The organism is Pseudomonas sp. Tri1, from assembly GCF_017968885.1.
Taxonomy (GTDB): domain Bacteria; phylum Pseudomonadota; class Gammaproteobacteria; order Pseudomonadales; family Pseudomonadaceae; genus Aquipseudomonas.
In genome coordinates this window covers 574,812-690,154 of the sequence record NZ_CP072913.1, presented here as the reverse complement: position 1 = coordinate 690,154, position 115,343 = coordinate 574,812, and the positions used below count along the sequence as shown (strand labels likewise).

At 61.5% G+C, this 115,343-nt stretch carries 103 protein-coding genes, 2 tRNA genes and 1 riboswitch (2 of these 106 cut by a window edge); of the genes, 41 read left to right on the top strand and 64 right to left on the bottom strand.

Going from position 1 to position 115,343, the window contains the following annotated elements; all coding sequences use genetic code 11:
- From urtC to ureC, 9 genes are all read left to right on the top strand, one after another.
- On the top strand, positions 1–605 hold the 3' portion of the coding sequence (gene urtC / locus J9870_RS03005; RefSeq protein WP_210642641.1) for an urea ABC transporter permease subunit UrtC. The gene continues 475 nt to the left of window position 1, outside the view; the window shows 605 of its 1,080 coding nt (coding positions 476–1,080); its start codon lies off the left edge, out of view; its stop codon occupies positions 603–605.
- The gene (gene urtD / locus J9870_RS03000) at positions 602–1,462 is read left to right on the top strand and encodes an urea ABC transporter ATP-binding protein UrtD (RefSeq protein WP_210642640.1); all 861 of its coding nucleotides are present in this window, start codon (positions 602–604) and stop codon (positions 1,460–1,462) included. Before urtC ends, urtD begins: the two co-directional genes overlap by 4 nt.
- Positions 1,463–1,593: 131 nt before the next feature.
- Positions 1,594–2,292 (top strand): urea ABC transporter ATP-binding subunit UrtE, encoded by a 699-nt coding sequence (urtE, locus tag J9870_RS02995; protein ID WP_210642639.1) that lies wholly within the window; start codon positions 1,594–1,596, stop codon positions 2,290–2,292.
- A gap of 30 nt (positions 2,293–2,322) precedes the next feature.
- Complete coding sequence (locus tag J9870_RS02990) at positions 2,323–3,174, top strand: urease accessory protein UreD (RefSeq protein ID WP_210642638.1); 852 nt, start codon at positions 2,323–2,325, stop codon at positions 3,172–3,174.
- 151 nt (positions 3,175–3,325) lie between these two features.
- Complete coding sequence (gene ureA / locus J9870_RS02985; protein WP_047227360.1) at positions 3,326–3,628, top strand: urease subunit gamma; 303 nt, start codon at positions 3,326–3,328, stop codon at positions 3,626–3,628.
- 9 nt (positions 3,629–3,637) lie between these two features.
- Positions 3,638–4,171, top strand: a complete 534-nt coding sequence (locus tag J9870_RS02980; protein WP_210642637.1) for a GNAT family N-acetyltransferase — start codon at positions 3,638–3,640, stop codon at positions 4,169–4,171.
- 5 nt (positions 4,172–4,176) lie between these two features.
- Positions 4,177–4,710 (top strand): GNAT family N-acetyltransferase, encoded by a 534-nt coding sequence (locus J9870_RS02975; RefSeq protein ID WP_210642636.1) that lies wholly within the window; start codon positions 4,177–4,179, stop codon positions 4,708–4,710.
- The gene (locus J9870_RS02970) at positions 4,707–5,012 is read left to right on the top strand and encodes an urease subunit beta (protein ID WP_014336352.1); all 306 of its coding nucleotides are present in this window, start codon (positions 4,707–4,709) and stop codon (positions 5,010–5,012) included. Before J9870_RS02975 ends, J9870_RS02970 begins: the two co-directional genes overlap by 4 nt.
- 140 nt (positions 5,013–5,152) lie before the next feature.
- On the top strand, positions 5,153–6,853 hold the full coding sequence (ureC, locus tag J9870_RS02965) for an urease subunit alpha (RefSeq protein WP_134922658.1): 1,701 nt from the start codon (positions 5,153–5,155) through the stop codon (positions 6,851–6,853).
- A 140-nt stretch (positions 6,854–6,993) separates the two neighbouring features.
- Here ureC and J9870_RS02960 read toward each other — a convergent pair whose 3' ends face one another.
- Together J9870_RS02960 and J9870_RS02955 are read right to left on the bottom strand one after the other, a co-directional pair.
- Positions 6,994–7,293, bottom strand: coding sequence for a chaperone modulator CbpM (locus tag J9870_RS02960; RefSeq protein WP_210642635.1), 300 nt, complete (start codon positions 7,291–7,293; stop codon positions 6,994–6,996).
- A gap of 55 nt (positions 7,294–7,348) precedes the next feature.
- On the bottom strand, positions 7,349–8,287 hold the full coding sequence (locus J9870_RS02955) for a DnaJ C-terminal domain-containing protein (RefSeq protein ID WP_210642634.1): 939 nt from the start codon (positions 8,285–8,287) through the stop codon (positions 7,349–7,351).
- Between the two features lie 297 nt (positions 8,288–8,584).
- On the opposite strand from J9870_RS02955, the gene J9870_RS02950 reads away from it, so the two are divergent.
- On the top strand, positions 8,585–9,859 hold the full coding sequence (locus J9870_RS02950; RefSeq protein ID WP_210642633.1) for an Hsp70 family protein: 1,275 nt from the start codon (positions 8,585–8,587) through the stop codon (positions 9,857–9,859).
- A 132-nt stretch (positions 9,860–9,991) separates the two neighbouring features.
- Here J9870_RS02950 and J9870_RS02945 read toward each other — a convergent pair whose 3' ends face one another.
- From J9870_RS02945 to J9870_RS02930, 4 genes are all read right to left on the bottom strand, one after another.
- Complete coding sequence (locus J9870_RS02945; RefSeq protein ID WP_210642632.1) at positions 9,992–11,005, bottom strand: AI-2E family transporter; 1,014 nt, start codon at positions 11,003–11,005, stop codon at positions 9,992–9,994.
- A 219-nt stretch (positions 11,006–11,224) separates the two neighbouring features.
- Complete coding sequence (locus J9870_RS02940; protein ID WP_210642631.1) at positions 11,225–11,515, bottom strand: PsiF family protein; 291 nt, start codon at positions 11,513–11,515, stop codon at positions 11,225–11,227.
- A gap of 206 nt (positions 11,516–11,721) precedes the next feature.
- Positions 11,722–12,612, bottom strand: coding sequence for a triacylglycerol lipase (locus J9870_RS02935; RefSeq protein WP_210642630.1), 891 nt, complete (start codon positions 12,610–12,612; stop codon positions 11,722–11,724).
- 93 nt (positions 12,613–12,705) lie between these two features.
- The gene (locus tag J9870_RS02930) at positions 12,706–13,344 is read right to left on the bottom strand and encodes an NAD(P)H-dependent oxidoreductase (protein ID WP_210642629.1); all 639 of its coding nucleotides are present in this window, start codon (positions 13,342–13,344) and stop codon (positions 12,706–12,708) included.
- 135 nt (positions 13,345–13,479) lie between these two features.
- Between J9870_RS02930 and J9870_RS02925 the strand changes: the two genes are divergently transcribed.
- On the top strand, positions 13,480–14,421 hold the full coding sequence (locus tag J9870_RS02925; protein WP_210642628.1) for a LysR substrate-binding domain-containing protein: 942 nt from the start codon (positions 13,480–13,482) through the stop codon (positions 14,419–14,421).
- Positions 14,422–14,478: 57 nt separating this feature from the next.
- On the top strand, positions 14,479–15,009 hold the full coding sequence (locus J9870_RS02920) for a ferritin-like domain-containing protein (RefSeq protein ID WP_210642627.1): 531 nt from the start codon (positions 14,479–14,481) through the stop codon (positions 15,007–15,009).
- 113 nt (positions 15,010–15,122) lie between these two features.
- On the opposite strand, the gene J9870_RS02915 is transcribed toward J9870_RS02920, so the two are convergent.
- Positions 15,123–17,198 carry an AsmA family protein gene (locus J9870_RS02915; RefSeq protein ID WP_210642626.1) on the bottom strand — a complete coding sequence of 692 codons (2,076 nt, stop codon included), beginning with the start codon at positions 17,196–17,198 and terminating at the stop codon, positions 15,123–15,125.
- A gap of 376 nt (positions 17,199–17,574) precedes the next feature.
- Here J9870_RS02915 and J9870_RS02910 point away from each other — a divergent pair, with 376 nt between their 5' ends.
- From J9870_RS02910 to J9870_RS02880, 7 genes are all read left to right on the top strand, one after another.
- Entirely contained in the window at positions 17,575–18,168 is a 594-nt protein-coding gene (locus tag J9870_RS02910) for a hypothetical protein (RefSeq protein ID WP_210642625.1), read from the top strand.
- 156 nt (positions 18,169–18,324) lie between these two features.
- Entirely contained in the window at positions 18,325–18,957 is a 633-nt protein-coding gene (locus J9870_RS02905) for a TetR family transcriptional regulator (protein ID WP_210642624.1), read from the top strand.
- Between the two features lie 282 nt (positions 18,958–19,239).
- Entirely contained in the window at positions 19,240–19,740 is a 501-nt protein-coding gene (gene ureE / locus J9870_RS02900) for an urease accessory protein UreE (protein ID WP_210642623.1), read from the top strand.
- Positions 19,737–20,411 carry an urease accessory protein UreF gene (locus J9870_RS02895; protein ID WP_210642622.1) on the top strand — a complete coding sequence of 225 codons (675 nt, stop codon included), beginning with the start codon at positions 19,737–19,739 and terminating at the stop codon, positions 20,409–20,411. The genes ureE and J9870_RS02895 overlap by 4 nt, the downstream gene beginning before the upstream one ends.
- A gap of 9 nt (positions 20,412–20,420) precedes the next feature.
- Positions 20,421–21,035 carry an urease accessory protein UreG gene (gene ureG, locus J9870_RS02890; protein ID WP_210642621.1) on the top strand — a complete coding sequence of 205 codons (615 nt, stop codon included), beginning with the start codon at positions 20,421–20,423 and terminating at the stop codon, positions 21,033–21,035.
- A 31-nt stretch (positions 21,036–21,066) separates the two neighbouring features.
- Entirely contained in the window at positions 21,067–21,639 is a 573-nt protein-coding gene (locus J9870_RS02885) for a HupE/UreJ family protein (protein ID WP_210642620.1), read from the top strand.
- A 374-nt stretch (positions 21,640–22,013) separates the two neighbouring features.
- Positions 22,014–23,147: an AGE family epimerase/isomerase gene (locus J9870_RS02880; RefSeq protein ID WP_210642619.1), complete on the top strand. Its 1,134-nt coding sequence runs from the start codon at positions 22,014–22,016 to the stop codon at positions 23,145–23,147.
- A gap of 5 nt (positions 23,148–23,152) precedes the next feature.
- Here the strand turns inward: J9870_RS02880 and J9870_RS02875 are convergent, their stop codons facing one another.
- From J9870_RS02875 to J9870_RS02840, 8 genes are all read right to left on the bottom strand, one after another.
- Positions 23,153–23,917, bottom strand: a complete 765-nt coding sequence (locus J9870_RS02875; protein ID WP_210642618.1) for an SDR family oxidoreductase — start codon at positions 23,915–23,917, stop codon at positions 23,153–23,155.
- Positions 23,918–24,773: 856 nt separating this feature from the next.
- Complete coding sequence (locus J9870_RS02870; protein WP_210642617.1) at positions 24,774–25,490, bottom strand: ABC transporter ATP-binding protein; 717 nt, start codon at positions 25,488–25,490, stop codon at positions 24,774–24,776.
- On the bottom strand, positions 25,487–26,359 hold the full coding sequence (locus tag J9870_RS02865; protein WP_210642616.1) for an ATP-binding cassette domain-containing protein: 873 nt from the start codon (positions 26,357–26,359) through the stop codon (positions 25,487–25,489). The genes J9870_RS02870 and J9870_RS02865 overlap by 4 nt, the downstream gene beginning before the upstream one ends.
- Positions 26,356–27,639 carry a high-affinity branched-chain amino acid ABC transporter permease LivM gene (gene livM / locus J9870_RS02860; protein WP_210642615.1) on the bottom strand — a complete coding sequence of 428 codons (1,284 nt, stop codon included), beginning with the start codon at positions 27,637–27,639 and terminating at the stop codon, positions 26,356–26,358. The genes J9870_RS02865 and livM overlap by 4 nt, the downstream gene beginning before the upstream one ends.
- Before the next feature lie 3 nt (positions 27,640–27,642).
- On the bottom strand, positions 27,643–28,557 hold the full coding sequence (locus J9870_RS02855) for a branched-chain amino acid ABC transporter permease (protein ID WP_058546549.1): 915 nt from the start codon (positions 28,555–28,557) through the stop codon (positions 27,643–27,645).
- Between the two features lie 201 nt (positions 28,558–28,758).
- On the bottom strand, positions 28,759–29,892 hold the full coding sequence (locus J9870_RS02850; protein ID WP_210642614.1) for an ABC transporter substrate-binding protein: 1,134 nt from the start codon (positions 29,890–29,892) through the stop codon (positions 28,759–28,761).
- A gap of 370 nt (positions 29,893–30,262) precedes the next feature.
- Positions 30,263–31,546, bottom strand: a complete 1,284-nt coding sequence (locus tag J9870_RS02845) for an FAD-binding oxidoreductase (RefSeq protein ID WP_210642613.1) — start codon at positions 31,544–31,546, stop codon at positions 30,263–30,265.
- A 169-nt stretch (positions 31,547–31,715) separates the two neighbouring features.
- Complete coding sequence (locus J9870_RS02840) at positions 31,716–33,206, bottom strand: aldehyde dehydrogenase family protein (protein WP_210642612.1); 1,491 nt, start codon at positions 33,204–33,206, stop codon at positions 31,716–31,718.
- Between the two features lie 177 nt (positions 33,207–33,383).
- On the opposite strand from J9870_RS02840, the gene J9870_RS02835 reads away from it, so the two are divergent.
- The 3 genes from J9870_RS02835 to nadE all read left to right on the top strand — a co-directional run bounded on the left by J9870_RS02835 (position 33,384) and on the right by nadE (position 36,498).
- A complete protein-coding gene (locus tag J9870_RS02835) occupies positions 33,384–34,295 on the top strand; it encodes a LysR family transcriptional regulator (protein WP_210642611.1) in 912 nt (303 codons plus the stop codon).
- Between the two features lie 144 nt (positions 34,296–34,439).
- Positions 34,440–35,666, top strand: a complete 1,227-nt coding sequence (gene pncB, locus J9870_RS02830) for a nicotinate phosphoribosyltransferase (protein ID WP_210642610.1) — start codon at positions 34,440–34,442, stop codon at positions 35,664–35,666.
- A gap of 4 nt (positions 35,667–35,670) precedes the next feature.
- On the top strand, positions 35,671–36,498 hold the full coding sequence (gene nadE / locus J9870_RS02825; protein WP_210642609.1) for an ammonia-dependent NAD(+) synthetase: 828 nt from the start codon (positions 35,671–35,673) through the stop codon (positions 36,496–36,498).
- 170 nt (positions 36,499–36,668) lie between these two features.
- On the opposite strand, the gene azu is transcribed toward nadE, so the two are convergent.
- Positions 36,669–37,115: an azurin gene (gene azu / locus J9870_RS02820; RefSeq protein ID WP_210642608.1), complete on the bottom strand. Its 447-nt coding sequence runs from the start codon at positions 37,113–37,115 to the stop codon at positions 36,669–36,671.
- A gap of 342 nt (positions 37,116–37,457) precedes the next feature.
- On the opposite strand from azu, the gene J9870_RS02815 reads away from it, so the two are divergent.
- Together J9870_RS02815 and J9870_RS02810 are read left to right on the top strand one after the other, a co-directional pair.
- Positions 37,458–38,045 carry a TIGR00730 family Rossman fold protein gene (locus J9870_RS02815; protein ID WP_210642607.1) on the top strand — a complete coding sequence of 196 codons (588 nt, stop codon included), beginning with the start codon at positions 37,458–37,460 and terminating at the stop codon, positions 38,043–38,045.
- Positions 38,046–38,113: 68 nt separating this feature from the next.
- Positions 38,114–38,305, top strand: a complete 192-nt coding sequence (locus J9870_RS02810) for a hypothetical protein (protein WP_210642606.1) — start codon at positions 38,114–38,116, stop codon at positions 38,303–38,305.
- Positions 38,306–38,377: 72 nt separating this feature from the next.
- Here the strand turns inward: J9870_RS02810 and J9870_RS02805 are convergent, their stop codons facing one another.
- From J9870_RS02805 to rnr, 14 genes are all read right to left on the bottom strand, one after another.
- On the bottom strand, positions 38,378–38,755 hold the full coding sequence (locus J9870_RS02805; protein ID WP_210642605.1) for an NUDIX domain-containing protein: 378 nt from the start codon (positions 38,753–38,755) through the stop codon (positions 38,378–38,380).
- A gap of 132 nt (positions 38,756–38,887) precedes the next feature.
- The gene (locus J9870_RS02800) at positions 38,888–39,781 is read right to left on the bottom strand and encodes a transglutaminase family protein (RefSeq protein WP_210642604.1); all 894 of its coding nucleotides are present in this window, start codon (positions 39,779–39,781) and stop codon (positions 38,888–38,890) included.
- The gene (locus J9870_RS02795) at positions 39,781–42,267 is read right to left on the bottom strand and encodes a circularly permuted type 2 ATP-grasp protein (protein WP_210642603.1); all 2,487 of its coding nucleotides are present in this window, start codon (positions 42,265–42,267) and stop codon (positions 39,781–39,783) included. Before J9870_RS02795 ends, J9870_RS02800 begins: the two co-directional genes overlap by 1 nt.
- Before the next feature lie 88 nt (positions 42,268–42,355).
- Complete coding sequence (locus J9870_RS02790; RefSeq protein ID WP_210642602.1) at positions 42,356–45,631, bottom strand: transglutaminase family protein; 3,276 nt, start codon at positions 45,629–45,631, stop codon at positions 42,356–42,358.
- A 174-nt stretch (positions 45,632–45,805) separates the two neighbouring features.
- Positions 45,806–46,267, bottom strand: coding sequence for a hypothetical protein (locus tag J9870_RS02785; protein WP_210642601.1), 462 nt, complete (start codon positions 46,265–46,267; stop codon positions 45,806–45,808).
- Entirely contained in the window at positions 46,264–47,190 is a 927-nt protein-coding gene (locus tag J9870_RS02780) for an NAD synthetase (protein ID WP_210642600.1), read from the bottom strand. Before J9870_RS02780 ends, J9870_RS02785 begins: the two co-directional genes overlap by 4 nt.
- Positions 47,191–47,333: 143 nt before the next feature.
- Positions 47,334–49,634 (bottom strand): YgiQ family radical SAM protein, encoded by a 2,301-nt coding sequence (locus tag J9870_RS02775; RefSeq protein WP_176688725.1) that lies wholly within the window; start codon positions 49,632–49,634, stop codon positions 47,334–47,336.
- Positions 49,635–49,884: 250 nt separating this feature from the next.
- Positions 49,885–51,282 carry a replicative DNA helicase gene (gene dnaB, locus J9870_RS02770; RefSeq protein ID WP_027911801.1) on the bottom strand — a complete coding sequence of 466 codons (1,398 nt, stop codon included), beginning with the start codon at positions 51,280–51,282 and terminating at the stop codon, positions 49,885–49,887.
- Positions 51,283–51,404: 122 nt separating this feature from the next.
- Positions 51,405–51,851 carry a 50S ribosomal protein L9 gene (gene rplI / locus J9870_RS02765; protein ID WP_008157007.1) on the bottom strand — a complete coding sequence of 149 codons (447 nt, stop codon included), beginning with the start codon at positions 51,849–51,851 and terminating at the stop codon, positions 51,405–51,407.
- Between the two features lie 18 nt (positions 51,852–51,869).
- Positions 51,870–52,763: a hypothetical protein gene (locus tag J9870_RS02760; RefSeq protein WP_210642599.1), complete on the bottom strand. Its 894-nt coding sequence runs from the start codon at positions 52,761–52,763 to the stop codon at positions 51,870–51,872.
- A 36-nt stretch (positions 52,764–52,799) separates the two neighbouring features.
- Positions 52,800–53,030 carry a 30S ribosomal protein S18 gene (gene rpsR, locus J9870_RS02755; protein ID WP_002551829.1) on the bottom strand — a complete coding sequence of 77 codons (231 nt, stop codon included), beginning with the start codon at positions 53,028–53,030 and terminating at the stop codon, positions 52,800–52,802.
- 28 nt (positions 53,031–53,058) lie between these two features.
- Complete coding sequence (rpsF, locus tag J9870_RS02750) at positions 53,059–53,487, bottom strand: 30S ribosomal protein S6 (protein WP_025211554.1); 429 nt, start codon at positions 53,485–53,487, stop codon at positions 53,059–53,061.
- 307 nt (positions 53,488–53,794) lie between these two features.
- On the bottom strand, positions 53,795–54,556 hold the full coding sequence (gene rlmB / locus J9870_RS02745; RefSeq protein ID WP_210642598.1) for a 23S rRNA (guanosine(2251)-2'-O)-methyltransferase RlmB: 762 nt from the start codon (positions 54,554–54,556) through the stop codon (positions 53,795–53,797).
- Entirely contained in the window at positions 54,553–57,189 is a 2,637-nt protein-coding gene (rnr, locus tag J9870_RS02740) for a ribonuclease R (protein WP_210642597.1), read from the bottom strand. Before rnr ends, rlmB begins: the two co-directional genes overlap by 4 nt.
- A 227-nt stretch (positions 57,190–57,416) precedes the next feature.
- Between rnr and J9870_RS02735 the strand changes: the two genes are divergently transcribed.
- The 4 genes from J9870_RS02735 to J9870_RS02720 all read left to right on the top strand — a co-directional run bounded on the left by J9870_RS02735 (position 57,417) and on the right by J9870_RS02720 (position 60,651).
- A tRNA-Leu gene (locus J9870_RS02735) sits at positions 57,417–57,503 on the top strand.
- Between the two features lie 176 nt (positions 57,504–57,679).
- Positions 57,680–57,766, top strand: a tRNA-Leu gene (locus tag J9870_RS02730).
- A gap of 309 nt (positions 57,767–58,075) precedes the next feature.
- Complete coding sequence (locus J9870_RS02725) at positions 58,076–59,086, top strand: extracellular solute-binding protein (RefSeq protein WP_210642596.1); 1,011 nt, start codon at positions 58,076–58,078, stop codon at positions 59,084–59,086.
- A complete protein-coding gene (locus J9870_RS02720; RefSeq protein WP_210642595.1) occupies positions 59,086–60,651 on the top strand; it encodes an iron ABC transporter permease in 1,566 nt (521 codons plus the stop codon). Before J9870_RS02725 ends, J9870_RS02720 begins: the two co-directional genes overlap by 1 nt.
- A 382-nt stretch (positions 60,652–61,033) precedes the next feature.
- Here J9870_RS02720 and J9870_RS02715 read toward each other — a convergent pair whose 3' ends face one another.
- The 12 genes from J9870_RS02715 to J9870_RS02660 form a co-directional block, all read right to left on the bottom strand.
- On the bottom strand, positions 61,034–62,968 hold the full coding sequence (locus J9870_RS02715) for a methyl-accepting chemotaxis protein (protein WP_210642594.1): 1,935 nt from the start codon (positions 62,966–62,968) through the stop codon (positions 61,034–61,036).
- A 151-nt stretch (positions 62,969–63,119) separates the two neighbouring features.
- The gene (locus J9870_RS02710) at positions 63,120–64,412 is read right to left on the bottom strand and encodes an adenylosuccinate synthase (protein WP_003186407.1); all 1,293 of its coding nucleotides are present in this window, start codon (positions 64,410–64,412) and stop codon (positions 63,120–63,122) included.
- Positions 64,413–64,466: 54 nt separating this feature from the next.
- Positions 64,467–65,654 (bottom strand): ATP phosphoribosyltransferase regulatory subunit, encoded by a 1,188-nt coding sequence (locus tag J9870_RS02705; protein ID WP_210642593.1) that lies wholly within the window; start codon positions 65,652–65,654, stop codon positions 64,467–64,469.
- A 314-nt stretch (positions 65,655–65,968) separates the two neighbouring features.
- Positions 65,969–66,838 (bottom strand): protease modulator HflC, encoded by an 870-nt coding sequence (gene hflC / locus J9870_RS02700; protein WP_210642592.1) that lies wholly within the window; start codon positions 66,836–66,838, stop codon positions 65,969–65,971.
- A complete protein-coding gene (gene hflK / locus J9870_RS02695) occupies positions 66,838–68,007 on the bottom strand; it encodes an FtsH protease activity modulator HflK (RefSeq protein WP_210642591.1) in 1,170 nt (389 codons plus the stop codon). Before hflK ends, hflC begins: the two co-directional genes overlap by 1 nt.
- A gap of 85 nt (positions 68,008–68,092) precedes the next feature.
- On the bottom strand, positions 68,093–69,394 hold the full coding sequence (gene hflX, locus J9870_RS02690) for a ribosome rescue GTPase HflX (protein ID WP_210642590.1): 1,302 nt from the start codon (positions 69,392–69,394) through the stop codon (positions 68,093–68,095).
- A 12-nt stretch (positions 69,395–69,406) separates the two neighbouring features.
- Positions 69,407–69,667 carry an RNA chaperone Hfq gene (gene hfq, locus J9870_RS02685; protein WP_003186419.1) on the bottom strand — a complete coding sequence of 87 codons (261 nt, stop codon included), beginning with the start codon at positions 69,665–69,667 and terminating at the stop codon, positions 69,407–69,409.
- Between the two features lie 91 nt (positions 69,668–69,758).
- Positions 69,759–70,730 (bottom strand): tRNA (adenosine(37)-N6)-dimethylallyltransferase MiaA, encoded by a 972-nt coding sequence (gene miaA, locus J9870_RS02680; RefSeq protein WP_210642589.1) that lies wholly within the window; start codon positions 70,728–70,730, stop codon positions 69,759–69,761.
- On the bottom strand, positions 70,730–72,643 hold the full coding sequence (gene mutL, locus J9870_RS02675; RefSeq protein ID WP_210642588.1) for a DNA mismatch repair endonuclease MutL: 1,914 nt from the start codon (positions 72,641–72,643) through the stop codon (positions 70,730–70,732). Before mutL ends, miaA begins: the two co-directional genes overlap by 1 nt.
- A complete protein-coding gene (locus J9870_RS02670) occupies positions 72,640–74,070 on the bottom strand; it encodes an N-acetylmuramoyl-L-alanine amidase (protein WP_281728934.1) in 1,431 nt (476 codons plus the stop codon). The genes mutL and J9870_RS02670 overlap by 4 nt, the downstream gene beginning before the upstream one ends.
- A complete protein-coding gene (gene tsaE / locus J9870_RS02665; RefSeq protein WP_210642587.1) occupies positions 74,070–74,540 on the bottom strand; it encodes a tRNA (adenosine(37)-N6)-threonylcarbamoyltransferase complex ATPase subunit type 1 TsaE in 471 nt (156 codons plus the stop codon). The genes J9870_RS02670 and tsaE overlap by 1 nt, the downstream gene beginning before the upstream one ends.
- Entirely contained in the window at positions 74,528–76,027 is a 1,500-nt protein-coding gene (locus tag J9870_RS02660) for an NAD(P)H-hydrate dehydratase (RefSeq protein ID WP_210642586.1), read from the bottom strand. Before J9870_RS02660 ends, tsaE begins: the two co-directional genes overlap by 13 nt.
- 63 nt (positions 76,028–76,090) lie before the next feature.
- On the opposite strand from J9870_RS02660, the gene queG reads away from it, so the two are divergent.
- Entirely contained in the window at positions 76,091–77,170 is a 1,080-nt protein-coding gene (gene queG / locus J9870_RS02655; RefSeq protein WP_210642585.1) for a tRNA epoxyqueuosine(34) reductase QueG, read from the top strand.
- On the opposite strand, the gene J9870_RS02650 is transcribed toward queG, so the two are convergent.
- Both J9870_RS02650 and orn read right to left on the bottom strand, forming a co-directional pair.
- Positions 77,152–77,763 (bottom strand): trimeric intracellular cation channel family protein, encoded by a 612-nt coding sequence (locus J9870_RS02650; protein WP_058546520.1) that lies wholly within the window; start codon positions 77,761–77,763, stop codon positions 77,152–77,154. The genes queG and J9870_RS02650 overlap by 19 nt on opposite strands.
- Before the next feature lie 190 nt (positions 77,764–77,953).
- The gene (orn, locus tag J9870_RS02645; protein ID WP_024780809.1) at positions 77,954–78,496 is read right to left on the bottom strand and encodes an oligoribonuclease; all 543 of its coding nucleotides are present in this window, start codon (positions 78,494–78,496) and stop codon (positions 77,954–77,956) included.
- A 109-nt stretch (positions 78,497–78,605) separates the two neighbouring features.
- Between orn and rsgA the strand changes: the two genes are divergently transcribed.
- Complete coding sequence (gene rsgA, locus J9870_RS02640; RefSeq protein WP_210642584.1) at positions 78,606–79,637, top strand: small ribosomal subunit biogenesis GTPase RsgA; 1,032 nt, start codon at positions 78,606–78,608, stop codon at positions 79,635–79,637.
- A 136-nt stretch (positions 79,638–79,773) separates the two neighbouring features.
- On the opposite strand, the gene motB is transcribed toward rsgA, so the two are convergent.
- Both motB and motA read right to left on the bottom strand, forming a co-directional pair.
- The gene (motB, locus tag J9870_RS02635; protein WP_210642583.1) at positions 79,774–80,811 is read right to left on the bottom strand and encodes a flagellar motor protein MotB; all 1,038 of its coding nucleotides are present in this window, start codon (positions 80,809–80,811) and stop codon (positions 79,774–79,776) included.
- A 3-nt stretch (positions 80,812–80,814) separates the two neighbouring features.
- Positions 80,815–81,666: a flagellar motor stator protein MotA gene (motA, locus tag J9870_RS02630; RefSeq protein ID WP_003197198.1), complete on the bottom strand. Its 852-nt coding sequence runs from the start codon at positions 81,664–81,666 to the stop codon at positions 80,815–80,817.
- A 166-nt stretch (positions 81,667–81,832) separates the two neighbouring features.
- Here motA and J9870_RS02625 point away from each other — a divergent pair, with 166 nt between their 5' ends.
- The 4 genes from J9870_RS02625 (at position 81,833) to J9870_RS02610 (ending at position 87,001) form a co-directional block, all read left to right on the top strand.
- Positions 81,833–83,371, top strand: a complete 1,539-nt coding sequence (locus tag J9870_RS02625) for an HDOD domain-containing protein (RefSeq protein ID WP_210642582.1) — start codon at positions 81,833–81,835, stop codon at positions 83,369–83,371.
- A 42-nt stretch (positions 83,372–83,413) separates the two neighbouring features.
- Complete coding sequence (rhdA, locus tag J9870_RS02620) at positions 83,414–84,229, top strand: thiosulfate sulfurtransferase (protein WP_210642581.1); 816 nt, start codon at positions 83,414–83,416, stop codon at positions 84,227–84,229.
- A gap of 18 nt (positions 84,230–84,247) precedes the next feature.
- On the top strand, positions 84,248–85,108 hold the full coding sequence (gene asd, locus J9870_RS02615) for an archaetidylserine decarboxylase (protein ID WP_210642580.1): 861 nt from the start codon (positions 84,248–84,250) through the stop codon (positions 85,106–85,108).
- Positions 85,109–85,240: 132 nt separating this feature from the next.
- The gene (locus J9870_RS02610) at positions 85,241–87,001 is read left to right on the top strand and encodes a molecular chaperone (RefSeq protein WP_210642579.1); all 1,761 of its coding nucleotides are present in this window, start codon (positions 85,241–85,243) and stop codon (positions 86,999–87,001) included.
- Between the two features lie 125 nt (positions 87,002–87,126).
- Here J9870_RS02610 and serB read toward each other — a convergent pair whose 3' ends face one another.
- Positions 87,127–88,341: a phosphoserine phosphatase SerB gene (serB, locus tag J9870_RS02605; RefSeq protein WP_210642578.1), complete on the bottom strand. Its 1,215-nt coding sequence runs from the start codon at positions 88,339–88,341 to the stop codon at positions 87,127–87,129.
- A 133-nt stretch (positions 88,342–88,474) separates the two neighbouring features.
- On the opposite strand from serB, the gene J9870_RS02600 reads away from it, so the two are divergent.
- On the top strand, positions 88,475–89,992 hold the full coding sequence (locus J9870_RS02600) for an AhpA/YtjB family protein (protein ID WP_210642577.1): 1,518 nt from the start codon (positions 88,475–88,477) through the stop codon (positions 89,990–89,992).
- Positions 89,993–90,196: 204 nt separating this feature from the next.
- Here the strand turns inward: J9870_RS02600 and J9870_RS02595 are convergent, their stop codons facing one another.
- The 11 genes from J9870_RS02595 to J9870_RS02545 all read right to left on the bottom strand — a co-directional run bounded on the left by J9870_RS02595 (position 90,197) and on the right by J9870_RS02545 (position 101,867).
- Positions 90,197–90,604, bottom strand: coding sequence for a DUF3224 domain-containing protein (locus tag J9870_RS02595; RefSeq protein ID WP_210642576.1), 408 nt, complete (start codon positions 90,602–90,604; stop codon positions 90,197–90,199).
- A 144-nt stretch (positions 90,605–90,748) separates the two neighbouring features.
- Positions 90,749–91,453, bottom strand: a complete 705-nt coding sequence (locus J9870_RS02590) for a PqiC family protein (protein WP_210642575.1) — start codon at positions 91,451–91,453, stop codon at positions 90,749–90,751.
- A gap of 179 nt (positions 91,454–91,632) precedes the next feature.
- The gene (parC, locus tag J9870_RS02585; protein ID WP_210642574.1) at positions 91,633–93,897 is read right to left on the bottom strand and encodes a DNA topoisomerase IV subunit A; all 2,265 of its coding nucleotides are present in this window, start codon (positions 93,895–93,897) and stop codon (positions 91,633–91,635) included.
- A gap of 10 nt (positions 93,898–93,907) precedes the next feature.
- Positions 93,908–94,429 (bottom strand): TIGR02281 family clan AA aspartic protease, encoded by a 522-nt coding sequence (locus J9870_RS02580; RefSeq protein ID WP_210642573.1) that lies wholly within the window; start codon positions 94,427–94,429, stop codon positions 93,908–93,910.
- Positions 94,426–95,412, bottom strand: a complete 987-nt coding sequence (locus J9870_RS02575; protein WP_210642572.1) for an esterase-like activity of phytase family protein — start codon at positions 95,410–95,412, stop codon at positions 94,426–94,428. Before J9870_RS02575 ends, J9870_RS02580 begins: the two co-directional genes overlap by 4 nt.
- Positions 95,412–97,316 carry a DNA topoisomerase IV subunit B gene (parE, locus tag J9870_RS02570; RefSeq protein ID WP_210642571.1) on the bottom strand — a complete coding sequence of 635 codons (1,905 nt, stop codon included), beginning with the start codon at positions 97,314–97,316 and terminating at the stop codon, positions 95,412–95,414. The genes J9870_RS02575 and parE overlap by 1 nt, the downstream gene beginning before the upstream one ends.
- 42 nt (positions 97,317–97,358) lie before the next feature.
- A complete protein-coding gene (locus J9870_RS02565) occupies positions 97,359–97,967 on the bottom strand; it encodes a YqiA/YcfP family alpha/beta fold hydrolase (RefSeq protein ID WP_210642570.1) in 609 nt (202 codons plus the stop codon).
- A gap of 526 nt (positions 97,968–98,493) precedes the next feature.
- Positions 98,494–98,853 (bottom strand): DUF6124 family protein, encoded by a 360-nt coding sequence (locus tag J9870_RS02560; RefSeq protein WP_092146647.1) that lies wholly within the window; start codon positions 98,851–98,853, stop codon positions 98,494–98,496.
- 1,014 nt (positions 98,854–99,867) lie between these two features.
- Entirely contained in the window at positions 99,868–100,683 is an 816-nt protein-coding gene (gene cpdA, locus J9870_RS02555) for a 3',5'-cyclic-AMP phosphodiesterase (RefSeq protein WP_210642569.1), read from the bottom strand.
- A 123-nt stretch (positions 100,684–100,806) separates the two neighbouring features.
- On the bottom strand, positions 100,807–101,259 hold the full coding sequence (locus J9870_RS02550; RefSeq protein WP_014336275.1) for a DUF1249 domain-containing protein: 453 nt from the start codon (positions 101,257–101,259) through the stop codon (positions 100,807–100,809).
- Entirely contained in the window at positions 101,250–101,867 is a 618-nt protein-coding gene (locus tag J9870_RS02545) for an NUDIX domain-containing protein (RefSeq protein ID WP_210642568.1), read from the bottom strand. Before J9870_RS02545 ends, J9870_RS02550 begins: the two co-directional genes overlap by 10 nt.
- Positions 101,868–102,082: 215 nt before the next feature.
- Here J9870_RS02545 and J9870_RS02540 point away from each other — a divergent pair, with 215 nt between their 5' ends.
- Complete coding sequence (locus J9870_RS02540) at positions 102,083–102,829, top strand: DUF3298 domain-containing protein (RefSeq protein ID WP_210642567.1); 747 nt, start codon at positions 102,083–102,085, stop codon at positions 102,827–102,829.
- On the opposite strand, the gene cytX is transcribed toward J9870_RS02540, so the two are convergent.
- On the bottom strand, positions 102,798–104,090 hold the full coding sequence (gene cytX / locus J9870_RS02535) for a putative hydroxymethylpyrimidine transporter CytX (RefSeq protein ID WP_210642566.1): 1,293 nt from the start codon (positions 104,088–104,090) through the stop codon (positions 102,798–102,800). The genes J9870_RS02540 and cytX overlap by 32 nt on opposite strands.
- Positions 104,091–104,260: 170 nt before the next feature.
- Positions 104,261–106,150, bottom strand: coding sequence for a phosphomethylpyrimidine synthase ThiC (gene thiC / locus J9870_RS02530; RefSeq protein WP_210642565.1), 1,890 nt, complete (start codon positions 106,148–106,150; stop codon positions 104,261–104,263).
- Between the two features lie 175 nt (positions 106,151–106,325).
- Positions 106,326–106,431: riboswitch (TPP riboswitch) on the bottom strand.
- Positions 106,432–106,585: 154 nt separating this feature from the next.
- Between thiC and J9870_RS02525 the strand changes: the two genes are divergently transcribed.
- Positions 106,586–108,025 carry a TolC family outer membrane protein gene (locus J9870_RS02525; protein WP_210642564.1) on the top strand — a complete coding sequence of 480 codons (1,440 nt, stop codon included), beginning with the start codon at positions 106,586–106,588 and terminating at the stop codon, positions 108,023–108,025.
- Between the two features lie 50 nt (positions 108,026–108,075).
- Here J9870_RS02525 and waaA read toward each other — a convergent pair whose 3' ends face one another.
- Positions 108,076–109,356: a lipid IV(A) 3-deoxy-D-manno-octulosonic acid transferase gene (waaA, locus tag J9870_RS02520; protein WP_210642563.1), complete on the bottom strand. Its 1,281-nt coding sequence runs from the start codon at positions 109,354–109,356 to the stop codon at positions 108,076–108,078.
- Between the two features lie 22 nt (positions 109,357–109,378).
- Positions 109,379–110,269: a LysR family transcriptional regulator gene (locus J9870_RS02515; protein WP_210642562.1), complete on the bottom strand. Its 891-nt coding sequence runs from the start codon at positions 110,267–110,269 to the stop codon at positions 109,379–109,381.
- Between the two features lie 103 nt (positions 110,270–110,372).
- Between J9870_RS02515 and J9870_RS02510 the strand changes: the two genes are divergently transcribed.
- The 4 genes from J9870_RS02510 (at position 110,373) to J9870_RS02495 (ending at position 113,840) form a co-directional block, all read left to right on the top strand.
- Positions 110,373–110,705 (top strand): multidrug efflux SMR transporter, encoded by a 333-nt coding sequence (locus J9870_RS02510; RefSeq protein WP_072340081.1) that lies wholly within the window; start codon positions 110,373–110,375, stop codon positions 110,703–110,705.
- A 150-nt stretch (positions 110,706–110,855) separates the two neighbouring features.
- The gene (locus tag J9870_RS02505) at positions 110,856–112,031 is read left to right on the top strand and encodes an FAD-dependent oxidoreductase (RefSeq protein ID WP_210642561.1); all 1,176 of its coding nucleotides are present in this window, start codon (positions 110,856–110,858) and stop codon (positions 112,029–112,031) included.
- Positions 112,028–112,840: an aldo/keto reductase gene (locus J9870_RS02500; protein WP_210642560.1), complete on the top strand. Its 813-nt coding sequence runs from the start codon at positions 112,028–112,030 to the stop codon at positions 112,838–112,840. The genes J9870_RS02505 and J9870_RS02500 overlap by 4 nt, the downstream gene beginning before the upstream one ends.
- Positions 112,841–112,874: 34 nt before the next feature.
- Positions 112,875–113,840: a metal ABC transporter ATPase gene (locus J9870_RS02495; protein ID WP_210642559.1), complete on the top strand. Its 966-nt coding sequence runs from the start codon at positions 112,875–112,877 to the stop codon at positions 113,838–113,840.
- A 2-nt stretch (positions 113,841–113,842) separates the two neighbouring features.
- Here the strand turns inward: J9870_RS02495 and J9870_RS02490 are convergent, their stop codons facing one another.
- Together J9870_RS02490 and J9870_RS02485 are read right to left on the bottom strand one after the other, a co-directional pair.
- Positions 113,843–114,649 (bottom strand): hypothetical protein, encoded by an 807-nt coding sequence (locus J9870_RS02490; protein ID WP_210642558.1) that lies wholly within the window; start codon positions 114,647–114,649, stop codon positions 113,843–113,845.
- Between the two features lie 73 nt (positions 114,650–114,722).
- Positions 114,723–115,343, bottom strand: partial view of a hypothetical protein gene (locus tag J9870_RS02485; protein ID WP_210642557.1) — the 3' portion only. 81 nt of this gene lie beyond the right edge of the window; the window shows 621 of its 702 coding nt (coding positions 82–702); its start codon lies off the right edge, out of view; the stop codon is at positions 114,723–114,725.

Here is a 115,343-nt window from a genome sequence, read left to right as displayed (position 1 = left end):
TCTCGATCATGACCCAGGCCCTGACCTTCGCCGGGATGCTGCTGTTTTTCCGCAACGAAACCGGATTTGGCGGCAACAACGGCTTCACCAACTTCCGCTCGATCCTGGGCTTTGGCATCACCGAGCCGGGCACCCGGGCGGTGCTGTTCCTGGCAACGGTGCTGCTTTTGGTGGCGAGCCTGTTCATCGGCTGGCGCCTGGCCCGCAGTAAATTCGGTCGAGTGTTGACCGCCCTGCGCGACGCGGAAAACCGCCTGATGTTCTGCGGCTACGATCCCCGTGGCTTCAAACTGTTCGTCTGGGTGCTGAGCGCTGTGTTGTGCGGCCTGGCGGGGGCGTTGTATGTGCCGCAGGTGGGCATTATCAACCCCAGCGAGATGTCGCCGACCAACTCCATCGAAGCCGCCGTGTGGGTCGCCCTCGGCGGGCGTGGCACGCTGATCGGGCCGCTGCTGGGCGCCGGCGTGGTCAATGGCATGAAGAGCTGGTTCACCGTGGCGTTTCCCGAGTACTGGCTGTTCTTCCTCGGTGCGCTGTTCATCGTCGTGACCCTGTATCTGCCCAAGGGCGTGATCGGGTTGCTGAAGAAAAGGGGCGAATCATGAGAATCACGCCAACGGCCGAGTTCATGCTCGAACCGATCCTCGAACCCAACAAAGACCAGGGCAGCAGCCGCGACGCCATCGGCCTCGGCCAGGCGGCGGGCGTTGGCCTGAACACCCGTCACGGCACCATCCTGACCCTGGAAGACATCAGCGTCAGCTTCGACGGCTTCAAGGCCTTGAACGATCTGAACCTGTACATCGGCGTCGGCGAATTGCGCTGCATCATCGGCCCCAACGGCGCGGGCAAGACCACGCTGATGGACGTGATCACCGGCAAGACCCGGCCCAGCCATGGCAAGGCCTGGTTCGGCGAAACCCTGGACTTGACCAGCATGAGCGAGGTGCAGATCGCCCAGGCCGGCATCGGTCGCAAGTTCCAGAAGCCCACGGTGTTCGAAGCCTTGAGCGTGTTCGAAAACCTGGAACTGGCGCTCAAGACCGACAAATCGGTATGGGCCAGCCTGCGGGCCAAACTCACTGGCGAACAACACGCGCGCATCAGCGAAGTGCTGGAAACCATTCGCCTTACCACGTCGGTCAATCGCGCTGCCGGGTTGTTGTCCCACGGGCAGAAACAGTTCCTGGAGATCGGCATGCTGCTGGTGCAGGACCCGCAACTGTTGCTGCTCGACGAACCGGTGGCGGGCATGACCGACGCCGAAACCGAGTTCACCGCCGAGCTGTTCAAATCCCTGGCGGGCAAGCATTCGCTGATGGTGGTGGAACACGACATGGGCTTCGTCGGCGCGATTGCCGACCACGTCACCGTGCTGCATCAGGGCAGTGTGCTGGCTGAAGGCTCGCTGGAACAGGTGCAGGACAATGAGCGGGTGATCGAGGTGTATCTCGGTCGGTAGCCCGGCAAACACTGCCCTCTGTGGGAGCGAGCTTGCTCGCGATGGCGGCGACACATTCAACAAATAAGCAAGCTGACCCACCGCTATCGCGAGCAAGCTCGCTCCCACAAGGGGTTCGAGGAGATCTGAAGATGCTGCAAGTCGACAAGCTGCACCAGTACTACGGCGGTAGCCACATCCTGCGCGGCCTGTCGTTCGACGTGAAGGTCGGCGAGGTGACGTGCCTGTTGGGACGTAACGGCGTGGGCAAGACCACCTTGCTCAAATGCCTGATGGGCCTGTTGCCGGCCAAGGAAGGCGCGGTGAGTTGGGAAGGCCAGGCCATCACCACCTTCAAGCCCCATCAGCGCGTGCATGCCGGCATCGCCTACGTGCCCCAGGGCCGGGAAATTTTCGGGCGGCTGACGGTGGAAGAAAACCTGCTGATGGGCCTGTCGCGGTTTCCTGGCTCTGAGGCCAAGGAGGTGCCGGCGTTTATCTACGAACTGTTCCCGGTGCTGCTGCAAATGAAACAGCGCCGTGGTGGCGACCTGTCCGGCGGCCAGCAACAACAGCTCGCCATTGGCCGGGCCCTGGCCAGCCGTCCACGCCTGCTGATCCTCGATGAGCCCACCGAAGGCATCCAACCGTCGGTGATCAAGGAGATCGGCGTGGTCATCAAGAAACTGGCGGCACGGGGCGACATGGCGATTTTGCTGGTGGAGCAATTCTACGACTTCGCCGCCGAGCTGGCCGATCAATACCTGGTGATGTCCCGGGGCGAGATCGTGCAGCAGGGGCGCGGAGAAAATATGGAAGCCGAGGGTGTGCGCGGGCTGGTTACGATCTAGTCTGTAGCGTCCTGACGATAATCAGAAATCATGAATCTACCTGTTTCTTTAATGGCGCCTTCAGCCCTCTTCACCCCCAGCTGGCATGCCGAGCTGGAACTGGGTTACGCCCGCTTTGGCGACTGCACACGCCCGGTCCAACGTCGCCATAAAGGCCCGCTGCGGGTGCAGAAGCACCTGTACGCCGAAGGCCCCGAGGTGTGCCAGCACATCATCGTCCACCCGCCTGGCGGGATTGCCGGGGGTGACCGCTTGGACATCTCGGCCCACGTCGGCCCCGGCGCCTGGGCGCAGCTGACCAGCCCCGGCGCGGCCAAGTGGTATCGCGCCGCCGGCCCGGCGTACCAGCAACTTAGCCTCAGCGTGGCCGCCGGTGCGACCCTGGAGTGGCTGCCCCAGGAAACCATCGTCTTCAGCGCGGCCCAGGCGCAACTCAGTACGAGCATCGACCTGCAGGGCGATGGGCGGCTGTTCTACTGGGACATGGTTGCCCTGGGCCGACCGGCCAGCGGCGAGCGGTTCGATCTGGGGCATTTCCAGTCGCGCCTGGACATCCGCCGCGACGGCCAGTTGCTGTGGCATGAGCGCCAGCGCATTGTGGGTGGTGATGGCTTGCTCGACTCGCCCATCGGCCTGGGCGGCGATCCGGTGTTTGCCACGCTGCTGGTGACCGGCGAAATCGACAGTGCGCTGCTGGAGCAGTGCCGATCCCTGGGCCATGACGTGCGCGGCGACCTGACCCAATTGCCCGGCCTGGTTGTGGCCCGGTGCCTGGCGAGCGAGGCGTTGCTGGCGCGGGGTTGGTTGATTGAATTGTGGCGGCTTTTGCGCCCGGCGTTGCTCGGTCGGGAGGCGGTCCCTCCCAGAATCTGGAGTACATGAATTTGCTTTTCTGTGGGAGCGAGCTTGCTCGCGATAGCGGAGTGTCAGTCGCCATTCATGTTGAATGTTCTACCCCTATCGCGAGCAAGCTCGCTCCCACAGTGGAATGTGTTTGCCGCGAAGAATTTTTATCTGCCCTTATGGATTGCACATGGACCTGACCCCACGCGAAAAAGACAAGCTGCTGATTTTCACCGCCGGCCTCGTCGCCGAACGGCGGTTGGCCCGTGGCTTGAAGCTCAACTACCCGGAGGCCATGGCCTATATTTCCGCAGCGTTGCTCGAAGGTGCCCGTGACGGCCAGACGGTGGCCGAGCTGATGCATTACGGCACCACGCTGCTGACCCGCGAGCAAGTGATGGAAGGCATCCCGGAAATGATTCCGGAGATCCAGGTCGAGGCGACGTTTCCCGACGGTACCAAACTGGTCACCGTCCACCAGCCCATCGCCTGAGGCCGCGCCATGACTCATCACATTCGTGACGCCCTGCCTGCGGACCTTCCAGCGATCCGTGACATCTACAACGAAGCCGCCTTGAACACCACGGCGATCTGGAACGAACAGGCCGTGGACCTGGCTAATCGCCAAGCCTGGCTCAGCGCCCGGCAATCCCAAAGCTACCCGGTGCTGGTGATCGTCGACGCCAACGAAAACGTGCTCGGCTATGCTTCCTTCGGCGACTGGCGACCTTTCGATGGTTACCGGCACACCGTGGAGCATTCGGTCTACGTGCGCAGCGACCAGCGCGGCAATGGCCTCGGCCCACGGTTGATGACCGCGCTGATCGAGCGTGCCCGGACGTGCGGCAAGCATGTCATGGTGGCCGCCATCGAAAGCGGTAATGCCGCCTCGATCCGCCTGCACGAGCGAGCCGGCTTCATCACCACCGGGCAGATGCCGCAGGTGGGTACCAAGTTCGGCCGCTGGCTTGACCTGACTTTCATGCAGTTGGTCCTCAATCCCGGGGCGCAACCGCCCGTCTTCGACAAGGAGTGATGCCTATGAACCCCGCCCAGTTGCGTCGAGTCCACGCTGAGAGCTTTGCGCATTATCGCCAGGGCCTGATCGATCTGTTGCTCGACGCCGTCGGCTATGGCGCCAGCGTGGGGTTCATGGCTGATCTCAATGCTGCGCAAGCGCGCGCCTATTTCGACGAGGTCCAGGCCAGTCTTGACCAGGGCAACCTGCTGCTGTGGGTGGTGGTCAAGGATGAGCAAGTACAGGCCAGCGTCCAGCTTGCCCTGTGCCAGAAGCCCAACGGCCTCAACCGCGCCGAAGTGCAGAAATTACTGGTGCGCGGCGAGGCCCGCCGCCGTGGCCTGGGCCAGCAATTGATGAGTGCCCTGGAACTCGGCGCACGCCAGCACAAGCGCGGCCTGCTGTACCTCGACACCCAGGCTGGCTCCGAGGCCGAGGCCTTCTACCGCGCCATGGGCTACACCCGCGTCGGTGAACTGCCCGACTACTGCCAGAGCCCGGACGGCACCTACACCCCGACCGCCATTTACTACAAGATTTTGGGACAACCGCAATGATTCCAGGCCAATACCAGGTCCAGCCCGGCGACATCGAACTCAACGTCGGCCGCCGCACCCTGACGCTGAACGTCGCCAACAGTGGTGACCGGCCGATCCAGGTCGGCTCGCACTATCACTTTTTCGAAACCAACGACGCCCTGACCTTCGACCGTGCCGCCAGTCGTGGCATGCGCCTGAACATCCCGGCCGGCACCGCCGTGCGCTTCGAACCGGGCCAGAGCCGCGAAGTGGAACTGGTGGACCTGGCCGGGCATCGCCGGGTGTTCGGGTTTGCCGGGCGGGTGATGGGCGACCTTTAAGCCATGGAGGCCTGTACTGGCCTCATCGCGAGCAAGCTCGCTCCCACATTTGATCGCGTTTCCCTGTGGGAGCGAGCTTGCTCGCGATAAGTGAGCGCAGCGAACGGTTTCAACATTCAATTGAATCTCAAGGCAAGCACATGAAAATCTCCCGCCAAGCCTACGCCGACATGTTCGGCCCCACCGTTGGTGACAAGGTCCGCCTGGCCGACACCGAGCTGTGGATCGAAGTAGAGAAAGACTTCACCACCTACGGCGAAGAAGTGAAATTCGGCGGTGGCAAGGTGATTCGCGACGGTATGGGCCAGAGCCAACTGCTGGCCGCCGAGGTCGTCGATACCTTGATCACCAACGCGCTGATCATCGACCACTGGGGCATCGTCAAGGCCGATGTCGGCCTCAAGGACGGGCGCATTGCAGCCATCGGCAAGGCCGGTAACCCGGACATCCAGCCCGACGTGACCATCGCCATCGGTGCCAGTACCGAAGTGATCGCCGGCGAAGGCATGATCCTCACGGCGGGCGGCATCGACACCCACATCCACTTCATCTGCCCACAGCAGATCGAAGAAGCATTGATGAGCGGCGTCACCACCATGATCGGCGGCGGCACCGGCCCGGCCACCGGGACCAACGCCACCACTTGCACCTCCGGGCCGTGGCACCTGGCGCGCATGCTCCAGGCCGCCGATGCCTTCCCCATGAACATCGGCTTCACCGGCAAGGGCAACGCCAGCCTGCCGGAGCCGTTGATCGAACAGGTCAAGGCCGGCGCCATCGGCCTGAAGCTGCACGAAGACTGGGGCACCACGCCGGCGGCCATCGACAACTGCCTGAGCGTGGCCGACCAGTACGACGTGCAGGTGGCAATCCACACCGACACCCTCAACGAATCCGGTTTCGTTGAAACCACCCTCGCCGCGTTCAAAGGCCGGACCATCCACACCTACCACACCGAAGGCGCCGGTGGCGGCCACGCGCCGGACATCATCAAGGCCTGCGGCTTCGCCAACGTGTTGCCCAGCTCCACCAACCCGACCCGACCGTTCACCCGCAATACCATCGACGAACACCTGGACATGCTGATGGTCTGTCACCACCTGGACCCGAGCATCGCCGAAGACGTGGCCTTCGCCGAGAGCCGCATTCGTCGCGAAACCATCGCCGCCGAAGACATTCTCCACGACCTCGGCGCGTTCTCGATGATCAGCTCCGACAGCCAGGCCATGGGCCGCGTCGGCGAAGTCATCACGCGCACCTGGCAGACCGCCGACAAGATGAAGAAGCAACGCGGTGCCCTGCCCGGCGATGGCGAAGGCAACGACAACTTCCGCATCAAGCGCTACATCGCCAAGTACACCATCAACCCGGCGATCACCCACGGCATCAGCCATGAAGTGGGCTCCATCGAAGTGGGCAAGTGGGCCGACCTGGTGCTGTGGCGCCCGGCGTTCTTTGGCGTCAAGCCGACGCTTATCCTCAAGGGCGGGGCCATCGCCGCCAGCCTGATGGGCGACGCCAACGCCTCGATCCCGACACCGCAGCCAGTGCACTACCGACCGATGTTCGCCAGCTACGGCGGCTCAAGACACGCCACCAGCCTGACCTTCATCAGCCAGGCCGCCGCCGAGGCCGGGTTGCCGCAACAGCTTGGGCTGAAAAAGAGAATCGCCGTGGTCAAGGGCTGCCGCGATGTGCAGAAGACCGACCTGATCCACAACGATTACCTGCCGAGCATCGACGTTGATCCGCAGACGTATCAGGTCAAGGCCGACGGGGTGTTGCTGTGGTGCGAACCAGCTGACGTGCTACCGATGGCGCAGCGCTATTTTCTGTTTTGAATGGAGTGAGGGCCTGAGAGCAAGACTTGTGGGAGCAAAGCTTGCTCGCGATACAGGCGCCTCAACGCTTGAGGACCGAGTTGAATTCATCGCGGGCAAGCCTTGCTCCCACAGATTGGCGCTTGCTCATCGAGCGTTTATCACTCCACCAACCGCCCCAACCGCTGCTTGAGCATGCGGTTTTCGCTGCGCAGTTGCTGCACCTCTTCCAACAGATCCAGCGCCAGGGCGACGCCTTCCCATTCCAGTTCCAGCTCGCGGCGCAGCTTGGCCGCACGGCGGGCCAGGACCAGTTCGTAATCGGTGAAACGCCAATCGGTCGGCGCCGCGCCGTGGGGTTCGAGGATGCCATGGGCGACGATTTCGATCACATGGATATCTTGCAAGGCGGCGGCCTCGCAAAACTCCATCAGGTTCAGTTCAATGATCGGGTTGTTCATGGTCTGCTTCTCCCAATGCTTTAACTGTGTAGGAGCTGTCCAAAGACCGCTGTCCTCAGAAATTCTCCCGCGGATCGAACGCCGCTTTCTTCGCCAGCTCTGCCCACAACGCCTTGACCGCCTCGTCGCAGGCCTTGGGCATCACGGCCTTGAGCTGTACGAACAGGTAGCCGCGCTCGCCGGCCTTGTTGCGCAGGCCGTGGCCCTTGGCGCGCATGCGCTGGCCATTCTGGCTGCCGGCCGGGACCTTGAGGTTGATCTTACCGGTAAGGGTCGGCACCGCCACCTCGGTGCCCAGTGCCAACTCCCACGGCGCCAGGGGCAATGTGATGATCAGGTCCTGGCCTTCGACATCGAACTTGGGGTGCGGCGCGAAACGAATGGTCAAATACAGATCGCCATTGGCACCGCCACCGATACCCGGCGCGCCCTGGCCCTTGAGGCGGATGCGTTCACCGTCGGTCACACCCAGCGGGATCTTCACGTTCAGGCTTTTGCTGGTGTTGCTCACGTGCTGGCCGGCCGCGTTGTACTGCGGCACCTGGAAGCTGACTTTTTTCGACTCGCTCGACAGGGTTTCTTCCAGGAAGATCGGTAATTCCATTTCCACGTCTTGCCCTCGACGGCCGGCGCTGCGACCTGACTGTCCGCCACCGAAGCCCGGCCCGCGATTACCGAAAATCGAACTGAAGAAGTCCGAGAAATCCCCGGTGTCCTGGCCACCAAAACCACCACGGCTCTGCCAGCCAGGCGGGCCCTGGAACGGCTGGCCGTGCTGACCGTAGCGGCGCAGCTCGTCGTACTCGGCGCGCTTGTCGGCGCTTTTCAGCGCTTCATAGGCTTCGGAGACATCCTTGAACTTGGTCTCGGCGTCCTTTTCTTTACTCACATCCGGGTGGTATTTGCGCGCCAGTTTGCGATAGGCAGCCTTGATCGTGGCGTCATCAGCCGTCGGCTCCACACCCAGAATCTTGTAATAGTCTTTGAAGTCCATCGAAGGATCACCATCCGTTATCGATATCGCACCGCCACCCGCAGCATGCTCGTGATACAAGTCCTGGGGTTTGACCGATCTCAAGGTTTGTGACCGGGCGGCGCTTCAGAAGTTTATCGGCAGCCTGCGGCGGTTCTTGTACTCGCCCTGTGGCTGCCAGGCCCATGCCAGCAAGTTTGGGGGTAAAGGGGAGTCTTTCAAGGCCAGAGTTTGCGAATTAGCGGATAACTGGCCTTCGAATCCGCGCCGCACTGACATACACTGCGCGGCCGTTTTTTCAACTGGAACCCGAAACACATGAAAAACGCATCCCCGGCCCGTGCCTGCGGCATCGACTTCGGCACGTCCAACTCCACTGTCGGCTGGCTGCGCCCCGGCATGGAAACGTTGATCGCGCTGGAGGACGACAAGATCACCCTGCCTTCGGTGGTTTTTTTCAATCTCGAGGAACGCCGCCCGGTGTATGGCCGCCTGGCCCTGCACGAATACCTCGAAGGCTACGAAGGCCGGCTGATGCGCTCGCTCAAGAGCCTGCTGGGTTCCAAGCTGATCAAGCACGACACCAGCGTGTTAGGCACGGCCATGCCGTTCAAGGATTTGCTGGGGCTGTTCATCGGCCAACTGAAGAAACGCGCCGAGGCCACCGCCGGTCGGGAATTCGAAGAAGTGGTACTGGGGCGCCCGGTGTTTTTCGTCGACGACGATGAACTGGCCGACCAGGAGGCGGAAAACACTCTGGTGGACGTCGCCCGCGCCATCGGTTTCAAGGAAGTGTCGTTCCAGTACGAACCCATCGCGGCGGCCTTCGACTATGAATCGACCATCGAGAAAGAAGAGCTGGTGCTGATCGTCGACATCGGCGGTGGTACCTCGGACTTCTCCCTGGTGCGCCTGTCCCCCGAGCGTCGTACCCACGACAACCGTCACGCCGACATCCTCGCCACCGGTGGCGTGCACATCGGCGGTACCGACTTTGACAAACAACTCTCGCTGGCCGGCCTGATGCCGTTGTTCGGCTACGGCAGCCGCATGAAGAGTGGCGCCTACATGCCCACCAGCCACCACATGAACCTGGCGACCTGGCACACCATCAACGCGGTGTATTCGCAGAAATCCACCCTGGCCCTGGGCAGCATGCGCTACGACATCGAGGACACCGGCGGCATCGACCGGCTGTTCAAATTGATCGAACAGCGCGCCGGGCACTGGCTGGCGATGGAAGTGGAAGAAACCAAGATCCAGCTGACCCACAGCGACCAGCGCCATTTGCTCCTGGACCGGATCGAGCCGGGGCTGAGCGTGGACCTGAGCCGGGCGCTGTTTGAATCGGCCATCGACGGCTTGCTGGAGCGGGTGCGCGGCAGCGTCACGCAACTGCTCAATGATGCCAATGTGCGCGTCGACCAAGTGGATACGGTGTTTTTTACCGGCGGCTCCAGCGGCATCCCAGCCCTGCGCAACAGCGTCTCGGCGATGCTGCCCCAAGCCCGGCATGTGGAAGGCAACATCTTCGGCAGCATCGGCAGCGGGCTGGCGATCGAGGCGATGAAGCGCTACGGCACTCAGGTCTGATTCAAGTTCTGCGGCGCGTCCATCGCGAGCAAGCTCGCTCCCACATTGAATCGCATTCCCTCTGAAGGAACTCGGTCAACTGTGGGAGCGAGCTTGCTCGCGATGGCGTCGGAACAGGCGACGCCTACCCGATCAAACCATCCCCACCTGCTTCAACTCACTCTTCAAGTAAGCATAGTAAATCGGTCCCGCCACCACCCCCGGCAAGCCGAACGCAGCCTCGAACACCAGCATGGCCATGAGCAGTTCCCAGGACTTGGCGCTGATCTGCCCGCCGACGATGCGGGCGTTGAGAAAGTATTCGAGCTTGTGGATCAGGATCAGGTAGACCAGCGCCGCCACTGCTACCCAGATCGATAACGACAGGCCGACGATGGTGATCAGGGTATTGGAGATCAGGTTGCCGATGACCGGCAGCAACCCCAGCAGGAAGGTCATCACGATCAGGGTCTTGGTCAGCGGTAGCTTGATGCCGAACAGTGGCAGCACCACTGCCAGGAAAATCCCGGTGAAGAAGGTATTGAGCAGGGAAATCTTGATCTGGGCGAAGACGATGTTGCGGAACGCCTTGACCAGCAGGCTCAAGCGATCGAACAACGCGGCGGCCAGGGGTTTGCGCTTGGTCAGGTCGGGGATGCGCTGCAAGGCGACGATCGCCCCCAGCACCATGCCGATCAGCAACGTCACGAACATATGCGCCGCGTCCTTGCCCACCAGTTGCAGGTCACTCAGGTGCTTGCTGATCCAGTCACCGATGGCCACTCGGAACTCGGCGGCGCTGGCCGGCAGGTAGGCGTCGATGAACGGCGGCAGTTGCCCGCGGGCGCGATCGACCACACCCATGAATTTATCCAGGGACGCGCCAGGGTTTTCCGCTTCGTGCAGCAGGAAACTGAAGGCGCCGGCGAAAATCAACGTCAGCACACTGACCACCAGCGTGCCCAGCAACGCCACCGCCAGCCAGCGAGCACGCCGACCTTCGATCAGTCGTTGCAACTGCGGGGTGAGCATGTTGACCAGCTCGAACACCAGCAACCCGGCCAGCAGGCTGGGCAACAGGCGCAGCGGCAGCACCAGCAGCAGCCCACCAAAAATGATCACCCAACTGATCACCAACAACACATGACGCTGAGAAAACGTTGGCATACAGCCTCAGGACGAAACCAGGTAAAAGGATTGGCAGTCTGCCAGCCTTCCACCAGCAGCACTAGAGATTGTATCGGCCGACCTTGGTCGCAGTTCAGAAGTTTCTGGATGCGCCTGCAAGGGCTTCATCGCGAGCAGGCTCGCTCCCATAACAAACCGTGCAACACAAATCTACTGTGGGGGCGAGCCTGCTCGCGATGGGGCCCCCACAGGCACCAGTTATTTTTTCTTCAGGCAATCACTCATGAACGCCTTGCGGGCATCGCCCTTCAATGCCTGCTCAGTCGCCGTGGCGTTGCAGGTTTTCATGCGTTCCTGGGGCGTACTCGGCGCAGCAGGGGCGGCCTTGAGGCAGTTGCTCATGAAGGCTTTACGCTCGTCACCCTTGAGGGCCTTGGCGGTGGCGTCGGCGTTGCAGGTGGTCATCTTGGTTTGCTGCGCTGTGGCGGCGAAGCCTTGGGAACACATCAGCAAACCGATCATCAACAAAGGGACACGCAGCATCTTCATGGTATTTCTCCTGGTTGCCGCACGATGGGTGGGGCGATGAGGTGCAGTGTAGACAAAGCCTGTTACACCTTCACCTGGGTTCAGTCGGACCTGCGGTGCCTTGGCTGACGTCATCGCGAGCAAGCTCGCTGCCACATTGATGGCGTTCACCCACCTCCCTGTGGCAGCGAGCTTGCTCGCGATGAACGATAACGCAGTCCAACTGGCTACACCCCAGCCGCCTTCAACCGCTCGGCATGCTCGACAAACAACCGGACCGGCTCGGCCCCTTTGCCCACCAGCCCCAGCGATTGGTTGACGATGTCGAAGTGGTCCAGTGGGTAGTCGTCGCGGATGACCGTGCCCAGGTGCGAGCTGTGGCGTCCGACCATGCCATCGCATTGCCCCGCCTCGCGTACGAAGGTGCGGGCGAACAGCCGGCAGGTGCGATTGGTGCCGTCGAACAAGTTGCGCCCCTTATCGGTCTTGCCCGGCTGCAAAGTCCCGGACCAGGAGTAATAACGCACCCCGTTGACCTCTTCCGGCCCCTGCCCGCCCCAGGCTTCAGGCAGCCCTTGAGGATAATGCTGGTTGAACAGGGCCGCGCCCGCTGTGGTGAGAGAGGCATGGGATGCATGGATATCCACCGGCAGCTTCGGCCCGCGATAGCCGGTTTCCATCAGGCTCATCAAGGCGTTGATCAGGCGCAGTAAACTGCTAAGCAGGCGGCCCCTGGTACTGTTGGCCGGATAGTGGGTTTGCAGGTAATCGGCCAGTTCGGAGCCGTGGTTGGTACCGGCCACCGAAGTCACCGACGCCACCAGGTCCGGGCGTTTGGCGGCAGCGTAGCGGGCGGTGAGACTCCCCTGGCTGTGGCCGATCAGGTTGACCTTTTGCGCACCGGTTTGCCGCAGGATCTCGTCGATTCGCATGAGCAATTGCTCGCCACGCACTTCGGAGGAATGCAGCGGCGAAACCTTCACCGCAACCACCACGGCCCCGCCCCGACGCAACGCCGAGACAATCCCGTACCAGTATGGATACAGCACCAGGCGAATGAACCCGAACATGCCCGGGACCAGTACCAACGGATAGCGAGTGGCGCAGCGTTGCGACATGGTGACATCCTTGTGAGCAAGAGGTGGTCAGCATCGGTATCGATGATGACCAGTCTATGACAGTCGTGTCACTTCAGCCCGCCGCCCAAACCATCAGAAGGTCTGCGCCAGCGCCAGCAAGCGCTGCTCGGCCTCGGCGCAGGACAAAGCAAAACTGCGCTCGGCCGACTCTTCGCCTTCTGCGGCAACCACCGTCACATCGGTGATGCCGATAAACCCCAGCACCGTACGCAGCAACGTATCGGCGTGGTTCATGCCCTCCAACTGACCTCCGGGGCCAAAGCCGAAATCACCACGGCTGGTCACGATCAGGGCTTTCTTGCCCAATACCAACGGCTCGTAGTGGGACACGCCGTTGTCCAGACTGTGGTTGAACGTCAGCCCGATGCGCACGATCTGGTCGATCCAGGCCTTTACACCGCTGGGTACGCTGAAGTTGTGCATGGGCGCGGAAATCACCAGCCGGTCATGGGCCTGCAGTTCTGCGACCAATGCATCGCTCAGCGCCAGGTCCGCCTGCATAGTCAATGGTCGGGCCTGGGGTTCGGGGTGGAACGCCGCTGCGATGAAGGCTTCATTGACCGGAGGAATCACCGTCCGTCCCACTTCGCGACGAGTGGGTTGGGACTGCGGATGGACCGTCTGCCAGGCAGATAAAAATGTTTCCGCCAGCCGCCGGGAATGCGAACGCTCGCCACGGGGACTGCCATGTACTACAAGAATCTTGCTCATCTGTATCTCCTTTGCTGCGACTACAATCAACACTGCTTGTGGCTTTCAGCTTGATGCTTGGCGCCGCCTGCATTCAAATGAGCGTTAGTTCATCAGGATGAGTTAATTTCATCCATCGTAGCTCCGGAGATTGCCATGTTCGCCAACCTGCCCCTCAACGCCTTGCGCGCCTTCGAGTCCGCCGCGCGGCTGCTCAGTTTCAAGGCGGCCGCCGCGGAGCTGTCGGTGACGCCCACGGCGGTCTCCCACCAGATTCGCTCGCTGGAAACCTGGCTCGGCTTGAGCCTGTTCGAACGCCTGCCACGCCAGGTCCGGCTCACGGAAGGCGGGCAGCGCTTGTTTCACAGCCTGCACGGGGCCTTGCTGGAGGTGGCGCAAAGCGTCGACACCCTACGCCCGCAACGCAGCACCAGCCACCTGACACTCTCCACCACTGCAGCGTTTGCCGCCTTGTGGCTGGTGCCACGCCTGGGCCGGTTTTATGCCCGCCATCCGAACATCAACGTGCGCCTGGACACCCATTGCGAAGTGATCGACCTGCACCAGGACGCCAGCATCGACCTGGTGGTGCGCTATAGCCTCGATAGCTACCCGAACTTGTACGGTCTGTGCCTGTTCGACGAAAGCTTCGGCGTCTATGGCTCACCCGAGCAGGTGGCCCTGGCGGCCCGCCGGCCGCCGACCTTGATCAGCGTGCACTGGCACAACTCCAAGCTGTATGCCCACGGCTGGGATGCCTGGTGCGCCCAGGCCGGAGAAAACTGGCTCGCTTCGCAGCCCTGCGTGCGCGAGTACGACGAGGAACATTACGCCCTGCAAGCGGCGATTGCCGGACAGGGCCTGGTGTTGGCGAGCAATATCCTGGCTTCCGAAAGCGTCGCCAGCGGTTTGCTGGTGGGGTATCGCCCGCAGATCCAGGTCAACGGCGCCGGCTACAGCGCCCTGTGCGTACCAGGCCGCGAACGCCATCCGCCAGTGCGGGCGTTCTTCCAGTGGCTGGGGGAAGAGGCGCGGCTGTCCGGCTACCCACTGAAAAACCCGGTAAAACTTTTTCAGGACCGCGTCACTCAGATTTAGAGTGATCGCGCCTGCAGAGCGTGACGCCTCAACCGGATCAGCCTCCAGGAGAACGAGATGAGCGACATGCACTTATCCGATGTAACCACCCTGCGCGAGCGCGCGCGGCAGAACGTACAGAACGGCGCAGTAACCGAGGGCTACAGCGCCGATCGGCAGGAAGTCATTCGCCTGCTCAACGAATCATTGGCCACCGAACTGGTGTGCGTGCTGCGCTACAAGCGCCACTACTTCATGGCCACCGGCCTCAAGGCCAGCGTGGCCGCCAGTGAGTTCCTCGAACACGCGACCCAGGAAGCCGAACACGCCGACAAACTCGCCGAACGCATCGTGCAACTGGGTGGCGAGCCAGAGTTCAACCCCGACCTGCTGAGCCGTAATTCCCATGCTCAATACGTGGCGGGCAGTACGCTCAAGGAAATGGTCTACGAAGACCTGGTCGCGGAACGGATCGCCATCGACAGCTATCGGGAAATCATCCAGTACATCGGCGACAGAGACCCTACCACCCGGCGTATCTTCGAAGACATCCTGGCCCAGGAAGAAGAGCACGCTGATGATATGGCCGACATTCTGGCTGACTTGTAATCTCCAGGGGGCCCATCGCGAGCAAGCTCGCTCCCACATTTTGATTCAGCATGCGGTCCCCTGTGGGAGCGAGCTTGCTCGCGATAGGGCCAGTAGCCTCACCGCAAACCCGCCTATCGAGTGGGCTTCACCGTCACCGGCGCCTTGCCCGCCTTCATCTGCTCCAACAACGGCGCACACTGGTTCGGTTCGCCACCACTGGGGGCAACCAGTGCCAGCAACCCGGCCGCCGGCGCCGCGATCACACCCAGCGCTACCATCCCGGCACCGCGCAGCATCAATGGCACAGCCTTGACGCCCGCGGCGGGCTTGGCGAACGAGCCCCGCACGTACAACGGCGAGCGCAGGGAAATCAGCCGCCAGCCTTTCGACTCGGGGGTAACGGTCAAGTCCAGTTGCTCAGTGGCCATGTTGGCCGTGCCGTCGATGTAGATGATCGCGTTCTCGGTATCGAACACGAACAGGCGAGTGGTCGTCAGGCCGCTCTTGATGTCGAAATCCGCCGCGGCGCAGTTGATCTTCACTTCCTTGTCACCAAAGATTTTCCCCACCACGTAGTTACCGACGTTCAGCCCGGCCAACTCCATCAACTCACGACTGATAGCGCCATCGTTGATGAGCATTTTCAGGGTGCCGTTGGACGTGCCCAGCAACGCTGCCACCGAATTGCCACGCCCGGCGATATTGGCATCGCCGTTCAGTTCACCGAAGCTGGTTTTCATCGGTTCGAAGCCCGGGAACAGTTGTTTGAGCTTGAAACCGCGCGCGGTCAGTTTCGCCTGGCCTTCCAGAGGTTGCGTGTGCCCGTTGAGGCGAATCTGCGCATCGAGACGACCACCGGCCACGCCGAAGCGCAAGGGTTCAAGACTTAGCAGGCCATCGTTGAGCACCAAGTGAGTGTAGAGATCCGTGAATGGCAATTGCTCGCTGTGGACGATGCGTTTGCCGGTGAACTCCACATCAGCGTCCATCGCGCTCCAGCGCTCGGTGCGAAACTCTTCCACGGGCAAGACCTTGTCGGTCGGCTGCTTGCTGGCGCCGCCACGGGCCTTTTGCTCGGCGTTGGAATCGGCACCGATCAACGGTGCGAGGTCACTGAACAACAGTTGATTGGAGACCAGCGCGCCGCTGAGCTTCGGCCGCGGCTGGCTGGCAACATAGGCCAGGTCGCCATGGATATCGCTGTCGCCGATCTTGCCGTTGAAACCCTCATAGCGAAAACGCGCCCCATCAGGCTCATGGAGCTTGGCGCTCAGGCGCCCGTCGGTGGAATAAGGCGGCGAATCCGGCAGGGTCACGCCGGTCAGGGGATAGAGATGGGCCAGGCTGTTGCCGGCCAACTTCAAGCTCAGATCCAGGGCACCCAGGTTCTTCGGGTCGGTGAGGGTCCCGGCCAGTTCAACACGGGTGTCACCGATTTTCGCCTGGGCCTGCAAGGGAAAGGGTTGTGACGCGTCCTGCAATGCCAGCAAGCCGCCAACCTTGCCAGAGCCAGTGAGGTTCTGCCCGTGGTACTGCCCATTGACCTTGAAGGCAAACGCATAATCCTGAGGCACCGCGCCTTGGTCCCGAGCTTTCTTCGCGGCTTTGTCACCGACGATATCGCTGAACGGAATGGGTTTGCCCAATGGGTCGATCAGCAAGTCGAGGCGAGTCTTCAGTGTTTGGTCGTCAAGGGTGACGTGCCCCTTGTCGAAGCCGATGGCGCCGATGTCCACCACCCAGCTGGATGGCTCGGCGTCCGGGTCTTTCGGGTCGAACTGGAAGGTCCAGTTGGCGCGCCCGTCGGCCAGGCGTTGCAGGTTGGCGTCGGGCTCGGTCAGGTCGATACGGGGAATCGCGACTCGCCGGGCCAGTAAGGCCAAGGGTGAGATACGCAGCTCGACACGCTTGAGCGTGGCCATCTGCGGGGTTTTCGACCACTCCGGGTTACCCAGGCTCAAGTCCTCGGCCACCACATGGGGCCACGGTAACCAGGCCCGCCAGCCTCCCTCCTCTGGCTCACGCCGCCAGACCACCGCCAGGTTGCCGTTGATGGCGAACGGGCGGTGCAACTCCTCGGAAACCTTGGCGTTGAGTGGGGGCTTGATCCGGTTCCAATCGAAGAAGGCGATGACCACTACCAGCAGCGCCAGCAGGACAGCGAGGCTGGCAAAGCACCAGGCGAGGATTTTTGAGGTGCGCGTCATGCACAAGGCTCCAGATGACAAGTCAGCGTCCAAGATCGCGACGTCTGAGAAACACGAACCTGTAATCGGTTCGTTGTGAAGGGTTGGACTGGCTAAACGGCCAACAGGTGCCGATGAACGGCACAAAAAAATGCCGAAATCCTGACCAATCAGCCAACAACCTGTTACCACAGCCGCACTTTTGCGAGGCGCCAGTGGGTACAAAATACCCACCTCAGTGCAAAACAGCACCTCGGAAACGCCTGATTTAGAGCCTTCGCCCAGAACAATCAATTCCGTTGATTATTACCATTGCGTTTATGAACTTTTATATCGACTTATCGAGAGTAGCATTGCCCTCGTACCCACTTTATCGCCCTCCCAAGGAGCAACGATCATGAAACGCCAATTACTGATGAGCCTGTCTCTCTCACTGCTGGCCTCCACTGCCTTCGCGCTGCCAGCTTCGGAACAAGCCACGCCGCAGGTCAAGGACAACCATTCTGTCTACAGCCAGACTGTCGCTGAAGGTGGTCGTGACCGCCTGGAAGAAAAAGGCCTGGTCGAGGGTGGTTCCGACCGTACCCCACAAGGCCAGACCCTGGCAGCTGACGGCTCCGAGCGCACTCCACAAGGCCAGACCCTGGCAGCTGACGGTTCCGAGCGCACTCCACAAGGCCAGACCCTGGCAGCTGACGGTTCCGAGCGCACTCCACAAGGCCAGACCCTGGCAGCTGACGGTTCCGAGCGCACTCCACAAGGCCAGACCCTGGCAGCTGACGGTTCCGAGCGCACTCCACAAGGCCAGACCCTGGCAGCTGACGGTTCCGAGCGCACTCCACAAGGCCAGACCCTGGCAGCTGACGGTTCCGAGCGCACTCCACAAGGCCAAACCCTGGCAGCTGACGGTTCCGAGCGCACTCCACAAGGCCAGACCCTCGCCGAAGGCGGTGGTGACCGTGTGATCGAACGCAACAGCGCAGTGAGCTGAGCCCATGGTGGCCCTGAAAAAAGCCCGATTCCGCCAATCGGGCTTTTGACTTTTAAAAGCCTGGTTTTCCCCGCCTGATCCCTTTCTACCGTTCGACGCCGGCAAAGCCGATTTGCTAGAGTGCGTCGCTCCCGTGAACCAGAAGCCAGCCCTGCAATGCTGCCCCGCGCCGAACAGAAGCAACAGACCCGAATTGCCCTGATGGATGCTGCCCGTCATTTGATGGAATGCGGCCGAGGGTTCGGTAGCCTGAGCCTGCGGGAAGTCGCCAGGACAGCGGGTATCGTGCCCACCGGTTTCTATCGACACTTCGACGACATGGACCAACTGGGCCTGGCACTGGTCAGCGAAGTCGGCCAGACCTTCCGTGAAACCATCCGCCTGGTGCGTCACAACGAATTCGTCATGGGCGGCATTATCGATGCCTCAGTGCGGATCTTTCTCGATGTGGTGCAAGCCAATCGCTCGCAGTTCCTGTTCCTGGCGCGCGAGCAATATGGCGGCTCCCTGCCGGTACGCCAAGCCATCGGCCAACTGCGCGAAGGCATCAGCTCGGACCTGGCTGCCGACCTGGCCTTGATGCCCAAGCTGCAGCACCTGGACCTGGCCGGGTTAAGCGTGATGGCCGACCTCATCGTCAAGAGCGTGTTCGCCACCCTGCCGGACATCATCGACCCACCCGCCGAAGCCTTGCCCGAGCACCTCACCCCGCAGGTGAAAATCACCCAACAACTGCGGTTTATCTTTATTGGCCTCAAGCATTGGCAAGGGTTGGGCAGCACCGAGTAACTGGCACCCTACTTCACTGTGGGAGCGAGCTTGCTCGCGATGGCGATGTGTCAGCCGACACTGATATTGGCTGTTCCACCGCTATCGCGAGCAAGCTCGCTTCCACAGTTTTCTCGTGCGCCACAATATGGTGCGCGCAATCAGAGTGCGCACCAATACGGAACACAACCTAACGTCTCCTGAAACACCATCCCAGCATTCCTAGCGCTATTTCCTACACTCCCTTCGATTGGCAAGCCCCTTGCTCTAAACACAGCACCGTTCATTGCTGGAAGCACTCCGATGCTGGTGATTCACCGCAGAATCGATACTCAACCGCGCTGGGACGCCGAGCTGCACCTGACCTTCGATGCCCGCAGCAAAAGCCGCCTGCGCTGTTTCAGTGCCGAGGGTGAGGATGTGGGGTTGTTTCTGGAGCGAGGCCAGCCGCCGCTGTATGACGGCGAATGCCTGCAGGCCGAAGACGGTCGTATCGTGCGTGTCTGCGCCCGCCCCGAACAACTGCTGCACGTCACCTGCGCCAATGCGTTCGAACTGACTCGCGCGGCCTATCACCTGGGTAACCGTCATGTCGCCTTGCAAGTGGGCGCTGGCTGGTTGCGCCTGCTGGACGATTACGTGCTCAAGGCGATGCTCGAACAACTGGGCGCCAGCGCCGAACCCATCGAAGCCCCATTCCAGCCAGAACATGGCGCCTATGGCGGCGGCCATCATCATTCACGCCACGGTGACGAAGATTTCAACTACGCGCCACGCCTGCATCAATTCGGCGTGCGCACATGAACCCGGCCTGGGCGCTGCTGCGTCTGGCCAGCCCGCAATTGCCGATTGGCGGCTACAGCTATTCCCAGGGGCTGGAAATGGCAGTGGATAACGGCCAGGTCAAAAATCCCGACGATGCGCGCCGCTGGATCAGCGATCAATTGCTGCTGAACCTGGCACGTTTCGAAGCGCCCTTGCTGCTGGCCCACTGCAGCGCAGCCGCCGCCGACGACTGGGATGCCCTGCTGCGACACTGCGAAGAACACCGCGCCAGCCGGGAAACCCGCGAGCTGCACCAGGAGAGCCGGCAGATGGGCTATTCGTTGCAGCAGTTGCTGGGCGGCTTGCCGGAACTGGATGTCGCCGCGCGGCGCTTTCTCGAACAACGCCGCGAACCGCACCTGGCCCTGGGCTGGGCCCTGGCTGCCCGCGCCTGGCGTATCAGCCCTCAGGACGCCCTCGCCGCCTGGTTGTGGAGCTGGCTGGAAAACCAACTGGCGGTGCTGATGAAAACCCTGCCCCTGGGCCAGCAAGCCGCCCAACGCCTGACCAGCGAACTGCTGCCGCTGCTGCAACAGGCCCAGCACAACGCTTCGAACCTCGACCCCGATCATTACGGCAGCGCCGCGTTTGGCCTGTCCCTGGCGTGCATGGCCCATGAGCGCCAGTACAGCCGTCTGTTCCGTTCCTAGGAGACACTCATGAATACACAACCTCTGCGCGTCGGTATCGGCGGCCCGGTGGGCTCCGGCAAAACCGCCCTGACGCTGGCCCTGTGCCTGGCTCTACGTGAACGCTACAACCTGGCGGTCGTCACCAACGACATCTACACCCGCGAAGACGCCGACTTCCTGGTACGCAACGAGGCCCTGGCGCCGGAGCGGATCATCGGCGTGGAGACCGGCGGCTGCCCGCACACCGCCATTCGCGAAGACGCCTCGATCAATCTCGAAGCGGTGGACCAGTTGAACCGGCGCTTCCCCGGCCTGGATCTGATCCTGGTGGAATCGGGCGGCGACAACCTGTCGGCGACCTTCAGCCCGGAGCTGTCGGACCTGACCATCTATGTGATCGACGTCTCGGCCGGCGACAAGCTGCCACGCAAGGGCGGACCGGGCATCTGCAAGTCTGACCTGCTGGTGATCAACAAAATCGACCTGGCACCGCTGGTGGGCGCGTCCCTGGAAATGATGGACAGCGACACCCAGCGGATGCGCAACGGCAAGCCGTTCGTGTTCAGCAACCAGAAGACCGGCCAGGGCCTGGACGCCATCATTGCGTTCATCGAGCGCCAGGGACTGCTGACCGCTGCCTGATTTTTTCGACCTTCAACAAGGAAAGCTATCCATGACATTCAAACGCATCCTCGGCGCCCTCGCCCTGCTGCTGACGCCGGCCCTGGCCTTCGCCCACCCCGGCCATGGCGACAATGGCCTGATCGCCGGCCTCGGCCATCCCATCGGCGGGCTCGATCATTTGCTGGCAATGCTGGCAGTTGGTTTGTGGGCCGCGCAGCAACAAGGTGCCGCGCGCTGGGCGCTGCCATGCACCTTCGTTGCCGCCATGCTGATCGGCGGTTCGCTGGGCTTTGAAGGCATGAACCTGCCGGCGCTGGAAAGTGGGATTGCCGCTTCGGTGCTGGCCCTCGGCCTGGCGGTGGCATTGGCGGTACGTCCGCCGTTGAGCCTGGCGGTTGCTGCAACGGCCGTGTTTGCGCTGTTCCATGGCGTGGCCCACGGTTTGGAGCTGCCAGCCATGTCGAGCCCGTGGGCCTATGCGGCAGGGTTCGTCGCGGCCACGGCGGCGCTGCATGGCGCAGGTTTCGCCCTGGTTCGCGTGTTGCCGCGCGCGGCTGCACCTCTGGTGCGGCTGGCCGGGGCGGCTTCGGCGGCGACTGGGGTTTGGTTGTTGGCGGGCTGATTCTTTAGCGCCTGCCCGGCCGCTATCGCGAGCAAGCTCGCTCCCACAGTTTGATCGGGGTGCACCGGCCCTTGTAGAAGCCAGCCTGCTTCCACAGCTTGATCGGGGTACACCGGCCCTGGTAGTAGCCAGCCTGCTTCCACAGTTTGATCGGGGTGCACCGGCCCTTGTAGAAGCCAGCCTGCTTCCACAGCTTGATCGGGGTACACCGGCCCTGGTAGAAGCCAGCCTGCTTCCACAGTTTGGTCGGTGTACACCGCCCCCTGTGGGAGCGAGCTTGCTCGCGATGACGGACTTACAGGCACCACCTCTCTGGAGTCGGTCACTCTGCTACCATGTCGCGCAATCGCCCCCTGCCGTGACGACGTCCGCCAATGCCTGATGCTTCCCGCCCCGCCCCTCAGCCTGAATTGACCGCCCTGTTCGCCACGGTGCGTCAGCATTTTCACGACGTGATCGTACCAATGTGGCTAGGCCCGGGCTGGAATGCCGAATTGGCATTGCCCTATGAATCCCTGGACGCCGAACACACGCCGCTGCCCCCCCAGCGTTACCGCGCCATGGCCTGTGCGCGACAGTTGTATGTGTTCGCCAGCCTGATCGGCGAAGTGCCCCAGGCCGAGGAACGAGCTGGCGCCCTGTTCCGCTCGCTACAACGGCATTTCCACGATGCCGAGCACGGCGGCTGGTTCTACAGCATCGACCCGCAAGGCACGCCGCTGGACACCGGCAAAGACCTCTACACCCACGCCTTCATCCTGTTCGCCTGCGCCCATTACTGGGGCAAAGTCCGCGAGCCGCTGGTGGAATCGGTACTCAACGCCGCCCTGGAAGTCATCGGCCGACGCTTTGCCAGCGCAGACGGCCTCTACGAAGCCAGCCTCAAGCGCGATTGGTCGACGCTCGGATCCGGCCCGTTGCAAAACCCTTTGATGCACTTGGCCGAAGCCTTCCTCGCCACCCTCTCGGTTCGCGAAGACGCCAACGTCCGCCAGGCGCTGCTGAGCCTGTGCGACGGCATGTTCAAGCGTTTCATCGACCCGCAACAGCGCGTCATGATGGAGAAACCGCTCAAGGCTGTGGATAACTGGTTCGAGCCGGGGCACCAGTTCGAGTGGTATTTCCTGTTGGCCTCCTCGCCCCTGCTGCGCGACGGCAAGTTGCACACCGCCCTGGAGCGCAGCTTCGGCCTCACCGAGCAACAAGGCGTGAACCCACAGTCCGGCGCTGTCTGCGCCATGCTGAGCCTGGTGTCGCCCGCTGCCCCGCGAGACGCAACCCAGCGCATCTGGGCCCAGGCCGAGTACCTGCGCGCACTCACATTGCGCCCGGGTAGCCAAGCGGTGTTGCTGCATCAATTGCAGGCGCTGCAGCAACTTTTCCTGCACGCCAAGGGCTGGAACGAATGCCTGGACGCCGATGGCATCGTCAGCCGTCGGGACATGCCGTCCACCACGCCGTATCACCTGCTGACCTGCTACCGCGGGTTGGCCGAATATCTGGCGTAACGCCTCTATGCCTTGTTGCGCTCGATGGCAAACCCGGCCCAGGTCTGGCTTACCGGCATCAGCTCCAGGCTATTGATATTGATGTGCGCTGGCGTGTTGAGCACCCAGAAGATGGTGTCGGCAATGTCCTGCGGCTGGATCGGCTCGGCCCCGGCGTAGGTGGCGTTGTAGCGCTCCTGATCGCCGCCGAAACGCACCAGAGAGAATTCGCTCTCGCACAGGCCCGGCTCGATATTACTCACCCGCACCCCGGTACCTTGCAGGTCGCAGCGCAGGTTCAGGGAGAACTGTTTGACGAACGCCTTGCTCGCGCCATACACATGGCTGCCCGGGTACGGGTAGTTGCCGGCGATGGAGCCTAGGTTGATGATCCCGGCGCCACGACCGTGGGCGATCAACCGTGGTAGCAGCAGACGAGTGCTATAGATCAGGCCTTTGACGTTGGTGTCGACCATCGTGTCCCAATCATCGAGGTCACACTTGGGCGCCGGGTCAACGCCCAGGGCCAGGCCGGCGTTGTTGATCAGCCCGCGCAACGTGGCGAAAGACGGCGGCAGGTTGGCAATGGCTTCTTCCATGGCCTTGCGATCACGCACATCCAGCACCAGGCCATGGACCTCAGTCTGCTTCGACAGCTCGGCGCACAGGGCATTGAGGCGTTCTTCACGACGACCGGTCAGCACCAGCTTCCAGCCAGCCTCGGCAAAACGACGGGCACAGGCTTCACCAAAACCGGACGTCGCACCGGTGATAAACAGGGTGTTGGACATCGTGTTCTCCTTGCTTCGGGCTTAAGGCAGCCATTTGAATGGAAATCGGCCAACAGCATGCCCGGCCTGACACGCTACCGGCAAGGCTTGCGGGAACAAGCTTTTGGTGCCGTAGCTGTTCATAAAACAATCAATTGCCGCCAAGCCTTATCAGACAAGGCTTGCAGCCAATTGCCCGCACCTTATCCACAGGCACGTCCACAGTAATCGGGGGCAAGTGCAAACGCTGCAAGCCGCTGTGCACAAGGCTTTGCGGAGCATTTGAAATTTATTTTCCCTTGACCGCACAACGCGGGTTGTGCAGCTAAAGTTTTCTGCTATAAGCCACAGCTCAGGGAGCGATGGCTCCAAGCCAGTAACGGCGGCCCTCAGCGCGGTCTTTCCAGAGTTTAGTCACAGACTTATCCACAGGCTTGCCGACAAATTTTCGCGCCCTTGGCGCTGTGCATAAAAGGGTTGACAAGCCTCGCTCCAGCTCGATCAAAAACCACTGATCAAAAAACAACCACAGGCCTGGAAGCCACGGTTTGAAAGGCTTTCAGCCAGATACTCCCACGTTACCCACAGTCGGCTCCACAGCAAACGGGGACAAGTCAAAACTGTGACAAAACAACTATTTGCGGCGACTTTATGTCGCGGTTTGGCAAGGGTTCAGGATTGTTGTCCACAATTCTTCACTACAAAGAAAATCCCTGCGGGAGCGAGCATGCTCGCGAAGGCGGTGGGTCAGCGCCCCATCAAGTGACTGACGCTCCGCTATCGCGAGCAAGCTCGCTCCCACAGGGATTTAGCGGTGGATTCCGGAAATAAAAAACCCGGCGATCACTCGCCGGGCTTTGTCATTGCTGCACCCGCCTCAATGCCCGCCCAGATACGCGTTGCGCACCTCTTCGTTGGCGAGCAGCTCCTTGCCGGTGCCGGTCAGACGGATTTCACCGTTGACCATCACATAGGCTCGGTCCGACAGCCTGAGGGCGTGGTTGGCGTTCTGCTCCACCAGGAAGATGGTCATGCCGGTGGCCGCCAATTCACGCAGGGTAGCGAAGATCTGTTTCACCACGATCGGTGCCAGCCCCAGGCTCGGCTCGTCGAGCAGCAACAACTTCGGCCGGCTCATCAACGCCCGGGCGATGGCGAGCATTTGCTGCTCGCCGCCAGACATGGTCATGGCCCGCTGGTTGCGCCGCTCCTTGAGTCGCGGAAACAGTTCGAACATACGCTGCATGTCTTCACTGGCGTACTTGTCACCGATGGGGATGGTGCCCATCAGCAGGTTTTCCTCGACGGTCATGTCAGGGAATACCCGCCGCCCTTCCGGCGACTGCGCGATGCCGTGGGACGCGATGTAGTGGGACGATTTGTGGGTGATGTCCACGCCCTGGTAGATGATCTGCCCGCTCGCCGCTCGCGGCTGGCCGAAAATCGACATCAGCAGCGTGGACTTGCCGGCACCGTTGGAGCCGATAAGGCTCACGGTCTCGCCTTCGCCGATGTGCAGCGAGACTTTTTTCAAGGCCTGGATCGGCCCGTAGAACACGTCCAGTTCCTTGAGTTCGAGGATAGGCCCACTCATACCAGCTCCTCTTCATCGGCACCCAGGTAGGCCGCAATCACTTTCGGGTCGTTGCGAATCGCCTCGGGACCGCCCTCGGCGATCACCGTGCCGTGGTCCAGCACCACGATGTGGTCGGAAATACTCATTACCATGCCCATGTCGTGTTCGATCAGCACCACGGTCAGATCGTGCTCGTCGCGCAGCAGCCGGATCATTGCGCTCAGCGCTTCGGTTTCCTGAGGGTTGAGGCCTGCGGCCGGTTCGTCGAGGCAGATGATCTGCGGACGGGTGCACATGGCCCGGGCAATTTCCAGACGGCGCTGCTGACCGTAGGAAAGCTCCCCGGCGAGGCGGTTGGCACAATCCACCAAGTCCACCACCTCCAGCCAGTAGAAGGCATGGTCCAGGGCATCGCTTTCAGCCTTGCGGTAGCCCTTGGTGTTGAGGATGCCCGCCACCAGACTGCGGTTGACCCACATGTGCTGGGCCACCAGCAGGTTTTCCAGCACCGACATTTCCTTGAACAGGCGAATGTTCTGGAAAGTGCGCGCCAGGCCGGCGCGGTTCACCAGATGGGTGCCGCCGAACATTTTGTAGTACATCCGGCTGGCGAAGGATTTCGGCGATACAAAGTCCGTCGGACGAAACGCCTCGCCCAACAACTTGATGACATCGGTCTGCTCACCACGCACATTGAGTTCGATTTTGCCGCCCGTGGCCTTGTAGAACCCGGTCAGGCAGTTGAACACCGTGGTCTTGCCCGCGCCGTTGGGGCCGATCAGGGCGAAGATCGAGTTGCGTTTGACTTGCAGGCTGACGTCATTGAGGGCCTTGATCCCACCAAATTGCATCATCAGGTTTTCGACAGAGAGTACGACTTCGCTCATGGCGCTACTCCTTTACGCGGCGTCACACCCGTGCGACTGATGCGGATCAGGCCGCGAGGGCGCCAGATCATCATCAACACCATCAGTATTCCGAACAGCAGCACACGGTACTCCGCGAAGCCGCGCAGCAGTTCCGGGGCGACGGTCAGCACGAAGGCCGCAATCACCACGCCAATGGTCGAGCCCATGCCGCCCAGCACCACGATGGCGAGGATCAGCGCCGATTCGAAGAAGGTGAACGATGTCGGGTTGACGAAACCTTGGTAAGTGGCGAAGAACACCCCGGCCAGGCCGGCCGTCGAGGCACCGATGGTGAATGCCGAGAGTTTGACCAGGACGTGGTTCAGGCCCATTGAGCGGCAGGCGATCTCATCTTCACGCAAGGCCTCCCAGGCACGACCGACCGGCATGCGGGTCAGGCGATGCTTGATGTACAACACGGCCAGTACGACAAGGAACAACACCGCGTAGATGAAGTAGTACTTCACGTCCGGGTTGTAGGCGATGCCGAAAAACTCATGGAACGGGACACCGCCGTCCTTGGCTCTTTTACCGAACTCCAGACCGAAAAAGGTTGGCAACGGTGCCGGCATGCCGTTCGGGCCACCGGTCAGGCTCAGCCAGTTATTGAGGATCAACCGGATGATTTCACCGAAGCCCAGAGTCACGATCGCCAGATAGTCACCATGCAAGCGCAACACCGGAAAACCGAGGATGCAACCGGCCAGCCCCGCCGTGATCGCAGCCAGTGGCAGCACCGTCCAGAACCCCAGCCCCAGGTACTGATAGCCGAGCGCCAGTCCATAGGCACCAATGGCGTAGAACGCCACGTAGCCCAGGTCGAGCAGACCGGCCAGGCCGACCACAATGTTCAAGCCCAACCCCAGCAGCACGTAGATCAACCCAAGGATGACCACGCCCAGCAGGTATGAGTTGGAGAAGAACGGGAACACCACGGCGATGACGATCACCAGCGGGATGATCCAGCGCAACCGGGTTTTATAATCAGGCGGCAGTACATGAACCCCGGAACCGGTGCTTTCGAAGCCTTCCAGAATTTTCAGGCCCTTGGGCGTTTGCAGGAACAGGCCCAGGGCAAAGCGGCCAGCCATGACGATGGCGACAATCCATGCCACACGGGTCGGTTGCAGGTTGAAGCCGTAGCCGTCCAGGACCACGCCGACAATCGGGCCGAACACAATCAAGGCGACAAGACCGGCAAGAATCGCGTCAACCAGGCTTCTTTTGAGATCAATGGTTTTTTTAGTGGTTGATGACATCGCTTACACCTTCGACACAAGAGGACGGCCGAGCAGACCTTGAGGCCGAAAGACCAGAACGAGAACGAGCAGCGAGAAGCTGAAGACGTCTTTGTAGTCCGAGTTGACCAGGCCGGAGAACAGCGACTCGGAGATCCCGAGAATGATCCCGCCGAGCATCGCACCAGGCAGTGAGCCGATCCCGCCGAGTACCGCTGCGGTGAATGCCTTGATGCCGATGATGAATCCGGCATAAAAGTCGAACGTGCCGTAGTTCATGGTGATCAGCACGCCGGCCAGGGCCGCCATCGCGGCACCGATGATGAACACGTAGGAAATCACCCGGTCGGTATTGATCCCCAGGATCGAGGCCATCTTGCGGTCTTGCTGGGTCGCGCGGCACATGCGGCCGAGCTTGGTGTACTTGATGACGTAGGTCAGCAGGGCCATCCCGGCAAACGCTGCGACCAGGATGAAGACCTTGGTGTAAGTCAGTTGTACGAAGCCCGTGCCGACTTCGACGCGCCAGGCCCCCGTCAGCAGGGTGGGAACGCCTTGCTGCTTCGCGCCCTGGGCGATCTGTGCGTAGTTTTGCAGGATCAGCGAAATACCGATGGCGCTGATCAGCGGTGCCAGTCGGGTGGAGTTACGCAAGGGTTTGTAGGCGACACGCTCGATGACCCAGCCATACACCGCCGTGACGACGATGGTGAAGACCAGTGTGCCGAGCATCAGTAGAGGGAAGGATTCAATACCGAAGTATGCCAGCAGAGCCAGACTGATCGCCGCGAGGTACGCAGAGATCATGTAAACCTCGCCATGGGCGAAGTTGATCATGCCGATGATGCCATAGACCATTGTGTAGCCGATGGCGATCAGGCCATAGACCGACCCGAGGGTCAGGCCGTTGACCAGTTGCTGCAGGAAAATACCATCCATAACGCAATCTCACGCAATTGGAGAGACTGCACAACCTCGGAGGGCGCGACGACGAGCCCGAGGCTCCGCGCCCCCGAAGATGTGCGGCTCGTAGAGAAAAAACAGACGGGCCTTTTGGCTAATGCCAATCCGCAAAGGGTGAACACAGTCTCTGCGGCAAGGAAGCGGGCTCCCTTGCCGCAGGCCGGTCATCCCTTCAAATCACTTCTGTTTTTCCAATTGGTGATATTTGCCTTCCTTGTCCCACTCGTAAACCACGTAGTCGGAGACTTTCAGGTCGCCCTTGGCGTCCCACTCCTTCTTGCCCATTACCGTCTGGACCGAGTTGGCCTTGAGCCACTTGGCTGCGGCTTCACCGTCGTTTTTCTTGGCGCCATTGAAGGCAGCCGCGAGGGTCTGGACCGAAGCGTAGGCGTACAGGGTGTAGCCTTCCGGCTCAGTGCCCTTGGCACGGAATGCGTCCACCACGGCCTTGCTGTCTGGCAGCAGGCGCGGGTCGGCACCGAAGGTCATCAGCACGCCGTCGACAAATTGCGGGCCGCCAGCGGTAGTGACCAGTTCGTCGGTCACGATACCGTCGTCGGACATGAACTTGACGTCCTTGAGGCCTTGCTCACGCAGTTGACGAACCAGGGGCCCGGCTTCCGGGTGCAGGCCACCGAAGTACACGACATCGGCACCGGCGCCGCGGATCTTGGTGACAATGGTGCTGAAGTCTTTTTCGCCACGGGTCAGGCCTTCATACAGCACCGGCTTCACGCCACGTTTTTCCAACTGCGCCTTGGTCGCATCCGCCAGGCCCTGGCCGTAGGTGTCCTTGTCGTGCAGCACGACGACTTTCTTGCCCTTGAGCACGTCGACGATGTAGTCGCCGGCGACGATGCCTTGCTGGTCGTCACGCCCGCACATACGGAACATGGCGCTCAGGCCGCGCTCGGTAACAGCCGGGTTGGTAGAACCCGGGGTGATGGCGATGATGCCTGCTTCGTCGTAGATCTCGGAGGCCGGGATGGTCGACGAAGAGCAGAAGTGACCGACCACACCCGCCACTTTCTGGTTGGTCAGGTCCTTGGCTACCGTAACGGCCTGCTTCGGTTCGCAAGCGTCATCGCCCTTGACCAGCACGATCTTCTCGCCGTTCACGCCGCCCTTGGCATTGACCTCGTCTGCCGCGGCCTGTGCACCCTTCATGTACTGTTCGCCAAATGCCGCGTTGGCGCCTGTCATGGGACCCGCTACGCCGATCTTGATGTCGGCCTGTGCAAACGCAGAAACACCCAGCGCAGTTGCCACTGCGAGGGCCAGAAAGCCTTTCTTGTAAAACGTCTGGGACATGAGGTGGTGCTCCAAGGTTTTTTTTAGTTGGCACTGCGACTTCATTTCACTGAGAAGCTAAGAGCAAGGGCCGTGCCATCGGTTTTTTATTCTGAAAAAAGTCGCTGCTTTATTGTTATTTCGACTGTTTCGGGCCCTTTTTCATGGGGCGTGCAACCGTCTAAACCGCACGAGGTGCAACCTTTCATCTAATTAGGTAAAACCCTCCATGAGCCATCATTGCAACCATCGCATGAAACGACGTGCAACCACTGTGTAACAACCTACGTCACCGAACTGCACACTGTCGGTGCGCGACTGCTACAACCCGCACCATAACAGGCTAGACGCTGCGCCGGAAAACGTCGGTTCCGGCAACATTTTTCAACACTCAAATCACGATCCGCAGGCACTGGCCCGCGTGATACAACGAAAAACCCGCCTCATACAAACAACTGCGCAAGCCCACCCCGGCCAATGGCTGCATGGGCGCGAAGGGAATCGGCAGCGCCTTGGTGTCACCGTGGCACAGGTAATCGGCGAAGGCCTTGCCCACCACCGTACCGGTGGTCACGCCCCTACCGTTATAGCCAGTCACGGCCACCAGGCCCGGGGCAGGTTCGAACAGGCGCATCAGATGATCGGGCGTGAAGGCGATGCAACCGGTCCAGGTGCATTCCCACTCCACCGGCTTGAGGTAGGGGAAATAGTGCTGTTGCACCCGGTCGGCCCAGGCCTTGAGGAACCAGGTCGGCTTGCGATTGCCATTGCCCAGGCTTCCCAGCAGTAACCGACCGTCCTTGTCCCGACGGATGCTGCTCAACACCTGGCGCGTATCCCACGAACCTTGCCCACCCGGCAGAATGCGTCGAGCCGCCTCATCGGTCAGCGGGACGGAGGCCACCTGGTAGTAATAACCGGGGAAGAAATTACGCCGCAGCTCGGTCCAGTCGCCTTCGGTATAGGCGTTGGAGGCGATCACCACCTGCTCGGCCAGCACCGCCCCCTGGGCGGTCTGCACCGACCAGCGCTGGCCCTGACGCTCCAGGCGTGTCACAGGTGAATGGTCGAACAACTGGCCACCCAGGTCCTTCGCCGCCTTGGCCAACCCGCTGGTATAGGCCATCGGGTTGAGTGTACCGGCGCGCCGATCGAGCAAAGCCGCGGCGATCTTGGATGTGCCAGTGGCCTCGGCACAGACCTGGCCGGTGAGCAATTCCACCGGGGCTCCGCGGCGTTTCCATTGTTCTTCGCGACTGCGCAGGTCCGCCTCGCCCCTGGCGTTATGGGCCATGTGCAAGGTGCCTTCGCGGCGCAGTTGGCAATCGATGTTGTATTTGTCGACGAGGCTGAACACCAATGCTGGCGCGGCGCCCAGCATGCGGTTGAGCTGGCTGCCCACCGCTTCGCCGAAGCCGGCCTCGATGTCGTCCGGCGGGATCCACAGGCCGGCGTTCACCAGGCCGACGTTACGTCCCGATCCACCGTGCCCGGCCCGATGGGCCTCCAACACGGCAACACGCTTGCCCTGTTCCAGCAAGTGCACCGCTGCCGACAGGCCGGTGAAACCGGCACCGATCACACAGACATCGACGGTGATTTCGCCCGTCAGCGCAGTGTTTTCGGGCCTTTGCGGCGTCAGCTTTTCCCACAGACATTCTTCGCGTAACGGCATTGCCAGACTCCGGAAATGAAACCCAACCATCACACTATTCAGTGTGGGAGCGAGCTTGCTCGCGATAGCGGTCCTTCAGTCACTTCCCTATTGGATGTGCCGCCGTCATCGCGAGCAAGCTCGCTCCCACCGGCGATCTTCATGAGTTGAAGAGCCGGCCCAAACGACCTCAGTCGAAGGTAATCCCCTGCGCCAACGGCAACTCCAGCGAGTAGTTCACGGTGTTGGTCTGGCGGCGCATGTAGCCGCGCCAGGCGTCGGAGCCGGATTCGCGGCCGCCGCCGGTCTCTTTCTCACCGCCAAAGGCGCCGCCGATTTCCGCGCCGCTCGGGCCGATGTTGACGTTGGCGATGCCGCAGTCGCTGCCCACCGCCGACATGAACTGTTCGGCCTCACGCACGTCGGTGGTGAAGATGCATGACGACAGGCCCTGGGGCACGGAATTGTTCAACTGCAGGGCCTGGGCGAAGTCCTTGTAGCTGACCACATACAGGATCGGTGCGAAGGTTTCGCTGCGCACGACGTCACTCTGCTCCGGCATCTCGACGATGGCCGGAGACACGTAGTAGGCATTCGGGAACTGATCCTCGAGTTGACGCTTGCCGCCGAACACCCGCCCGCCTTCGCTCAAGGCCTGCTCCAAGGCATCCTGCATGTTGTCGAAGCTGTGCTTGTCGATCAGCGGCCCGACCAGGTTGCCTTCCAGCGGATGGCCGATGCGCACTTTCGAATAGGCGGCCTTGAGACGGGTGACGATCTCTTCTTTCACCGATTCATGGGCAATCAGCCGGCGCAGGGTGGTGCAACGCTGGCCGGCGGTGCCGACGGCGCTGAACAGGATGGCGCGCACGGCCATGTCCAGGTCGGCGCTCGGGGCCAGGATCATCGCATTGTTGCCGCCCAACTCCAGAATGCTGCGGGCAAAGCGCGCGGCGACTTTCGGCGCCACTTCACGGCCCATGCGGGTGCTGCCGGTGGCGCTGATCAACGCCACGCGCGGATCGTCCACCAACGCTTCACCGGCATCACGCCCACCAATGATCACCTGGCTCAGGTAGGGTGGCGCATCGCTGAAGTTTTTCAGCACACGCTCGAACAGCGCCTGGCACGCCAGGGCGGTGAGCGGCGTTTTTTCCGACGGTTTCCAGATCACCGCGTTGCCGCACACCAGAGCCAGCGTGGTATTCCAAGCCCAGACCGCGACGGGGAAGTTGAAGGCGCTGATCACCCCGACCACGCCCAGCGGGTGCCAGGACTCACGCATATGGTGGCCTGGACGCTCGGAGGCGATGGTCAGGCCGTACAACTGACGGGACAGGCCGACGGCGAAATCGCAGATGTCGATCATCTCTTGCACTTCACCCAGGCCTTCCTGGGTGATCTTGCCGGCTTCCCACGACACCAACTCACCGAGATCGGCCTTGTACTCGCGCAGCAGATCGCCGAACTGACGGACCAACTCGCCACGACGCGGGGCCGGCACTTGGCGCCATAGATCGAAGGCATGTTCGGCGCGACTGACTTGTTGCTCGACCTCGGCGGCACCTTCCCAGTTCACGGCACCGATGCGGCTGCCATCGATGGGCGAATGCACCGGTTGTGCGCCGTTCTGGTACAGGGCCGGGCTAACGCCCAGACGATCAAGCAATGCAGCAACCATGGGGATTTCCTCAAACGAAAGACAAAGGATTGGCAGCCGGACGATCACGGCTGATCAGACCTGTAGTTGTAGCTGGCCTGAGTCTTGCCAACAAACGACCTTTAAGCGAGATATCATTCCGTTTATTCATGCTGCCCCTCCCCAGATAAGCAGAGCGACAAGAAATAAGGCCTCATCATGCTCAATAAACGCTACCTGCCGTCGATCACGGCGCTGCAGTGCTTTGAAGCGGTGACCCGTCACCTGAGCTTCACCCGCGCCGCCGAAGAGCTGAACCTGACCCAGAGCGCTGTCAGCAAACAGGTCGCGCAACTGGAAGAATTGCTGCAGCACCTGCTGTTCCGGCGCGTGCGCCGCCGTTTGCAGCTGACACCAGCAGGGGATTTGTACTTGGCAGAGGTGCGAAAAATCCTCACACAGGTAGAAATGTCCACTCACTACCTGCGTTCCTACGGTGGCGACACCGAAGTCCTGCGAGTATCTACGCCACCAACCTTCGGTGCGCGCTGGCTGGTCCCGCGCCTGAAGGGCTGGCGCCTGCGGCATCCGACGATTCATCTGGATCTGTGCAGCGAGCAGGAAGCCGACGACTTGCTGCAAGGGCGCAGCGACCTGGCGTTCTACTTCGGCCAAGGCTCGCGGGCCGGCACCGAATCGCTGAAGCTGTTCGGCGAAGAGCTGGTGCCGGTCTGCGCGCCGGGCAGCCTGCCGGACCAGCCCTTCACCGACCCGACCCAACTGGCCGACCTGGTGCTGTTGCAAAATGCCTCGCGCCCCCAAGCCTGGCACGATTGGTTCGACAGCCAGGGCTACCACACCGAACACAGCTACCACGGGCCACGCTTCGAGACCTTCTACATGTGCATCCGTGCCGCCCAGGTCGGCTGCGGCGTCGCCCTGCTGCCGAAGTTCCTGGTGGAAGAAGAACTGGCCGACGGCAAACTGATCATCCCCTGGCAGCATGCGATGCCAAGCACCAATGCTTATTACCTGGCCTACCCCGAGCACTCGGCGGAAGTGCCCAAAGTGCGGCTTTTCGTGGAGTGGATGTTGGAGCAGATCGAGAGCGCGGATACACCGCAGCAATAAGCCACAGAGAACTCTCTTTGCCAAAAAAGCCCCAGTGACCAAAAAAAACTGGCAATCATCATGAGTGATATGCGCCACTAACCCCCTCAACACAACCGCTGCACCCCGCTGCCCACCGCAGCGGCCTGTCTGGAGATTCCCGTTATGAGCGAGAGTGTGTTTGCCGATCGTATCGTGCAGAACCTGCTCGACACCGACTTCTACAAACTGACGATGATGCAGGCGGTGCTGCACAACTACCCCAACGTCGAAGTCGAATGGGAGTTTCGCTGCCGCAACAGCGAGGACTTGCGACCGTATCTGGCGGAGATCCGCTTCCAGATCGAACGCCTGGCCGAGCTGAGCCTGAGCGCCGACCAGTTGGGCTTCCTGGAACGCATCAGCTTTCTGAAGCCGGACTTCCTGCGTTTCCTAGGCCTGTTTCGCTTCAACCTGCGCTACGTCCACACCGGCATCGACAATGGCGAGCTGTTTATCCGCCTGCGCGGGCCGTGGTTGCATGTGATTCTGTTCGAAGTGCCGTTGCTGGCCATTGTCAGCGAAGTACGCAACCGCTATCGCTACCGTGAAGTTGTCCTGGAGCAGGCGCGGGAACAGTTGTATCGCAAGTTCGACTGGCTGACGGCCAACGCCAGTACCGACGAATTGGCCGAACTGCAAGTCGCCGACTTCGGCACCCGCCGTCGGTTTTCTTACCGCGTCCAGGAAGAAGTCGTGAATGTGCTCAAGCACGACTTCCCCGGACGTTTCGTCGGCACCAGCAACGTGCACCTGTCCCGAGAGCTGGATATGAAACCCCTGGGCACCATGGCCCATGAATGGATCATGGCCCACCAACAACTGGGCCCGCGGCTGATCGACAGCCAGATCGCCGCCCTCGATTGCTGGGTGCGCGAGTATCGGGGCCTGCTGGGGATCGCGCTGACCGACTGCATCACCATGGACGCGTTCCTGAAGGACTTCGATCTGTTCTTCGCCAAGCTGTTCGACGGCTTGCGCCATGACTCCGGTGATCCGGTGATCTGGGCCGAAAAAGCCATCGTTCACTATCACAAGCTCGGCATCGACCCGATGAGCAAGACCCTGGTGTTCTCCGATAGCCTGACATTGCCCAAATGCCTGGAGATTTTTCGGGCGTTGCGTGGTCGCATTAATGTCAGCTTCGGTATTGGTACCAACCTGACTTGTGACATTCCAGGTGTAGAGCCGATGAGCATCGTGCTTAAAATGATCAGCTGTGACGGGCAACCCGTGGCCAAGATTTCAGACGAGCCCGGCAAGACCCACTGCAAAGACCCGAATTTCGTCGCCTACATGCGACACGTTTTCCAAGTACCTGCCGCCCTTTCTGACATATCAAGCAAGGAGTGAATTCATGCAAGCCGTACAGCGTGAGATTGCTGAACAGCTCAAGGTCCAGCCACCGTTCACCGATGACGCCGCCCTCAAGGCCGAAATCGCCCGCCGGGTGAGCTTTATTCAGGATTGCCTGGTCAACTCCGGGCTCAAGTCCCTCGTCCTGGGCATCAGTGGCGGGGTCGACTCGTTGACCGCCGGTCTGCTGGCCCAGCGTGCCATGCGCGAGCTGCGGGAAAAAACCGGTAACGCGGCCTACAAGTTCATCGCCGTGCGCCTGCCGTACGAAACCCAGTTCGACGAGCATGAGGCACAAGCCTGTGTGGACTTCATCGACCCCGACGAGCGCCATACCGTCAACATCGGTCCGGCGGTCAAGGCCTTGGCCGAGCAAGTCGCGGCATTCGAAGGCAAGGCGGCGGTCTCGCGGGACTTCGTGCTGGGCAACACCAAGGCGCGGATGCGCATGGTGGCGCAATACACCATCGCGGGGACCGAGCAGGGCCTGGTGATCGGCACCGACCACGCGGCCGAAGCGGTGATGGGCTTCTTCACCAAGTTCGGCGACGGCGCCTGCGACCTGGCGCCGTTGAGCGGCCTGGTGAAAAACCAGGTCCGGGCCATCGCCCGTGACTTTGGCGCGCCGGAATCGCTGGTGGAAAAAATCCCGACCGCCGATCTCGAAGACCTGTCGCCAGGCAAGCCGGACGAAGCCTCCCACGGCGTGACCTATGCCGAGATCGACGCGTTCCTGCACGGCAAGCCGGTGCGGGACGAGGCGTTCAAGATCATTTGCGAAACCTATCGCAAGACCGAGCACAAGCGGGTGATGCCCTACGCGCCGTAACTTCGAAGGTGCCTGAACTGGCGCCATCGCGAGCAAGCTCGCTCCCACAGGGGTCTTCATCAAACACAGAATTTGTGTCAGATGAAGCTCGCTCCCGCAGGAGGTGCGGTTATTGCCGGACACAAAAAAAGCGCCCTGCACGGGGGCGCTTTTTTTGTGCCTGAAGCGGATTACTTCAGGGTAACGGTGCCTTTCATCATCGAGATGTGGCCTGGGAACGAGCAGAAGAAACCGTATTTTTCAGCGGCATCGAGTTTCGATACGTCGAAAGTCACCGAGTCTTTCTCCCCGGCACCAATGATTTTGGTGTGGGCGATGATGCGAGCATCACCTTCTTTCAGGTAGTTCTTGTCGACGCCAGCGGCCAAACCATCGGTGGCGATCGGCTGCATGTCAGCCTCTTTGCTCAGCACCCAGTTATGGCCCATGACGTTTTTCGGCAGGCTGCCCGAATGCGTCAGCTCAACGGTGAAGGTCTTGCAGCTCTTGTCGATCTCGATGGCCTTGGTGTTGAAGGACATCTGGTCGGTCGAGTCGATGGTGGTCTTGCACTCCGCTGCCATCAGTTGGCTGCTGGCCAGCGTCAACAGGGATACTGCAACAAGTTTGGCAAACATCGTGAATCTCCAAGGCATGGTTAACAAAATTCCGTCAAAGGGGAAGACTGCCTGAATTTGAGACAAGTTCCTATGACCTGAATCAAAGATTGTATACAACTTAAGGCTATCAGCCTGATGGACACAATCAACCAGCCAGAGGTATGACACCTCTCTATGATTGGCCCCATCACCTCTCTGGAGCGCCCATCATGAACCTCAACAGCCTGTTGTGCAGCTTGCTTGCCGCCTATGCCTGCGGCGCCAGTGGCACCTACGAAAAAACCCAACGCGAGGTTTAATCGCTTTGCGCAACCCAGGCCAGGCTTTACTCTGGATCGGTTACCGATCATGGAGTAAAGCATGTCCATAGCGTCTGTTTGTGTATTTTGCGGCGCCAGCACCGGCAGCCACCCCGCCTACCGTGAAGCGGCGCAGGCCCTGGGGCGAGCGCTGGCGGAGCGAAATCTTACCCTGGTCTACGGCGGTGGTGCCGTGGGCCTGATGGGCATCGTCGCCGACGCGGCCTTGGCGGCCGGCGGCGAAGTCATCGGCATCATCCCGCAAAGCCTCAAAGACAAGGAAATCGGCCACAGCGGCCTGACCCGCCTGGAAGTGGTGGACGGCATGCATGCCCGCAAGGCGCGCATGGCCGAATTGAGCGATGCCTTCATCGCCCTGCCCGGTGGCCTCGGCACGCTGGAGGAGTTGTTCGAAGTCTGGACCTGGGGGCAGCTCGGCTACCACGGCAAGCCACTGGGGTTGCTGGAGGTGAACGGGTTCTACAGCAAACTCACCGGTTTTCTCGATCATATCGTCGGTGAAGGCTTCGTCCGTGCGCCACATCGTGACATGCTGCAAGTGAGCGAATCACCGCAAAACCTGCTCGATGCACTGGACGAATGGCAGCCCTCGGTGCAGCCAAAGTGGGCCGAGCAAAAACCCAGCTAACGGCTCGACCCCGATACAGGGCAGAATACGCGCCGCTCAACCTCACCTTCGACCCCAGAGGATCGCCCATGGCTAAACCCAATTATTCCTTCGCCAAACGTCAGAGAGACTTGGCCAAGGAGCAGAAGAAAGAGGAAAAGCTTCAGCGCAAGAAAGCTACAGCTGAAGAGGAAGCAGCAGCACTGACCCCGGATACCGAAGGCGAAGTGACGCCAGAAGAGCACGTTGACGCACCGAAAGACCAGGCGCCCGACGCCTGAGCCCCTCCGGGCCCGGTGATGTAATCCGGCCCTACGGTTTGTGTCCAGGGTCGGCAGCCCCGCTGCCGGCCCTCACAACCCCAACGCCTTGATAATCGACGCGCGATAACCCACTGGCAGATTGGCCGGCAATTGGCCCGGCTCGAACAGCCCGATTTCCTTATGCTCATGACTGACCGTCGGCACGAACCCGCCCAGTAATTGGCAGCGGTAAGTGGAAATAAAGACATGCTTGCCGGGAATGACCTCGAACAAGTACGAATCCAACGGCTCCCCCACGCTTACTTCAACGGCCAGTTCCTCGTCGATCTCCCGTGCCAGGCACTGCGACGCCGTTTCGCCCAGCTCGATCCGTCCGCCGGGCAACTCCCATTCATCCCGCTCGTTGAGCATCAGCACGACCAGGCCCTCGGGGGATTGCAGCACGCCTTTGATGGACACCGGGAACATGGGGAAACCTCATTATCAATACGACACACAACCTGTGGGAACGAGCTTGCTCGCGATGGCGTTAGTTCAGCCAGCTTCAATACGACTGTTCATCCGCTATCGCGAGCAGGCTCGCTCCCACAAGGAATCGGTTCATGACTCCAACGGCATCACCGTCACCCGCACCTCGGGATCATGGCTGCCGCCCCCCAGGATCACCCCCCGTAGCGGCGACACATCGGAAAAATCCCGGCCCCAGGCCAGGGTGATGTGCTCCAGGGCTGGCTGTACGTTGTTGGTCGGATCGAAGTCCACCCAACCCAACAGTGGGCAAAACACCGAGACCCAGGCGTGGGACGCATCGGCGCCAATCAGCCGGGGTTGGCCGGGCGGTGGCTGGGTCAGCAGGTATCCACTCACGTAGCGTGCCGCCAGCCCACGCGAGCGCACGCAGGCCAGCATCAGGTGGGCGAAGTCCTGGCACACGCCCCGTCGCCGCTCCAGCACCTCCACCAGCGGCGTCGCCACCTGGGTCGCCTCGGCATCGAAGGTGAACTCCTCGAAAATCTTTTCCATCAGTGCCCGGACACCCAGCATCAACGGGCGCCCCGGCGGGAAGCAACTTTCGGAAAACTCGACGAAGCTACGCTTGAGGTGAACATAGGGCGACTCGAAACGGTAGCGGCATGCATCCAGCAGCGGCGCCGCAAGAGGGCGGCCGCTGTAGGTCAAGGCGTTGCAGGTCGACTCCCAGGTGGGGGACAGGTTGAAATCCAGTACAGGGCGAGCCAGCACCTCGACGCTCAGGCGGGCATTGACCAGCAACTCGTCATGGGGTCGTTCAAAGGCCAGGCGCGTCAGCGGATTGCCAAACACATCCTGCTCATCGCGACGGGTGGTCGGCTCCGGACTGATCAACAACTGCTGCTCGGTGCAACGCTGCCAGTCACAGGGCCGCGGCCACAGGTGGGCAAGCTGCTGGGCCAGGGATACCGGGCTGTCGTAGTGATAATGCGTGTCGTGGAGGATCTGGTAGCGAGCGTTCATCAGACGGACACCGTGCGCTGGCTGACGTCATCGACGTGGGCAAAATGACGCAAGGCCAGGCGATCGGAAACCTGGCCACTGACATCGGCCACTTCCTGTAACAGATCGGCCAGCCCGTCGAGGGCTGCGCGCAGGCTGGCCTCGCCGAACAACGGATTTTCCAGGCAGCGCAGGTCAAAGCGTGAAAGACGCGCCACCAATTCCGGCAACGCAATGTCCTTCGGCGCGCCAAAATCATCGTTCAGGCGCTTGAGGGTGCGGGTCACCAGTTTCAACTGGAAGAGCACTGCGTGGGGGTTCTGTTCGTCCAGCAGCAACAGGTCGAGCACCGGGATCAATTGCGCGACTGCCAGGTAACGCGAGCGGTAGGTGATGCTGCTATTGCCCAGCTCCAGCAGCCATTCCAGCCCGGCCTGATCGAACACCGCTTCGCCCCGCAGAAACGCGGCCAGGCTGCTGCTGAGAAACTGCAGGCGCTCCAGGCGCCGACCGATCATCAAGAAACGCCAGCCCTCGTCGCGAGTCATGTCATCCAGGGCAAACCCGGACAACGCCGCCAGGGACATCACCAATCGGTTGAGGAAATCCAGCAGCTCGCCGAAATCCGGCTCCTCGGTTTCCAATTCCATGGCTTCGCGCTGCAATTCCACCAGCGCCTGCCAGTTTTCCCGGGACAGCTTGCCGCGAACCTGCGAGGCCGCCCACTGCAAGCGTTGCAGGTTGGAGCGCAGGCTGAAGGACCAGTCCTCGCCCAGCAACGCCGCCAGCAGACGCTCGGGCAGTTCGCCCTCATCGGGCAGCAGCATCAGGCTTTCGCCCAGGGACACCGCCGATTCCAGGGCCTGAGGGTCATCGCCATCGACATAGCGCGCCAGCATGATCCGCAGCAGCCGCGCGCTGTCGTCGCAGCGTTCACAGTAGCGACCGAACCAGAACAGGTTTTCCACCACCCGCGAAGGCAGGTACGGATCGCGCCGAACCAGATCGTGGACACCTACGGTTCGCTGGGCCGTCCATTGCTCACTGCCAGGCGCTTGCTCCCCCAGCACCCAAGTGTCCTTGCTGGCGCCACCGCGCTGCATCGACACCACTTCAGCGTCGGCCTCGGCGGCCACGCGGGTCAAGCCCCCCGACAGCACCCGATAGTCATCCTTCCCGGACACGGCATACACGCGCATGCCAATGGCCCGAGGCTGGATGTGACCGTCTTCGGCCTGCCAGACCGGAGCCTGGGACAGTTGCGCCAGCTCCTGGGCGACATAGGCATAGGGCCTTGCCTGTATCCGCGCCGCCAACTGACCGCGCTGCGCCTCGTTCAGGTCACGACCCAACACCGGGCTGAAGCTTTGGGAAGGAAACGCCGGCTTGATCAACAACTGCGGCAGTTTCTCCAAGGCCTGGGCCAGCACCGGTGGTTCACCGCACCACCAAGTGGCGATGGACGGCAGCAGCAGTTCCTCACCGAACAGAAATTGGTTGATCTTCGGCAGAAACCCCAAGAGGCCCGGCGATTCCAGCACGCCGCTGCCCAAGGCATTGGCCACCAGCACCCGGCCCTGGCGCACCGCCTCCAGCAAGCCTGGCACGCCCAAGGCCGAATCGGTGCGCAACTCCAGGGGGTCGCAGAAATCGTCGTCGAGCCGACGCATGATCGCGTGGACCCGCCGCAGCCCGCTGAGGGTCTTGAGATAGACCGTAGCGTCCCGAACCGTCAGGTCACCGCCTTCCACCAGCGGATAACCCAGCTGGCGCGCCAGGTAAAGATGTTCGAAATAACTTTCGTTGAACCGCCCTGGCGTCAACAGCACCACCAGCGGCGGCTCGCCATCGCTGGGCGCCTGTCGTGCAAGGGTTTCCTGCAAGGTGCGGAAGAAACCGGAGAGGTGCCGTACATTCAGGTCGCGGTACAGGTCGGGGAAGGCCCGCGAGACGATCATGCGATTTTCCAACGCATAACCGGCCCCAGAAGGCGCCTGGGTCCGATCTGCGGTGACCCACCAGCGACCATCGGGCGTACGCGCCAGATCCACGGCATACAAATGCAGGAAGATCCCGTCCGGCGGCGCGATGCCCTGGCACGGCCAAAGGAAATTGTTGTGACCGAACACCAGCTCCGCCGGCAACAGCCCTTCGCTGATCAGCCGCTGCGGCCCGTACAGGTCGGCCAACACGGCATTGAGCAAGCGAGCGCGCTGGGCGATCCCGGCCGACAGCTGCTTCCACTCCTGCGCGTCGATCACGTGGGGCAGCAGGTCCAGTTCCCACGGCCGATCCGCCCCTTTCGGGTCCGCATAGACGTTATAGGTGACGCCGTTTTCCTGGATCTGCCGGGCCAGCAGCGCCTGGCGCTGGGCCAACTGGGCCGGCGTGCTGCGCTGCAACTGGTCGAACAGCCGCCGCCAATGCGTACGCACGGCGCCGCTGTCGTCCAGCAGTTCATGATAGGTGCCCGTTGTCAGCGGGTAACGGTCAAGCAGGTCAGGCATGGAAAGCTCGGCAGACGGCAATGAAAGGTGAGACTAGCGCAAGCGCATGACGCCCGGATAGTTGAAATATCCAGGCGTCGCGTAAGACTCAGAACCGTCGCAGATCGAGCGTGAGAGGAAACTCGTCATCCATTGCCAGGCTGGGAATCGGAAGTTTCCCCGGCGTGTGTCCGAGACGGAAGAAACGCGCCATCCGCCGGCTCTCGGCTTCGTTGGCATTCACCGGCAGGCTGTCGTAGTTGCGCCCGCCCGGATGGGCCACGTGATACTGGCAACCGCCCACGGAACGTTGCATCCAGGTATCGAGCAGATCGAAGACCAGCGGCGCGTGCACCGGGATGGTCGGCTGCAGGCAGTTGGCCGGTTGCCAGGCCCGGAAACGCACCCCGGCGACGAACTCGCCGACCCGCCCGGTGGGTTGCAACGGCACGGGCACGCCATTGCACGTCAGCAGGTAGCGTTGCGGCGCCAGGCCGCTGAGCTTGACCTGCAGGCGCTCCAGGGACGAGTCCACATAACGCACGGTACCGCCCACCGCGCCCTCCTCCCCCAACACATGCCAGGGCTCGAGGGCCTGGCGCAATTGCAGCTCGATACCGCCGACTGCGTAGTCGCCTACCTTGGGGAAGCGGAACTCCAGATGGGCGGCGAACCATTCAGCCCGCAGGGGGTAGCCAGCGGCGTTCAGTTCAGCGATGACGTCGGCAAAATCCTGTTCGATGAAGTGTGGCAACAGGAAGCGATCATGCAGTTCGGTGCCCCAGCGCGCCAGTTTCGCTGGCGCATAGGGTTCACGCCAGAACCGCGCCACCAACGCCCGCAGCAGTAATTGCTGGGCCAGGCTCATGCGCGCGTGGGGCGGCATCTCGAATGCCCGCAATTCCAAAAGGCCGAGACGCCCGGTGGCGCCGTCCGGCGAATAGAGCTTGTCGATGCAGAATTCGGCGCGATGGGTGTTGCCGGTCACGTCGATCAACAGGTTGCGCAACAGCCGATCGACCAACCAGGGCGGGCATTGCTCGCCGGGCTGGGGCATTTGCGCGAAAGCGATTTCCAACTCGTACAAGGCGTCGTTGCGCGCCTCGTCCACCCGAGGCGCCTGGGAGGTCGGGCCGATGAACAATCCGGAAAACAGGTAGGACAGCGACGGGTGGTTATGCCAGTAACTGATCAGGCTGCGCAGCAGGTCGGGACGCCTTAGGAACGGTGAGTCAGCGGGTGTCGCCCCACCCAGTACGAAATGGTTACCGCCGCCGGTGCCGGTGTGCCGGCCATCGATCATGAATTTCTCGGTGGTCAGCCGGGTCTGTCGCGCCTCCTCATATAGAAACTCAGTGCGCTCGACCAACTCATCCCACGTCGCCGATGGCTGCACGTTGACCTCGATCACCCCTGGATCGGGAGTGATGCGGAAGTTGCTCAGGCGCGGATCGCTCGGTGGCTCATAGCCTTCCAGCAGCACCGGACATTGCAGCTCCTCGGCCGTCGCCTCAATGGCGCTGACCAGCTCCAGATAATCCTCGACCCGCTCCAGCGGTGGCATGAACAGGTACAACCGACCTTCCCGGGCCTCGGCACAGAAGGCGGTGCGGGTCAGCCAATCGGCGGACTTGTCGATCTCCGGAACCCGATCCTGCTCGGTCGCCGGCTCGCCGTGGCGGCCCAGTCGCTCGGTGTCGGGCAACTCGGGCAAATCCTGGTTCGGGTCGGTGGGATGGATGAATGGGTACTCGGCCGCCGTGACCCAAGGTTGGGATGCCAATGGCAGGCGATAGCCCAGGGGCGAATCCCCCGGCACCAATCGGCAGTGGTTGTCCCGCAGGTACCAGCGACCGCTTTGCCATTGATCACCCTTGGCGGTGCGGGCCAGCGGCAGGACCTGGCCGATCACTTTGTCCAGGCCCTGGCTGAAGACCTTGCGCAGGCGTGCCCGCTCCAGCGCGTCCTCCAGACGCGGATCCTCGGCCGTGACATTCGACGGCAATGCGCCTTCGCGCCAGAGGTAATAGAAATTGTCTTCGTAGGCCGGGAACACGAATCGCGCAGGAATTTTCAGGCGTTCGGCGACACTCGTCAGAAAACGCCCGGCCAGCTCACCATCGGCGCCGTAGTCCTGCTGCTCGTCGGCGATCAATGCGCTGTTGTGCCAGATCGGCACCCCATCACGCCGCCAATAGCAGTTGAGCGACCAGCGCGGCAATTGCTCGCCCGGGTACCACTTGCCCTGGCCGAAATGCACCAGCCCCTTGGGTGCATAGTGCTTGCGCATGCGCTGGAACAGCTCGGCCGAGAGCCGGCGCTTGTCCGGCCCGAGGGCGGCGGTGTTCCACTCGGCGCCATCCGGGTCATCGATGGACACAAAGGTCGGTTCGCCGCCCATGGTCAGGCGCACGTCGCCCTCCAGCAGGTCGGCATCGATCTGGTGACCCAGTGCCTGAATCGCCTGCCATTGCTCTTCGGTGTAGGGCTTGGTTACTCGCGGCGCTTCCCAGATCCGCTCCACGGACATTTCGTGGCTGAACTCGCACTCGCAAGGTTCCACCAAACCACTGATAGGCGCCGCCGAAGATGGATCGGGACTGCAAGCCAATGGGATGTGCCCTTCGCCAGCGAACAACCCGGACGTCGCATCCAGGCCGATCCAGCCGGCACCGGGCAGGTACACCTCGCACCAGGCATGCAGGTCGGTAAAGTCGACCTCGGTTCCGGACGGCCCATCGAGGCTTTTCACATCGGCGGTCAGTTGGATCAGGTAACCGGACACGAAACGCGCCGCCAGGCCAAGGTTGCGCAACAACTGCACCAGCAACCAGGCCGAATCGCGGCAGGAACCGGACGCGTGCTCAAGGGTATGCTCCGGTGTCTGGACGCCGGGCTCCATGCGGATCAGGTAGTTGATGTCTTCGCTCAGGCGCTGGTTGAGCGCCACCAGAAAATCCACCGCCGGCAGCGGCGTGCGATCGATGCCGTCCAGATAAGCCTGGAACCTGGGCGTCAGCGGCAGGGTTTCCAGGTACGGCGCCAGCTCCTTGCGCTCATCGGCGGCGTAGGAAAACGGGATTTTCTCGGCGTAAGGCTCAAGGAAGAAATCGAACGGGTTGAACACCGCCATTTCCGCCAGCAGATCGACTTCGATCCGCAGCTCCCGGGTTTTCTCGGGGAACACCAGCCGCGCCAGATAGTTGCCCTGGGGATCCTGCTGCCAATTGATGAAGTGCTGATCCGGCGAGACCTTCAGCGCATACGACAGAATCCGCGTACGGCTGTGGGCTGCCGGGCGCAGGCGAACAATCTGCGGGCCGAGCTCGACAGCGCGGTCGTAGCGGTAATGCGTGACATGATGCAATGCGACATGGATCGACACAGCGTGCCTCCTGCGAGCCTGGGCGTTATCGAAAGCGGCGCAAGACTTATGCCATGCAGGCAGGCCGGACACTTTCTTGGTCTACTCAAGGCAGTAGAGCACTAAAAACGCGCGATGCTCGCATTCGGGTGCAAAGAGGCGCACATAAATGTGGCGCCGTGGTATCGAATCGACTCAGCGGCGTGTGCGTGCGGCCTTGGCAGCCTGGATGATGAGTTCGCGTTGGCGACGGATTTCTACCAGTTTGCTGCGCATCTCGCGATGGCGTTTGCTATTGAGCAACAACAACCCCAACAGCGGCAGCAGCACAGCGAAAAGGTAAACGCCTTGATGTGGCCGGTAGGCAAACATCGGCAACACCGCTACCAGACATGCCAGGAAATAACCCGCCACCCACCAGATCGCCCAAGTGCGCCCGCGCGCAATCATGAGGTTGCCCAAGACCAGCACGAGCACCAGAGCCAGGGTACCGAGGCCGACATAGTCAACCCTGACTGAAGGCTCCAGGTCACGCCAGTAGGTCGTCCCGGCCAGAACGAGCAACGTTGATCCTGAAAAGCACCCCAGTAGAATGGTGCCCATGAACACCGGAAAATACCGGGCAAGGAAGCTCTTCAGCGATCCGCCACCGATCATTCCGTGAATTCCTCATACAGGCCGACGGCAACAGTCTTCACCGCGCCATCGCCGGTATAACTGCCTATGACACCCAACGCACCGCCGAGGGAGTCCTTTATCTGGGTCAGCGTCGCGTGCCTGATTTCAGCTGAAGAATAACGCTTGGGCACGGCCCCGGCGCGTTGCTGCAACTTGAGTAGCTTGGCGGTCAGGCTCGGGTCCTTGAGCGTCAACAGCTCCTTGGTCAGCTTGCTTCGCTCTTGCCGATTCAGGCCCTTGAGCAACTGATACCAACTCTTCCCAGTGCCGGCCGCTTTGTTGGCCTTGAGCAGCCGGACAGTGGTCAGGGCCGAGCCACCGACACCCACCAGGGAAACGCCGTCAAGGATCGGCGACACGATGTTGTACCAGTCAGCATCATTCATCTCATCGTTGCCAGTCGGATTGGTCAGCTCGTTGGCCACCCGCATCCCGCCAATGACGCATTGCGCGGTGCTGGCCGTCGCGGCAGCGGCGCCCAGGGCAACGACAAAGGCACTGGCCCCCGCCGTAAAGGGCACTGCGACACTGCCGCTGAACACCACCACCCAACCAATCACCGCAGCGACACAGGACAAGCCGGCATTGGTTGCCTCAAGCCCAAGCTTGGACTCGCGCGGACTGCTTTTTACCTGATCGATGAACTGCTGCGGTGCGATGTATTTTTTCGCCTCGCGCAAAATGACGCGCTTGGGCGCGATGCTGCAAATGGGCTTGAATTCGCGCAGGGTCACGACGTTGTAATCGGAATCGACATACACCACACCCGCCCCGGCGATGCCAGGATCGGCGTCGATGGCAGCAAACAGGCGCGGCAGGTTGATCTGGCTTTCGATGCGTTTGCGGGCCATGAACTGAGAGAAGCTCAGGTCCATGCCGATGCCCGTTGAAGCGCTGCTCATATGAATCGTCCTTGAGAATCGGAGGGTGAAATCTTTATCAACACAGGAGCTGTGGCGGGCGCCACGATAACAAACGGCCAGCACCGTCGCTAGAAAGCAAAACGCCAGCACTCAGGCTGGCGTTTTACGTTGTCGCTCAAGGATCAGCGCGGCACGACAGGCTTGCGCGCTGGCTTCGGACCTTTGCCCTTGGCGGCGTCCTTGCGTTCCTTGGCGGCCTGCTGGTTGCGGGCGAATGCCGCGGCCTTGGCTTGCTCGCGCTTGTCCCACGGGTTGCCGCCATCGCTGGCGCGTGGTGGCAGGCCGGTGTGCTGGGTCAGGATCTTGGTGGTTTCCTTGCCCACCTTGTGGCTGCCAGCCGGCGTCGAGTTCTTGCGCCGGGCGCTCTGGTAGCTGTCGGTGGCCGGCTGGTGCAGCGGGATCAACTGATTCTTGCCCGGCCCGATCAGGTCGGCGCGGCCCATGCGGGTCAGTGCTTCGCGCAGCATCGGCCAGCCCTTGGGGTCGTGATAACGCAGGAAGGCCTTGTGCAGGCGGCGCTGTTCCTCGCTCTTGACGATGGTTACCGCGTCGCTCTTGTAGGTGACCTTGCGCAGCGGGTTCTTGCCCGAGTGATACATGGCGGTGGCCGTGGCCATCGGCGACGGATAGAACGCCTGCACCTGGTCAGCGCGGAAACCGTTGCCCTTGAGCCACAGGGCCAGGTTCATCATGTCTTCGTCGGTGGTGCCCGGGTGAGCGGCGATGAAGTACGGAATCAGGTACTGCTCTTTCCCGGCTTCCTTGGTGTACTTCTCGAACATCCGCTTGAACTTGTCATAGCTGCCGATGCCCGGCTTCATCATCTGGTTGAGCGGACCTTCCTCGGTGTGCTCCGGGGCGATCTTCAGGTAACCGCCGACGTGGTGGGTCACCAGTTCCTTGACGTATTCCGGCGACTCGACCGCCAGGTCGTAACGCAGGCCGGAAGCAATCAGGATCTTCTTCACCCCAGGCAAGGCCCGGGCGCTGCGGTACAGCTGGATCAGCGAAGAATGGTCGGTATTGAGGTTCGGGCAGATGCCGGGGAACACGCAGGACGGCTTGCGGCACGCGGATTCGATTTCCGGGCTCTTGCAAGCGATGCGGTACATGTTCGCGGTCGGGCCGCCGAGGTCGGAAATGACGCCGGTGAACCCCGGGACCTTGTCGCGGATCTCTTCGATCTCGCGAATGATCGACTCTTCGGAGCGGTTCTGGATGATCCGGCCTTCGTGCTCGGTGATCGAGCAGAAGGTGCAACCGCCGAAGCAGCCACGCATGATATTCACCGAGAAACGGATCATCTCGTAGGCCGGGATCTTTTCCTTGCCGTAAGCCGGGTGTGGAACACGTGCGTAAGGCATGCCGAACACGTAGTCCATTTCCTCGGTGGTCATCGGAATGGGCGGCGGGTTGAACCAGACATCGACCTCGCCGTGCTTCTGCACCAGGGCACGGGCGTTGCCCGGGTTGGTTTCCAGGTGAAGTACCCGGTTGGCGTGGGCGTACAGCACCGCGTCGCCACGAACCTTTTCCACCGATGGCAGACGAATCACGGTTTTGTCGCGGGTCATTTTCGGGCTCGCCAGGATCTGTACGACCTTGGCTTCGCTCGGATCCTCAACCGGCCCCTTCTCCTGCTCGATGGCGCAAGCAGCGGTGTCCTGGGTGTTCACATACGGGTTGATGATCTTGTCGATCTTGCCCGGCCGGTCGATGCGCGTGGAATCGACTTCGTACCAGCCTTGTGGCGTGTCGCGACGGATGAACGCGGTGCCGCGCACATCGGTGATGTCTTCGATCTTGTGGCCGTAGGACAGGCGCTGGGCGACTTCGACGATCGCCCGCTCGGCGTTGCCGTAGAGCAGGATGTCGGCGCAGGCGTCGATCAGGATCGAGTTGCGCACCCGGTCCTGCCAGTAATCGTAATGGGCGATACGGCGCAGCGACGCTTCGATACCGCCAAGCACGATCGGCACATGCTTGTAGGCTTCCTTGCAGCGCTGGCTGTAGACCAGGCTCGCACGGTCCGGTCGCTTGCCCGCCAGGCCGCCGGGGGTGTAGGCGTCGTCGGAGCGAATTTTCTTGTCGGCGGTGTAGCGGTTGATCATCGAGTCCATGTTGCCGGCCGCGACACCGAAAAACAGGTTGGGCTCGCCGAGCTTCATGAAGTCGTCTTTGGACTGCCAGTTCGGCTGGGCAATGATCCCGACGCGAAAGCCCTGGGCTTCCAGCAACCGGCCGATGATCGCCATGCCGAACGACGGGTGATCGACGTAGGCATCACCGGTCACGATGATGATGTCGCACGAATCCCAGCCGAGCTGATCCATTTCCTCCCTGCTCATGGGCAGGAACGGCGCTGGGCCGAAACATTCGGCCCAGTACTTGGGATAGTCAAATAACGGCTTGGCTGCTTGCATGTCGATGACCGGTATGAATATGAAAAATCGCGGGCGCGGAATATAGCACAAAAATTGACCAATTCCGACGGCTATGGTCGGAAATCGGTGGCGCACCGCACATCAAATGTAGGAGCGAGCTTGCTCGCGAAAGGGCCAGCACATTCAATGCATGTGCTGACTGTTACGCCGCTATCGCCAGCAAGCTCGCTCCCACAGGGGAAGTGCAACCTTCTGGAGAAGGGGCTCGCTCCCACAGGAGCCAAACAGGTTACTCATCATCATCAAAATTGTAGCTACCCGGCGCCAGGTTCTCGAATCGGGTGTATTTACCGATGAACGCCAGGCGAATGAAGCCGATCGGGCCGTTCCGCTGCTTACCGATGATGATTTCGGCGATGCCCTTGTGCTCCGTCTCCGGGTGATACACCTCGTCGCGGTACACGAACATGATGACGTCGGCGTCCTGCTCGATCGCTCCGGATTCCCGCAAGTCGGAGTTCACCGGGCGCTTGTTGGGGCGCTGTTCCAGGGAACGGTTCAACTGGGAAAGTGCCACCACCGGGCAGTTGAATTCCTTGGCCAGGGCCTTGAGGGAGCGGGAGATTTCAGAAATCTCGTTGGTCCGGTTATCGCCGCTGGAACCGGGGATCTGCATCAATTGCAGGTAGTCGATCATGATCAGCGCGATGTCACCGTGCTCTCGCACCAGGCGACGGGTCCGGGCACGCATTTCCGACGGACTGATACCGGCGGTGTCGTCGATGAACAGCTTGCGGTCGTTGAGCAGGTTGACCGCTGACGTCAGGCGCGGCCAGTCGTCGTCTTCCAATTGACCGGAACGGACCTTGGTCTGGTCGATACGCCCCAGGGACGAAAGCATACGCATGATCAGCGATTCGCCTGGCATCTCGAGGGAGTACACCAGCACCGCCTTGTCGCTGCGCAGCACGGCGTTTTCCACCAGGTTCATCGCAAAGGTGGTCTTACCCATGGACGGACGACCGGCGACGATGATCAAGTCGGACGGCTGCAGGCCGCTGGTCTTCTCGTCGAGGTCGGTGTAGCCAGTGGACAGGCCGGTGATGGCATTGTCAGTGTTGAACAAGGTATCGATGCGGTCGATGGCCTTGGTCAACAGGTCGTTGACGCTGACCGGGCCGCCGGTCTTCGGCCGGGCCTCGGCGATCTGGAAGATCTGCCGCTCGGCTTCGTCGAGGATCTCGGCGGCGGTGCGGCCTTCCGGATTGAAGGCGCTGTCGGCGATTTCGGTGCTGATGCCGATCAACTGGCGCAAGGTGGCCCGCTCGCGCACGATCTGCGCATAGGCCTTGATGTTGGCGACCGACGGCGTATTTTTTGCCAACTCACCCAGGTAACCGAGGCCGCCGACCTGGGACGTCTGGCCCTCCTTGTCCAATTGCTCGGCCAGGGTCACGACGTCGATCGGCATGTTCTGATCGGCCAGCCTGGCGATCGCACGGAAAATCAGACGGTGGTCATGTCGATAGAAATCGCCATCGGAGACTTGATCGAGCACGCGTTCCCAGGCGTTGTTGTCCAGCATCAGGCCACCGAGCACGGCCTGTTCGGCCTCGATGGAATGCGGAGGCACCTTCAGGGCAGCGGTTTGCAGATCGTATTGCTCGGGAGCGGTGATTTCGTTCATGGCCACTTGGGTTCTGGTGGTGAGAATCAGGAATTGCAGAAAGACAAAGGGCACGACCTGTAAACAGGATCGTGCCCGATGTTACCGGCTAGCACCCGAGGGTGCCAGCCGACAGGTGTTGCTTAGGCTGCTACCACGACAACGCGTACGGTGGCTTCAACTTCGGCGTGCAGGTGCACGGCCACGTCGAATTCACCTACGTTGCGGATGGTGCCGTTCGGCAGACGAACTTCGCTCTTGGCAACTTCAACGCCGGAGGCGGTCAGTGCGTCAGCGATGTCGTGAGTACCGATCGAACCGAACAGTTTGCCTTCGTCGCCAGCGGTGGCAGTGATGGTCACTTCCAGCTCGGCCAGTTGGGCAGCACGGTTTTCAGCCGAAGTTTTACGGTCGGCAGCGGCTTTTTCCAGCTCAGCGCGACGCTCTTCGAACGCAGCCAGGTTGGCAGCGGTCGCAGCGGTGGCTTTGCCGTAAGGCAGCAGGTAGTTACGACCGTAGCCGGCCTTAACGTTTACTTTGTCACCCAGGTTGCCCAGGTTGGTGACTTTTTCCAGAAGGATCAGTTGCATGTGAAAATCCTCTAACTTTTAACCTTCACCGTTCGCGTTGTCGGCGTCTTTCGGCGCCATACGACCGCGAAAATCAATCAGGCTGTCGACGATGGCCAAGACCACCAGCAACGGATAGATCAGTTGCATGAACAGCAACAACGTGACGTACAACCCCACCAGCCAGAATCTGGCCAGTCGCTTTTGCGCCACCAGCCCGTGAATCAGGGCCAGTGCGGCAAATACCAGCGGTACGCTGCACAACGGCGTGAGCATGGCCATCTGTGGACCGAAGTTCGGCCCCAGAAGCATGCCCGCCAGCAGCAACATCGCCAGCCCAAGCGGGAATCGGATGGCGCGAAATTCACGACCAAAACCACCCGGGTTGTACAACAACGCCTGCCAGTAGCGCCCGATAATCAGGCTCAGCACACTGACGATTTGCAACAAGGCCGCAATCAGGCCGGTCAGGACCGGTGCAATCAGGGACGCGAAACGCGCCTGCTCCTCTACCGACATCTGCTGGTAGAGATCACCGAGGGCCTCGGGCAGGATTTTTATCAAAGCCTGCGAGAGCATCTCGATCTGGGGTTCGAAAGCCACCCCGAGCACCACTGAAAACACCACGCCCAACGCTATGCTGACCAGCAGCACGCGGTTCCAGGATTCGCTGGCGCGCAATACCAACGCCAGCGCCGAAGACCCCAGCAGCACCATGAGTGCCCGCGGGTCAGCGGAATACCACCACCAGAACAAAGCCGGCAGCAGTCCCAGAGCAAGAACGCCCAGGGCGTCCCTCAATCCGCGCCGCAGGAGCACAAGACTCACCGCGGCAGCACCCAACCAATACAACAACGGCAATGCCGCGCATCCAGCCACTACCAGAGTGGCCTGCATACGACCGCGCATGATGAACTCAGCTATGGCGCGCATGCATTCAATCCTTTGCTACGTGTCGACTGCCCGGTCTCAGCGGCCGTGGCTGTCGGTGTAGGCCAGCAGGGCCAGGAAGCGGGCGCGCTTGATAGCGGTGGCCAGCTGACGCTGATAACGAGCTTTGGTACCGGTGATACGGCTTGGAACGATTTTGCCGGTCTCGGATACGTAGGCTTTCAGAGTGTTGAGATCTTTGTAATCGATCTCTTTCACGTCTTCAGCGGTGAAGCGGCAGAATTTACGACGACGGAAGAAACGTGCCATGTGATTGGCTCCTTAAAAGGTCCGTGGATTACTCGTCAGCGTTATCGCTGTTGTCGCTGTCGCTATCGCTGTCATCGCCTTCGGCGCTGTCAGAGTGCTCAGGACGGTCGCGACGCTCACGGCGCTCACTGCGGTTTTCTTCAGCCTTGAGCATCTCGGATTGGCCGGTGACGGCTTCTTCGCGACGGATGACCAGGTTACGGATCACTGCATCGTTGTAGCGGAAGTTGTCTTCCAGCTCGGCCAGGGCCTTGCCAGTGCACTCAACGTTCAGCATCACGTAGTGAGCCTTGTGAACATTGTTGATTGCGTAGGCCAGTTGACGACGGCCCCAATCTTCCAGACGGTGGATTTTGCCGCCGTCTTCTTCGATCAGCTTGGTGTAACGCTCAACCATGCCGCCGACTTGCTCGCTTTGATCCGGGTGGACCAAAAAGATGATTTCGTAATGACGCATGAATGCTCCTTACGGGTTGTAGCCTGCCGCTCAAAAACGGTCAGACAAGGAGTGAATGACACTTATGGACTTGTGGACGCTAGACACATAAGTGCCTGCCATCACAGCAAGGGGCGCAATTGTAGAGAAGGGTCGAGGGAGGCGCAAGGTGATTGGTGATTATTTGAACAACCGCCAATCTATGCTCCCCACACAAAACATTGTGGGAGCGAGCCTGGTCGCGATAGTGGTGTGCCAGTCAACATTTCTGTCACTGATACGCCGTCATCGCGAGCAAGCTCGCTCCCACATGGGTACTGTGCGTGGCTCAAGGCTTTTTGGCAGCAACCTTCACGCTACGCTGGCGCAACGCCTCGAACAGGCACACGCCGGTCGCGACCGAGACGTTGAGACTGCTGACGCTGCCAGCCATCGGCAGCTTGACCAGGTAGTCGCAATGCTCGCGGGTCAAGCGGCGCATACCTTTGCCTTCGGCGCCCATGATCAGGATCGTCGGGCCGGTCAGGTCCTGGTCATAGATGCTGACCTCGGCCTCGCCCGCCGTGCCCACGACCCACAGGCCGCGCTGCTGGAGTTTTTCCAGGGTGCGCGCCAAGTTGGTCACCGCCACCAGCGGAATCACCTCCGCCGCGCCGCAGGCAACTTTACGCACCACCGGCGTCAAGGTTGCCGACTTGTCTTTAGGCACGATCACCGCCAACGCACCGGCCGCATCCGCCGAACGCAGGCAGGCGCCGAGGTTGTGCGGATCGGTCACGCCATCGAGCACCAACAACAAAGGCGCGCCTTCGGTGCGATCGAGCAGTTCGTCGAGCATTGCCTCGCCCCAGACCTGGCTCGGGCTGACCTCGGCCACAACGCCCTGGTGCACGCCCTCAACCCAGGCGTCCATCTCCCGCCGTTCGGCCTGGCCCACCGCAACGCGGCTTTCGTTGGCCAGCTCGACCAAGGTCTGGACCCGCGGATCGCTACGGCCTTCGGCCAGCCAGATCTGCTTGACCCGCTTGGGATGATGACGCAGCAATGCTTCCACGGCATGCACGCCGTAGATTTTTTCCAACTGACTCATGACTTGGCCTTGGGTTTACGCGCCCCGCCGCTTTTGGCTGGGGCCGAGCCCGCTTTCGGCGGTCCTTTACGGTGTTTGCTTGGCTTGCTCGACGACTTTTCCGCCCCGTGGGACTTTCCCCCAGACGCCGCTTTACCACCGCTTTTGGCTTCGTTGAGCAACTGCTGCTTTAACTCGCGGCTCTTGCGAAGCTCGGCATTCTTCGCTGCTGCGTCGCTGGGGCGGTAGGCTTCGGGAGCCTTGTCCTTGACGGACGAACGACGACCGGCCTTGACTGGCTCAGGCTCTGCGGTTTTGGCAGGCGCGCCTTTACCTTTACCCTTGGTCGCAGGCGCTGCGGTCTCGCCGCCACGCTTTTTACGGCCAGTCGGCGCTTCGGCGGGCTTGTCAGACATCCCGAAGTCGATCTTGCGCTCATCGAGGTCGACGCGCATGACCTGCACCTCCACGGTGTCGCCCAGACGGAAGCTGCGACCGGTGCGCTCGCCCGCCAGGCGGTGGTGCACAGGATCAAAGTGGTAATAATCACCCGGCAAGGCGGTAACGTGCACCAGGCCCTCGACGTAGATGTCGGTCAGTTCGACAAACAAACCAAAGCCGGTCACCGCTGTGATCACGCCTGGGAACGACTCGCCCACGCGGTCTTTCATGAACTCGCACTTGAGCCAGTTCACCACGTCACGCGTGGCTTCGTCGGCGCGGCGTTCACTCATGGAGCATTGCTCGCCCAACTGCTCAAGGGCCGCTTCGTCGTACGGATAGATCCGTGCCTTCGGAATGGTCATGGCACCAGCGCGCTTGACGTGCGGGGTGTTCTGCTTGGAATGGATCACGCTGCGGATCGCGCGGTGCGTGAGCAGGTCCGGATAACGGCGGATCGGCGAGGTGAAGTGGGTGTACGCCTCGTAATTCAGACCAAAGTGGCCCTGGTTGTCGGCGCTGTACACCGCCTGGCTCAGAGAGCGCAGCATCACCGTCTGGATCACATGGTAATCCGGGCGGTCCTTGATGCTGGCCAGCAATGCCTGGTAGTCCTTCGGCGTCGGGCCGTCCTTGCCCTTGTGCAGGGACAGGCCGAGCTCGCCGAGGAAAGCGCGCAGTTTTTCCAGGCGCTCCGGCGGCGGGCCGTCGTGCACGCGATACAACGCAGGAATCTCGTGCTTCTTGAGGAATTGCGCAGTGGCCACGTTGGCCGCCAGCATGCACTCTTCGATCAGCTTGTGCGCATCGTTACGGGTCGTCGGGGTGATTGCGGCGATCTTGCGCTCGGAACCGAAGACAATCCGGGTTTCCTGGGTCTCAAAATCGATCGCGCCACGCACGTGACGAGCACCCAGCAACACCTTGTACAGCGAGTACAGCTGCTTGAGGTGCGGCACCACGCCAGCGTATTCGGTACGCAGCGCCTTGGCTTCACTGGTCTTCGGCGTTTCCAGGATGGTGCTGACCTTGTTGTAGGTCAGACGCGCCTGGGAGTGGATCACCGCTTCGTAGAACTGGTAGTCGGTCATTTCGCCGGTTTTGGAGATGGTCATCTCGCACACCATGGCCAAACGGTCGACTTTCGGGTTCAGCGAACACAAGCCGTTGGACAACTGCTCAGGCAGCATCGGGATCACGCGCTCAGGGAAATACACGGAGTTGCCGCGCACCTGGGCTTCGTTATCCAGGGCCGAACCGATCTTCACGTAGCTGGACACGTCGGCAATCGCGACGAACAGCTTCCAGCCGCCGGAGAACAGGCGCAGCTTGCCGGGCTTGGCTTCGCAGTAGACCGCATCGTCGAAGTCACGGGCATCTTCGCCGTCGATGGTGACGAACGGTAGATGGCGCAGGTCGATGCGTTTTTCTTTATCTTTCTCTTCAACTTCCGGCTTGAGCTTGGCGGCTTCCTTGAGCACAGCCTCGGGCCAGACATGAGGAATGTCGTAGGTGCGCAGCGCAACGTCGATTTCCATGCCCGGCGCCATGTAGTTGCCGACCACTTCAACGATATCGCCCTGTGGCTGGAAGCGCGCAGTTGGCCAGTGGGTGATTTTCACCTCGACGAACTGACCAACCTTGGCCGCGCCATTACGACCCGGGGTAATCAGCACTTCCTGCTGAACCTTCGGGTTATCCGGCACAACAAAACCGATGCCGCCCTCTTCGAAGTAACGGCCGACAATGCTTTCGTGGGCACGGGACACCACTTCGACGATCACGCCTTCACGACGACCACGGCGGTCCAGGCCGGACACGCGGGCCAAGGCCCGGTCACCGTCGAACACCAGGCGCATCTGCGCCGGGCTCATGAACAGGTCATCGCTGCCGTCGTCCGGGATCAGGAAGCCGAAGCCATCGCGGTGACCGGCGATGCGACCCAGGATCAGGTCGAGCTTGTCCACTGGGGCATAGGTGCCGCGCCGGGTGTAGATCAGTTGTGCGTCGCGCTCCATGGCGCGCAGACGGCGGCGCAGGGCTTCGAGTTGGTCTTCGGTGGTCAGACCGAACTCTTCGACCAACTGCTCGCGGCTAGCAGGCGAACCCCGATCGGCGAGATGCGCCAGGATCAGTTCGCGACTAGGAATAGGGTTTTCATATTTTTCCGCTTCACGAGCGGCCTCGGGATCGAGGGACTGCCAATCGGCCATTAGAGAGTTTTCACCTTGTCTATATGCGGGTTAGTTTGGCATAGGCTTAATGAAACGGGAAATTTCAAGCATTCAATGCCTTTTCCAGGGCCTTTAGAACCACCCTTTGACGCTTGGAAAAGCACCGCTGGTGAAATTTAGCGGTTTTTTTGCCGCGAGGGGTTTACAGTTAAAAACACGCTCCGTATAGTGCGCGCCATCGACGACGCACACACGTTGCCGATACTGCCCAGATGGTGAAATTGGTAGACACGCCAGCTTCAGGTGCTGGTGACCGCAAGGTCGTGGAAGTTCGAGTCTTCTTCTGGGCACCAATTTCAAGCAGCAGATCAACGGTCTGCAAGCTTCACAAAAACCCGCGAAAGCGGGTTTTTGCATTTCCGGCCCCTGCAATTTCGTTTAGCAATTACTAAAACAAAAACAGGGGTTTACAGATCAAAACGCGCTCCGTATAGTGCGCGACATCAACAGCGGCAACGCTGAAGATGCTGCCCAGATGGTGAAATTGGTAGACACGCCAGCTTCAGGTGCTGGTGACCGCAAGGTCGTGGAAGTTCGAGTCTTCTTCTGGGCACCAATTCAAGCTTCAAGGTTACGACCTTGAACCTCACAGAAACCCGCGAAAGCGGGTTTTTGCGTTTCTGCCATCTGAAAACTGCAAAAACACCTTTGTGATGGTGGGGCTGACTCCCGCTGGAGGGCAAAGCCCTCCCCAGCAATTAACCAGGCAAATCACCACCTCAAGGCCTGGGTTCCTTCGCAACCCAGCGGGAGCAAGCTCCCTCGCCACGAAGCCGGCTCAATTCCTCAGCAAGCCGTACATGAGAAACAATATCGTTTATCATTGTTACAAGTTTTTGCTACACGACAGTGAGGAACCCCGCGAATGATGTTTCGAACCACCCTGCGCCGCGCCCTGACCTGCACCCTGCTCGGCCTGACGCTCGCAACGCCCCTCACCCACGCCGCCGACAAGGTGGAACTGACCCTCTACAACGGCCAACACAAGGAAGTCGGCGACGAACTGGCCAAAGCCTTCGAAGCCAAGACCGGCATTCACGTCAACGTGCGCAAGGGCAGCAGCAATCAGCTCGCCAGCCAGGTGGTCGAAGAAGGCGACCGCTCCCCGGCCGATGTGATCTACACCGAAGAATCGCCGCCCTTGAACAAACTCGGCGAACAAGGCCTGCTGGCCAAAATCGACGACACCACCCTGAACGTGCTGCCCAAAGACTACGTCGCTGGCAACGGCACCTGGATGGGCGTCACCGCCCGCGTCCGCGTAGTGGCCTATAACCCCAAGCTGATCGACGAAAAAGACCTGCCGAAAACCGTCCTCGATTTTGCCCAACCACAATGGCAAGGCAAGGTTGGCTTTGTACCGACCAGCGGCGCATTCCAGGAACAAGCCGTTGCCATTATCAAACTGCATGGAATGGAAGCCGCCGAAGAATGGCTGACCGGCCTGCGCGCCTTCGGTAAGGTTTACAGCAACAACATGGTTGCCCTCAAAGCAGTGGAAAACGGCGAAGTAGCCAGCGTCCTGGTCAACAACTACTACTGGTTTGCCCTGCAGCGGGAGAAAGGCCAGCTCGACTCCAAACTGCACTACTTCACTGGCGGCGATGCCGGCGGCCTGGTGACCGTGTCCAGCGCAGCTGCGCTGAAATCCAGCAAACACCCGCAGCAAGCCCAGCAATTGCTCGCCTACATGGCCAGCGAAGAAGGCCAACGGGTGATTACCCAGACGTCCGCCGAGTATCCGCTGCATAAAGGCATGGCCTCGGATCGCGGCCTCAAACCCTTCAGCGAGCTGGAGCCGCCGAAAGTCACCCCGGCCGACCTCGGCAACGCCGAAGAAGCGCTGGAGCTGGAACGTGAAGTCGGCCTGAATTGATGACCCCATCGCTGAGCGCCCCACATCCGGCCGGGAGCTACGCACCCCGGCGCAAGCGCCCGCCAGTCGGCGTGCTGCTGCCGGTGCTGCTGTTGGTGTTCCTGAGCGCATTGCCGCTGCTGTACGTCCTCGTGAAGGCTTGGCAAGCCGGCTGGGCCGAGGCCTTGCACTTGCTGTGGCGACCCTATGTATTCAGCCTGTTGCGCAACACCTTGGCGTTGATGGTCGGCGTTACGCTGGCCTGCGGGATCATCGGCTTGTCCCTGGCCTGGTTGCTGGAGCGCAGCAATCTGCCAGGGCGGCGGCTATGGGGCGTCATCCTCTGCCTGCCGTTCGCGGTGCCGGCATTTGTCAGTAGCTTCACCTGGGTGTCCCTCAGCGCTCAGTTCGAGGGGCTGGGTGGCGCGATCCTGGTAATGACCCTGTCCAAGTACCCGCTGATATTTCTTCCGGTGGCGGCAACGTTGCGCAACCTGGACCCCTCCCTCGAAGAGTCCGCCCGCACCCTGGGGCAAAATCGCTGGGGAGTATTCTTTCGTGTCACCTTGCCACTGCTCTGGCCCTCGCTGCTGGCCGGCTCACTGCTGATTGCGTTGCACATGCTGGTGGAATTCGGTGCGCTGTCGATCATCGGTCTGCAAACCTTCACCACGGCGATTTATCAGCAATTCGAGCTGGAGTTCAGTAACGCCAATGCCGCCATGCTCTCGGCGGTGTTGCTAGCGCTGTGCCTGATGCTGCTGTGGTTGGAACTGCGGGTACACGGCAAGGGTCGCCATGTGCGTACCGGCCAAGGCGCGGCGCGCCAGGCCGAACAAGTGCGACTGGGGCCCTGGGCACTGCTCGGGCAGGTGTATTGCCTGGTATTGACGATCATCGGCAGCGGCATCCCCCTGGGGATGCTGGCGTATTGGCTGGCGGTGGGCACGTCCGCCGCGTTCCCGATCGGCGAGATCAGCGAGGCACTGTTGTCATCACTGGCGCTTTCACTCGGCGGCGCCGCGCTCTGCCTGGTGCTGGCGGTACCGGTCGGCCTGCTGGTAGTACGTCACAAGGGGCGCCTGGCGCTGTGGGCCGAACGCCTGCCGTACTTGCTCCATGCACTGCCAGGGCTGGTGATCGCCCTGAGCCTGGTCTATTTCGCACTGCACTACATACCTGCGCTGTATCAGACTTCGACCCTGCTGCTGATTGCCTACGCACTGCTGTTCCTGCCACTGGCCCAGGCGCCGGTGCGTACCGCCCTGAACAAGGCCGCGCCGCAACTGGAAGAGGCCGCACGCACCCTGGGGGCTTCATCGTTCAGCGCTTTTTGTCGGGTGACCTTGCCGATCATCTTCCCCGCACTGGGCGCCGCGTTCGCGCTGGTGTTCCTGGATGCGATGAAGGAGCTGACGGCCACGCTGCTGCTGAGCCCCACCGGCCTGAATACTTTGGCGACAGCGGTCTGGGCTCATACGTCGAATGTGGAATTCGCGGCAGCGGCGCCTTATGCGGCGCTGTTGATTGTGGTGTCGGGGTTGCCGGTCTATTTGCTGACGACGCGGATGTATCTGAGTCGCTGAAATCGCTATCGCGAGCAGGCTCGCTCCCACAATGGGATCGGGGTACACCCCGGGAGAGATAGGTCGGCTGTAAGGCCGCCTTCGCGAGCAAGCCCGCTCCCACAATGGGATCGGGATACTCCCGGGAGAGACAGGTCGGCTGTCAGGCCGCCTCGCGACGGACGTTGATCTCGGGCGCCCCGTTAACCACGATGGCCGGAGTGAGGGCTCACCGAGCCTAGGCGAGGTGCCGAGTGGTGGGGCAAAAGCGTTTTGCTTACTTTTGACTGGGCCGGCTTCCGGGCTTTTCAAAAGTGAGCCGCCGTAAGGGCGGAACCCTAAGTAGCCGTTACCGCAGTAATGGATATGTACCCAGCCAACAAAATCCCGGCCAGCCCAGCGACTACGCCCTGAACTGCCCCAAACTCGCCTTCAACTGCGCCGCCAACCCATCCAGCACCTTACCGCTGGCCGTAGTCTCGACCACAGCCTGGGCCGCTTTCTCGGCCTGGGCGTGAATGGTTTCCACCCGCCCGCGCACCGCTTGTGCACCCTGGGCCTGATGAGCCGCCGCCTGAGTCGCCAGGCCAATGGCCGCATGCACCTGCTCCACGGACGCCTGCACCGACTGCTGCAAGCGTGCGCTGTCACGCAACACTACCAAGCCCTCGTTGGCCTGGCGCCCAGCCTGGCCGATAGCAGCCACCGCCTCCCGGGCGCCTTGCTGCAAGGCCACGATATGCGCCTGGATATCGCCCGTCGAACTCTGGGTCTTGCTTGCCAACGCCCGCACCTCGTCCGCCACCACCGCAAACCCGCGCCCGGTCTCCCCAGCCCGCGCCGCTTCGATGGCCGCGTTCAAGGCCAACAGGTTGGTCTGCTCGGCAATGCCGTGAATCACGGTCAGTACCACTTCGATCTGCTCACTCTGCTGGGCCAGCCGCTCGATGACTTTTGCCCCAGTGTCGACCTGTCCGGCCAATGCTTCGATCAAACCGCCGACTTTGGCCGAGGTACGGGTGTTTTCGTCGGTGGCCTTACGAATTTCCACCACTTGCTGCAAGGCCGCCTGCATCGCCTGGCTTTCCGACTGCGCTTCATCAGCCATTTGCGACAGCGCCCGCAGGCTCTCGGCCACTTCATCACGCTGCATGCCAGCCGCCGCATCGGCACCGGAGTTACGCAAGGTCATCGCACCTATTTCCAGGCCAGTGCGCTGGGCTACGTCACCCGCCTCCCGCACGATTGGTTGCAACTTATCCACAAAGCGATTGACCGCCGAGGCCATGTCGCCAATTTCATCCTTGCTGCTGATCTGCACTCGCTTGGTCAAATCACCTTCGCCCGCCGCCAGGTCGTTCATCGCAGCTATCAGCAACTTCAAGCGATTGACCACCCGACGTCCCAGCACCACAGCCAGCAGCGCCAGCACGCCAAAGCCCACCAGGGCCAAGCCCATGCCGATGCGCCAGCGCAAGGTGCCAGCCGCTTCCTGCACGGTACTGGCGGTGTTGGCCTGCATTTTCGTGGCGGTGGCCTGGGCCGACTCCAGGCGACCGCGCATGGCGGTGGCACTGTCGGCCGCCGCCCCCTTGAGACTGTCGCCAACCAACTGGTCGCTACTGGCAATCAAGGCCGAGAAACGCTGATCCAGCGCCTTCAGGTCGGTTTCAACGGAGGCCGTGGAAACCCCCATCAGTACTTTGCCGATCTCCACGCCGTTGGGGTTGATCGAGGCTTCGAGGTAATACACCGACGGATCGTTCTTCGCCGCATCCAATACCTTGTCCAACGCCCGTTCGCCCTTGCCTTTTTCCAGCAGAGCCTTGTTGACCGGGTTTTCCCGGTTCAGGTAGCGGGTCAGGTGCTCACCGTTAGCGTCGTCATAGATGACGAATAGCACATTGGGATTGCGCTGGGCCCGACGGGCGAATTCGGAGAGCGTGGGCACGTCGTTGTCCCACATGGCACGAGGGGCGACGGAAGCCAGGAGTTGCGCCATATCATTGGCGGAATCCTTGAGCGCTTTCTCGAGGGTCGTACGCAACTGCGCCTGCTCGTCCTTTAGCCGCGTCGATAATCCGACGGTGAGGCGCTGCCGAGTGCTGGCAGACAAACTGTCCAGGCTGGAGGTAACCTCCCGCCCGGCCTGCTCCAGTTCGCCAGACAATTTCTGACTATCATCCCCCAGCCGGGCCCCTAGTTCGGCCTCCAGCGCGGTGACCGTGCTTCGAGTCAGCGCGACGGCCACCAGCACCTGCACCAAAAGGGCGATACCCAGGGTAACGAACACGGGCCGCAACAGACGGCTTTGTAACAGTGAGAGAACGGCCGACACAGGGGAATCCCTCTACTAAACGCCATTAAATTGATGGCACTTCAAAGAAGCACTTATTGTTAACGATGCGTAGCAAAGGTCGTGCCGCCCGACCGGCAGAAACGACAAAGGCCCCAAACAAGGGGCCTTTGTGTTTTACATCAACGACTTATCAGGCAAACGGGTGACGCAGAACGATGGTTTCGTTGCGATCTGGCCCCGTCGAAATAATGTCGATCGGCGCACCGACCAACTCTTCAACGCGCTTGATGTAGTTGCGGGCCGCCACTGGCAGCTCTTCCAGGGTCTTGGCGCCCACGGTCGATTCGGTCCAGCCAGGCATCTGCTCGTACACCGGCTCCAGGCCGATGTAGCTGTCCGCGTCGGTCGGTGCGTCGATGACGGCGCCGTCCTGGTTCTTGTAGCCCACGCAGATATTGATGGTTTCCAGGCCGTCCAACACGTCCAGCTTGGTCAGGCACAGGCCCGAGATGCTGTTGACGTCGATGGCACGACGCAGGATGACGGCATCGAACCAACCACAACGACGGGCACGACCGGTGGTAGCACCGAACTCGTGACCGCGCTTGGCCAGGAAGGCACCCACGTCGTCGAACAGCTCAGTCGGGAACGGGCCCGAACCGACGCGGGTGGTGTAGGCCTTGGTGATACCCAGGATGTAATCCAGGTACATCGGACCAAACCCCGAACCCGTGGCGATACCGCCGGCGGTGGTGTTGGAGCTGGTAACGTACGGATAGGTACCGTGGTCGATGTCCAGCAACGAACCCTGGGCACCTTCGAACATGATGTCCTTGCCGGCGCGACGCAGCTCGTGCAGCTCGGCAGTGACGTCGAGCATCATCGGCTTGAGCAGCTCGGCATACTCCATGCACTCGTCCAGGGTTTTCTGGAAGTCGATGGCCGGCTCTTTGTAATAATTGACCAGGACAAAGTTGTGGTAGTCCAGCAACTCGCCCAGCTTGGCGGCGAAACGCTCGCGATGGAACAAGTCGCCGATGCGCAGGCCACGACGAGCCACTTTGTCTTCGTAGGCCGGGCCGATGCCACGACCGGTGGTGCCGATCTTCAGCTCGCCACGGGCCTTTTCACGGGCCTGGTCCAGCGCAACGTGGTAGGACAGGATCAGCGGGCAGGACGGGCTGATACGCAGGCGCTCGCGCACCGGTACGCCTTTCTCTTCCAGCTTGATGATTTCCCGCAGCAAGGCGTCGGGAGCCACCACCACACCGTTGCCGATCAGGCACTGCACGCCTTCGCGCAGCACGCCCGACGGAATCAGGTGCAGAACGGTCTTTTCACCGTCGATCACCAAGGTGTGACCTGCGTTGTGGCCACCCTGGTAGCGCACTACGGCGGCAGCATGTTCGGTCAGCAGATCAACGATCTTGCCTTTGCCCTCATCACCCCACTGGGTGCCCAGGACTACGACATTCTTACCCATAACACTTGTCCTCATTCGCGCAAACTTGGTGCCGGCCGCAGCCGGCAGGAAAACTCAAGAAGCCAGCGGCAATACTTGCCAAAGCCCGTTCTGCTGAATCAATTGCCGGTCGCAGTCCGCTTCACGGGCGGCGGCCAAAGGTTGCCCAGGCAAAGCCTGGACGACGCGCTGACCCTCACTGCGCAACTGGCAGACCGTCTGCCAGAGTGCCGCATCCGTACTGTCAGGCATCCAGATACCGCCAGACGGTAGCTCGATTTCAGCACGCCCCAGGGTCACCAGGGTTTTCAAATCGGTAGAGAAGCCAGTCGCCGGACGGGCCCGACCGAAGTCGGCGCCGATATCGTCATAACGACCGCCCTGGGCAATGGACTGGCCTACGCCCGGTACGAACACCGCAAACACGACGCCGGTGTGGTAGTGATAACCGCGCAACTCGCCCAGGTCGAAATACAGCGGCAGCTCGGGGAAACGCACCGACAGGCGCTCGGCAATCGCCAGCAAATCATCCAGCGCCGCCAACACTGGCGCCGGCGCATGGGCCAGGCGTTCGCGGGCCGCCGCCAATACTTCACGACCACCGCACAGGTCCACCAACGCCCGCAGCATGCCCGACAGATCGGCCGGCAAGCCTTCGGTCAGGCTGATGACTTCGTCGATAGCCTTGCGTTGCAGGGCATCGAACAACTGTTGCTCCACTTCCCCGGACAGACCGGCCGCACGGGCCAGGCCGCGATAGATGCCGACATGACCCAGGTCCATGTGGACATCCGGTACGTCAGCCAGTTGCAACATGGCCAACATCAGGCTGATGACTTCCACGTCGCTGCTGGGACTGGCGTCGCCATACAGCTCGGCACCCAATTGGATCGGGCTGCGCGAAGACGACAAGGCGCGCGGTTGGGCATGCAGCACACTGCCGGCGTAACACAGGCGGCTCGGGCCTTCACGGCGCAGGGTGTGAGCGTCGATGCGCGCCACTTGTGGCGTGATGTCGGCACGAAAGCCCATCTGCCGGCCCGACTGCGGATCGATAACCTTGAAGGTGCGCAAATCCAGGTCCTGGCCCGCGCCGGTCAGCAGCGATTCCAGGTACTCGATATGCGGGGTGACGACGAACTCGTAACCCCAGCTCTGGAACAGATCCAACACCTGGCGACGCGCTACTTCGATACGCGCAGCTTCCGGTGGCAGTACTTCTTCGATGCCATCTGGCAGCAGCCAGCGGTCTACCGTTGCCATTACGCCATTCCCCTATGGTCCGGGCGGCCAGCTTTCGGGCTGGCCTTGAGTGAAGCAGAAAATACCTGTGCCGTACGCAAAACACGCGCAAGGGCGACGTGACGAATGGCCAGCAATCGGCCTCGCCCAGCACTTTCCTCGAGAAACCTGTCGAGTCGTTCAACTCGACGCCTGCAACTACAAAACGCAATCAAACGTGCAGACGCAAAAAAGCCGGGAATTTCCCGGCTGCCGCATCATACACACGTTTTCCCAAAGGATCACCCCGCCCGACGCTTTAGCCGCCGGGCGGAGCACCTCAGGTCAACGCCGCATCAAGGCTTGGCCTTTTCCAGGTAACGGAAGAAGTCGCTGCTTGGGTCCAGGACCATGACGTCGGATTTGTTCGCAAAACTTTCACGATAAGCGCGCAGGCTACGGTAGAACCCATAGAACTCCTGGTCCTGACCATAGGCCTTGGCGTAGATCGAAGCGGCCTGGGCGTCACCATCACCGCGGACCTCTTCCGATTCACGATAGGCTTCGGCCAGCAGCACGCGACGTTGGCGATCGGCGTCGGCACGGATGCCTTCGGCCAGCTCGTTACCCTTGGCGCGGTGCTCGCGGGCTTCACGCTCACGCTCGGTGCTCATGCGCTCGAATACGCTGCGGTTCACTTCCTTCGGCAGGTCGATGGCCTTGACCCGGACATCGACCACTTCGATGCCCAACTCTTTTTCCGCCATCGTATTCAGCGAACGGGTGATGTCGGCCATGAGCGCATCACGCTCACCGGACACGACTTCATGCAGCGTACGCTTACCGAACTGGTCACGCAGGCCCGACTCCAGACGACGGGACAAACGCTCGTCGGCGATCTGCTTGAGACCGGAGGTCGCGGTGTAGAAGCGCTCGGCATCCTTCACCCGCCACTTGGCGTAGGCGTCCACCATCACGGCTTTCTTTTCCAGCGTCAGGAAGCGCTGCGTCGGTGCATCCAGCGTCATCAGGCGACCGTCGAACTTGCGCACCTTGTTGACGTACGGCACCTTCACATGCAGCCCCGGCTGGACATCAGCCTGGACCACGCGACCAAACTGCAGCAACACCGCACGCTCGGTCTGAGCCACGATGTAGAAGCAGTTCCAGGCAGCGATCGCCACGACGACACCGACAATAAGGGCGATCAGCGATTTATTGCTCATCAGCGACTCTCCCTGGTACGTGCTTGCTGTTGCTGCAGATCCGCCGCACGGGCGTTGCCGTCATTGTTGATGGCTGCCGCGCCAGTCGACGGCGCGCTGGTGTTGCGACCGCTTTCGACCATCTTGTCCAGCGGCAGGTACAGCAGATTGCTCTGACCGTTCTTGTTGCCGGTCACGAGGACCTTGCTGGTGTTGCTGAAGACTTCCTGCATGGTGTCCAGGTACAGACGCTCGCGGGTGACTTCTGGAGCCTTGCGATACTCGGCCACCAGCTTGGTGAAGCGATCCGCCTCACCCTTGGCCCGGGAAACCACTTCATCGCGGTAGCCGTTGGCATCTTCGATAATGCGCTGGGCCTGGCCACGCGCTTCCGGCACGACGCCGTTGGCATAGGTCTCGGCCTGGTTGCGCGAACGCTGTTCGTCTTCTCGAGCACGAATCACGTCGTCGAAGGCTTCCTGGACTTCACGCGGCGCCGCGGCGCTCTGGACGTTGACCTGGGTCACGGTGATACCGGTGCGATAGGTATCGAGGAACCGTTGCAGGCGCTCCTTGATCTCGCTGGCCATCAGCTCACGCCCTTCGGTCAGCACCTGGTCCATGGCGGTGGAACCCACCACATGGCGCAAGGCACTCTCGGTCGCATGCTGCAGGCTGGTTTCCGGCTGGTCGACGTTCAGTACGAAGTCTTGCAGGTTGGTGATCTTGTATTGCACGGTCAGCGGCACTTCGACGATGTTCTCGTCTTCGGTCAGCATCTGGCCCTGCTTGGTATAGGCACGCTCACGCGTGACGTTTTCCATGTACTTCTGATCGATCGGCGGGAAATAGATGTTCAAGCCCGGGCCAACCGTCTCGTAGTACTTACCGAAGCGCAGCACCACGGCCTGCTCCTGCTCGTCCACGACATAGACCGCGCTGTACAGCCAAATAGCCGCGAGCACGACAAGGCCGATGCCGAGCAGGCCGAAACCGCCGCCCTTGCCCGGACGACCGCCACCATCGTCACCGCGTTTTTTACCACCACCGAACAAACCGTTCAGGCTTTCCTGCAGCTTTCGGAAGGCCTCGTCGAGATCTGGCGGCCCCTTGCGGTCGCCGTTGTTACGACGCTTGCCACCCCAAGGATCCTGATTATTCGAGTTGCCACCCGGCTCATTCCAAGCCATAGCGCTCTCCATCTGATAAAGCAAAGACGCACCCACGGCGCGCCGACCAATGCTACAGAATGCCTGACACAGCTTTCTCAGGCTTTTATTGCAAAGTGTGTTGCTCGATGAATTCCATCGGTTGCAGCCCTTCGCGGCTGACCAGCCGGTTAAGCTCCGACCGAGGCAGGCGAACAGCCAGCAGGCAGACGCCTTCTTCGTCGTGTTCTTCTTTTTGCACCGCCCCCAGCTCAAAGAACTGGGCACGCAGCCGGGCGAAACGTTGCGGCAATTTCAGCGTGCCGACGAACAGATCATTGCCCAACAACTCCGCCACAGCCTGCTTGAGCAGGTCCAGGCCGGTGCCGTCACGGGCCGATAACCAGACCCGTTGCGGCTTGCCATCGGCATCGCGCTGGATCTGCGGCTCCACGCCTTCGAGCAAATCGAGTTTGTTGTATACCTCAAGGATCGGCAAGTCCTGGGCCCCGATCTCGCCCAGCACCACCATCACTTGCTCGATCTGCAGCATCCGGTCCGGCTCTGCGGCATCGATCACGTGCAGCAGCAGGTCGGAGTTGCTCGACTCTTCGAGCGTAGCTCGGAAAGCCTCGACCAGCTTATGCGGCAGGTGACGGATGAAACCTACGGTGTCGGCCAGCACGATGGGCCCGAGGTCGTCCAGGTCGAGCCGGCGCAGGGTCGGGTCGAGCGTGGCGAACAACTGGTCGGCGGCGTAGACGTCGGATTGGGTGACATTATTGAACAGGGTCGATTTGCCGGCGTTGGTATAACCCACCAGTGAAACCGTCGGGATGTCCGCGCGCTTGCGACCGCGCCGCGACTGCTCACGCTGGCTGCGGACCTTCTCCAGGCGCCCCTTGATCTGGCGCAGGCGAACCCGCAGCAGACGCCGGTCGGTTTCCAACTGGGTTTCACCCGGACCGCGCAGGCCGATACCGCCCTTCTGCCGCTCAAGGTGAGTCCAGCCACGAACCAGCCGCGTACTCATGTGCTCAAGCTGGGCCAGTTCGACCTGGAGCTTGCCTTCATGGGTACGGGCGCGTTGGGCGAAAATGTCGAGAATCAGCCCCGTACGGTCGATCACGCGGCACTCGAAAACACGTTCGAGGTTGCGTTCCTGACTGGGCGTGAGGATGTGATTGAAAATCACCAGGTCGACCTGCTCGGCCTTGACCAGGTCGCGCAACTCCTCGACCTTGCCACTGCCGATCAGGAATTTGGCGGTTGGCCGATGACGCGGCACGTTGAAAAACGCGACGGTCTCGGCGCCGGCCGAAATTGCCAATTCCTGAAACTCCTGCGGATCTTCGCGCGCCTCAGGGTCCTGTCCATCCAAGTGAACGAGAATGGCCCGTTCACCACCACCGTGGCGCTCAAAGAACAAAGGAGACTCCTATCAGGCGTTACCCGGCTCAGCGTCACCGCCTTCGGATTCGGTTGCGCTAGGCAGACGAATTGGACGGACTGGCACGACTGTCGAGATCGCGTGCTTGTAGACCATCTGGCTGACGGTGTTTTTCAGAAGGATGACGAACTGGTCGAAAGACTCGATCGTGCCTTGTAGTTTGATCCCGTTGACCAGATAGATGGACACCCCAACTTTCTCTTTACGTAAAGTGTTCAAGTAAGGGTCTTGTAGCGAATGCCCTTTTGACATGTGCCGCACTCCTTTAAGGATCAATTATAAAAATCGGAATCAGATGGCTTGGGCCGTCACACCCCCAAGGATAGACGGCAATTGCAAGGACTCAGCTCAATATGGAGATGGTCCCGAGGTATTTCAAGGCGCGTGGCAGATTGTCGCAATCGAGACTGTCAAGCCAATGCAAGTCAGTCCAGCTGCGCAGCCAGGTGAACTGGCGTTTCGCCAATTGGCGCGTGGCAATGATCCCACGCTCCTGCATCTCGGCTGACGTCAGCTTGCCGTCCAGGTAATCCCAGACTTGTCGATAACCCACCGCACGTATAGACGGCAACCCGGCATGCAGGTCACTTCGCTCACGCAGGGCTACGACCTCGTCGACGAATCCCTGTTCCAACATTAATGTGAATCTTTGTTCAATTCGCCGATGCAGCACTTGCCGGTTCGCCGGAGCGATAGCCAGATTCGCGACAGTATAGGGCAATTGTTGCAGTCCCGAAGCGGCTGCTTCAGTACTTTGCGCAGATTGTCGCTGGCGCAGGGCTGTCATGCTCTGGCCGCTGACCCGATAAACCTCCAGGGCCCGACTGAGCCGCTGCGGGTCGTTGGGGTGAATACGCGCCGCCGACTCCGGGTCAATGGCCGCCAATTGCTCATGCAGCGCTTGCCAGCCAAGGCGTGCAGCCTCTTCTTCGATCTGCGCGCGCACCTCGGGGTCGGCTGCCGGCATATCCGCCAAGCCATCGACCAAGGCCTTGTAATACAGCATCGTGCCGCCCACCAGCAGCGGAATCTTGCCCCGCGCGGTGATCTCGGCCATGGCCTGGAGGGCATCGCGACGAAAATCCGCGGCCGAGTAGGCCTCGGCCGGGTCGAGGATGTCGATCAGTCGGTGCGGATACTCGGCCAGCAGCTCTTTAGACGGCTTGGCCGTGCCAATGTCCATGCCCCGGTAAACCAGGGCCGAATCGACGCTGATCAGCTCGCAGGGCAACACCTTGGTCAATTCGATAGCCAGGTCGGTCTTGCCGGCGGCAGTCGGCCCCATCAGGAAAATCGCCGGTGGCAACTGGTTCATCAACGACCGCGCAGGAACAGTTTGTCCAGGTCGTCCAGGCCCAATTGGGTCCAGGTCGGCCGGCCATGGTTGCATTGACCGCTGCGTTCGGTGTTTTCCATGTCCCGCAGCAGGCCGTTCATTTCCGGCAGGGCCAGGCGCCGGTTGGCGCGGATCGCGCCGTGGCAGGCCATGGTGCCGAGCAGTTCGTTCAGGTGTGCCTGAATCCGGTCGCTGGTGCCGTACTCCATCAGGTCCGCCAGCACGTCGCTGACCAGGCGATTGGCCTCGGCCTGTTTCAACAACGCCGGGATCTGGCGAATCGCCAGGGTTTCCGGGCCCAGGCGTTGCAATTCAAAGCCCAGTCGCTGGAACCAACTCACATGCTCTTCGGCGCAATCGGCTTCGCGCTGGCTGACTGCCAGGGATTCGGGCACCAACAGCGGCTGGCCGCTCAGGCCTTCGCTGGCCATGGCGATTTTCAACCGCTCGTACATGATCCGCTCGTGGGCGGCGTGCATGTCCACCAGCACCAGGCCCTGGGCATTTTCCGAAAGGATATAAATACCTTTGAGTTGCGCCAGGGCATAACCCAACGGCGGGATGTCGCCCTGTCCGTCGGGCAATGCCGCCGCACCGGGTTCAGGCAAGGGTTTGAAGAACTCGCGATACGCCGCCTGGGCCTCGGCCACTGGCACGTTGGATTGCGGGCGCGGGGTGTATTGATACTGATAGCCGCTGCCAGCCCCGCTACCGGCCGTGTTGTAGCTCGGTTGCGCTTGCGGCTGTTCCAGCAACGCGTTGGCCGCCAGGCGCATTTCGCCCTGGGGCCCGAATTCGCCCGCTTCCAACCCGCTAGGCCGGACCATGCCGCCGACCGCCGCCGGGGCCGCCAGTTGATCTTCCGGGCGCACATCGCCCAAGGCGCGGTGCAAGGTGCCGTAGAGGAAATCGTGGACCATGCGCCCGTCACGAAAACGCACCTCATGCTTGGTCGGGTGCACGTTGACGTCCACCACCGCTGGGTCGACTTCAAAAAACAGCACAAAAGTCGGATGCCGACCGTTGAACAGCACGTCGCGATAAGCCTGGCGCACGGCGTGGGCCACCAGTTTGTCGCGCACCGCCCGGCCGTTCACATAAAAATATTGCAAGTCCGCCTGGCTACGGGAGAAGGTCGGCAAGCCAACCCACCCCCACAGATGCAGGCCATTGCGCTCCACCTCGATGGGCAACGCCTGTTCCAGGAACCCGGCACCGCACACCGCACCCACCCGCCGGGCGCGGGCCGCATCGTCGTGGGCCTCGTGCAGGCTGAGGATGGTCTTGCCGTTGTGGCGCAAATGGAACGCCACGTCAAAACGCGCCAGGGCCAGGCGCTTGATGACTTCCTGCAAGTGATCGAATTCGGTCTTCTCGGCCTTGAGAAACTTGCGCCGGGCCGGGGTGTTGAAGAACAGGTCGCGCACCTCCACCGAGGTCCCCACCGGATGAGCCGCCGGCTGCACGCGAGAGGCCATGTCCCGGCCTTCGGTCTCGACTTGCCAGGCCTGCTCGGCGTCGCGGGTGCGGGAGGTAAGTGTCAGGCGCGACACCGAACTGATGGACGCCAGCGCCTCGCCACGAAAGCCCAGGCTCATGACCCGCTCGAGGTCTTCCAGATCGCGAATCTTGCTGGTGGCGTGGCGCGCCAGGGCCAGCGGCAGGTCGTCGGAAGAAATACCGCCACCGTCATCGCGTACCCGCAGCAGCTTGACGCCGCCTTGCTCGACATCCACATCGATGCGCTTGGCCCCGGAGTCGAGGCTGTTTTCCAGCAACTCCTTGATGACCGACGCCGGCCGCTCGACCACTTCGCCGGCGGCGATCTGGTTCGCCAGCCGTGGGCTGAGCAGTTCGATACGGGCGTTGCTGCCGATCACTTCGTCACTCATTGCTGAACCGCCACGTCATTGCCGGGAATGGTCAGGGTCTGGCCGATCTTGAGCTCGTCGCTCTTGAGGTTGTTGGCACTGCGCAAGGTGGCAGGCGACACCTGATAGCGCACAGCGATCATCGCCAGGGTTTCACCAGGACTGACCCGATGGTCCCGCGGGCCCTGGACAATCTTGCCGGAGTCGCGCAACCAGGCAATGTAGGTGCCCGGCGGTGGGTTCTGCTGGAAGAACTGCCGCACGCCGCTGCTGATCGAGCGGGCCAGCGCCTGCTGATGATTGGCGGAGGACAGCTTGGACGCTTCATTGGCGTTGGAGATGAAGCCGGTTTCCACCAGGATCGACGGAATGTCCGGCGACTTGAGCACCATGAACCCGGCCTGTTCGACGCGCTGTTTATGCAGCGGCGTCACGCGACCGATGTTGCTCAAGACCTTCTGGCCGACGTTCAGGCTGGAGGTCAACGAGGCGGTCATCGACAAATCGAGCAACACACCGGCAAGCATCCGGTCCTTGTCGTCGAGACTGACGTTACCGGCACCACCGATCAGGTCGGAACGGTTTTCGCTGTCGGCCAGCCAACGGGCAGTTTCCGAGGTGGCGCCACGATCGGACAAGGCAAATACCGAGGCCCCGAACGCAGCGGCCGAAGGCGCGGCGTCGGCGTGGATGGAGACGAACAGGTCGGCGCCTTTCTTGCGAGCGATTTCGGTACGCCCACGCAACGGAATGAAGTAGTCGCCGGTACGGGTCAGCTCGGCACGGAAGCCTTTCATGCCGTTGACCTGGCGCTGCAGCTCGCGGGCGATGGACAGCACCACGTCTTTTTCACGCTGCCCACGCGAGCCCGAGGCCCCCGGGTCTTCGCCACCGTGACCGGCGTCGATCACCACGATGATGTCGCGCTTGCCGGCCGGGGCCGGTGGCAGCTTGATCGCCGGTTCGGTCGGCGTCACCGGCACCGCCGGTATCGTGGCGACATTGGTCGGCGGCGGCGAAGGTGGCGCGGCGTCGGCCGGGTTATCGAACAGATCCACCACCAGTCGGTTGCCGTACTGAGCGTTCGGGGCCAGGGTGAAGCTTTTCGGGGTCACGGCTTTTTTCAGGTCGATGACCACCCGCAGGTCGGTCGGCGTCCGTTGGGCCGAACGCATCGCGGTAATCGGTGTATTGGCGGTGGCCACGTTCAATGGCGCGCCCAGGGACGCGCCATTGATGTCGATCACCAGGCGATCCGGGGCGGTCAGGGTGAATACGCTGTGTTGCACCGGGCCCGTCAGGTCGAAGACCAGCCGCGTGTTGTCCGGCGCTCGCCAGAGGCGAACGCTGTTGACCTTTGTCTCGGCCACAGCATCGACGGCCAGTGCCGTAAGCAACAGTCCTACGACAGCAACCACCGCGCGAAAGCGCATACCAAACCCCATCATTAATTAGTTTCCAATGCCAAAGCGGCACACCACGACTCGCCACGCGAGCCTTGCGGCGTCAATTTCAGCAAACGCCCGCCGTTCTGCGCGCCAATGGTAATGGTCAGGTCAGGCTTTGGCAAAAAGCCTGCACCTTTCTGGGGCCATTCGATCAGGCACAGGGTGTCATCTTCGAAATAATCGCGAATACCAAGGAATTCCAGCTCTTCAGGATCCACCAGTCGATACAGGTCGAAATGGAAGGCACGGATGTCGCCAATCTCGTAGGGCTCGACCAAGGTGAACGTGGGGCTTTTGACTGAGCCGACGTGTCCGAGGCCGCGAATAATGCCACGGGACAAGGTGGTTTTCCCCGCTCCGAGGTCACCTTCGAGAAAAATCAGGCCATGGCCCGCCGTGATGCGTGCAACGCGCGCCCCGAATGCCGTCATGGCTTGTTCGTCCGCCACGTACAGGGTTACTTCAGACACGGTGAATGCTCCTCCAACAACTGACGAATGGCCGGGATCAGATCGGTCGCCGCCAGCCCCCGGCCCGATCGACCGGCTTGCGCACCGGCATTGGCGTGCAGCCAGACCGCCAGGCACGCCGCATCAAAACTATCCATGCCCTGAGCGAGCAACGCGCCGACCACCCCGGCCAACACATCCCCCAGGCCGGCGCTGGCCATGGCTGGATGGCCCTGGCTGCAAACCGCCAGGCGACCGTCCGGACTGGCGATCAGGCTGCCGGCGCCCTTGAGGATCACCGTGGCGGTATATTTCTGGCTCAAGGCGTGGGCCGCTGCTGGACGATCGGCCTGCACCTGGGCCGTGGACAAGTCCAGAAGCCGCGCCGCCTCGCCCGGATGCGGGGTGATGACACAGTGTTCAGGCAGACTGACAGCGCCGCTGCTCAGCAGGTTCAGCGCATCGGCATCCCACACTTGCGGCAATAGCGCATTGGCGGCCGCCGACAACAGGCTACGCCCCCACGCGGCCTGGCCCAGCCCTGGCCCGACCACCAGCACACTGGCCTGCTTGAGCAACCCCATCAATTGGTTGGCCGAATGAGTGCCCTGCACCATGACCTCAGGCAAACGCGTCAGCGCAGCCGAGACATGCTCGCTGCGGGTCGCCATCGAAACCATGCCCGCGCCGCAACGCAGTGCGCTTTCGGCGCTCATCTGGATCGCGCCGCCAAAGCCCCGGTCGCCACCAATCAACAGCACATGACCCAACCGGCCTTTGTGAGTGGTGGGTACACGGGGCGCCAGACGCGGCAGATTATGGGATGAGAGCAGTCGGGCACTGACCGCTGCCGATTCAACGATGTCAGGATCGGCGTGGAGATCGTTGAACACCAGTTCGCCAACCCGATCCGCCGCATCGCCCGTGAACAGGCCCAGCTTCAGGCCAATGAACGTCACGGTCAGGTCGGCCGTCACCGCCGTGCCCAGCACCCGCCCGGTATCAGCACACAGCCCCGAGGGAATATCCACCGCCGCGACCGGCAGGCCGCTGACGTTGATCGTGTCGATGGCCCGCACATAAGGCTCGCGTACGTCGCCACTCAACCCGGTGCCGAGCAAGGCGTCGAGCAGCACGCCACGCAATTCGACCTCATCCGACCACGGTTCTACCTGCACCCCCACCGCCACGGCCTCGGCATGGGCATTGGCGGCGTCACCCTGCAATCGCCCGGGCTCGCCCACTGCCACCACCCGCGCCGACCACCCGGCCCGCCGGGCCAAGGTTGCCACCAGATAACCGTCGCCGGCGTTGTTACCGTGACCGGCCAGCACGGTCAGCTCGCTGGCCTCAGGCCAGTGCCGGACGATCGCTCGCCAGGTGGCACGGGCCGCGCGCTGCATCAATTCGAAGCCGCTGGTGCCTGCCGCGATCAGTTGTGCGTCGAGGGCCCGGACCTGCGCGGCACTGTACAGCGCGTCGGGAAAATCATCTTTAGTGTGCGGCATGCGTCTTCGGGCTCCGATGTCTGGCAGAATTATACGCATCTCAGCTCCGGTTTCTCTCGCCTCATGCCTGCCATTTCCACAGACCTCCCTGCCCTCGCCCTCTCCATCAAGGACTGGGGCCGCGAGCTGGGCTTCCAGCAAGTCGGCATCAGCGGCCTGGGCCTTGCCGAGCACGAGCAGCATTTGCAGCGCTGGCTCGACGCGGGTTATCACGGCGAGATGGAATACATGGGCGCCCATGGCAGCAAACGCTCGCACCCCGAAGAGCTGGTGCCGGGCACATTGCGGGTGGTTTCCCTGCGCATGGACTACCTGCCGGGCGACACACAAATGGCGCAATTGCTTGGCCAACCGGAAAAAGCCTATGTCTCGCGCTATGCATTGGGCCGCGATTACCACAAATTGATCCGTAAACGTGTGCAGCAACTGGCAGAAAAAATTCAGGCGGTCATCGGCCCCTTCGGTTATCGCGCCTTCGTCGACAGCGCCCCGGTGCTGGAAAAAGCCATCGCCGAACAGGCCGGCCTGGGTTGGATCGGCAAGAACACCCTGGTGTTGAACCGCAAGGCTGGCAGCTATTTCTTCTTGAGCGAGCTGTTTGTCGACCTGCCCCTGCCGGTGGACCCACCCCACGCCAGCGAACACTGCGGAAAATGCACTGCGTGCCTGGACATCTGCCCGACGAATGCCTTCGTCGGCCCCTACGTGCTGGATGCCCGACGCTGCATTTCCTACCTGACCATCGAACTGAAAAGCGCCATCCCCGAAGAACTGCGGCCGTTGATCGGCAATCGGGTGTTCGGTTGTGATGACTGCCAGATCGTCTGCCCGTGGAACCGCTTCGCCCGGCCTTCCGGGGAAAGCGACTTCAAGCCGCGGCACAACCTGGACAATGCCGGGCTGGCCGAGCTGTTCATGTGGGACGAGGATCGGTTTCTGAGCAGCACCGAAGGTTCGCCGCTGCGCCGCGCCGGTTACGAACGCTGGCTACGCAACCTGGCGGTAGGCTTGGGGAACGCACCGTCAACGATTCCGGTGCTACAGGCACTGCAAGCGCGGCGCGATTATCCGTCGGAACTGGTGCGCGAACATGTGGAATGGGCGTTGCGCCAACACGCCGAGCGTCAGACCTCGTCGTTATAAACGAACTTGGGCATTTCCCAGTGAAAGCGGATCGCCAGGAGCCGTAACAAAAAGCCACCGAACAAAGTGATGAGGATCGCCTGCTCGCTCGGCAGTTGCAGGAAGACACACAATAGATAACACCATGCTGCGGCAAACGAGACGCTGGCGTAGAGTTCGCGGCGGAAGATCAGCGGGATGTCGTTGCAGAATATGTCCCGCAGGATGCCGCCGAACACGCCCGTGATGACACCGCTGACCGACGCCACCAGCATGCCGTGGCCCATTTCCAGGGCGGTCATACAGCCGATCAGGGTAAACGCCACCAGGCCCACGGCGTCGAGCACCAGGAACAGCGAGCGCAGATGGCGCATCCAGCGCGCGAGGAAAACCGTGAGCATCGCCGCTGCGGTGGTCAGTACCAGGTATTCCGGGTGCTTGACCCAAGTGAGCGGGTAATGCCCGAGCAGCACGTCACGCACCGAACCGCCACCCAATGCCGTGACGCAGGCGATCAGCACCACGCCGAACCAGTCCATGCCACGGCGCCCGGCGGACAAGGCGCCGGTCATGGCTTCGGCGGTGATGGCGATCAGATAAAGCATCAGCAACATGAGGGGCGGTCCTTACTGGAAGGCGCGCAGTCTAGCCATTTCGGGCAGGCACCAAAAGGGGGCAAGGCAACGGCCCCAGCCTAAACATCACGCCCCCCCAGCCCAAACTGATCCGGTGGCGAGGGAGCTTGCTCCCTCGCCACCACAGCTTCCCCGCCTGCTGCCTCGCTGCAATAGCCTGGGAGCCGACTTAGAACTTGATGAAGTGCTTACGGTAATGCTGCAACTCGGCGATGGACTCGCGAATGTCGTCCAGGGCCAGGTGGCTGCCGCCCTTCTGGAAACTGTCACGCACTTCTGGAGCCCAGCGAGCAGCCAGTTCCTTGAGGGTGGAGACGTCCAGGTTGCGGTAGTGGAAGTAGCTTTCCAGGGATTTCATGTGGGTATAGAGGAAGCGACGATCCTGGCAGATGCTGTTGCCACAGATCGGCGACTTGCCCTTTGGCACCCACTGCTCCAGGAAGGCGATGGTCTGGGCCTCGGCCTCGGCCATGCTGATTTTGCTCTCGCGTACCCGCTGGGTAAGGCCAGAGCCGCCGTGCTGGCGAGTGTTCCATTCGTCCATGCCAGCCAGGATCTCGTCGCTGTGATGGATCGCGATCACCGGGCCTTCGGCCAAGGTGTTGAGGTCACTGTCGGTGACGATGGTGGCCATTTCGATGATGACATCGGTGTCGGGGTTCAGACCGGTCATTTCCAGGTCGATCCAGATCAGGTTCTGCGGGTTTTGCATAGGGGAGCTCCTCGGCGTAGCCACGCAGTTTAGCCTAGGCAGGCCCTTGGGCGTGCTAAACTCGCGGCCGTTTTACCCTATTCGCTGCATTTCTTCATACGGAACACCCATGGCCAAACGCCAACTCAATCGTCGTCAAAACTGGCGCATCGAAAAGATCCAGGGCGAGCGCGCCGCCCGCGCCGCCAAACGCGAATCCAGTGCTGTCGAAGCCCTGGAGGGTGGCGACCTGGGCCCTGAACAGACGGGCCTGGTGATCGCCCACTTCGGCGTGCAAGTCGAGGTCGAGGCCCGGGAAGGCGAACTGGCCGGCCAGGTGTTCCGCTGCCACTTGCGGGCCAACCTGCCGGCACTGGTGACGGGCGACCAGGTCGTCTGGCGCGCCGGCAACCAGGGCATCGGCGTAATCGTGGCGCAATTACCGCGTCACACCGAGCTGTGCCGCCCGGACAGCCGAGGCCAGCTCAAGCCGGTGGCCGCCAACGTCGACATGATCGTCATCGTCTTTGCGCCGCTGCCCGAGCCTCACGCCAACCTGATCGACCGTTACCTGGTAGCCGCCGAGCACGCCGGCATCCGCCCGTTGTTGCTGCTCAACAAGTTCGACCTGATCGACGAACACAACGCTCCTGCGCTGAACGCTTTGCTGTCGGTCTATCGGGACTTGGGTTACCCGGTGCTGGAAGTCTCGGCTCATCACGGCGACGGGATGGAAAAATTGCAGGAACAACTGGACGGACGCATCAGTGTGTTCGTCGGCCAGTCCGGTGTCGGCAAGTCGTCGCTGGTCAACAGCCTGCTGCCGGACGTCGAGACCCGTGTCGGGCCGTTGTCCGAACTGTCTGGCCAAGGCACCCACACCACCACCACCGCGCGGCTGTTCCACTTCCCCGGCGGCGGTGAACTGATCGACTCGCCGGGCATCCGCGAGTTTGGCTTGGGTCACGTCAGCCGGGCCGATGTCGAAGCCGGATTCATCGAGTTCAACGAGCTGATCGGCACCTGCCGCTTCCGCGACTGCAAGCACGATCGCGAACCCGGTTGTGCCCTGCTCAAGGCCTTGGAAGAAGGTCGCGTGCATCAGCAACGGATGAACAGCTACCGCTCGATCATCGCCAGCCTGCCGGAAAGCAGTTACTGAGCCCGGTTATAGAATCGTTCCCACACTCTGCGTGGTAACGCATCTGGTGACGCTCAGCGTCCCACGCAGAGCGTGGGAACGATCAGAAAACAATGACCCACAAAAAAGCCGACAATGATGTCGGCTTTTTTGTGGGTTACTGCGCAGGCGTCTCGGCAGGCTTGGGCGCAGCGTCCTCGAACAGGTTCAGACGCTCGCGCAGCTCGTGGGCCGGCACCGGCTGCTTATCCGCCGGCAAGGCGTTCGGATCAGCCGCCGCCCCAGGCGTTGCCGGTACTTCACCCGGTGCGCCCTGGCCCTGGGCCGGATCCGGCGCCGGGTCATCGGTTTGCGAACCTTCGATGGCCTGCTGGGCCTTCTTGGTCAACACCACGATATCGATACGCCGGTTGACCGGGTTGAACGGATCCTTGCGGTCGAACAACGCCGAGGATGCGTAACCGACCACCCGCGCCACCTGTTCGTCCGGATAACTGCCGGCCACCAGGGCACGACGTGCCGCGTTGGCGCGGTTAGCGGACAGTTCCCAGTTACCGAAATCACCTTTGCCGACATAGGGCTTGGCATCGGTATGACCGCTGATGCTGATTTTGTTCGGCACCGCTTTGATGGTGTCAGCCATGGCCAGCAGAATGTCTTCGAAGTAAGGCTTCAGGCGCGCACTGCCGGAATCGAACATCGGCCGGTTCTCGGCGTCCATGATCTGGATGCGCAAGCCGTTCGGCGTGATTTCGAACAGGATCTGGTCCTTGAATTTCTGCAGCTGCGGGTTCTCCTCGACCTTGTTCTGCAACTCCTGCAGCAACAATTCCAGGCGCTCGCGCTCGATCTGCTCGGCCATGCCTTCGACCTGCTCGGAATCCACCGTCACTTTGTCGGGCTGGGGCTCGGACTTGACTTCAGGGTTGAGGGTCGTTTCCGGCGCCAGGGTCGGTGAACCACCCAGGTCGATGATGTACGGCGTGCCGCTTTCAGTAAAACCGACCGGGTCCTTGAAGTAACCGGCGATGGCGATCTTCTGTTCCGGGGTCGCGGTGGACAGCAGCCACAGCACCAGGAAGAACGCCATCATCGCCGTCGCAAAGTCGGCGAAGGCGATTTTCCAGGCGCCCCCGTGATGCCCCGCGGCTATGCGCTTGACGCGCTTGATAATGATCGGCTGGTTATTTTCCATGACTTAGCGACCGCGAACCGCTTGTTCCAACTCGGCGAAGCTTGGACGGTGCGCCGGGTACAGGACCTTGCGGCCGAACTCCACCGCCAGCGATGGCGGCATGCCCGAGGCCGAGGCCACCAGGGAAGCCTTGATGGCTTCGTAGACGTTGAGCTCTTCCTTGGCGTCGTGGGCCAGGGAGTGAGCCAGAGGGCCGAAGAAACCATACGCGGCCAAAATACCGAAGAAGGTCCCCACCAGTGCCGCACCCACGTGCAGACCGATGGATTTCTGGTCACCGTCGCCCAGGGAAGCCATGGTCACCACGATGCCCAATACCGCCGCGACGATACCAAAGCCCGGCATGGCGTCGGCGATACCGGTGACCGCGTGGGACGGGTGCTCCAGGTCTTCCTTGAGGCTGTAGAGTTCCATGTCGAACAGCCCTTCGAGCTCATGGGGGGCCATGTTGCCAGACGACATGATGCGCAGGTAATCACAGATGAACGCCGTCATCCGGGCATCTTTGAGCACCGCGGGGTACTTGGCGAATATCGGGCTGGCGGCGGCATCTTCGATATCCCCTTCGATCGCCATCATGCCTTCGCGGCGGCTCTTGTTGAGGATCTCGTAGATCAGCCCCAACACCTCGAGGTAGAAGGTGTGGCTGAAACGCGAACTGAACATGCCCAAGGACTTCTTGAGCACGTGCATTGTCATGTAGCCGGGGTTGGCCTGCAGGAATGCGCCAAGGGCCGCGCCACCGATGATCATCACCTCGAAAGGCTGGATCAGGGCTGCAATCTTGCCATGGGAGAGCACGTATCCGCCGAGTACGCTCGCGAACACGACAATGATGCCGATAATTTTAGCCATAGATAGAAAGTACTTATTTAAGTCGGGTTCAAGGTCATATTCGGAAGCTGAAAAATCTCTTCTTCTACTTATCGGCAAAACTGCGCCAGACTATAGCCAGTTCTGGCGAAAAGCCAGTTTGCCCCGTTCCGGGCGTAGATACTCTATGCGATGATCGCGTCCAACCATGGCTAACGAAACGAAGGTTCCAACTCCACGGCCGACCACGCTCGAAGGCTGGGTAAAGCTGCTCGAAGGCGTACACCTGCCGGTGCCCCAGGCCAGTCACGACTTGGTCTGCAAGGCTGTTGCCGACAGCCGCCGGTCATTGCGAGACATCGCCGAACTGATCCAGGACAGCCCCGCCCTGGCGTTGAGTGTCATCCGCGAAGCCAACCATCACACCCACGGCAGCCTTGCAGAACCTGCGGAAAATCTCGAAGTAGCGATCAACCGCCTCGGCCTCAAGCGCACCGAAGAACTGCTTGCACGCCTGCCCTCGCTGCCGGAACAGCAGATACCCGTCGCCCTGCGCCAGGTGCAATTGATCAGCCAGCACGCAACGCAACAGGCCAATGGTTTTTTTGCCAGCCGCCTGGCGCGGCTGTGGCAAGACATCCACTGGGGCAGCCTGCTGTTTCTGTCGCCGCTCTGGCCACTGGCCCTGACCCACCCACGCTTGCTGGGAGAGTGGGAGTTGCGGGTCATCCATAAAGGCGAGCCAGCCAGCAAGGTGGAGCGCGAACTGTTCGGCGTCGGCCTGCTGAAAATTTGCCTGGCCCTGGTAGAAGCCTGGCGCCTGCCGATCTGGGTGATGCAAGGCTATCGCCTGTTGCTCAGCGAACGCCGCGAGCTGGTAAAAGTGCTACGCATTGCCCGGGACAGCGAACACCCGCTGCGCCAACAGAATCGCCTGGACGATGACCCAACCCTGCGGCGCTGGCTCAATCAGCCGGCCAATACCGTGCTACTGGCCAACGGCCTGGCCCTTTCGGCACAACAGGCGTGGGATTGCCCCCATAGCCAGCGCTGGCAATACCTGACCAGCTTGTATCTGCAAATGCCGATGGATGAAGTCCAGCAGCAACTGCATCAACAAGCCGTCATCAGCGCCCGCCACCACGCCATGCCAGATCTCTGGCATCCAGCTGTGGCGCTGATCTGGCCCTGGGACAGCCACCGCATCCACCCTGGGTTGCTGCCGCCCGCCCCACCCAGCGCCGAAGACCTGACCCGGTGGCGCAAGCAATGCTCTGCCCTGCTGGTGGAACCGAGCCCCTTCAGCAATGCCATGCACCTGACCACCTCGGCCCGGGATGCGTTGGCGGCCTGCGGCATGCGCCGGGTGATGATCCTGATGGCCGACCGCAGCCAGACCAGCGTGCGCGTGCATCAAACCGCTGGCCTGCCTGCAGAAGCTGCGGCCATGAGTTTCTCCATCAGCCAGAGCAAGGTCCTGCAACGGTTGCTGGCCCAGCAGGCCCAGGTTCGCCTGACCCCGGACAACAATGCCCAGTTTTCCGCGCTGCTGCCGCCGGGCCTGCGCAGCCTGTTCCGGGGTGAGCACCTGCTGTTGCGTTCGCTGACGTGCAACGGCCGGGTGATCATGCTGGTGGTGGTCGATCAGGGCGGCGGACCGTTTTCGGATGTGACCGTACAGGCCTTCGGCAAAACCGTGCAATGCATCGAAAGGGCCTTGCATACCTTCACCAACCGCGGCCGCTGAACTTGATACAATCGTTTCCCTTTGCGCCCCTGGAGACCTCACATGCCTGACTTCTCTGGCTTGCCGCTGGTGATCGAGCCGAGCGAGCTGCTGCCGCGCCTCGACGCCCGCGAACTGATTCTGGTGGACCTGACCAGCGCCGCCCGCTACAGCACCGGGCACATCCCCGGCGCACGCTTCGTCGACCCCAAGCGTACGCAACTGGGCCAGCCCCCAGCGCCAGGCCTGTTGCCGGCCAAAGCCGATCTGCAAGCACTGTTCGGCGAACTCGGGCACAACCCGGATGCGGTCTACGTGGTCTATGACGATGAAGGCGGCGGCTGGGCCGGGCGCTTTATCTGGCTGCTGGACGTGATCGGCCACTCGAACTACCACTACCTCGACGGCGGCCTGCTGTCGTGGCTGGACGAGGGTTTGCCGGTCTCCACTGAAGTGCCCGCCCCCGTCGCCGGCCCGGTAAGCCTGACACTGCACGACGAACCCACTGCCACCCGCGAATACCTGCAAAGCCGTCTCGGCGCCGCCGACCTGGCGATCTGGGACGCACGCGGTCCACTGGAATACTCCGGCGAGAAAGTCGTCGCCGCCAGGGGCGGACACATCCCCGGCGCGGTCAACTTCGAATGGACTGCCGGCATGGACCAGGCGCGCAACCTGCGCATTCGCAAGGATATGCCACAGATCCTTGAACAATTGGGCATCACGCCGGACAAAGAAATCATCACTCACTGCCAGACCCACCACCGCTCTGGCTTCACCTATCTGGTGGCCAAGGCGCTCGGTTATCCACGAGTCAAAGGCTATGCCGGTTCCTGGGGCGAATGGGGCAATCACCCCGACACCCCTATCGAGCTCTGAAGTTCTTAAGGACAGTTAATGAAAAACCGCTTGTTCATCCTCTCTCAATACCTGCTGCCCCATCATCTGCTGTCGCGGCTGGCCGGCTGCATTGCCGAATGCCGTGTGCGCTGGTTCAAGAATGCCTTTACCGCGTGGTTCGCCAAGCGTTATCAAGTGGACATGTCCCAGGCCCTGGTGGAAGACCTGACGGCCTACGAGCACTTCAACGCTTTCTTCACCCGCGCCTTGAAAGACGGCGCCCGCCCGCTGGACTCAACCCCGGGGGCGATCCTCAGCCCCGCCGACGGTGCCGTCAGCCAGCTCGGCCCGATCGAGCATGGCCGGGTATTCCAGGCCAAGGGGCACAGCTTCAGCGTGCTGGAACTGCTCGGTGGTGACGCGGCCAACGCGGCGCCATTCATGGGCGGTGACTTCGCCACCATTTACCTCTCGCCCAAGGATTACCACCGGGTGCACATGCCACTGGCCGGCACGCTGCGGGAGATGGTCTACATTCCCGGGCGAATTTTCTCGGTCAACCAGACCACTGCTGAAAACGTTCCTGAGCTGTTTGCTCGTAACGAGCGCGTGGCGTGCATTTTCGACACCGAGCGTGGGCCGATGGCCGTGGTCCTGGTGGGCGCGATGATCGTGGCATCCATCGAAACCGTCTGGGCCGGCCTGGTGACACCGCCCAAGCGTGAACTCAAGACTTTCCGCTATGACGAAGCCGCTCGCGCACCGATCCACCTGGAAAAAGGCGCCGAACTGGGCCGCTTCAAACTGGGCTCGACCGCCATTGTGCTGTTCGGGCCGGACCAGGTGAAATGGGCTGAAGAACTGGTGGCCGGCTCACCGGTGCAGATGGGCCAGGGGCTGGCGCTGCCAAAGGCCTGAGTAAAAGATCAAATGTGGGAGCGAGCTTGCTCGCTCCCACAGGGTATCCAGCATAGATAGCGCACGTCTTTCGGCTACAACTGCTAGAGTTGGAAACATCCCTTTCATTTCCCGCCGGAGCCCGTCCACGGCATGAATGAGACCAGCCCTCTCCAGCTATTGCGTGTCCTGACCCCGACGCAATCACGCCTGTCGTTCTGCGACGCCACGCCACGCGACCTCAAGCGCTGGATCGCCAACCTGCCCAAGGCCAACATCGGCGAAACCGCCCGCTTGCTGTACCAGGCCCTTGGCGAACTCAACCAATTGCTCACGCCCAGCGACAATCGCCTGCAACTGCTCGAACTGCTGCGGCCCGAGGTGTATTACGTCTGCAAGCACCTGGAGCGGCATTTCCTGCAACAAGCCATTGTGCTGGATGAGCGCTCGCGCAAGATCGTCAACCTGTGCCAGGCCCTGCAAAGCCATCTGGCGATGGGCTACAAACAGATCGTGGCACGCATCGCCTCGAAGTACACCAAGGATCAGGCCCGCCTGCTGAGCACTGCATTGCAACGGGCCATGCATGCCCTCGACGGCACCCTGCTGCGTGTCACCCAGCTATATAGCCCTGTGCCCGAAGGGCTGTGGCTCGACTTGCATCAGTTGTATCGGATTGCCTGCCAGCACCGCTTGCAACACCTCAACGTAGGCGATGAACTGGCCAGCCAGGTTCATCAGTTGAGTGCCGAGCAAACCTATGTGGTCGCCCTGCTGCTGGGCGCTTCACGCAGCAATCAACTGCGCCAGGGTCAGATCGCCCGGCTGGCCGAGGTGCTGGAATCCTGGAGCCAGTGGGTCAAGATGGATCCGGCCGCCGTCACCGCCAGCTTGTTTGCCGTTGCACCGGAACTGGACATCGGGCCGCGTTATCGCTCCAAGTTCAGGGCCGAGCAGCAGCCGACCTTGCAGGGCTTTGATCCACAGCCACTGGTGTGCGCGATCACCACTCACCTGGCACAACCGGCCGATCACACCCTGCCAGTTCCTGGCGGCATGAGTGCCGACACCTTGCATCACCTGCAAGCCGCCTGGGGCGAAGCGGCCGAACGCAGCTTCCAGCGTACCGAGGGCAACGGCACGCTGACCCTGTGCGTGGGCATGAGTGCGCTGCACTATTACCTTGGCGGCGAGCGCTCTTTCAGCGAAATACTGAAAACCCCCAACACACGCAAGGCCCGTTTCGAAGCCTTGCCAACCAGGACCAACGACACCTGGAAGCAAGCCTTCGACGCCGCCCCGGCCGGCGACAACGAGCTGTTGCCCTATGAAGAAATCGAGTATCCGGTCAATCCGGCCGATGACGACGGCACCAGCTCTGACAACCAGCATCACTTCCCCACCTACGACTTGCCGATCATCAATCACAGCCCTGGCGGTTACTGCCTTGGTTGGCCGAAAGAGGTGCCGGAACAACTGCAAGCGGGGGAAATGGTCGGTATCCGGGACACCAGTGATCAAGCCTGGAGCATCGCCGTGGTGCGCTGGATCCGCCAGGTACGCAATGGCGCCATGCAAATGGGCATCGAGCTTGTCGCCCCCCATGCCCAGCCGTGCGGGTTGCAACTGGTCCGCCAAGAGAATGAGCACGGTCACTACCTGCGCGGGCTGTTACTCCCCGAGATCAGCGCCATTGACCTTCCCCCCACCATGATCGCCCCGCGCCTGCCCTTCCAGGAGGGACAGCAGGTGCTGATCAATACCAACGGCCAGGAACGCCGCGCCGGGCTGGACCGACGGGTCACCAGCACCCACAGCTTCAACCAGTTTGCCTATCACCAGGAGGATTCAGCCGCCACCGAGGATGGCAGCGAGCAAGAAGGGAATTTTGATTCGTTGTGGAAGTCGCTTTAAGCAGCGCTGCGCCCTCTGTTTTGATCGTTCCCACGCTCCGCATCACCTTCCAGAAGCGGAACGCGGAGCATCCCCGGCGACGCTCCCACGCAGGAGCGTGGGAGCGATCAAAATCGAAATATTACTCAGAGCTGCCCGTCACGATCCCTGAAGCCCAGCAGATACAACACTCCATCCAGGCCCAGCGTAGAGATCGCCTGCCTGGCCGACTGCTTGACCAGCGGCTTGGCCCGGAACGCTACGCCCAAGCCGGCGATCGCCAGCATCGGCAGGTCGTTGGCGCCGTCGCCCACGGCGATGGTCTGCTCCAGGCGCAGGCCTTCTTTTTCGGCCAGTTCACGCAGCAAGTCCGCCTTGCGCTGGGCATCGACGATCGGCTCGACGGCGACGCCGGTCACCTTGCCGTCCACCACTTCCAGTTCGTTGGCGAACACGTAGTCGATGCCGAGCTTGGCCTGCAACTGCTTGGCGAAATAGGTGAAGCCGCCGGACAGGATGGCAGTCTTGTAGCCCAGACGCTTGAGTTCGGCGAACAGGGTCTCGGCACCTTCGGTCAGGCGCAGGGAGGCTCCGATGGAATCCAGCACGCTGACGTCCAGCCCCTTGAGCAGCGCCAGGCGCTCCTTGAAGCTGGCACGAAAATCCAGCTCGCCAGCCATGGCTCGCTCAGTGATGGCCGAGACCTTGTCGCCGACGCCGGCAGCCTTGGCCAGTTCGTCGATGACTTCAGCTTCGATCAGCGTCGAATCCATATCGAACACCGCCAGGCGACGGTTACGACGGAACAGTGAGTCTTCCTGGAACGCGATGTCGACGTTCAGCTCCTGGGCCACGCTCAGGAACTCGGCACGCAACGCCTGGGGGTCAGCCGGTTCGCCGCGCACGGAGAACTCGATGCAGCCCTTGCCTTTGTCGTCCGGAGTGTCCAGCGGCATGCGCCCGGATAGACGGTCGATGTGATCGATATTCAGGTCATATTTGGCGGTGATCGAACTGACGCGCTGCAATTGTTCGGCAGTGACCTTGCGGGTCAATAGCGTAACGATGTGGCGCTTCTTGCCCTGGCCGCTCACCCAATGCTGGTAGTCGGCTTCGGAGACCGGAGTGAACCGCACCTGCTGGTCGAGTTTGTACGCGGTGAACAGGATGTCCTTGAGCACCGACTTGCTCTGTTCGGCGTCCGGGATTTCAACCAGGATGCCGAACGACAGCGTGTCATGAATCACCGCCTGACCGATGTCGAGAATGTTCACACCACCCTGGGCCAGAACGCCAGTAATGGCCGCAGTCAGACCCGGACGGTCGCTGCCAGTGATGTTTATCAGGACGATTTCGCGCAAGGCGCACCCCCGCAGGTGGAAAAAAACCGCATTCTACCCACATTCAGTGACCATCGGGCACCGCCAGTGCTTTGCCGGTCATGGGGCTGTCGCTATACTGCGCGTCAATTTCACGGACAAAGAGCCGAGCTCAGTGAACCGGCCCACGCCAGTCAAAACCGACAATTTCTTCCTGCTGATCTTCCGTGCACTGCGCCACCGTCGTGTGCCGATTGCATTGCGCATTGCCAGCCATAACGTGATCCTGGTCGCCTTGGCCCTGGTCATCTATGCCTGCGTGATGGGCCTGCAGTTCAAGCAGGCCATGCATGAGCAGGCCGATGCCCTGGGTGAGAGCCTGACCACCCAGACCGCCACGTCCGCCACTGAGCTGCTGGTGTCCAACGACATCCTCAGCCTCAATGTACTGCTCAACAACCTGACCAAGAACAAACTGGTGGCCCACGCTGCCATCTACAGCGTGGACAACCGCATCCTCGCCGAGGCCGGCCAGCGGCCCAAGCCTGGCCTGCTGGGCGAATCCGGCGGCATGTACCAGAGCAAGATCACCTTTCAGGACGTGACCGCCGGGCAACTGCGCATCAGCCTGGACATGGATCAGTTCCAGCAACCGATGACCATCAGCCTGCAAAGCATGGGCATCCTCAGCGCGATACTGCTGGCGCTGGCACTGGCCTTGAGCCTGCGCCTGGGTCGCCACATCTCCACGCCGCTGCTGCAATTGCGGGTCTGGCTGCGGGACATCGACGAACACACCCCGGCCACCCAGCGCCAGGACGAAATCGGCGACCTGGCCCGGCAACTGCACGCCAGCTTCGCCCCGGAACCTGAGCCTGTACCAGAGCCCGAGGACATCGACTACGTGGATGACGACGATGCCGAGCCAGGCTTCGAAGTGCGCAACCTGCGCGATCCGGGCTTCGATGAAAGCCAGCCGATGCCTGCCGCCAAAGCGGCTCCACGCCATGTGGTGCGTACGGTTGAAGACGATGAGGACGACGACGCCTTTGCCGATCTGCGGGACGAATCGATCGCCGGCGGGCCGCAGCCAGTCGTTCGGCCTGTCACCTCGAACCAGCCACAGCACAGTGCCGTGCTGGCCGTGCAATTGGGCGCCCAGGAACAACTGCGGCGCCTGCCCCAGGCGCGTCTGAAGGAACTGCTCGAACGCTACCGCGACTGCCTCGACCAGGCCGCCTCGCTGTATCAGGGCGAAGTGCACACCCTGAACGACGGCAGCACGCTGATGCTGTTCCATACCGAAGACAGCGGTGACGACTACCTGACCAACGCCATCTGCTGCGGTGAATTGCTGCGAGCCCTGGGCCACCAGTTGCAGATCGAGGTCGCCGACAGCGGCATCACCCTGCAATTGCAACTGGGCCTGACCTTGGGTGACGAGCTGTTCGGCCTGAGCCAGATCGACCTGCTGCTGACCGAAACCGCCCAGGACGCCCTGGCCCTGTCGCAGCACAGCCGCAACCTGCTGCTGGTGGAGCGCAAGATCAACGACAATGCGCTGATCCGCCAACGCGCGCGCATCCGCCCCATCGCCAGCCCGGAAGGCGCGTGCTGCGTGGAGCGTCTGATGGAGCCCTATCCATCGATGCTGGAACGGCAACTGGCACGGATGCATGAACGCCAGGGTTGAGCCTCAGCACTTGAAATGACGAAGCCCGCAGATGAGTGATTGTCTGCGGGCTTTTTTGTGGCTGCGCCGCCGACATCGCGAGCAAGCTCGCTCCCACACTGGGTCTGCGGCTTGCAGAGATCCCTGTGGGAGCGAGCTTGCTCGCGATGAGGCCAGGACAAACAGAGCAATCCAGGCTACAGAGTCGCGCCCACCCAGCAAATCCTAGCTGTCGGGCTCAAACGAATACTCAAAGGACACTTGTGCCGGCTCACCATGGCCAGCCACATAGCTGCCATTGCCACGCAGACTGACCAGTTCTCCGGTGCCGGCACCTTCCACGACACTCCAGGTACTGCGCGCTTTACCGTCGGAAAATGATCCCGAATGCCGGGCTACGAATGTTCCACGTTGACCTGCCACCACCGCACAAATCCGCTCAAACCCTACGAAGCACGCGGTGCCGTCGGCACTATAGGACATCAGGTATTCGACACTGCTGGTTCCCTCGATAGCGCCGCTATAGGACTGCGTGATTTTGGCATGTGAGAGTTTGGGGGCGCCCTCAAGAATTTGGGAGGGATTTTCATCCCAGCCCGTTATCTGAAATGTGCAACTGGCAGTCGTTTTCATAGGGATTCAACTCTTCCTTGTCGTTATTCGGGGGAGGCCTGATGTGCCGGGCACTCATCTTGCCTGACGTCGTTGAGAAATAAGAGTGCAGAAACAACAAAGCCCGCTATCAAGGCGGGCTTCGTTTTGCATCCTTTCCAACCATCAGAACCTGAACACTTCCATGTCCGTGCGAATTGGCAAGGCCATGGGAATCTTGTCTTTTTCCTTCTCAACCGGCTTGGCTGGGGCAGGAGCGGGCTTGCGTGGAACTTCTGCGACAGGCGGCTGGTTGGCCAAAGGCTTGAGCGAGACGGACAACTGCTCGGCCAGGCGCTGCAGAAGCACGCCTTGGGCCTGGACTTGCGCAGCGGTGGTGCCGGCATGTTGTTCTTGCAGGTGCACAATGCGGTTCTCCCGCACCTTGCCTCGACGGTCGATCAAGCGCCATTGAGCATCAAGCACCGCCGGTTGCGATTTGCCCGAATCCAGGCGGGTAATCGACAGCAACACCTGGACATCCGGCGTAAAGCCTTGAGTGGCCGGCGCCAACACCACGCGCTGGCTGTCCAGATGCCCGGCCACCTGGCGCAGCAGCAACTGGTCGATGTCCGAAGACAGGCTGCCGGCCCAGCGACCGTCAGTGGCGGCCTGCAGGCTACCGTCCGGTTGGCGTTGCAATAAGGTTTCGCGTTGCAGGTAGTCCGCGATCAACACCGGCCCCAGCAAGACCGCCATGCCTGCGCTTTGCGCAGGCTGAGCCGGGGTTCCACTGTCGAGTTGATACAGCGACACAGGCTGGTTGACGCTGCAACCCGCCAGGCCAAGCAGGCCAGCGAGCCACAAAATAGGAAGGCGCAGAGCAGTCATCGTCCCGTCCAGGTGGCGGCCACAAGGCTTACCACAGTGAAAAAAAACTCGGTCAATATGAAGAACGCTCGGCCACGCCGGCGCTTGAAAGGGCCTATCATCCGTGAATATGCGTTCCGACTCCAGCGCGAAAGCGTCGGCCTGCGGCTTTTAATCGCAGACCGAGCCCTCTAGGACGCTTAATTCAGGTTTTCGACGAGCAGTGCATCAACCCGTTGAAATCCCCTTGGAAGCTTGTTGCCCCGCCGACCGCGTTCACCTTTGTAATGTTCAAGATCGTCTGCCTTCAACGAAAGCGTACGCTTTCCAGCCTGTAGCACAAGCGTGGCGCCTTCAGGTAACACTGCAATATCCGTGACATATTCCTCGCGGCTGGCCACCCGTTCGCCGGAAATACCGATGATCTTGTTGCCCTTGCCTTTACCCAACTGAGGCAGGTCGCTGATCTTGAAGACCAGCAAGCGACCTTCGGTCGTTACCGATGCCAGCCAATTGCTCTCGCGGTCGCTGACCGGGCGCGGCGCAATGACCTTGGCGTTGTTCGGCAGGCTCAACAACGCCTTGCCCGCCTTGTTCTTGGCTTGCAGATCCTCACCCTTGACCACGAACCCGTAACCCGCATCCGATGCAATAACGTACAGCCCATCATCATCAGGCATCAGCACGCATTCAAAAGTTGCACCCGGTGGCGGAGTTAATCGTCCAGTCAGCGGCTCGCCCTGGCCGCGAGCCGAAGGCAGGGTGTGGGCCGGCACCGAATAGCTGCGCCCGGTAGAGTCGACGAAAACCGCAAACTGGTTGGAACGCCCGGCCGCCAGCGCCTTGAAACCGTCCCCGGCCTTGTAGGAAAGCCCCGCCGCGTCAATATCATGACCCTTGGCGGAACGCACCCAGCCTTTTTCCGACAGTACGACGGTCACTTTCTCGTTTGGCAGCAGGTCGTGCTCGGTCAGCGCTTTGGCTTCGGCACGCTCGACAATTGGCGAACGACGGTCGTCGCCATAGGTCTCGGCGTCCTTGAGCAGTTCGGTGCGCACCAGCTTTTTCAGCTTGGCTTCGCTGCCCAGCAGCGCTTGCAGCTTGGCCTGTTCCTTGAGCAGTTCATCCTGCTCGGCGCGCAACTTCATCTCTTCCAGCCGCGCCAGTTGCCGCAGACGGGTATCGAGGATGTAGTCGGCCTGGATTTCACTCAGGGCGAAGCGCGCGATCAAGCTGGCCTTGGGGTGTTCCTCGGTGCGGATGATGTGGATCACTTCATCCAGGTTGAGGTAGGCGATCAGCAAACCGTCCAACAGGTGCAGGCGGCGTTCGACCTTGTCCAGGCGGAATTGCAGGCGCCGGCGCACCGTTTTGACCCGAAACTCCAGCCACTCCACCAGCAGCGCCCGCAGGTTCTTCAACTGCGGCTTGCCGTCCAGGCCGATGATGTTGATGTTGACCCGGTAACTGGATTCCAGATCGGTGCTGGCGAACAGGTGCTGCATCAGTGCGTCGTGATCGACCCGGCTATTGACCGGAATGATCACGATGCGGCATGGGTTTTCGTGGTCGGACTCATCGCGCAGGTCGGCAACTTGCGGCGCTTTCGATGGTTTTGCCTGCATCATCGCCGCAATTTGTTCCAGGACCTTGGCCCCGGAGACTTGATGCGGCAATGCGGTGACGATGATGTCGCCATCTTCAATGTGGTACACGGCGCGCATGCGCACCGAACCGCGACCGGTCTCGTAGATTTTCAGCAGGTCGGCGCGCGGGGTGATGATCTCCGCTTCGGTTGGGTAGTCCGGGCCCTGGATGTGCTCGCAGAGTTGCTCCACCGTGGCTTTGGGCTCGTCCAGCAGACGCACGCACGCCGTGGCCACTTCCCGCAGGTTGTGAGGCGGTACGTCAGTGGCCATGCCCACGGCGATGCCGGTGGTGCCATTGAGCAGGATATTCGGCAAACGTGCCGGCAACACCAAGGGTTCATCCAGGGTGCCGTCGAAGTTCGGGCCCCAGTCCGCCGTGCCCTGACCCAGTTCGCTGAGCAGCACTTCGGAATAACGCGACAGCCGCGCCTCGGTGTAACGCATGGCGGCGAAGGACTTGGGATCGTCCGGCGCACCCCAGTTGCCCTGCCCGTCCACCAGGGTGTAGCGATAGCTGAACGGCTGGGCCATCAGCACCATGGCTTCATAGCAGGCCGAGTCACCGTGGGGGTGGAACTTACCAAGCACGTCACCGACGGTACGCGCCGACTTCTTGTGCTTGGAATCGGCATCCAGCCCCAGCTCACTCATGGCATAGATGATTCGCCGCTGGACCGGCTTCAAACCGTCGCCAATGTGCGGCAAGGCACGGTCCATGATCACGTACATGGAGTAATTGAGGTAGGCATTTTCGGTGAAGTCAGCCAGCGATCGGCGCTCTACGCCGTCTAAGCTGTCTGCAAGAATGTCGCTCATGCGGGCCTCATCAGTTCGTTGTCTGGCGCAGCAGCATGGTGCCGTCGCGCTGGGTAAATTCAAGTTTGTTCAGGGCGCTCATGCCCAGCAGCACTTGCGTGCCACCCAGGCCTGGCGCCACCAGGGCACGGACATCGCGCAAAACGATGTCACCCAATTGCAGCCGGTCGATGCGGGTGCGATAGCCCTCGCTCAAACCGTTGGCGGTACTCAACGTCACGCCGAAACCTTTTTCCAGCTTGAGGCGCTCGGCCAACTCCACCGGAATCGCCACGTCGGTGGCGCCCGTGTCGAGCATGAAATCCACCGGCTGGTCGTTTATCTGACCGCTGGCGACGAAATGCCCCTGCACATTGCCGACCAACTTCACCTCGATAAACCCTTCGCCTCTTTGCGAATACACCTGGGCATTGGGGTTTTGCTGGCGCTGCTCCCATTGAGCAAAAAACCGCGTTGCCAGGAACAGCGCCGCGCACCAGGCCAAGATCATCAACACCCGGCCAGCACGCTTGCCCGGCGGCTGCTGACTCATGGCGCAGCGCCCCAGCCACCGTCCGGCGCGGCGAAGCGCCAGATGATCGGCCGAGTTTCGCCGTCAACCCGTGCACCGTCGTTGTTGTCCAGGCCGATCCAGGCACCCTCGGCGTCCACGACCAGCGCTTCGGCCAAACCATAGGCCTGTGGGTAACGCCGATTATCCTGCAACGCCTCGGCGGCGAACGACCAGCAGCGCTCCACCTTGGCCGTCAGCGGGTCACGCCGGCAGATCTGGAAGGCGTTGCGCTCCAGGGTAAACAGCTTGCCGTTGAACAATGACAGATCGGCGAAATCCCGTGAGACCGCCTTCGCATTGACGAACTGCGCAGGCTGCATCTCCAGCCCCGCTTCGCTCAGCAGCACGCAATTGCCATCACAGTCCCACACTGTTTGCTGGCGCTTGATCAGCAACAGACCACGACGTTCGCGCTCGGCCGCCAGCCATAATTGATCGCCAGCCGGGTTGATCGCCAGGCCTTCGAACAGGGCATTGAAATGCAACAACATGCCACTGGCACGGGCCTGACGGATCAGTGTCGGGGCGATTTTCAACCAGGACGCAGGTCCCGACGGCGGCACCTGCAACACCGCGGCATGGGACTCGCTGACCACATAGCGATTGCCAGCACTGTCGCAACTGATGCCTTCGAAATCCAGCTCGCCACCGCGCAGGAACGACGCCGCCCAGGTTCGGGATTTCAAGCCCCAGGGGAAACCGCTGTCCGGAACCTCAGGCACCTCGATATCGACCACTTGCGCCTGCCAGACAGGAGCCTCGGACGGCGCGAGACGATAGATCCGATCATCGTCACGATCAGACACCGTCCACATTTCGCCGCCGCACAGGGCCAGCCCGGACAGATTACCGCCGCGCATGCCATCGACGGCGTGCTCGGACAGCAACGTCAGTTCGGGTGCAGGTTCGGCAACGACAACCCCCGCCCACAGCAATAACGCCAGGGCGAAACCGTTGCGCATCAGGCCAGCACCTCGGCCAGGTCCCCTTTGGATTCGAGCCAGGACTTGCGATCACCGGCGCGCTTCTTCGCCAGCAGCATATCCATCATCTCCGACGTCGCCTCGAAATCATCCAGGGTCAACTGCACCAGACGGCGAGTGTTCGGATCCATGGTGGTTTCGCGCAGTTGCGGCGGGTTCATTTCGCCCAGGCCTTTGAATCGAGTGACCTGCGGCTTGCCGCGCTTCTTCTCGGCCACCAGACGGTCAAGAATGCCGTCGCGCTCGGCTTCGTCGAGGGCGTAGTAGATTTCCTTGCCCAGGTCGATCCGGTACAGCGGCGGCATCGCGACGTAGACGTGGCCGGCGTCCACCAGCGGACGGAAATGCTGGACGAACAACGCGCAGAGCAACGTGGCGATGTGCAGGCCGTCGGAGTCGGCGTCGGCGAGGATGCAGATCTTGCCGTAGCGCAACTGGCTCATGTCCTCGGCGCCTGGATCGACACCGATGGCCACCGCGATGTTATGCACCTCCTGGCTGGCCAGCACTTCGCTGCCGTCCACTTCCCAGGTGTTGAGGATCTTGCCCCGCAGCGGCAGGATTGCCTGGAACTCTTTGTCCCGCGCTTGCTTGGCCGACCCACCGGCGGAGTCACCTTCCACCAGGAACAGCTCGGAACGCATCGGGTCCTGCCCGGCGCAATCGGCGAGCTTGCCCGGCAACGCCGGCCCTTGGGTGATGCGCTTGCGCTCGACCTTCTTGCTGGCCTTGAGGCGACGGCCGGCGTTGTTGATTGCCAGTTCCGCCAGGGCCAAACCGGTTTCCGGGTTGGCGTTGAGCCACAGGCTGAACGCGTCCTTGACCACACCGGAAACAAACGCCGCCGCTTCACGGGACGACAGGCGCTCCTTGGTCTGGCCGGAGAACTGTGGTTCCTGCATCTTCATCGACAACACGAAGGCAATCCGTTCCCAGACGTCCTCCGGCGCCAGCTTCACGCCACGGGGCAGCAGGTTGCGGAACTCGCAGAACTCGCGCATCGCATCGAGCAAACCCTGGCGCAACCCGTTGACGTGGGTGCCGCCCTGGGCCGTGGGAATCAGGTTGACGTAGCTTTCCTGGACGCTTTCGCCACCTTCGGGCAGCCACAACAGCGCCCAGTCCACCGCTTCCTTGTTGCCGGCCAGGCTACCGCAGAACGGCTCGTTGGGCAGGCGTTCGAAATCGTTGACCGCGTCCACCAGATAAGAACGCAGGCCGTCTTCGTAATGCCACTCGACTTTCTCGCCGGTGGCCTTGTCCTCGAAACTGACCAACAGCCCTGGGCACAGCACCGCCTTGGCCTTGAGCACGTGCTTGAGGCGGGTGACGGAGAATTTCGGCGAGTCGAAATACTTCGGGTCCGGGGCGAAATACACGCTGGTGCCGGTGTTGCGCTTGCCGACGGTCCCGATCACTTCCAGCTCAGTGGCCTTGTAGCCATCGGCGAAAGTCATCTGGTATTCGTTGCCGTCACGCTTGACCCGCACCCGCACCTGGGTCGACAAGGCGTTGACCACAGAAATACCCACCCCGTGCAGACCGCCGGAGAACTGGTAGTTCTTGTTGGAAAACTTGCCGCCCGCGTGGAGCTTGGTGAGGATGAGCTCGACACCGGACACACCCTCTTCAGGGTGAATGTCCACCGGCATGCCGCGACCGTCGTCGCTGACTTCCAGCGAATGGTCGGCGTGCAGGATGACCTGCACCGACTTCGCATGCCCGGCCAAGGCTTCGTCGACACTGTTGTCGATGACTTCCTGGGCAAGGTGGTTCGGCCGACTGGTATCGGTGTACATGCCGGGGCGCTTGCGCACCGGGTCGAGGCCCGAGAGGACTTCGATGGCGTCTGCGTTATAAGAGCTAGCGCTGGGAGTGGCCATGGGGTCTCGTCGTCAGTGTTCAATGAAAAAGGGGCGATGGGCTCACAGCGACGTGAAGTCGATCGCCTGGTACAAATCGGCGCCAATGCCGGCAAAACTCAACAGCGCCGGCAACTGCTGGGCAAACCCTTGGTAACTGTGGTCGCCGCCGGCCTGGATGCGCAAGGCACAGGCGCGGTAATACTGCTGGGCGTGGCGATAATCCAGCGTTTCGTCACCGGTTTGCAACCATACCTGAAACCGCTGCGGATCCCTGGGCGCCGGCACTTCCAGTTCGGCCAGGGCCGTGACGTGGTCGTGGGTCAATTCCCAGGTTTCGTCGGTGTACAAATTCTTCTGCGTGCCCAGGTAACCGTCAAACATCCGATGCGGGCTGACGGCAGGGTTGATCAGCAGGGCCTTGAGGCCGTGGCGCTCGGCCAAGTGAGTCGCATAGTAGCCGCCGAGCGAGCTGCCGACCAGCAGCGGCCGTCCCAGTTGTGTAATCGCCTGTTCCAACTGACCGATGGCCTGGCGGGGGTGGTGGTGCAAGGCGGGCACCTGCAACTGGTCGCTCAGGCCCAGGCGTGCCATCACCTCGGTCAACTGGCAGGCCTTGGTCGATGCTGGGGCGCTGTTGAAGCCATGGATATAGAGGATTGAACCCGACATTGCCGACTCCCTGGGTGTTGGGCAAAGGCCGGAGTTTACAGGGAGTTTGTGGGGATTTGGGGGGTGATCTGACTGTTATTAGGACAAACACGAGACCTGTGGCTAGAGGTTATCCCCGCTGGCTGAGCAACAGCCTGATAGCCGGCCTGTCTCTAATGGACCGAGTACATATCCATTCCTGCGGTAACGGCGACTTATGGTTCCGCCCTTACGGCGGGTCACTTTCGAAAAGCGCGAAAGTAACCAAAGCGCTCCTGCCCCACCACTCGGCACCTCGCCTAGGCTCGGTGTGCCCTCACTCCGGCATTGCTCCGTGGGCCCGCCGCGAAGGGCCATCCATGGCCCAGCGCGGCTATCCCGGCATCCATGCCGGGATGCCCACTACGCAATACCTGCGTTCGGCCAGCGTGGTTAACGGGGCGCCGAGATCAACGTCCACCGCGAGGCGGCCTGATAGCCGGCCTGATTTAGGATGATCGCGTTTCTCCAGTGGGAGCAAGCTTGCTCGCTTTTGCACGCGGTGTGGTCAGGGTTGTGTATTGACGTTATCCAGCACCCGATTTGCCAATAAAGCGCCCAGCTCAATCAATTGCTGAATGCCAAGGGCAACATGGCGTCGCGAGCCTTTCAGGTCGAAGGCAAGGTCGCTGACCATGGCATCGGCTGAGGCCAGGGTTTCGCTGAGGTTGGCCAGTAGGCTTTCGGTGTCGACGCCATCCACGACGGTGAACAGTTGACCTGAGGGCTTTTTCTTTTTGGCTTGAGGTTTGGGGTCGAGATAATGGTCGATGACGCGCTTGGCGGCTTCATCGAGTTTTTGGGGATCGAGACCGGCGTGGGCTGATGAGGGATCGGTTTCGGGGGGATTGGGTGTGGCTTTGAACATAGGGTGACACTCCGTCTACTGGTTGGAGCTGCCACGTTCGTTTCCAAGCGAGGGGGTGGCAGCCGTACGCAGGTTGGAAAACCGGGGTAAACGAGCCCGACAGACCCGAAGGTCTCCCGCGCACAGCCGCCATAACGAAAGCATGGTCAAAAAACGACCGCAAGCATACGTCATGAAGGGCGCTTTCGCGCCGTCTACTTATCGGATTTCCAAGCCCGACCGCTGAATTTGCAGCGACGGGAAAAGACTAGCGACAGCCCTTCCCACCCGGCAACCGCCAGAGTTCGTCGGAAAAATCTAATGCAGCCCGGAGGGGTGTCCGACCATTCCCACAAAGCTTGGTCGGCTGTCAGGCCGCCATCGCGAGCAAGCTCGCTCCCACACAGTTTTTTGGTCGTTTATAAGATCAGTGTCCACCGCCGATCCCTGTGGGAGCCGAGCTTGCTCGCGATGGCGGTGGGTCTGCTTGCATCAATGCTGAATGTGCCACCGTCTTCGCGAGCAGGCTCGCTCCCACAATGGGATCGGAGTACGACCGGGAGAACCAGGCCGGCTGTCAGGCCGCCTTCGCGAGCAAACCCGCTCCCACAGGAGAAACGCGGTCCCCATCAAGAACCAGGTCGGCTCTCAGGCCGCCTCATGGTGGGGTGGACGTTGATCTCAGCGCCCCGTTAACCACGATGGCCGAACGCAGGCATTGTGGAGTGGGCATCCCGGCATGGATGCCGGGATAGCCGCGCTGGGCCATGGATGGCCCTTCGCGGCGGGCCCACGGAGCAATGCCGGAGTGAGGGCATGCCGAGCCTAGGCGAGGTGCCGAGTGGTGGGGCAGGAGCGCTTTGGTTACTTTCGCGCTTTTCGAAAGTGACCCGCCGTAAGGGCGGAACCATAAGCGGCCGTTACCGCAGAAATGGATATGTACTCAGTCAAGCCGCCATCGGGAGCAAGCTCGCTCCCACAGTTTGATCGCAATACAACCGGGAGAAGCAGGCCGGCTGCAAGGCCGCCTCGTCCTCAATACCCATTGGACTCGTAATCCGGAGTGAACTCAAAACCAACCACCCGCTCAACCCCCGTCTCCAACCGCCCATCCGGCCAAAGCCGCAACCACCGATACCCCGGCGCCTGCGAGCCCACCGCAAAATCCTCACTCCCCGGCTCAAACTGAATACAGGTCGAAGGCGAAGCCAACAAACGAACCCCCTCCCGCACCCGATCAACCTCCTGATGCACATGCCCCCACAGAACAGCACGCACCTGAGGAAACCGATCCAACACCGCAAACAGCGCCTCAGGATTACGCAACCCAATCGGCTCCATCCACGCACACCCAATCGAAACAGGATGATGATGCAGACAAACAAGGTGATGCCGCTCCGGCGCCTCGCTCAAGGCATTGGCCAACAGAATCAACTGCTCCTCGGCCAAAAAACCCGGCACCGACCCCGGCACGGCGGAGTCCAGCATCGTCACGCGCCAATTGCCGATGTCCACCACAGGATCGAGCAACACACTCTTGACCGCGGCCTTGAGCATCACCTGCGGCTCATCATGGTTACCAGGAATCCACCGCGCCGGCGCATCAAGACACGCCGTCAGTTGCCGAAACGCCTCGTAGGATTCCAGCGTCCCGTCCTGGGACAGATCCCCCGTGGCAAGCATCAGATCGATATTGGGTTGCTGCTTGAGCACCAGGTCAATGACCGCCCGCAGGCTGTCACGGGTGTTCATGCCCAGCAACGAACCCTCGGCCTCGGCGAACAGATGACTGTCGGACAGTTGGACCAGCAACGCCGTATGGGCAGTGGTCAAGGTGGATACGCTCGGCAAATCGCTCTCTCCCAGGCGTACTCACGCCGTTGGATGAAGCCGCAATTATGCTGGGGAAGATCGAAAGGGGAAACCCGCGAACCGGAACCGGTTCACAACCAGTGTCCAGTATTTGAAAAACAACTACCGAACGACTTCGAACTCGTGACCCAGCGCCAGGCAATGACTCAGCCACTCACCCAAAAACAGATTCAACTGGGCCTTCTCGTCCGGCTGGTGCATTGACGCATTGGGGTAAGGATAGATGCCGCGAAAGCGTCGTGCATGTTCAGCGCTCACGACTTCGGCCATGCGCGCATCGTGATAGACCTGAACCTCCAGTTGCGGCACCGGCAACCAGGGCAGGCTGTGTTCCTGGCGAACTTGCAACGTGGTGGTGTACGGGCAGGCTTGCAACACCTCGAGGGCCAGCACGCCAAGCATCTGGTCGCCGTGGGTCACGGCGATGCGCCGTGGCGCCGGATCGTTGCGCATGTCCGGCAACAACCGCATCAGGCGGGCGTAGTTGGCCTCACAGGCCGCCTGCAACCCCACCAGATCGACGCGATAGCGATCGCGCAGCTTGTTCAGGACCATAGCCCCCTCACTTCCTCGCGGTTCAAGGCCAGCCATTGCAGGGCGATGATGCTCGGTGCATTGCAGATTTTTCCGTCGCGCACAGCTTGCAGGGCATCTTCGAAGGACCAGACCTTGACGCGGATATCCTCGGCTTCTTCCTCCAGGCCATGCAGTCCGCCCGCCCCCGTGCTGTCGCAACGCCCCAAGTACAAATGGACGAATTCATCACTGCCGCCCGGCGACGGAAAATACTTGGTCATCGGCCAGAGCGCAGCGAAGACCAGCCCAGCTTCCTCCTGCGCTTCGCGATGAGCAACTTCTTCCGGTTGCTCGTCCTTGTCGATCAGGCCGGCCACCAATTCCACCAGCCACGGGTTGGCAGCCTTGTCAATGGCGCCGACGCGAAACTGCTCGATCAACACAACTTCATCGCGCTGCGGGTCGTAGGGCAGCACGCACACCGCGTCGTGCCGCACGAACAGCTCGCGGCTGATTTCACGGCTCATGCCGCCGGCAAACAGTTCGTGACGCAAGTGCACACGGTCGAGTTTGTAGAAGCCCTGGAAGCAGCTCTCGCGCTTGACGATATCCACGGTGCTCGGTGCGGCGTTGGCGAAGTCGGTCATGACAATCCTCGTGTGCAGTGAATCAATACGAGGTTCCAACCTCGGCTTCGCGCCATCCTAACGCGCCCATACCCTTTGATGCAGCCCCTTTCCATTCATCGAGATGGACGGCAGAAGGTGAAAGAACTCTAATGAGCTTAGTGGCGAACTGATTGTCCTGCTGACAGTCGAAGCGGGTAACTTTTCGCCTTTCCCCTGTTCCATGAAGGACGCCCATGTCGCTTTTCAAAACTGCCTCCGTGGCCGCCATTGCCCTGACCCTGGGCGCTTGCCAAAGTCTGTTCCAACCCAACTACCGCGCCCCGCTGGAAACCACCCGCGACGCCTCTGAACAACTGCAGCCCGGTTGCGCCAGCGCCGATTGCCCATTGGTGAACATCGATACCTTGCACTTCCCCGCCGAACCGGCCCTGGACGGCATTATTGAAAAACGCTTGCTGGAACTGACCCGCACCACCCCCGACGCCCCCGTGGCACCGACGCTGGCCGCCTATCGCGAGCAGTTTTTGCGCAGCGCCGCCCCGCGTAACAGCAGCTATTTGCAAGCCAAGGTACGTGAGCAGCATGACGGCTTGGTGATCATCGAGCTGTCCAGCTACCTGGACACCGGCGGTGCCCACGGTACGCCGGGGCGCGGTTTCATCAACTATTCGCGCCCGCAACACAAGGTGCTGAGCTTGTCGGACATGCTGCTGCCGGGCCAGGAAGAGGCATTCTGGAAAGCCGCCCAGGTCGCCCACAACAGCTGGCTGATCAGCACCAAGCTGGATCAGGAACCCGACTTCATGAAGCAGTGGGCGTTCCAGAAAACCCCGAACGTTGCGCTGACCTACGGCGGGGTGATCCTCAAGTACGAAGTGAGCACCATTGCACCGTATGCCCTGGGCCATATCGAACTGAAGATCGCTTACCCGCGCCTCAATGGCATTCTCAGGCCCGAGCTGTTTCCCGGCCGTAGCTGAAGGCCCGGCCCAGCAACAGTTGCAGCAACCCTGCCAGGATCAACGACGGCAGGGTTGCGCCGATGTCCGGGTAAAAATTGGCCAGTAGATGATAAGTGCTCACCCCACCCAGCCAGGCCAACAGTGCCGGCCAGCGCAACGCGGCTGACAACACCTGGCTGCTGCGTTTGCGCAGGATGAAGTGGTCCACCAGCACCACGCCGAACAGCGGCGCGAACACCGAACCGATCAGCAACAGGAAGTTCTGGTACTGCGCCAACGGTGCGAAGCAGGCGATCAACGTGCAGATGACGCCAATCGCCAAGGCCAGGTGCTCGACCTTCAGCCCCGACAACATGCCACTGGACACCGCTGCCGAGTGAATGTCGGCGAAGGCATTTTCCGACTCGTCCAGCAGAATCAGCAGCAGCGGAATCCCCAACCCGGCGCCAGCCAGGGCCAGCAGCAGCGCATTGACCTCACCGCTTGGCGCGAACGCCAGGGTGTAGGCAACGCCCAGGCTCATCAACCAGACGTTACCGATAAAGAACCCCAGCGCGGTGCCGCCAAATACATTTTTGGCGCGCTTGCCGAAGCGTGAATAGTCGGCAATCAGCGGCAGCCAGGACAACGGCATGGCAATCGCGATATCGAACCCCACCGCCAGTGGCATCGAGCCGTCGCCCGCCTCGGCCCACAACGTGGCCAGGTCAGCCTTGGCGAACAGGTTCCAGGTCAGCCAGATGCACGCCGCCAGCAGCAACCAGATACCCCACTTACGCAGGACCTTGCGCACGAACGTCAGCGGCCCGCTCACCGCAAGCAGGGTCGCCAGGGCGCCGAAGAACAGCGTCCACAACAGCGGACTCGCTCCCAGGCTGCCTTCACTGAAAGCCCGGGCGCCGAGCAGGCTGGCGGCGTCACGCATGACGATGATTTCGAATGAACCCCAGCCGATCAACTGCAGCAAGTTCAACACCGCCGGCACGCTCGCGCCCTTGCCGCCGAGGCTGAGCTTGAGGGCGGCCATGGCCGACAGGCCAGTATCGCTGCCGATCACCCCGACGGCCGCCAACAGTAGGACGCCCACCAGCGTGCCGAGGAAAATCGCCAGCAGCGAACCACTCAGGCCCAGGCCCGGCGCCAACAAGGCGCCGACCTGCAAGACCATCAGGCCGATGCCGAGGGAAAACCACAGGGAAAACAGATCGCGGGCGCCGAAGACGCGTTTGTCCAGGGGGACGGCGGTGTCTGGGGAGTAGGTGCTGGGTTGGATGTTCAAGAGTGTTATCTCAGAGGAATATTTGTTGTTTTTTTGGCCGCTATCGCGAGCAAGCTCGCTCCCACAGGGGACTTGCGGTGAGCACAAGATTTGTGAACGACCGAGATCCACTGTGGGAGCGAGCTTGCTCGCGATGACGGCGGTGAAAACACCGCCGCCTTCGGCTCACATCACACTTTCTTGTAAAGCTGACTACCTTCCTTCTTGAACCGCTCAGCCTGTTCCGCCAAGCCCTGGGCGACATCGACATCCACCGCTTCGATGCGCTGATTGGCCGCGTACTCGCGCACTTCCTGGGTGATTTTCATCGAGCAGAACTTCGGCCCGCACATCGAGCAGAAATGCGCGACCTTGGCCGAGTCCTTCGGCAGGGTTTCGTCGTGGTACGAGCGAGCGGTGTCCGGGTCGAGGCCGAGGTTGAACTGGTCTTCCCAACGGAACTCGAAGCGCGCCTTGCTCAAGGCGTTGTCGCGGATCTGCGCGCCCGGGTGACCTTTGGCCAGATCGGCCGCGTGGGCGGCGATCTTGTAGGTGATGATCCCGGTCTTGACGTCATCCTTGTTCGGCAAGCCGAGGTGTTCCTTCGGCGTGACGTAGCAGAGCATCGCGCAGCCGAACCAGCCGATCATCGCCGCACCGATACCGGAGGTGATGTGGTCGTAGCCCGGGGCGATGTCGGTGGTCAGTGGGCCGAGGGTGTAGAACGGCGCCTCGTCGCAGCACTCGAGCTGCTTGTCCATGTTCTCTTTGATCAGTTGCATCGGCACGTGGCCCGGGCCTTCGATCATGCACTGCACATCGTGCTTCCAGGCGATCTTGGTCAGCTCGCCGAGAGTTTCCAGCTCACCGAACTGCGCTTCGTCGTTGGCATCGGCAATCGAGCCTGGACGCAGGCCATCGCCCAGCGAGAAGCTGACGTCGTAGGCCTTCATGATTTCGCAGATGTCTTCGAAGTGGGTGTAGAGGAAGTTCTCTTTATGGTGCGCCAGGCACCACTTGGCCATGATCGAACCACCACGGCTGACGATACCGGTGACGCGCTTGGCGGTCATCGGCACATAGCGCAGCAGCACGCCAGCGTGGATGGTGAAGTAGTCCACGCCCTGTTCAGCCTGCTCGATCAATGTGTCGCGGAACAGCTCCCAGGTCAGGTCTTCGGCCACGCCGCCGACTTTTTCCAAAGCCTGGTAGATCGGCACGGTGCCGATCGGTACCGGCGAGTTGCGGATGATCCACTCGCGGGTTTCATGGATGTGCTTGCCGGTGGACAGGTCCATGACCGTGTCCGAACCCCAGCGAATGCCCCAGGTCAGTTTCGCCACTTCTTCTTCGATGGACGAACCCAGCGCACTGTTGCCGATGTTGCCGTTGATCTTCACCAGGAAGTTACGGCCGATGATCATCGGTTCCAGTTCGGTGTGGTTGATGTTGGCCGGGATGATCGCACGACCACGGGCGATTTCATCACGCACGAATTCCGGGGTGATGACTTTCGGCACGCTGGCGCCGAAGCTGTGGCCGGCGTGTTGCTGCTCCAGCAGGCCGGCGGCGCGGGCCACTTCCAGCTTCATGTTTTCGCGGATGGCGACGTATTCCATCTCGGCGGTGATGATGCCTTTGCGCGCGTAGTGCATCTGGCTGACGTTGGCGCCCGGTTTGGCACGACGCGGGTTGTTCACGTGGGCGAAACGCAGTTTGGTCAGCTCGGGGTCGGCCAGGCGTTCCTGGCCGAAGTTGGAGCTCAGGCCGGCCAGGCGCTCGGTGTCGCCACGGGCTTCGATCCACGAAGAGCGCACGTCGGCCAGCCCCTTGCGCACGTCAATGATCACATTCGGGTCGGTGTAGGGGCCCGAAGTGTCGTACACCACCACCGGCGCGTTGATTTCGCCGCCGAAGTCGGTGGGGGTCACGTCGAGGCTGATTTCGCGCATGGGCACGCGAATATCCGGGCGGCTGCCCTGGACATAGATTTTTTGCGAGCGGGTAAAGGGCTGGACCGATTGCTCATCGACCTTGGCCGAATCACTGAGGTTGGTCGCGTTTTTTGCTTTTGTCGTCATCACGGGCTCTCCAGACACACATCCAGGCAGTGGATTTTTGTCGGAGCGAACCTGTAACGAATGGACGCATCCCTGCACGACAGTGCGGACGCTGTGCTTGCTGCTCGAGCATGCTCGAAAATCGAAAGTCGATGGTCGAACAACATCCCGGACGAAGCACAAGAGGACTCGCCGGGTGACGAGAAATCTTGTTCCCTACGCAGGCGCTAACCTGATCAGGTTCAACGGGATCCGAAATTATTCGATCTCAGCCTCATAGCAAGGCACCCCGACAAGAACCCGGCCAGTCTAGACACAACTATCAGAGAACGCCATCGCCAGGGCAAAAGGCGTGATGAATGGCGCAAATACAGGATTGTTGCCGTGCGCCCGCGCAACTACACTCGCTACGCCGCGCCTCTTGTGCGCAATCATTTGAGAAGTAGGGAACGCCTCATGCTGCGCAAACTCTCACTGGCCCTTGCCGTGTCTTGTGCGTCCAATGGAATGGCCTGGGCTGCCGAAGCGCCCTTGACCACCAAAACCGATCTGGTGAGCGTGTATCAGGAAGCGGTGGACAACAACGCCGACCTGGCCGCTGCCCGCGCCCAGTACGGCGCCCAGAAGGAAGTGGTGCCCCAGGCGCGTGCCGGGTTGCTGCCGAACCTCTCGGCCGGTGCAGACTTGAACAACACCCGTACCGAACTCGACCAGCCGGCGATGACCGCCACCCGCAGTTCCACGGTTTACCAGGCCACGCTGTCCCAACCGATTTTCCGCGCCGATCGCTGGTTTCAATTGCAGGCGGCAAAATCCGTCGACGAACAAGCGTCGCTGCAATTGTCCGCCACCGAACAGAACATGATCCTGCAAAGCGCCGAGAGCTATTTCAACGTGCTGCGCAGCCAGGACAACCTGGCCTCGACCAAGGCTGAGGAAGCGGCGTTCAAGCGTCAGCTCGACCAGTCCAACGAGCGCTTCGACGTGGGCCTGTCGGACAAGACCGATGTGCTGCAATCCCAGGCCAGCTACGACACTGCCCGGGCCAACCGGATCCTCGCCCAGCGCCAGGTCGACGACGCCTTCGAAGCCTTGATCACCCTGACGAACCGTCAATACAACTCGCTGCAGGGCATCGTCCATACCTTGCCGATCCTGCCGCCGGCACCGAACGACGCCAAGGCCTGGGTGGATACGGCGGCCAAGCAGAACCTGAATTTACTGGCCAGCAACTATGCCGTGACCGCCGCCGAGGATACGCTGCGTCAGCGCAAGGCCGGCCACGCACCCACCCTCGATGCGATAGCCCAGTACAAAAAAGGCGACAACGATGGCCTCGGCTTCACCAACCCGAACCCGACCGGCCAGCGCTACGGCGGTGATGCCGAGCAACGCACCATCGGCCTGCAACTGAGTATCCCGCTCTACAGCGGCGGGCTGACCAGTTCCCAGGTTCGCGAATCCTACTCGCAGCTCACCCAGACCGAACAACAACGCGAAGGCCTGCGCCGGCAGGTGGTGGAAAACACCCGTAACCTGCACCGCGCGGTGAATACCGATGTGGAACAGGTCCAGGCTCGGCGCCAGTCGATCATCTCCAACCAGAGTGCGGTGGAAGCCACGGAGATCGGCTATCAGGTCGGCACCCGCAACATCGTCGATGTGCTCGATGCCCAGCGCCAGCTGTACACCTCGGTGCGCAACTACAACAACGCCCGCTACGACTACATCCTCGACAACCTGCGCCTGAAGCAGGCCGCCGGCACCTTGAGCCCGGCGGACTTGCAGGATCTGTCGCGCTACCTCAAGCCCGATTACAACCCGGACAGAGACTTCCTGCCGCCGGACCTGGCCCAAGCGGCGGCACAGCAGTTGCGCTCGCGGCCGGCGCAGTAATTAACGAATAATCCTTGTGCCCATCGTTCCCACGCTCTGCGTGGGAACGATCACTGTCTGGCGAGCAACCGCCCCAACCCCTCCAGCAATCGCTGCAACGCGCCTTGATTGGTGTGCATCACCTTCAACCCCGCCTCGGCCATGCGCTGGGCATCGCGCGGCAGTTCAAACAAGCGCTGTACCGCCAGGGCCAGGCTTTGGGCATCGTCCACTTCCGCCAGAGCACCAGCGGCGCGCAGTTGCGCGGCGATTTCGAGAAAGTTGAACAGGTGCGGCCCACTGAGCACCGGCTTCGCAAGAGCCGCTGGTTCCAGCAGGTTGTGTCCACCGTTGGGCACCAGGCTGCCACCGACAAAAGCGCTGTCAGCCAAAGCGTAGAGAAACAGCAGTTCGCCCATGGTGTCGCCCAGCAACACTGACGTCTGGGCGGTGACCGGTTGTGTGCTGGAGCGCCGGACCGTGGCGAAGCCTTGGTTTTCACACAGCTGATGCACCGCATCAAAACGCTCGGGGTGCCGCGGCACCAGAATCAGCAAGGCGTCGGGATAGCTGTCGAGCAATTGACGATGGGCGGCCAGCACCACTTCGTCCTCGCCTTCATGGGTGCTGGCGGCGATCCACACCGGGCGCTCCGTCGCTTGCCACTGGCGACGCAAGGCACTGGCGCTTTCCAGCAGTTGCGGGTCGATCGTCAGGTCAAACTTGATCGAGCCGGTGACCTCGACGGTTTCCGCCCGGGCGCCCAGCTGGCGAAAACGCTCGGCTTCGGCTTCAGTCTGTACGGCGAACAGACTCATCTGGGCGAGCATCGGCCGGGTCAACTTGGGGAACCGCGCGTAACCGCGCGCCGAGCGCTCCGACAGCCGCGCGTTGGCCAGGGCCACGGGAATGCCGCGCTTGGCACACTGGTGGATATGGTTGGGCCACAGCTCGGTTTCCATGATGACCGCCAGGGACGGCCGAACTCGATCGAGAAAACGCTTGGCGGCGCAGGGTAAGTCGTAGGGCAAGTAGCAATGCTGAATGCGCGGCTCGTTGGCGAACAGGGCCTGGATCCGCTCCGAACCGGTGGGCGTCATGCAGGTGACCGTGATCGGCAACTGTGGATAACGTTGCAGTAAGGCGCGAATCATCGGCGCGGCGGCAATGCTCTCGCCCACCGACACCGCATGAACCCAGATACCTCCAGGCACCATGACCGGCAGCCCCCAGGAAAATCGCTCGCCGATGCGCCGGGCATACGCCGGCGCCTTGCGCGCCCGCAGCCACAGCCGAATCGCTACCAGTGGCAGCCCCAGATAAAACAACGCGCTATAGAGAGTTCTGTTCATGGCGGCGGAGTTTATCGGTTTTTCAGCCAATCGCCTGCAACTGCACAGCAAAACGTTCCGCCAGCCAGCGCGCGGCCGGGCCCAGGGGTTCGTCGCGGCGCCAAACCAGCTCCACCACCAGGGCTGGCGGGATCCACTCGCTGTTGAGTTCGACCATATCCCCCAGGTAAGCCGGGTATTGCACCACATGCCGTGGCAGCCATGCCCAACCCAGCCCGCTCCTCAGCCATTCAGCCAAGACATAGAAGCTGTCGGCTCGCCAGACTTGCGGGCTGGCTTGCTCGCTGCCGGGGTAGACGCTGGCCTGGGTCGCCATCAACAACTGCCGATGCCGGGCCATTTCCAGATAGGTCACGTACTCGTGATGGGCCAGTGGATGGTCCCGGCCACACACTGTCACCATCTCGATGCTGCCCAACACCCGGCGCTCCAGCGCCTCGGGGATTCGGTCGTGGTAGAACAGCAAGCCCAGGTCGGCGTGACGCTCCACCAGCTTACGCGCGACATCGCCCTGGGCGGCACTGGCCAGTTGCACTTCGAGAGTAGGAAATTGCTCGGCCAGGGCGACCAGGCTGTCGATGACCGGTTGGTAGGGCATGGCCTCATCCTGGGCCAGGCGGAGTCGCGCCTCCTGGCCGCGCATCAGGGCCAGGGCCCGGCCATTGAGGCGCTCGCACTGACGTAGCACCTCCCGCGCCTCTTCCAGCAACGCCTCGCCGGCCTCAGTGAGCGTTGGCTGACGACCGCTACTGCGTTCGAACAGGCTCACCCCCAGGTCGGTTTCCAACAGAGCGATCGCACTGCTGATGGCCGATTGAGCCTTGCGTTGATCCCGGGCCACGGCGGAAAACGAGCGCTTTTCGGCAACACCGACAAACAGCCGCAATTGTTCCAGATTCCATTGCACGTTCATGGCTCAACCTATCTCTTATACAGATAGGTAATGACTTTACCCCATCTGACGCAACCCTAAAATGGCGACATCGAAAGACGCAACATACACAGAGGAATCGCCCATGAACGCCTACTACTACCTGGCCATCGCCATCTGCGCCGAAGTGATCGCCACCGTTTCGATGAAAGCGATCAAAGGCTTGAGCACCCCGCTGCCCCTGTTGCTGGTCATCGTCGGCTATGCCACCGCATTCGGGATGCTCACCCTGGTGGTGCGCACCGTCCCGGTGGGCGTGGCGTATGCGGTATGGGCTGGATTGGGGATCGTCATGGTCAGCGTGGCAGCGCTGTTCATCTACGGGCAGAAGCTGGACGTGCCGGCAATGCTGGGGATGGCGTTGATTGTGCTTGGGGTTGTCGTGATCCAACTCTTTTCCAAGACTGCCGGGCACTGAAACCCGCTGATCATTCGAACTCGAATACTCTGTGGCGAGGGAGCAAGCTCCCTCGCCACGGGTTTATCCATGCCGCGATTGATCGTCAACAAATTCCCTCAGCACCGAGTCTGTATACTGCGCCCTCGTCTTGAACACTGAGGTCGCTGCATGCCATCCGTTATTTCCACCGACGTTCTGATTGTCGGCGCCGGAGTCGCCGGCCTCTGGTTGAACGCGCGCTTGCGTCGCCAGGGTTTTTCGACCGTGCTGGTGGAAAGCGCCAGCCTCGGCGGCGGGCAAAGCGTCAAATCCCAGGGCATCATCCATGGCGGCGCCAAGTACGCCTTGCACGGCGCCTTGACCGGTGCCTCGGAAGCCATCGCCGACATGCCGCGGCGTTGGCGCGAAGCCCTGAAGGGCGAGGGTGAACTGGACCTGTCCGGCGTGCGCCTGCTGTCCGATGCCCATTACCTCTGGTCCCCCGGCACCCTGGCCGGCAACCTCACCAGTTTCTTCGCCAGCAAGGCCGTGCGCGGACGGGTCGACCAGGTCAAGGGCGAGCAACTGCCACCGGCCCTGCAAGACAAGCGTTTCAAAGGCAAGGTCTATCGCCTGGCCGAGCTGGTGGTGGACGTGCCCAGCCTGATCGCACGGCTGGCCGAACTGGCCGGCGACGGCTTGCTGGCAGGGCAACACATCGAGCCGCTGCGCGAAGGCGACGCACTGGTGGGACTGAAGGTGGATGGTCGCCAGATCCGCGCCCAGCGCATTGTCCTCAGCGCCGGAGGTGGCACCGCCGACCTGCTCGCCGCCTTGGGCCTGGACCAACCGGCCATGCAGCGCCGGCCACTGCACATGGTCCTGGTCAAGGGCCCGAGCCTCAAGCCGCTCTACGCCCATTGCCTGGGCGGCGGACCGAAGCCGCGCGTCACCGTGACCACCCATCCGGCCGCTGATGGCCAATGGGTCTGGTACTTGGGTGGCGACCTCGCCGAAGGTGACGGCGTGGCCCGCGAGCCCGCTGCGCAGATCGCCGCCGCCCAGAAGGAACTCGGCCAATTGCTGCCATGGGTCGACCTCAGTACCGCACAATGGGCCACGCTGCGGGTAGACCGCGCCGAGCCCCTGCAATCGGGCCTGACCCGCCCGGACAATGCCTTCCTCGCCGAGCAGGATCGCTTGCTGGTGGGCTGGCCGACCAAACTGGCCCTGGCCCCGGACTTCGCAGACAGGGTGATCAGTGCGCTGCAGCGCGATGGCGTCCAGCCCAGTCACCCGGCCCCGTTGCCGGACCTGCCGAAACCGCCCATGGGCGTCCCGGCCTGGGAGCAACTGTTGCCATGAGCCAACCGACCCTGCACGACTTCTATCGCCCGCTGGGCCATAACGGCCCCAGGGTCTCCCCCCTGGGCCTGGGTACCGTCAAGCTCGGTCGCGACCAGGGCGTCAAGTACCCCAACGGCTTCCGGATTCCCGACGACGACGAAGCGCGCATGCTGCTCAAACTGGCGCGCGAGCTAGGCATCAACCTGATCGACACCGCGCCGGCCTATGGCCGCAGCGAAGAGCGCCTCGGCCCGCTGTTGCGTGGCCAGCGCCAGGACTGGGTGATTGTCAGCAAGGTCGGGGAAGAATTCAGCGACGGCCAGTCACGCCACGACTTCAGCGCCACCCATACTCGTTTCTCGGTGGAACGCAGTCTCAAGCGCCTGGAAACCGACTATATCGACCTGGTGCTGGTGCACTCCGACGGCAATGACCTGGCGATCCTCAACGACAGTGAGGTCTACCCGACCCTGGCGGCGCTCAAGCGCGAGGGCAAGATCGGCGGCTTCGGCTTTTCCGGGAAAACCGTCGACGGCGGTTTGAAAGCCCTGGAGCAAGGCGATTGCGCCATGGTCACCTACAATCTGAACGAACGAAACGAGAAGGTTGTCATTGACTACGCGGCCGAGCACGGCAAAGCGATCCTGGTGAAGAAGGCCCTGGCCAGCGGTCATGTCTGCCTGAGCCCGGGCGTGGACCCGGTCCGTGCCAGTTTCGAACTGTTGTTTGAGCATCCCGGGGTCGCCAGTGCTATTGTCGGCACCATCAATCCGCTGCACCTCGCCCATAACGTCGCGACCGTAGCCAAGGTCCTACGTAAAAACTGACGCCGCCTCGCGCGGCCTTAAGGAAGGAGCCGACATGCCGCGTACGCTTATCAGAAAGAACCCGAGCAACTTCAAGACCCTGCCCCTTTTCGTTGAAGCGACACCCGAAGGCCTGAGTTACCAGAGCGTCGGGATGCCGTTGAACTTCTCCCAGACCTTGCAGCGTCGCCGTCCGGTGACGGTGGACAATGCCGAACGCTTTTCCCTGGAGCTGGCGAACCTGGGCGTCTCGGTGCGGCTGACCCTGCATTGGCAGAACCGCGACTATTGGGTGCTGGTACGCCAAAGGCGACAGGATCGCGGTGATGTGGTGCTCAAGCTGATTTCCGGCTATGTCCCGGCCCATGAGCTGAACCTGCCACTGCTCACCGCCATCAATGAAATTGCCGAAGAATGCCTGCTGGAAACCCCGGAAGGCTGGCTCGGCGGGCGTTTCAACGACACCTGGCTACCCGCCCCCTACGCCACGGCGCTGCATTACCGCGAAGCCTTGCCGTTTCGCCTGACGCCGCTGTCCGGCTCGGCCCGCCCGGTACGCAGTGCCAATCTGCAGTTGATCGAGCGACCACGGGCCTACGTGCATCTGCCGACGGCATCGCTGCAACTGATTTACGATTTGCGCCTGGATGTGCCCAAGGAAGCCAAATCCCTGAGCCTGTTTCACGTTGATGAACGACTTGAGGGCGATCAACTGGTGGCGCGCCTGGATCGCAAACGGCCGGATTTGTACCTGATGCCCCTTGAAGACGGCAAGCCGGTCGGTGAGTTGTATACGCTCAAGCGCGATCAATTGGTGGCGGCCAGTACACGAGGCCTGCACCTGGCTGAAAGCTTCGCCAGCCAGGAGGGCTGGGTGGTTCGCGACGAGCGTATCCGCTGGAAGGATTGGCTCGTGAAACAAGGCCTGGAGGTGCACCCCCCTCGTCGCCAAGGCTTGACCAGTTTGCACAAGAAGGCCATGGGCCTGATGCGCATGGTCCGCGGAACGCTGCACAAATAGCCTCAGGTGGAGCGCCGCTTATCCAGATAGGTGCGCCACTGCGCGAACAGATGGAAATAACGATTCTCGCGCTTACCCATGTTGCGTTTGGGCGAGAACGACTCTTCGGCGAGGGTGCCGTTGATCCTCACCCGTGATGCAGCAGTCGGCAGGGTGCAAACCCTGACCCGCGCCTGCTGCAATGCGTATTTGAGCAGACGTTCCGAATGCAGCTTTCTACCTGTCGCCGCGCAAAAATCGAAAATACGTTCGATACGCTTGCCATAGGCCTGGTAGGCATCCCGCCCGCAAATCGCAAAACGATCGTTCAAGCCGCCCCACCATTGCCAATCCGGAACGTAGGCATTCAACCGGCGGGCGTCGGGGAGAGCAAATACATAGGCTGGAAGGGCTGAGTGGTAAAAAATGTCGGGACGCACGAACACGACGAAATCCGGATCAAAAGGCTCCATCATGGCCGTCACGGTGTGTAGGGAGTTGAGCTGATAGATCAGGTTTCTGAGGGAGATGTGCTCGTCCGCCCAAGCATCGCCGAAAGCCTTGACCCGCTCGAAATCCCAGCGCTCCAGAATCCCGGTGGTCGACTCGAGGCGGCCAGTCATGGTGCTGAACGGCGCATAGTTGTCCGCTTTCAGCTCGCCTTGCTCACCTGAGCGCGGATTGTGGATCTCGTCGATTTTGTACAGGTGGTAAAAACACTGCACTTCGCTGCCAGGCGGGATTTGCGCCAGGACGTTTTCCCGAATAGAAGGGAAGCAGATCGCCGAGTTTCTCGGGATACCAAAAAATGCCACCGCGACTTTCAACACACGTCCTGCCCCTGTCGTAAAAAACCTTGCCCCCGACGACATCTCATCGGGCTACCCACCTAGCCAATATTACTCAGCGACGAAACCATCCTTGCCACCAACGGCGACGCTGCAATGGCACGACGATCACATCGGCCTCGAGCAGCCACTGCCGCTCATAATCCCAGGCGTGTCCGCCCCAGAATTTTCCCGCCTCGTTGGAAAAGCCCAGGGTCATTATCTGGTAGGTATAACCCACGTGAGCGCGCAGCCAATCGAACAGCACCAAGGCATTGAAACCCGTCGAAGGGCCGACATAGCGCTTGCCACCCGGCCTGTCGACCGGATAGTGCCACAAAGGAGGTAACGGCATGCGCTCCCAATACAGGGCCACACCCGGCAGCGGCGACATAGCCCCGGTGCACCCCACCAGCATGGTGAAACAGCGCGCACCGGGCTGGTCGATCAATCGCTGCACCTCGGGCTTATAAGGGAGGCCGAAGAAATAGGCGTCGGGTGCATTGAAACCATGCACGAACACATTGACGCTCTGCGGGTTGAGCAGCGCCGACTTCACGCAGGTGTTGAACGTCACGACCACGTCGTCGCTACCGATATCGAGCGCCTGGAAGTCGGCCGCAGTGATCGCCGGATTATTCGCCACCAGCACCACCCGCGCGGCCCCGGCCAAGCAATCCTTCAACGCCTGGGGCAG

Excerpts from the sequence above, each read along its gene's own strand:
- J9870_RS02930 (WP_210642629.1), bottom strand. The coding sequence starts at position 13,344 with ATGAGCAAGATTCTTGTAGTACATGGCAGTCCCCGTGGCGAGCGTTCG.
- ureA (WP_047227360.1), top strand. The coding sequence starts at position 3,326 with ATGGACCTGACCCCACGCGAAAAAGACAAGCTGCTGATTTTCACCGCC.
- livM (WP_210642615.1), bottom strand. The coding sequence starts at position 27,639 with ATGTCATCAACCACTAAAAAAACCATTGATCTCAAAAGAAGCCTGGTT.
- J9870_RS02660 (WP_210642586.1), bottom strand. The coding sequence starts at position 76,027 with ATGCCGCACACTAAAGATGATTTTCCCGACGCGCTGTACAGTGCCGCG.
- ureE (WP_210642623.1), top strand. The coding sequence starts at position 19,240 with ATGCTGGTGATTCACCGCAGAATCGATACTCAACCGCGCTGGGACGCC.
- J9870_RS02575 (WP_210642572.1), bottom strand. The coding sequence starts at position 95,412 with ATGCGCAACGGTTTCGCCCTGGCGTTATTGCTGTGGGCGGGGGTTGTC.
- J9870_RS02525 (WP_210642564.1), top strand. The coding sequence starts at position 106,586 with ATGCTGCGCAAACTCTCACTGGCCCTTGCCGTGTCTTGTGCGTCCAAT.
- J9870_RS02610 (WP_210642579.1), top strand. The coding sequence starts at position 85,241 with ATGAATGAGACCAGCCCTCTCCAGCTATTGCGTGTCCTGACCCCGACG.
- rpsF (WP_025211554.1), bottom strand. The coding sequence starts at position 53,487 with ATGCGTCATTACGAAATCATCTTTTTGGTCCACCCGGATCAAAGCGAG.
- pncB (WP_210642610.1), top strand. The coding sequence starts at position 34,440 with ATGAGCGAGAGTGTGTTTGCCGATCGTATCGTGCAGAACCTGCTCGAC.
- parE (WP_210642571.1), bottom strand. The coding sequence starts at position 97,316 with ATGGCCACTCCCAGCGCTAGCTCTTATAACGCAGACGCCATCGAAGTC.
- J9870_RS02920 (WP_210642627.1), top strand. The coding sequence starts at position 14,479 with ATGAGCGACATGCACTTATCCGATGTAACCACCCTGCGCGAGCGCGCG.
- J9870_RS02560 (WP_092146647.1), bottom strand. The coding sequence starts at position 98,853 with ATGTTCAAAGCCACACCCAATCCCCCCGAAACCGATCCCTCATCAGCC.
- waaA (WP_210642563.1), bottom strand. The coding sequence starts at position 109,356 with ATGAACAGAACTCTCTATAGCGCGTTGTTTTATCTGGGGCTGCCACTG.
- J9870_RS02505 (WP_210642561.1), top strand. The coding sequence starts at position 110,856 with ATGCCATCCGTTATTTCCACCGACGTTCTGATTGTCGGCGCCGGAGTC.
- J9870_RS02650 (WP_058546520.1), bottom strand. The coding sequence starts at position 77,763 with ATGTTGCTGATGCTTTATCTGATCGCCATCACCGCCGAAGCCATGACC.
- J9870_RS02870 (WP_210642617.1), bottom strand. The coding sequence starts at position 25,490 with ATGAGTGGGCCTATCCTCGAACTCAAGGAACTGGACGTGTTCTACGGG.
- J9870_RS02720 (WP_210642595.1), top strand. The coding sequence starts at position 59,086 with ATGACCCCATCGCTGAGCGCCCCACATCCGGCCGGGAGCTACGCACCC.
- J9870_RS02775 (WP_176688725.1), bottom strand. The coding sequence starts at position 49,634 with ATGCAAGCAGCCAAGCCGTTATTTGACTATCCCAAGTACTGGGCCGAA.
- J9870_RS02950 (WP_210642633.1), top strand. The coding sequence starts at position 8,585 with ATGAAAAACGCATCCCCGGCCCGTGCCTGCGGCATCGACTTCGGCACG.
- azu (WP_210642608.1), bottom strand. The coding sequence starts at position 37,115 with ATGTTTGCCAAACTTGTTGCAGTATCCCTGTTGACGCTGGCCAGCAGC.
- J9870_RS02880 (WP_210642619.1), top strand. The coding sequence starts at position 22,014 with ATGCCTGATGCTTCCCGCCCCGCCCCTCAGCCTGAATTGACCGCCCTG.
- J9870_RS02580 (WP_210642573.1), bottom strand. The coding sequence starts at position 94,429 with ATGAGTCAGCAGCCGCCGGGCAAGCGTGCTGGCCGGGTGTTGATGATC.
- queG (WP_210642585.1), top strand. The coding sequence starts at position 76,091 with ATGCCTGCCATTTCCACAGACCTCCCTGCCCTCGCCCTCTCCATCAAG.
- nadE (WP_210642609.1), top strand. The coding sequence starts at position 35,671 with ATGCAAGCCGTACAGCGTGAGATTGCTGAACAGCTCAAGGTCCAGCCA.
- rsgA (WP_210642584.1), top strand. The coding sequence starts at position 78,606 with ATGGCCAAACGCCAACTCAATCGTCGTCAAAACTGGCGCATCGAAAAG.
- miaA (WP_210642589.1), bottom strand. The coding sequence starts at position 70,730 with ATGAACCAGTTGCCACCGGCGATTTTCCTGATGGGGCCGACTGCCGCC.
- J9870_RS02810 (WP_210642606.1), top strand. The coding sequence starts at position 38,114 with ATGGCTAAACCCAATTATTCCTTCGCCAAACGTCAGAGAGACTTGGCC.
- motA (WP_003197198.1), bottom strand. The coding sequence starts at position 81,666 with ATGGCTAAAATTATCGGCATCATTGTCGTGTTCGCGAGCGTACTCGGC.
- J9870_RS02710 (WP_003186407.1), bottom strand. The coding sequence starts at position 64,412 with ATGGGTAAGAATGTCGTAGTCCTGGGCACCCAGTGGGGTGATGAGGGC.
- J9870_RS02960 (WP_210642635.1), bottom strand. The coding sequence starts at position 7,293 with ATGAACAACCCGATCATTGAACTGAACCTGATGGAGTTTTGCGAGGCC.
- rlmB (WP_210642598.1), bottom strand. The coding sequence starts at position 54,556 with ATGAGTCAGTTGGAAAAAATCTACGGCGTGCATGCCGTGGAAGCATTG.
- hflK (WP_210642591.1), bottom strand. The coding sequence starts at position 68,007 with ATGGCTTGGAATGAGCCGGGTGGCAACTCGAATAATCAGGATCCTTGG.
- J9870_RS02625 (WP_210642582.1), top strand. The coding sequence starts at position 81,833 with ATGGCTAACGAAACGAAGGTTCCAACTCCACGGCCGACCACGCTCGAA.
- J9870_RS02510 (WP_072340081.1), top strand. The coding sequence starts at position 110,373 with ATGAACGCCTACTACTACCTGGCCATCGCCATCTGCGCCGAAGTGATC.
- J9870_RS02595 (WP_210642576.1), bottom strand. The coding sequence starts at position 90,604 with ATGAAAACGACTGCCAGTTGCACATTTCAGATAACGGGCTGGGATGAA.
- J9870_RS02725 (WP_210642596.1), top strand. The coding sequence starts at position 58,076 with ATGATGTTTCGAACCACCCTGCGCCGCGCCCTGACCTGCACCCTGCTC.
- J9870_RS02550 (WP_014336275.1), bottom strand. The coding sequence starts at position 101,259 with ATGGTCCTGAACAAGCTGCGCGATCGCTATCGCGTCGATCTGGTGGGG.
- hfq (WP_003186419.1), bottom strand. The coding sequence starts at position 69,667 with ATGTCAAAAGGGCATTCGCTACAAGACCCTTACTTGAACACTTTACGT.
- J9870_RS02805 (WP_210642605.1), bottom strand. The coding sequence starts at position 38,755 with ATGTTCCCGGTGTCCATCAAAGGCGTGCTGCAATCCCCCGAGGGCCTG.
- parC (WP_210642574.1), bottom strand. The coding sequence starts at position 93,897 with ATGAGCGACATTCTTGCAGACAGCTTAGACGGCGTAGAGCGCCGATCG.
- J9870_RS02935 (WP_210642630.1), bottom strand. The coding sequence starts at position 12,612 with ATGTCGCAACGCTGCGCCACTCGCTATCCGTTGGTACTGGTCCCGGGC.
- mutL (WP_210642588.1), bottom strand. The coding sequence starts at position 72,643 with ATGAGTGACGAAGTGATCGGCAGCAACGCCCGTATCGAACTGCTCAGC.
- J9870_RS02905 (WP_210642624.1), top strand. The coding sequence starts at position 18,325 with ATGCTGCCCCGCGCCGAACAGAAGCAACAGACCCGAATTGCCCTGATG.
- J9870_RS02705 (WP_210642593.1), bottom strand. The coding sequence starts at position 65,654 with ATGGCAACGGTAGACCGCTGGCTGCTGCCAGATGGCATCGAAGAAGTA.
- J9870_RS02545 (WP_210642568.1), bottom strand. The coding sequence starts at position 101,867 with ATGACCGACTTCGCCAACGCCGCACCGAGCACCGTGGATATCGTCAAG.
- J9870_RS02970 (WP_014336352.1), top strand. The coding sequence starts at position 4,707 with ATGATTCCAGGCCAATACCAGGTCCAGCCCGGCGACATCGAACTCAAC.
- J9870_RS02800 (WP_210642604.1), bottom strand. The coding sequence starts at position 39,781 with ATGAACGCTCGCTACCAGATCCTCCACGACACGCATTATCACTACGAC.
- J9870_RS02515 (WP_210642562.1), bottom strand. The coding sequence starts at position 110,269 with ATGAACGTGCAATGGAATCTGGAACAATTGCGGCTGTTTGTCGGTGTT.
- J9870_RS02955 (WP_210642634.1), bottom strand. The coding sequence starts at position 8,287 with ATGGACTTCAAAGACTATTACAAGATTCTGGGTGTGGAGCCGACGGCT.
- motB (WP_210642583.1), bottom strand. The coding sequence starts at position 80,811 with ATGGAAAATAACCAGCCGATCATTATCAAGCGCGTCAAGCGCATAGCC.
- J9870_RS02760 (WP_210642599.1), bottom strand. The coding sequence starts at position 52,763 with ATGCGCGCCATAGCTGAGTTCATCATGCGCGGTCGTATGCAGGCCACT.
- J9870_RS02785 (WP_210642601.1), bottom strand. The coding sequence starts at position 46,267 with ATGATCGGTGGCGGATCGCTGAAGAGCTTCCTTGCCCGGTATTTTCCG.
- rplI (WP_008157007.1), bottom strand. The coding sequence starts at position 51,851 with ATGCAACTGATCCTTCTGGAAAAAGTCACCAACCTGGGCAACCTGGGT.
- J9870_RS02885 (WP_210642620.1), top strand. The coding sequence starts at position 21,067 with ATGACATTCAAACGCATCCTCGGCGCCCTCGCCCTGCTGCTGACGCCG.
- J9870_RS02925 (WP_210642628.1), top strand. The coding sequence starts at position 13,480 with ATGTTCGCCAACCTGCCCCTCAACGCCTTGCGCGCCTTCGAGTCCGCC.
- J9870_RS02795 (WP_210642603.1), bottom strand. The coding sequence starts at position 42,267 with ATGCCTGACCTGCTTGACCGTTACCCGCTGACAACGGGCACCTATCAT.
- J9870_RS02975 (WP_210642636.1), top strand. The coding sequence starts at position 4,177 with ATGAACCCCGCCCAGTTGCGTCGAGTCCACGCTGAGAGCTTTGCGCAT.
- J9870_RS02540 (WP_210642567.1), top strand. The coding sequence starts at position 102,083 with ATGTCGCTTTTCAAAACTGCCTCCGTGGCCGCCATTGCCCTGACCCTG.
- J9870_RS02895 (WP_210642622.1), top strand. The coding sequence starts at position 19,737 with ATGAACCCGGCCTGGGCGCTGCTGCGTCTGGCCAGCCCGCAATTGCCG.
- rhdA (WP_210642581.1), top strand. The coding sequence starts at position 83,414 with ATGCCTGACTTCTCTGGCTTGCCGCTGGTGATCGAGCCGAGCGAGCTG.
- J9870_RS02990 (WP_210642638.1), top strand. The coding sequence starts at position 2,323 with ATGAATCTACCTGTTTCTTTAATGGCGCCTTCAGCCCTCTTCACCCCC.
- J9870_RS02840 (WP_210642612.1), bottom strand. The coding sequence starts at position 33,206 with ATGGTTGCTGCATTGCTTGATCGTCTGGGCGTTAGCCCGGCCCTGTAC.
- rpsR (WP_002551829.1), bottom strand. The coding sequence starts at position 53,030 with ATGGCACGTTTCTTCCGTCGTCGTAAATTCTGCCGCTTCACCGCTGAA.
- J9870_RS02940 (WP_210642631.1), bottom strand. The coding sequence starts at position 11,515 with ATGAAGATGCTGCGTGTCCCTTTGTTGATGATCGGTTTGCTGATGTGT.
- urtD (WP_210642640.1), top strand. The coding sequence starts at position 602 with ATGAGAATCACGCCAACGGCCGAGTTCATGCTCGAACCGATCCTCGAA.
- orn (WP_024780809.1), bottom strand. The coding sequence starts at position 78,496 with ATGCAAAACCCGCAGAACCTGATCTGGATCGACCTGGAAATGACCGGT.
- ureC (WP_134922658.1), top strand. The coding sequence starts at position 5,153 with ATGAAAATCTCCCGCCAAGCCTACGCCGACATGTTCGGCCCCACCGTT.
- J9870_RS02670 (WP_281728934.1), bottom strand. The coding sequence starts at position 74,070 with ATGATGGGGTTTGGTATGCGCTTTCGCGCGGTGGTTGCTGTCGTAGGA.
- J9870_RS02780 (WP_210642600.1), bottom strand. The coding sequence starts at position 47,190 with ATGAGCAGCGCTTCAACGGGCATCGGCATGGACCTGAGCTTCTCTCAG.
- J9870_RS02495 (WP_210642559.1), top strand. The coding sequence starts at position 112,875 with ATGCCGCGTACGCTTATCAGAAAGAACCCGAGCAACTTCAAGACCCTG.
- J9870_RS02865 (WP_210642616.1), bottom strand. The coding sequence starts at position 26,359 with ATGAGCGAAGTCGTACTCTCTGTCGAAAACCTGATGATGCAATTTGGT.
- J9870_RS02835 (WP_210642611.1), top strand. The coding sequence starts at position 33,384 with ATGCTCAATAAACGCTACCTGCCGTCGATCACGGCGCTGCAGTGCTTT.
- J9870_RS02815 (WP_210642607.1), top strand. The coding sequence starts at position 37,458 with ATGTCCATAGCGTCTGTTTGTGTATTTTGCGGCGCCAGCACCGGCAGC.
- asd (WP_210642580.1), top strand. The coding sequence starts at position 84,248 with ATGAAAAACCGCTTGTTCATCCTCTCTCAATACCTGCTGCCCCATCAT.
- ureG (WP_210642621.1), top strand. The coding sequence starts at position 20,421 with ATGAATACACAACCTCTGCGCGTCGGTATCGGCGGCCCGGTGGGCTCC.
- J9870_RS02590 (WP_210642575.1), bottom strand. The coding sequence starts at position 91,453 with ATGACTGCTCTGCGCCTTCCTATTTTGTGGCTCGCTGGCCTGCTTGGC.
- urtE (WP_210642639.1), top strand. The coding sequence starts at position 1,594 with ATGCTGCAAGTCGACAAGCTGCACCAGTACTACGGCGGTAGCCACATC.
- J9870_RS02845 (WP_210642613.1), bottom strand. The coding sequence starts at position 31,546 with ATGCCGTTACGCGAAGAATGTCTGTGGGAAAAGCTGACGCCGCAAAGG.
- J9870_RS02915 (WP_210642626.1), bottom strand. The coding sequence starts at position 17,198 with ATGACGCGCACCTCAAAAATCCTCGCCTGGTGCTTTGCCAGCCTCGCT.
- J9870_RS02945 (WP_210642632.1), bottom strand. The coding sequence starts at position 11,005 with ATGCCAACGTTTTCTCAGCGTCATGTGTTGTTGGTGATCAGTTGGGTG.
- J9870_RS02855 (WP_058546549.1), bottom strand. The coding sequence starts at position 28,557 with ATGGATGGTATTTTCCTGCAGCAACTGGTCAACGGCCTGACCCTCGGG.
- hflC (WP_210642592.1), bottom strand. The coding sequence starts at position 66,838 with ATGAGCAATAAATCGCTGATCGCCCTTATTGTCGGTGTCGTCGTGGCG.
- rnr (WP_210642597.1), bottom strand. The coding sequence starts at position 57,189 with ATGGCCGATTGGCAGTCCCTCGATCCCGAGGCCGCTCGTGAAGCGGAA.
- J9870_RS02565 (WP_210642570.1), bottom strand. The coding sequence starts at position 97,967 with ATGTCGGGTTCAATCCTCTATATCCATGGCTTCAACAGCGCCCCAGCA.
- thiC (WP_210642565.1), bottom strand. The coding sequence starts at position 106,150 with ATGACGACAAAAGCAAAAAACGCGACCAACCTCAGTGATTCGGCCAAG.
- J9870_RS02910 (WP_210642625.1), top strand. The coding sequence starts at position 17,575 with ATGAAACGCCAATTACTGATGAGCCTGTCTCTCTCACTGCTGGCCTCC.
- J9870_RS02850 (WP_210642614.1), bottom strand. The coding sequence starts at position 29,892 with ATGTCCCAGACGTTTTACAAGAAAGGCTTTCTGGCCCTCGCAGTGGCA.
- J9870_RS02980 (WP_210642637.1), top strand. The coding sequence starts at position 3,638 with ATGACTCATCACATTCGTGACGCCCTGCCTGCGGACCTTCCAGCGATC.
- J9870_RS02875 (WP_210642618.1), bottom strand. The coding sequence starts at position 23,917 with ATGTCCAACACCCTGTTTATCACCGGTGCGACGTCCGGTTTTGGTGAA.
- dnaB (WP_027911801.1), bottom strand. The coding sequence starts at position 51,282 with ATGAACGAAATCACCGCTCCCGAGCAATACGATCTGCAAACCGCTGCC.
- J9870_RS02500 (WP_210642560.1), top strand. The coding sequence starts at position 112,028 with ATGAGCCAACCGACCCTGCACGACTTCTATCGCCCGCTGGGCCATAAC.